Annotated in this window: 114 protein-coding genes and 2 pseudogenes (2 of these 116 running past the window's edge); 51 read left to right on the forward strand and 65 right to left on the reverse strand. The window is 62.6% G+C overall.

Annotated elements, in window-relative coordinates:
* The 21 genes and pseudogenes from trbK-alt to AC13QY_RS17425 all read right to left on the reverse strand — a co-directional run.
* Nucleotides 1–95, reverse strand: a pseudogene (gene trbK-alt, locus AC13QY_RS17325) (putative entry exclusion protein TrbK-alt) (its annotated part extends 181 nt beyond the left edge of the window); the annotation flags it as partial.
* Between the two features lie 10 nt (nt 96–105).
* Nucleotides 106–876: a P-type conjugative transfer protein TrbJ gene (trbJ, locus tag AC13QY_RS17330; protein ID WP_488493697.1), complete on the reverse strand. Its 771-nt coding sequence runs from the start codon at nt 874–876 to the stop codon at nt 106–108.
* Nucleotides 873–3,329, reverse strand: a complete 2,457-nt coding sequence (gene trbE, locus AC13QY_RS17335; RefSeq protein WP_488493698.1) for a conjugal transfer protein TrbE — start codon at nt 3,327–3,329, stop codon at nt 873–875. The genes trbJ and trbE overlap by 4 nt, the downstream gene beginning before the upstream one ends.
* A gap of 11 nt (nt 3,330–3,340) precedes the next feature.
* Entirely contained in the window at nt 3,341–3,622 is a 282-nt protein-coding gene (locus tag AC13QY_RS17340; protein ID WP_271199532.1) for a VirB3 family type IV secretion system protein, read from the reverse strand.
* Entirely contained in the window at nt 3,622–3,954 is a 333-nt protein-coding gene (locus AC13QY_RS17345) for a TrbC/VirB2 family type IV secretion system protein (protein ID WP_488493699.1), read from the reverse strand. Before AC13QY_RS17345 ends, AC13QY_RS17340 begins: the two co-directional genes overlap by 1 nt.
* Nucleotides 3,951–4,934: a P-type conjugative transfer ATPase TrbB gene (trbB, locus tag AC13QY_RS17350; protein ID WP_488493700.1), complete on the reverse strand. Its 984-nt coding sequence runs from the start codon at nt 4,932–4,934 to the stop codon at nt 3,951–3,953. Before trbB ends, AC13QY_RS17345 begins: the two co-directional genes overlap by 4 nt.
* Nucleotides 4,935–5,103: 169 nt before the next feature.
* Nucleotides 5,104–5,538 (reverse strand): CopG family transcriptional regulator, encoded by a 435-nt coding sequence (locus AC13QY_RS17355; RefSeq protein WP_488493701.1) that lies wholly within the window; start codon nt 5,536–5,538, stop codon nt 5,104–5,106.
* A 9-nt stretch (nt 5,539–5,547) separates the two neighbouring features.
* Nucleotides 5,548–7,533 carry a conjugal transfer protein TraG gene (locus tag AC13QY_RS17360; RefSeq protein WP_488493702.1) on the reverse strand — a complete coding sequence of 662 codons (1,986 nt, stop codon included), beginning with the start codon at nt 7,531–7,533 and terminating at the stop codon, nt 5,548–5,550.
* 25 nt (nt 7,534–7,558) lie between these two features.
* On the reverse strand, nt 7,559–9,298 hold the full coding sequence (locus AC13QY_RS17365) for a relaxase/mobilization nuclease domain-containing protein (RefSeq protein ID WP_488493703.1): 1,740 nt from the start codon (nt 9,296–9,298) through the stop codon (nt 7,559–7,561).
* A 244-nt stretch (nt 9,299–9,542) separates the two neighbouring features.
* Nucleotides 9,543–10,304, reverse strand: coding sequence for a lytic transglycosylase domain-containing protein (locus AC13QY_RS17370; protein WP_488493704.1), 762 nt, complete (start codon nt 10,302–10,304; stop codon nt 9,543–9,545).
* Nucleotides 10,305–10,307: 3 nt separating this feature from the next.
* Complete coding sequence (locus tag AC13QY_RS17375; RefSeq protein ID WP_488493705.1) at nt 10,308–10,655, reverse strand: DUF736 domain-containing protein; 348 nt, start codon at nt 10,653–10,655, stop codon at nt 10,308–10,310.
* A gap of 46 nt (nt 10,656–10,701) precedes the next feature.
* The gene (locus tag AC13QY_RS17380) at nt 10,702–11,247 is read right to left on the reverse strand and encodes a S26 family signal peptidase (protein ID WP_488493706.1); all 546 of its coding nucleotides are present in this window, start codon (nt 11,245–11,247) and stop codon (nt 10,702–10,704) included.
* Nucleotides 11,244–11,765 (reverse strand): DUF2840 domain-containing protein, encoded by a 522-nt coding sequence (locus tag AC13QY_RS17385; protein WP_488493707.1) that lies wholly within the window; start codon nt 11,763–11,765, stop codon nt 11,244–11,246. The genes AC13QY_RS17380 and AC13QY_RS17385 overlap by 4 nt, the downstream gene beginning before the upstream one ends.
* Nucleotides 11,762–12,016 carry a ribbon-helix-helix protein gene (locus AC13QY_RS17390; protein WP_488493708.1) on the reverse strand — a complete coding sequence of 85 codons (255 nt, stop codon included), beginning with the start codon at nt 12,014–12,016 and terminating at the stop codon, nt 11,762–11,764. The genes AC13QY_RS17385 and AC13QY_RS17390 overlap by 4 nt, the downstream gene beginning before the upstream one ends.
* Nucleotides 12,013–12,651 (reverse strand): ParA family partition ATPase, encoded by a 639-nt coding sequence (gene parA, locus AC13QY_RS17395; protein WP_037455276.1) that lies wholly within the window; start codon nt 12,649–12,651, stop codon nt 12,013–12,015. Before parA ends, AC13QY_RS17390 begins: the two co-directional genes overlap by 4 nt.
* Before the next feature lie 208 nt (nt 12,652–12,859).
* Nucleotides 12,860–13,747 carry a replication initiator protein A gene (locus AC13QY_RS17400; RefSeq protein WP_488493709.1) on the reverse strand — a complete coding sequence of 296 codons (888 nt, stop codon included), beginning with the start codon at nt 13,745–13,747 and terminating at the stop codon, nt 12,860–12,862.
* Between the two features lie 11 nt (nt 13,748–13,758).
* A complete protein-coding gene (locus tag AC13QY_RS17405) occupies nt 13,759–14,043 on the reverse strand; it encodes a helix-turn-helix transcriptional regulator (RefSeq protein WP_488493710.1) in 285 nt (94 codons plus the stop codon).
* 147 nt (nt 14,044–14,190) lie between these two features.
* Nucleotides 14,191–14,556 carry a DUF2285 domain-containing protein gene (locus tag AC13QY_RS17410; RefSeq protein WP_488493767.1) on the reverse strand — a complete coding sequence of 122 codons (366 nt, stop codon included), beginning with the start codon at nt 14,554–14,556 and terminating at the stop codon, nt 14,191–14,193.
* Between the two features lie 82 nt (nt 14,557–14,638).
* Nucleotides 14,639–15,067, reverse strand: a complete 429-nt coding sequence (locus AC13QY_RS17415) for a transcriptional regulator domain-containing protein (RefSeq protein ID WP_488493711.1) — start codon at nt 15,065–15,067, stop codon at nt 14,639–14,641.
* Nucleotides 15,068–15,071: 4 nt separating this feature from the next.
* Nucleotides 15,072–15,335: a DNA -binding domain-containing protein gene (locus AC13QY_RS17420; protein ID WP_488493712.1), complete on the reverse strand. Its 264-nt coding sequence runs from the start codon at nt 15,333–15,335 to the stop codon at nt 15,072–15,074.
* A gap of 116 nt (nt 15,336–15,451) precedes the next feature.
* A complete protein-coding gene (locus AC13QY_RS17425; protein ID WP_488493713.1) occupies nt 15,452–15,694 on the reverse strand; it encodes a helix-turn-helix domain-containing protein in 243 nt (80 codons plus the stop codon).
* Between the two features lie 338 nt (nt 15,695–16,032).
* Here AC13QY_RS17425 and AC13QY_RS17430 point away from each other — a divergent pair, with 338 nt between their 5' ends.
* The 4 genes from AC13QY_RS17430 (at nt 16,033) to AC13QY_RS17445 (ending at nt 19,275) form a co-directional block, all read left to right on the forward strand.
* Nucleotides 16,033–16,431, forward strand: a complete 399-nt coding sequence (locus tag AC13QY_RS17430; RefSeq protein WP_488493714.1) for a putative quinol monooxygenase — start codon at nt 16,033–16,035, stop codon at nt 16,429–16,431.
* 188 nt (nt 16,432–16,619) lie between these two features.
* On the forward strand, nt 16,620–18,056 hold the full coding sequence (locus AC13QY_RS17435; protein ID WP_488493715.1) for a carboxylesterase/lipase family protein: 1,437 nt from the start codon (nt 16,620–16,622) through the stop codon (nt 18,054–18,056).
* A gap of 71 nt (nt 18,057–18,127) precedes the next feature.
* On the forward strand, nt 18,128–18,850 hold the full coding sequence (locus tag AC13QY_RS17440) for a hypothetical protein (RefSeq protein ID WP_488493716.1): 723 nt from the start codon (nt 18,128–18,130) through the stop codon (nt 18,848–18,850).
* Between the two features lie 23 nt (nt 18,851–18,873).
* Nucleotides 18,874–19,275, forward strand: coding sequence for a nuclear transport factor 2 family protein (locus AC13QY_RS17445; protein WP_488493717.1), 402 nt, complete (start codon nt 18,874–18,876; stop codon nt 19,273–19,275).
* Between the two features lie 63 nt (nt 19,276–19,338).
* Here AC13QY_RS17445 and AC13QY_RS17450 read toward each other — a convergent pair whose 3' ends face one another.
* From AC13QY_RS17450 to AC13QY_RS17460, 3 genes are all read right to left on the reverse strand, one after another.
* Nucleotides 19,339–19,665, reverse strand: a complete 327-nt coding sequence (locus AC13QY_RS17450; protein WP_008125143.1) for a DUF736 domain-containing protein — start codon at nt 19,663–19,665, stop codon at nt 19,339–19,341.
* 569 nt (nt 19,666–20,234) lie between these two features.
* Nucleotides 20,235–20,678 (reverse strand): hypothetical protein, encoded by a 444-nt coding sequence (locus AC13QY_RS17455; RefSeq protein ID WP_488493718.1) that lies wholly within the window; start codon nt 20,676–20,678, stop codon nt 20,235–20,237.
* Nucleotides 20,679–20,818: 140 nt separating this feature from the next.
* Complete coding sequence (locus AC13QY_RS17460) at nt 20,819–20,986, reverse strand: hypothetical protein (protein WP_164714525.1); 168 nt, start codon at nt 20,984–20,986, stop codon at nt 20,819–20,821.
* Nucleotides 20,987–21,257: 271 nt separating this feature from the next.
* Here AC13QY_RS17460 and AC13QY_RS17465 point away from each other — a divergent pair, with 271 nt between their 5' ends.
* Nucleotides 21,258–21,713 carry a hypothetical protein gene (locus tag AC13QY_RS17465; protein ID WP_488493719.1) on the forward strand — a complete coding sequence of 152 codons (456 nt, stop codon included), beginning with the start codon at nt 21,258–21,260 and terminating at the stop codon, nt 21,711–21,713.
* A 15-nt stretch (nt 21,714–21,728) separates the two neighbouring features.
* Here AC13QY_RS17465 and AC13QY_RS17470 read toward each other — a convergent pair whose 3' ends face one another.
* From AC13QY_RS17470 to AC13QY_RS17480, 3 genes are all read right to left on the reverse strand, one after another.
* Entirely contained in the window at nt 21,729–22,652 is a 924-nt protein-coding gene (locus AC13QY_RS17470) for a DUF2493 domain-containing protein (protein WP_488493720.1), read from the reverse strand.
* Nucleotides 22,653–22,963: 311 nt separating this feature from the next.
* Nucleotides 22,964–23,998, reverse strand: a complete 1,035-nt coding sequence (locus tag AC13QY_RS17475; RefSeq protein WP_488493721.1) for a DUF7146 domain-containing protein — start codon at nt 23,996–23,998, stop codon at nt 22,964–22,966.
* Nucleotides 23,998–28,323 (reverse strand): strawberry notch-like NTP hydrolase domain-containing protein, encoded by a 4,326-nt coding sequence (locus AC13QY_RS17480; RefSeq protein WP_488493722.1) that lies wholly within the window; start codon nt 28,321–28,323, stop codon nt 23,998–24,000. Before AC13QY_RS17480 ends, AC13QY_RS17475 begins: the two co-directional genes overlap by 1 nt.
* Before the next feature lie 193 nt (nt 28,324–28,516).
* On the opposite strand from AC13QY_RS17480, the gene AC13QY_RS17485 reads away from it, so the two are divergent.
* Together AC13QY_RS17485 and AC13QY_RS17490 are read left to right on the forward strand one after the other, a co-directional pair.
* On the forward strand, nt 28,517–29,617 hold the full coding sequence (locus AC13QY_RS17485) for a PAS domain S-box protein (RefSeq protein WP_488493723.1): 1,101 nt from the start codon (nt 28,517–28,519) through the stop codon (nt 29,615–29,617).
* A gap of 189 nt (nt 29,618–29,806) precedes the next feature.
* Nucleotides 29,807–30,166 carry a hypothetical protein gene (locus tag AC13QY_RS17490; RefSeq protein ID WP_488493724.1) on the forward strand — a complete coding sequence of 120 codons (360 nt, stop codon included), beginning with the start codon at nt 29,807–29,809 and terminating at the stop codon, nt 30,164–30,166.
* Nucleotides 30,167–30,195: 29 nt separating this feature from the next.
* Here AC13QY_RS17490 and AC13QY_RS17495 read toward each other — a convergent pair whose 3' ends face one another.
* From AC13QY_RS17495 to AC13QY_RS17510, 4 genes are all read right to left on the reverse strand, one after another.
* On the reverse strand, nt 30,196–30,420 hold the full coding sequence (locus AC13QY_RS17495) for a DUF6117 family protein (protein WP_488493725.1): 225 nt from the start codon (nt 30,418–30,420) through the stop codon (nt 30,196–30,198).
* A complete protein-coding gene (locus AC13QY_RS17500) occupies nt 30,417–30,830 on the reverse strand; it encodes a hypothetical protein (RefSeq protein WP_488493726.1) in 414 nt (137 codons plus the stop codon). Before AC13QY_RS17500 ends, AC13QY_RS17495 begins: the two co-directional genes overlap by 4 nt.
* Nucleotides 30,831–30,899: 69 nt before the next feature.
* Nucleotides 30,900–31,118, reverse strand: a complete 219-nt coding sequence (locus AC13QY_RS17505) for a hypothetical protein (protein WP_488493727.1) — start codon at nt 31,116–31,118, stop codon at nt 30,900–30,902.
* Nucleotides 31,119–31,177: 59 nt separating this feature from the next.
* Nucleotides 31,178–33,316, reverse strand: a complete 2,139-nt coding sequence (locus AC13QY_RS17510; protein ID WP_488493728.1) for a ParB/RepB/Spo0J family partition protein — start codon at nt 33,314–33,316, stop codon at nt 31,178–31,180.
* Nucleotides 33,317–33,583: 267 nt separating this feature from the next.
* Between AC13QY_RS17510 and AC13QY_RS17515 the strand changes: the two genes are divergently transcribed.
* Nucleotides 33,584–33,877, forward strand: coding sequence for a hypothetical protein (locus AC13QY_RS17515; protein ID WP_488493729.1), 294 nt, complete (start codon nt 33,584–33,586; stop codon nt 33,875–33,877).
* A 40-nt stretch (nt 33,878–33,917) separates the two neighbouring features.
* On the opposite strand, the gene AC13QY_RS17520 is transcribed toward AC13QY_RS17515, so the two are convergent.
* The 3 genes from AC13QY_RS17520 to arsH all read right to left on the reverse strand — a co-directional run bounded on the left by AC13QY_RS17520 (nt 33,918) and on the right by arsH (nt 36,235).
* Nucleotides 33,918–34,292 carry a DUF2958 domain-containing protein gene (locus AC13QY_RS17520; RefSeq protein ID WP_488493730.1) on the reverse strand — a complete coding sequence of 125 codons (375 nt, stop codon included), beginning with the start codon at nt 34,290–34,292 and terminating at the stop codon, nt 33,918–33,920.
* Complete coding sequence (locus AC13QY_RS17525) at nt 34,289–35,248, reverse strand: ArdC family protein (RefSeq protein WP_488493731.1); 960 nt, start codon at nt 35,246–35,248, stop codon at nt 34,289–34,291. Before AC13QY_RS17525 ends, AC13QY_RS17520 begins: the two co-directional genes overlap by 4 nt.
* Before the next feature lie 258 nt (nt 35,249–35,506).
* Nucleotides 35,507–36,235 (reverse strand): arsenical resistance protein ArsH, encoded by a 729-nt coding sequence (gene arsH, locus AC13QY_RS17530; RefSeq protein WP_488493732.1) that lies wholly within the window; start codon nt 36,233–36,235, stop codon nt 35,507–35,509.
* 49 nt (nt 36,236–36,284) lie between these two features.
* On the opposite strand from arsH, the gene AC13QY_RS17535 reads away from it, so the two are divergent.
* The 11 genes from AC13QY_RS17535 to AC13QY_RS17585 all read left to right on the forward strand — a co-directional run bounded on the left by AC13QY_RS17535 (nt 36,285) and on the right by AC13QY_RS17585 (nt 50,025).
* On the forward strand, nt 36,285–36,650 hold the full coding sequence (locus AC13QY_RS17535; protein WP_488493733.1) for an ArsR/SmtB family transcription factor: 366 nt from the start codon (nt 36,285–36,287) through the stop codon (nt 36,648–36,650).
* Nucleotides 36,647–37,321 (forward strand): aquaporin, encoded by a 675-nt coding sequence (locus tag AC13QY_RS17540; RefSeq protein WP_488493734.1) that lies wholly within the window; start codon nt 36,647–36,649, stop codon nt 37,319–37,321. The genes AC13QY_RS17535 and AC13QY_RS17540 overlap by 4 nt, the downstream gene beginning before the upstream one ends.
* A complete protein-coding gene (gene arsC, locus AC13QY_RS17545) occupies nt 37,318–37,725 on the forward strand; it encodes an arsenate reductase (glutaredoxin) (protein ID WP_488493735.1) in 408 nt (135 codons plus the stop codon). The genes AC13QY_RS17540 and arsC overlap by 4 nt, the downstream gene beginning before the upstream one ends.
* A 283-nt stretch (nt 37,726–38,008) precedes the next feature.
* A complete protein-coding gene (locus AC13QY_RS17550) occupies nt 38,009–38,887 on the forward strand; it encodes an SDR family NAD(P)-dependent oxidoreductase (protein WP_488493736.1) in 879 nt (292 codons plus the stop codon).
* A 327-nt stretch (nt 38,888–39,214) separates the two neighbouring features.
* Nucleotides 39,215–39,514: an integrase core domain-containing protein gene (locus tag AC13QY_RS17555; RefSeq protein ID WP_488493737.1), complete on the forward strand. Its 300-nt coding sequence runs from the start codon at nt 39,215–39,217 to the stop codon at nt 39,512–39,514.
* Between the two features lie 221 nt (nt 39,515–39,735).
* Nucleotides 39,736–41,589: a putative bifunctional diguanylate cyclase/phosphodiesterase gene (locus AC13QY_RS17560; RefSeq protein ID WP_488493738.1), complete on the forward strand. Its 1,854-nt coding sequence runs from the start codon at nt 39,736–39,738 to the stop codon at nt 41,587–41,589.
* Between the two features lie 290 nt (nt 41,590–41,879).
* Nucleotides 41,880–42,890, forward strand: a complete 1,011-nt coding sequence (locus AC13QY_RS17565) for an AAA family ATPase (protein WP_488493739.1) — start codon at nt 41,880–41,882, stop codon at nt 42,888–42,890.
* 52 nt (nt 42,891–42,942) lie between these two features.
* Complete coding sequence (locus tag AC13QY_RS17570) at nt 42,943–45,495, forward strand: S8 family peptidase (RefSeq protein WP_488493740.1); 2,553 nt, start codon at nt 42,943–42,945, stop codon at nt 45,493–45,495.
* A 33-nt stretch (nt 45,496–45,528) separates the two neighbouring features.
* Nucleotides 45,529–47,313, forward strand: a complete 1,785-nt coding sequence (locus AC13QY_RS17575; RefSeq protein WP_488493741.1) for an ATP-dependent nuclease — start codon at nt 45,529–45,531, stop codon at nt 47,311–47,313.
* The gene (locus AC13QY_RS17580; protein ID WP_488493742.1) at nt 47,249–49,123 is read left to right on the forward strand and encodes an ATP-dependent helicase; all 1,875 of its coding nucleotides are present in this window, start codon (nt 47,249–47,251) and stop codon (nt 49,121–49,123) included. Before AC13QY_RS17575 ends, AC13QY_RS17580 begins: the two co-directional genes overlap by 65 nt.
* Nucleotides 49,120–50,025, forward strand: coding sequence for a restriction endonuclease (locus AC13QY_RS17585; RefSeq protein ID WP_488493743.1), 906 nt, complete (start codon nt 49,120–49,122; stop codon nt 50,023–50,025). Before AC13QY_RS17580 ends, AC13QY_RS17585 begins: the two co-directional genes overlap by 4 nt.
* A 521-nt stretch (nt 50,026–50,546) precedes the next feature.
* Here AC13QY_RS17585 and AC13QY_RS17590 read toward each other — a convergent pair.
* A complete protein-coding gene (locus AC13QY_RS17590; protein ID WP_113329906.1) occupies nt 50,547–51,110 on the reverse strand; it encodes a TetR/AcrR family transcriptional regulator in 564 nt (187 codons plus the stop codon).
* 81 nt (nt 51,111–51,191) lie between these two features.
* Here AC13QY_RS17590 and AC13QY_RS17595 point away from each other — a divergent pair, with 81 nt between their 5' ends.
* The gene (locus tag AC13QY_RS17595; protein WP_488493768.1) at nt 51,192–52,241 is read left to right on the forward strand and encodes an aldo/keto reductase; all 1,050 of its coding nucleotides are present in this window, start codon (nt 51,192–51,194) and stop codon (nt 52,239–52,241) included.
* A 200-nt stretch (nt 52,242–52,441) separates the two neighbouring features.
* Here the strand turns inward: AC13QY_RS17595 and AC13QY_RS17600 are convergent, their stop codons facing one another.
* Nucleotides 52,442–53,365, reverse strand: coding sequence for an AraC family transcriptional regulator (locus AC13QY_RS17600; RefSeq protein ID WP_488493744.1), 924 nt, complete (start codon nt 53,363–53,365; stop codon nt 52,442–52,444).
* Nucleotides 53,366–53,495: 130 nt separating this feature from the next.
* On the opposite strand from AC13QY_RS17600, the gene AC13QY_RS17605 reads away from it, so the two are divergent.
* The gene (locus tag AC13QY_RS17605; protein ID WP_488493745.1) at nt 53,496–54,218 is read left to right on the forward strand and encodes an SDR family oxidoreductase; all 723 of its coding nucleotides are present in this window, start codon (nt 53,496–53,498) and stop codon (nt 54,216–54,218) included.
* Nucleotides 54,219–54,505: 287 nt separating this feature from the next.
* Here the strand turns inward: AC13QY_RS17605 and AC13QY_RS17610 are convergent, their stop codons facing one another.
* Together AC13QY_RS17610 and AC13QY_RS17615 are read right to left on the reverse strand one after the other, a co-directional pair.
* The gene (locus tag AC13QY_RS17610) at nt 54,506–54,946 is read right to left on the reverse strand and encodes a lipid-binding SYLF domain-containing protein (protein WP_069611058.1); all 441 of its coding nucleotides are present in this window, start codon (nt 54,944–54,946) and stop codon (nt 54,506–54,508) included.
* A gap of 303 nt (nt 54,947–55,249) precedes the next feature.
* Nucleotides 55,250–56,221, reverse strand: coding sequence for a LysR substrate-binding domain-containing protein (locus AC13QY_RS17615; protein WP_488493746.1), 972 nt, complete (start codon nt 56,219–56,221; stop codon nt 55,250–55,252).
* Between the two features lie 153 nt (nt 56,222–56,374).
* Between AC13QY_RS17615 and AC13QY_RS17620 the strand changes: the two genes are divergently transcribed.
* The 4 genes from AC13QY_RS17620 (at nt 56,375) to AC13QY_RS17635 (ending at nt 58,419) form a co-directional block, all read left to right on the forward strand.
* A complete protein-coding gene (locus AC13QY_RS17620; protein ID WP_233788606.1) occupies nt 56,375–56,719 on the forward strand; it encodes a hypothetical protein in 345 nt (114 codons plus the stop codon).
* A 76-nt stretch (nt 56,720–56,795) separates the two neighbouring features.
* The gene (locus AC13QY_RS17625) at nt 56,796–57,299 is read left to right on the forward strand and encodes a hypothetical protein (RefSeq protein ID WP_488486786.1); all 504 of its coding nucleotides are present in this window, start codon (nt 56,796–56,798) and stop codon (nt 57,297–57,299) included.
* Between the two features lie 164 nt (nt 57,300–57,463).
* Entirely contained in the window at nt 57,464–57,838 is a 375-nt protein-coding gene (locus AC13QY_RS17630; protein ID WP_488486785.1) for a DUF4180 domain-containing protein, read from the forward strand.
* Between the two features lie 17 nt (nt 57,839–57,855).
* A complete protein-coding gene (locus AC13QY_RS17635) occupies nt 57,856–58,419 on the forward strand; it encodes a GNAT family N-acetyltransferase (RefSeq protein WP_488493747.1) in 564 nt (187 codons plus the stop codon).
* Nucleotides 58,420–58,441: 22 nt separating this feature from the next.
* Here the strand turns inward: AC13QY_RS17635 and AC13QY_RS17640 are convergent, their stop codons facing one another.
* The gene (locus AC13QY_RS17640; protein ID WP_113329898.1) at nt 58,442–59,005 is read right to left on the reverse strand and encodes a methylated-DNA--[protein]-cysteine S-methyltransferase; all 564 of its coding nucleotides are present in this window, start codon (nt 59,003–59,005) and stop codon (nt 58,442–58,444) included.
* A 138-nt stretch (nt 59,006–59,143) separates the two neighbouring features.
* On the reverse strand, nt 59,144–59,281 hold the full coding sequence (locus AC13QY_RS17645) for a hypothetical protein (RefSeq protein ID WP_173004586.1): 138 nt from the start codon (nt 59,279–59,281) through the stop codon (nt 59,144–59,146).
* A gap of 224 nt (nt 59,282–59,505) precedes the next feature.
* Between AC13QY_RS17645 and AC13QY_RS17650 the strand changes: the two genes are divergently transcribed.
* A complete protein-coding gene (locus AC13QY_RS17650; protein ID WP_488493748.1) occupies nt 59,506–60,123 on the forward strand; it encodes a 2'-5' RNA ligase family protein in 618 nt (205 codons plus the stop codon).
* Nucleotides 60,124–60,132: 9 nt separating this feature from the next.
* On the opposite strand, the gene AC13QY_RS17655 is transcribed toward AC13QY_RS17650, so the two are convergent.
* On the reverse strand, nt 60,133–61,773 hold the full coding sequence (locus AC13QY_RS17655) for a SulP family inorganic anion transporter (RefSeq protein WP_488493749.1): 1,641 nt from the start codon (nt 61,771–61,773) through the stop codon (nt 60,133–60,135).
* A gap of 90 nt (nt 61,774–61,863) precedes the next feature.
* Nucleotides 61,864–62,745, reverse strand: coding sequence for a LysR family transcriptional regulator (locus AC13QY_RS17660; RefSeq protein ID WP_488493750.1), 882 nt, complete (start codon nt 62,743–62,745; stop codon nt 61,864–61,866).
* 91 nt (nt 62,746–62,836) lie between these two features.
* Between AC13QY_RS17660 and AC13QY_RS17665 the strand changes: the two genes are divergently transcribed.
* The 3 genes from AC13QY_RS17665 to AC13QY_RS17675 all read left to right on the forward strand — a co-directional run bounded on the left by AC13QY_RS17665 (nt 62,837) and on the right by AC13QY_RS17675 (nt 66,451).
* Nucleotides 62,837–63,811 carry a quinone oxidoreductase family protein gene (locus AC13QY_RS17665; RefSeq protein ID WP_152093837.1) on the forward strand — a complete coding sequence of 325 codons (975 nt, stop codon included), beginning with the start codon at nt 62,837–62,839 and terminating at the stop codon, nt 63,809–63,811.
* 275 nt (nt 63,812–64,086) lie between these two features.
* Nucleotides 64,087–65,268 (forward strand): MFS transporter, encoded by a 1,182-nt coding sequence (locus tag AC13QY_RS17670; protein WP_152093838.1) that lies wholly within the window; start codon nt 64,087–64,089, stop codon nt 65,266–65,268.
* A 118-nt stretch (nt 65,269–65,386) separates the two neighbouring features.
* Entirely contained in the window at nt 65,387–66,451 is a 1,065-nt protein-coding gene (locus AC13QY_RS17675) for a M14 family zinc carboxypeptidase (RefSeq protein ID WP_113329893.1), read from the forward strand.
* A 6-nt stretch (nt 66,452–66,457) separates the two neighbouring features.
* Here AC13QY_RS17675 and AC13QY_RS17680 read toward each other — a convergent pair whose 3' ends face one another.
* Nucleotides 66,458–66,610 carry a hypothetical protein gene (locus AC13QY_RS17680; protein WP_162746315.1) on the reverse strand — a complete coding sequence of 51 codons (153 nt, stop codon included), beginning with the start codon at nt 66,608–66,610 and terminating at the stop codon, nt 66,458–66,460.
* 130 nt (nt 66,611–66,740) lie between these two features.
* Nucleotides 66,741–67,262, reverse strand: a complete 522-nt coding sequence (locus AC13QY_RS17685; RefSeq protein WP_113329891.1) for a MarR family winged helix-turn-helix transcriptional regulator — start codon at nt 67,260–67,262, stop codon at nt 66,741–66,743.
* Between the two features lie 155 nt (nt 67,263–67,417).
* On the opposite strand from AC13QY_RS17685, the gene AC13QY_RS17690 reads away from it, so the two are divergent.
* From AC13QY_RS17690 to AC13QY_RS17700, 3 genes are all read left to right on the forward strand, one after another.
* The gene (locus AC13QY_RS17690; RefSeq protein ID WP_113330039.1) at nt 67,418–67,774 is read left to right on the forward strand and encodes an ArsC family reductase; all 357 of its coding nucleotides are present in this window, start codon (nt 67,418–67,420) and stop codon (nt 67,772–67,774) included.
* 9 nt (nt 67,775–67,783) lie between these two features.
* Nucleotides 67,784–68,257 (forward strand): Cys-tRNA(Pro) deacylase, encoded by a 474-nt coding sequence (ybaK, locus tag AC13QY_RS17695; protein WP_113329890.1) that lies wholly within the window; start codon nt 67,784–67,786, stop codon nt 68,255–68,257.
* Between the two features lie 94 nt (nt 68,258–68,351).
* Nucleotides 68,352–69,605, forward strand: coding sequence for an aminopeptidase (locus AC13QY_RS17700; RefSeq protein ID WP_113329889.1), 1,254 nt, complete (start codon nt 68,352–68,354; stop codon nt 69,603–69,605).
* A gap of 73 nt (nt 69,606–69,678) precedes the next feature.
* Here the strand turns inward: AC13QY_RS17700 and AC13QY_RS17705 are convergent, their stop codons facing one another.
* The gene (locus AC13QY_RS17705; RefSeq protein ID WP_113329888.1) at nt 69,679–70,269 is read right to left on the reverse strand and encodes an NAD(P)H-dependent oxidoreductase; all 591 of its coding nucleotides are present in this window, start codon (nt 70,267–70,269) and stop codon (nt 69,679–69,681) included.
* On the reverse strand, nt 70,269–71,885 hold the full coding sequence (xseA, locus tag AC13QY_RS17710) for an exodeoxyribonuclease VII large subunit (protein ID WP_152093840.1): 1,617 nt from the start codon (nt 71,883–71,885) through the stop codon (nt 70,269–70,271). The genes AC13QY_RS17705 and xseA overlap by 1 nt, the downstream gene beginning before the upstream one ends.
* 237 nt (nt 71,886–72,122) lie before the next feature.
* Here xseA and AC13QY_RS17715 point away from each other — a divergent pair, with 237 nt between their 5' ends.
* On the forward strand, nt 72,123–72,350 hold the full coding sequence (locus AC13QY_RS17715; protein WP_069611044.1) for a homogentisate export protein: 228 nt from the start codon (nt 72,123–72,125) through the stop codon (nt 72,348–72,350).
* A gap of 89 nt (nt 72,351–72,439) precedes the next feature.
* Here AC13QY_RS17715 and AC13QY_RS17720 read toward each other — a convergent pair whose 3' ends face one another.
* Complete coding sequence (locus AC13QY_RS17720) at nt 72,440–74,278, reverse strand: hypothetical protein (RefSeq protein ID WP_113390844.1); 1,839 nt, start codon at nt 74,276–74,278, stop codon at nt 72,440–72,442.
* A gap of 239 nt (nt 74,279–74,517) precedes the next feature.
* Here AC13QY_RS17720 and AC13QY_RS17725 point away from each other — a divergent pair, with 239 nt between their 5' ends.
* Together AC13QY_RS17725 and AC13QY_RS17730 are read left to right on the forward strand one after the other, a co-directional pair.
* Nucleotides 74,518–75,531, forward strand: a complete 1,014-nt coding sequence (locus AC13QY_RS17725) for a glycosyltransferase (RefSeq protein WP_113390834.1) — start codon at nt 74,518–74,520, stop codon at nt 75,529–75,531.
* Nucleotides 75,528–75,914, forward strand: a complete 387-nt coding sequence (locus tag AC13QY_RS17730; RefSeq protein ID WP_113390833.1) for a GtrA family protein — start codon at nt 75,528–75,530, stop codon at nt 75,912–75,914. The genes AC13QY_RS17725 and AC13QY_RS17730 overlap by 4 nt, the downstream gene beginning before the upstream one ends.
* 63 nt (nt 75,915–75,977) lie before the next feature.
* Here the strand turns inward: AC13QY_RS17730 and AC13QY_RS17735 are convergent, their stop codons facing one another.
* On the reverse strand, nt 75,978–76,964 hold the full coding sequence (locus tag AC13QY_RS17735; RefSeq protein WP_488493751.1) for a Gfo/Idh/MocA family protein: 987 nt from the start codon (nt 76,962–76,964) through the stop codon (nt 75,978–75,980).
* A 317-nt stretch (nt 76,965–77,281) separates the two neighbouring features.
* Between AC13QY_RS17735 and AC13QY_RS17740 the strand changes: the two genes are divergently transcribed.
* The 4 genes from AC13QY_RS17740 (at nt 77,282) to AC13QY_RS17755 (ending at nt 80,358) form a co-directional block, all read left to right on the forward strand.
* On the forward strand, nt 77,282–77,851 hold the full coding sequence (locus AC13QY_RS17740) for an isochorismatase family protein (protein ID WP_113351404.1): 570 nt from the start codon (nt 77,282–77,284) through the stop codon (nt 77,849–77,851).
* The gene (locus AC13QY_RS17745) at nt 77,848–78,846 is read left to right on the forward strand and encodes a GlxA family transcriptional regulator (protein WP_113329881.1); all 999 of its coding nucleotides are present in this window, start codon (nt 77,848–77,850) and stop codon (nt 78,844–78,846) included. Before AC13QY_RS17740 ends, AC13QY_RS17745 begins: the two co-directional genes overlap by 4 nt.
* Before the next feature lie 104 nt (nt 78,847–78,950).
* Nucleotides 78,951–79,901: an aldo/keto reductase gene (locus tag AC13QY_RS17750; RefSeq protein WP_113329880.1), complete on the forward strand. Its 951-nt coding sequence runs from the start codon at nt 78,951–78,953 to the stop codon at nt 79,899–79,901.
* Nucleotides 79,902–79,914: 13 nt separating this feature from the next.
* Nucleotides 79,915–80,358, forward strand: coding sequence for a GNAT family N-acetyltransferase (locus AC13QY_RS17755; RefSeq protein WP_113351406.1), 444 nt, complete (start codon nt 79,915–79,917; stop codon nt 80,356–80,358).
* Here the strand turns inward: AC13QY_RS17755 and AC13QY_RS17760 are convergent.
* Complete coding sequence (locus AC13QY_RS17760; RefSeq protein ID WP_113390830.1) at nt 80,348–80,965, reverse strand: hypothetical protein; 618 nt, start codon at nt 80,963–80,965, stop codon at nt 80,348–80,350. The two genes, AC13QY_RS17755 and AC13QY_RS17760, sit on opposite strands and share 11 nt — an antisense overlap.
* 165 nt (nt 80,966–81,130) lie before the next feature.
* Between AC13QY_RS17760 and AC13QY_RS17765 the strand changes: the two genes are divergently transcribed.
* Nucleotides 81,131–81,625, forward strand: coding sequence for a YciE/YciF ferroxidase family protein (locus AC13QY_RS17765; protein WP_113329877.1), 495 nt, complete (start codon nt 81,131–81,133; stop codon nt 81,623–81,625).
* 75 nt (nt 81,626–81,700) lie between these two features.
* On the opposite strand, the gene AC13QY_RS17770 is transcribed toward AC13QY_RS17765, so the two are convergent.
* Entirely contained in the window at nt 81,701–82,594 is an 894-nt protein-coding gene (locus AC13QY_RS17770; protein WP_113351408.1) for a LysR family transcriptional regulator, read from the reverse strand.
* A 131-nt stretch (nt 82,595–82,725) separates the two neighbouring features.
* Here AC13QY_RS17770 and AC13QY_RS17775 point away from each other — a divergent pair, with 131 nt between their 5' ends.
* From AC13QY_RS17775 to AC13QY_RS17790, 4 genes are all read left to right on the forward strand, one after another.
* Nucleotides 82,726–83,721 (forward strand): aldo/keto reductase, encoded by a 996-nt coding sequence (locus AC13QY_RS17775; protein ID WP_113351409.1) that lies wholly within the window; start codon nt 82,726–82,728, stop codon nt 83,719–83,721.
* A 255-nt stretch (nt 83,722–83,976) separates the two neighbouring features.
* Nucleotides 83,977–89,499: an alpha-2-macroglobulin family protein gene (locus AC13QY_RS17780; protein WP_488493752.1), complete on the forward strand. Its 5,523-nt coding sequence runs from the start codon at nt 83,977–83,979 to the stop codon at nt 89,497–89,499.
* 9 nt (nt 89,500–89,508) lie between these two features.
* Nucleotides 89,509–91,596: a penicillin-binding protein 1C gene (gene pbpC / locus AC13QY_RS17785; protein WP_488493753.1), complete on the forward strand. Its 2,088-nt coding sequence runs from the start codon at nt 89,509–89,511 to the stop codon at nt 91,594–91,596.
* 93 nt (nt 91,597–91,689) lie between these two features.
* Nucleotides 91,690–92,049: a nuclear transport factor 2 family protein gene (locus AC13QY_RS17790; RefSeq protein ID WP_113329872.1), complete on the forward strand. Its 360-nt coding sequence runs from the start codon at nt 91,690–91,692 to the stop codon at nt 92,047–92,049.
* A gap of 279 nt (nt 92,050–92,328) precedes the next feature.
* Here the strand turns inward: AC13QY_RS17790 and pheT are convergent, their stop codons facing one another.
* The 6 genes from pheT to infC all read right to left on the reverse strand — a co-directional run bounded on the left by pheT (nt 92,329) and on the right by infC (nt 98,366).
* Nucleotides 92,329–94,752: a phenylalanine--tRNA ligase subunit beta gene (gene pheT / locus AC13QY_RS17795; protein ID WP_269245533.1), complete on the reverse strand. Its 2,424-nt coding sequence runs from the start codon at nt 94,750–94,752 to the stop codon at nt 92,329–92,331.
* A gap of 16 nt (nt 94,753–94,768) precedes the next feature.
* The gene (pheS, locus tag AC13QY_RS17800; protein WP_112722780.1) at nt 94,769–95,851 is read right to left on the reverse strand and encodes a phenylalanine--tRNA ligase subunit alpha; all 1,083 of its coding nucleotides are present in this window, start codon (nt 95,849–95,851) and stop codon (nt 94,769–94,771) included.
* A 36-nt stretch (nt 95,852–95,887) separates the two neighbouring features.
* Nucleotides 95,888–96,724, reverse strand: a complete 837-nt coding sequence (locus AC13QY_RS17805; protein ID WP_488493754.1) for a serine/threonine protein phosphatase — start codon at nt 96,722–96,724, stop codon at nt 95,888–95,890.
* Between the two features lie 138 nt (nt 96,725–96,862).
* Entirely contained in the window at nt 96,863–97,267 is a 405-nt protein-coding gene (rplT, locus tag AC13QY_RS17810) for a 50S ribosomal protein L20 (RefSeq protein WP_069611027.1), read from the reverse strand.
* A 37-nt stretch (nt 97,268–97,304) separates the two neighbouring features.
* Nucleotides 97,305–97,508, reverse strand: a complete 204-nt coding sequence (gene rpmI, locus AC13QY_RS17815) for a 50S ribosomal protein L35 (protein ID WP_069611026.1) — start codon at nt 97,506–97,508, stop codon at nt 97,305–97,307.
* A gap of 321 nt (nt 97,509–97,829) precedes the next feature.
* On the reverse strand, nt 97,830–98,366 hold the full coding sequence (gene infC, locus AC13QY_RS17820; protein ID WP_173002511.1) for a translation initiation factor IF-3: 537 nt from the start codon (nt 98,364–98,366) through the stop codon (nt 97,830–97,832).
* A gap of 278 nt (nt 98,367–98,644) precedes the next feature.
* Here infC and AC13QY_RS17825 point away from each other — a divergent pair, with 278 nt between their 5' ends.
* Entirely contained in the window at nt 98,645–99,457 is an 813-nt protein-coding gene (locus AC13QY_RS17825; RefSeq protein WP_113351414.1) for an alpha/beta hydrolase, read from the forward strand.
* A gap of 235 nt (nt 99,458–99,692) precedes the next feature.
* Nucleotides 99,693–100,292, forward strand: coding sequence for a transglutaminase-like cysteine peptidase (locus AC13QY_RS17830; RefSeq protein ID WP_113329868.1), 600 nt, complete (start codon nt 99,693–99,695; stop codon nt 100,290–100,292).
* 123 nt (nt 100,293–100,415) lie between these two features.
* On the opposite strand, the gene AC13QY_RS17835 is transcribed toward AC13QY_RS17830, so the two are convergent.
* Together AC13QY_RS17835 and mbfA are read right to left on the reverse strand one after the other, a co-directional pair.
* Nucleotides 100,416–100,604, reverse strand: a complete 189-nt coding sequence (locus AC13QY_RS17835; protein ID WP_069611022.1) for a hypothetical protein — start codon at nt 100,602–100,604, stop codon at nt 100,416–100,418.
* 231 nt (nt 100,605–100,835) lie between these two features.
* A complete protein-coding gene (gene mbfA / locus AC13QY_RS17840; RefSeq protein WP_113329866.1) occupies nt 100,836–101,819 on the reverse strand; it encodes an iron exporter MbfA in 984 nt (327 codons plus the stop codon).
* 263 nt (nt 101,820–102,082) lie between these two features.
* Between mbfA and AC13QY_RS17845 the strand changes: the two genes are divergently transcribed.
* The gene (locus AC13QY_RS17845) at nt 102,083–102,550 is read left to right on the forward strand and encodes a group III truncated hemoglobin (protein ID WP_269245532.1); all 468 of its coding nucleotides are present in this window, start codon (nt 102,083–102,085) and stop codon (nt 102,548–102,550) included.
* Nucleotides 102,551–102,615: 65 nt separating this feature from the next.
* Here AC13QY_RS17845 and AC13QY_RS17850 read toward each other — a convergent pair whose 3' ends face one another.
* The gene (locus AC13QY_RS17850; protein ID WP_113329864.1) at nt 102,616–103,173 is read right to left on the reverse strand and encodes a DUF308 domain-containing protein; all 558 of its coding nucleotides are present in this window, start codon (nt 103,171–103,173) and stop codon (nt 102,616–102,618) included.
* 139 nt (nt 103,174–103,312) lie between these two features.
* Here AC13QY_RS17850 and AC13QY_RS17855 point away from each other — a divergent pair, with 139 nt between their 5' ends.
* Nucleotides 103,313–103,897: a TetR/AcrR family transcriptional regulator gene (locus AC13QY_RS17855; RefSeq protein ID WP_113351416.1), complete on the forward strand. Its 585-nt coding sequence runs from the start codon at nt 103,313–103,315 to the stop codon at nt 103,895–103,897.
* Nucleotides 103,898–103,950: 53 nt separating this feature from the next.
* Here AC13QY_RS17855 and AC13QY_RS17860 read toward each other — a convergent pair whose 3' ends face one another.
* Entirely contained in the window at nt 103,951–104,865 is a 915-nt protein-coding gene (locus AC13QY_RS17860; RefSeq protein ID WP_173002502.1) for an EamA family transporter, read from the reverse strand.
* 96 nt (nt 104,866–104,961) lie between these two features.
* On the reverse strand, nt 104,962–105,987 hold the full coding sequence (locus tag AC13QY_RS17865) for a histone deacetylase family protein (protein ID WP_113351417.1): 1,026 nt from the start codon (nt 105,985–105,987) through the stop codon (nt 104,962–104,964).
* Between the two features lie 148 nt (nt 105,988–106,135).
* Here AC13QY_RS17865 and AC13QY_RS17870 point away from each other — a divergent pair, with 148 nt between their 5' ends.
* Nucleotides 106,136–106,741, forward strand: coding sequence for an HAD-IA family hydrolase (locus tag AC13QY_RS17870; protein ID WP_113351418.1), 606 nt, complete (start codon nt 106,136–106,138; stop codon nt 106,739–106,741).
* Between the two features lie 9 nt (nt 106,742–106,750).
* Here AC13QY_RS17870 and AC13QY_RS17875 read toward each other — a convergent pair whose 3' ends face one another.
* Together AC13QY_RS17875 and AC13QY_RS17880 are read right to left on the reverse strand one after the other, a co-directional pair.
* The gene (locus AC13QY_RS17875) at nt 106,751–107,272 is read right to left on the reverse strand and encodes a GNAT family N-acetyltransferase (protein ID WP_113351419.1); all 522 of its coding nucleotides are present in this window, start codon (nt 107,270–107,272) and stop codon (nt 106,751–106,753) included.
* Nucleotides 107,273–107,288: 16 nt separating this feature from the next.
* The gene (locus AC13QY_RS17880) at nt 107,289–107,861 is read right to left on the reverse strand and encodes a helix-turn-helix domain-containing protein (protein WP_113351420.1); all 573 of its coding nucleotides are present in this window, start codon (nt 107,859–107,861) and stop codon (nt 107,289–107,291) included.
* 171 nt (nt 107,862–108,032) lie between these two features.
* On the opposite strand from AC13QY_RS17880, the gene lepA reads away from it, so the two are divergent.
* Nucleotides 108,033–109,865, forward strand: a complete 1,833-nt coding sequence (lepA, locus tag AC13QY_RS17885; RefSeq protein WP_488493755.1) for a translation elongation factor 4 — start codon at nt 108,033–108,035, stop codon at nt 109,863–109,865.
* Between the two features lie 53 nt (nt 109,866–109,918).
* A pseudogene (locus AC13QY_RS17890) lies at nt 109,919–110,032 on the forward strand (type II toxin-antitoxin system CcdA family antitoxin); the annotation flags it as partial.
* A gap of 23 nt (nt 110,033–110,055) precedes the next feature.
* On the opposite strand, the gene AC13QY_RS17895 reads toward AC13QY_RS17890, so the two are convergent.
* Both AC13QY_RS17895 and AC13QY_RS17900 read right to left on the reverse strand, forming a co-directional pair.
* Nucleotides 110,056–110,511 (reverse strand): GFA family protein, encoded by a 456-nt coding sequence (locus tag AC13QY_RS17895; protein WP_488493756.1) that lies wholly within the window; start codon nt 110,509–110,511, stop codon nt 110,056–110,058.
* A 95-nt stretch (nt 110,512–110,606) separates the two neighbouring features.
* A protein-coding gene (locus AC13QY_RS17900; RefSeq protein ID WP_488493757.1) for a type 1 glutamine amidotransferase crosses the window boundary here: on the reverse strand, nt 110,607–110,923 show its final stretch. The gene runs 418 nt beyond the window's last position; 317 of the gene's 735 nt are visible here — the last part of the coding sequence; its start codon lies off the right edge, out of view; its stop codon occupies nt 110,607–110,609.

Raw genomic sequence — 110,923 nt, forward strand, 5'->3', positions numbered from 1 at the left:
GCTTCCTCTTTCCGGGTCATCTCGATCGCGGTCGCGGTGACCGCGACCGCGACGAACACGACAGCGCCGAGGCGCGCGAGCATCTTCCCGTCCATCGCCGTGCCCTCAGTTGCCGTTCGGGAACATGCGGGCGTTGCCGGGTTGGTAGCCGCTGCCCGGCGTCAGGAAGCGACGGCGCTGCTCGCGGCCTTGTTCGGCCGCTGCCGCCCGCTCGGCCTCGGACAAGCTCTGGGCGCGGCCATTGGCAGCGACGACGGCGGTGAGGTCGGCGAGCTGCTGCGCCTGAAGGGCTAGGAGTTGGTTGCCCGCCTGTGTCGCCTGCAGCGCGCCGGTCGCGCCCTGGCTCTGGCCGACCAGCGCCGACATCTCGCTGCGGTTGGTGTCGATGTTGCCGACGACGCCGGCCTGCACGCGCATCGCGTCCTGCAAGCCACCGACGGTGTTCTGCCAGCGCTCGCGCGCCTGCGTGACGAGCGCCTGATCGGAGGCGGACATCGAGGCATTGCCGTAGGTGGTCTGGAACGCGCGGTCGATCTGCTGGACGTTGAGCGCGATGCCCTGCGCCTGTTGCAGAAGCTGCTGCGTGCGCTGGACGGACTGCTGGAGCTGCTGGAGCGAGGAGTATGGCAGGCTCGCCAGGTTGCGGGCCTGATTGATCAGCATGGTCGCTTCATTCTGAAGCTGGGTGATCTGCTGATTGACCTGCTGGAGCGTGCGCGCCGCCGTCAACACGTTTTGCGCATAGTTGGTCGGGTCGTAGACGATCCACTGCGCCGCGGCCGGCGGCGTGAGGACAGGAGACAGAGCAAGAGGGGTCGCAAGAATTGCGGCCGTCATGCGCAGCGTGCGTGCGCGGCTTTGAAGGGAACGGGTCATGGGCGTACCTCCGGTTCGTTTTGGGGGATGACATTGGTGAGGCCGGCGATGAGGTCGGCAGCCCAGTCGAGCCGGTTCGCCGCGAGCCACTCGCGCAGGAACCCGTCCGTGCCGCTGCGGGCATGGACGTCGGCAATCATCGCGTGGTGCTGTTTCGACGAGGCCGCGCACAGCGCCAGGGCCACGTCCGACAGGCCCAGCTCGAACAGGCGATTGCCGCGCCGCGACTGGCAGTAGTAGTCGCGCTTGGGCATGGCCCGCGCGAGGATCTCGATCTGGCGGTCGTTGAGACCGAAGCGGCGGTAGATGGCGGTGATCTGCGGCTCGATCGCGCGCTCGTTGGGCAGAAGGATGCGCGTCTGGCAGCTCTCGATGATGGCCGGCGCGATCGCCGAGCCATCTATGTCCGATAGCGACTGAGTGGCGAAGATGACGCTGGCGTTCTTCTTGCGCAGTGTCTTCAGCCACTCGCGGAGCTGCCCGGCGAACCCTTCGTCGTCGAGGGCGAGCCAGCCCTCATCGACGATCAGGAGCGTCGGCCGGCCGTCGAGGCGGTCCTCTATGCGATGGAAGAGATAGGCGAGTACGGCGGCGGCTGCGCCCGTGCCGATAAGCCCCTCGGTCTCGAAGGCCTGGACGTTCGCCTCGCCGAGATGTTCGGCCTCGGCGTCGAGCAGCCGGCCATAGGGACCGCCGACGCAATAGGGTCGTAGCGCCTGCTTCAAGTCGTTGGACTGGAGCAGGACGGAGAGGCCCGTCAGCGTGCGTTCCGCGACGGGAGCGGACGCCAGCGAGGTCAGTGCCGACCAGAGATGCTCCTTCATCTCGGGGGTGACCGGTACGCTCTCGCGGGAGAGGATGGCGATCAGCCAGTCGGAGGCCCAGGCGCGCTCGGCGACGTCGTCGATGCGGGCCAGCGGCTGGAGCGACACGCTGTCGTCGTCGCCGTCGGTCAGCCCGCCGCCGAGATCATGCCAGTCGCCGCGCATGGCCAGCGCTGCCGCGCGGATCGATCCGCCGAAGTCGAAGGCGAAGACCTGGGATTGCGGATAGCGCCGGAACTGAAGCGCCATGAGTGCGAGCAGCACGGACTTGCCGGCGCCGGTCGGCCCGACGATCAGCGTATGGCCGACATCGCCGACGTGGATGGAAAGCCGGAACGGGGTCGAGCCCTCGGTTCTGCCGTAAAGCAGTGGGGGTGCATCGAAGTGCTCGTCCCGTTCCGGTCCCGCCCACACCGCTGACAGCGGGATCATGTGAGCGAGATTCAATGTGCTGATGGGCGGCTGGCGGACATTGGCGTAGACGTGGCCGGGCAGCGAACCGAGCCAGGCGTCCACGGCATTGATCGTCTCGGCCATCGCCGTGAAGTCCCGGCCCTGGATGACCTTCTCCACCAGCCGGAGCTTCTCGGCGGCGATGCGGGGGTCATCATCCCAGACCGTGATCGTCGCCGTCACATAGGCCTGGCCGGCATAGTCTGCGCCCAGCTCCTGCAGCGCCATGTCGGCGTCGGCCGCCTTGTTGGCCGCGTCGGTGTCAACGAGCGCCGAGGCCTCGTTGGTCATGATCTCCTTGAGGATGGCGGCGATCGACTTGCGCTTGGCGAACCACTGCCGCCGGATCTTGGTCAGCAGTTTGGTGGCGTCGGTCTTGTCGAGCATGATGGCCCGCGTCGACCAGCGATAGGGAAAGGCGAGCCGGTTCAGCTCGTCGAGAATGCCAGGCGTCGTCGCGGACGGGAAACCGACGATGGTGAGGATGCGCAGGTTCGTGTCGCCGAGACGCGGCTCGAGCCCGCCGATAAGCGGCTGATCGGCGAGCAGCGCGTCGAGATACATCGGCGTCTCGGGAACGCGGACGCGGTGCCGCTTCGTCGAGATGGTCGAATGCAGATAGGTCAGCGTCTCGGCGTCATCGAGCCACGCGCATTCTGGCATGAACGCGTCGATGAGATTGAGGATACGATCGGTGCGATCGACGAAGCCGCGCAGAATCTCATGCGCATCGACGCCAGCGTGGTCGCGACCCTCATAGAGCCAGGTCTCGGCACGCGCCGCGTCCTCGGCCGGCGGCAGGTACAGGAAGGTGAGGAAGTAGCTGGATTCGAAATGCGCGCCGGCTTCCTCGAAGTCGGCCTTGCGTTCGGCGTCCACCAGCGCGGAAGCGCTGTCGGCGAACGTGCTGGCCGGATAGGTCGCCGCGCCGTGGCGCTGCGCCTCGACGAAGATGGCCCAGCCGGAGCCGAGGCGACGGAAGGCATTGTTCAGCCGGCCGGCGACGGCGACCAGCTCGGCCGGCACGGCGCTGTCGAGATCTGGGCCGCGGAAGCGCGCGGTGCGCTGCAAGCTGCCATCCTTGTTGAGGACGACGCCTTCGCCGGCGAGCGCGGCCCAAGGCAGGAAATCGGCAAGCCGGGTGTTGCGGTTGCGGTACTCGGCAAGGTTCATCATCGCGCCGCTCCTCAGACCGACAGGTGACCGGGGATGCGCAGATGCTTGCGCACGACGTCGACGAACTGCGGATCGCGCTTGGCTGCCCAGACGGCGGCGAAGTGGCCGAGAGCCCAGAGGCCGAGACCGACCAGCCAGAGGCGAAGGCCGAGGCCGAGGGCTGCGGCCAGTGTCCCGTTGAGAATGGCGATCGAGCGCGGGGCGCCGCCGAGCAGGATGTGCTCGGTCAGCGCCCGGTGGACGGGCACGGAAAAGCCCGGAACCTCGCCGCCATGATCCGCGCCGTCGGCCATCAGACGAGCGCTCCGCCGCCGAACGAGAAGAACGACAGGAAGAAGCTGGACGCGGCGAAGGCGATCGACAGGCCGAACACGATCTGGATCAGCCGGCGTGCGCCGCCCGACGTATCGCCGAAGGCGAGCGTCAGGCCGGTGATGATGATGATCATCACGGCGATGATCTTGGCGACCGGCCCCTCGATCGATTCGAGGATCGACTGAAGCGGCGCTTCCCAGGGCATCGACGAACCGGACGCATGGGCGGCCGGCGCGAGGGCGAGCGTCAGGAAGGCGACGGACACCGCCGTGGCGATGTGGCGGCGAATGCGCAAAGCATGCTTGATCATGACGGGTCTCCTGTGAGGGGCTGGCTTGCTGGGGTGACGCGGTAGTCGCCGTCGGGGCCGAGGCCCTCGATGCGGGCGAGTTCGGCGAGGCGGCGTGAGGCGCCACGTCCGGAGAGCACTGCGACCAGATCGATCGTTTCGGCGATCAGCGCGCGAGGGACGGTCACCACAGCTTCCTGGATGAGCTGCTCCATGCGGCGCAGCGCTCCGATCGCGGTGCCGGCGTGAATGGTCCCCACGCCGCCGGGGTGGCCGGTGCCCCAGGCCTTCAGTAGGTCGAGCGCTTCAGAGCCGCGCACCTCGCCGATCGGAATGCGGTCGGGGCGCAGGCGCAGCGATGACCGGACAAGATCGGAGAGCGAGGCGACGCCGTCCTTAGTCCGCATGGCGACGAGATTGGGCGCCGCGCATTGCAGCTCGCGGGTGTCCTCGATCAGGACCACGCGATCCGAGGTCTTGGAGACTTCGGCCAGCAGCGCGTTGGTGAGGGTGGTCTTGCCGGTCGAGGTGCCGCCGGCGACGAGAATGTTGCGCCGATCCCCGACCGCCTGGCGCAGCGTCTCGGCCTGGCCCGCCGCCATGATGCCGGCGGCGACGTAATCGTCGAGCGTGAACACCGCCACGGCGGGCTTGCGGATCGCGAAGGCCGGCGCGGACACGACGGGGGGCAGCAGCCCCTCGAACCGCTCCCCCGTTTCGGGCAGTTCGGCCGAGACGCGTGGGGCGCCGGGATGGACCTCGGCGCCAACATGGTGCGCGACCAACCGGATGATGCGCTCGCCATCGGCTGGCGACAGCCGTTCACCGGTGTCGGAAAGACCCTCCGAGAGCTGGTCGACCCAGAGCCGCCCATCGGGGTTGAGCATCACCTCGACGATCGCGGGGTCTTCCAGAAACTGGGCGATGGCGGGGCCGAGCGCGGTGCGCAGCATGCGCGCGCCGCGAACGATCGCCTCGGATTTCTGGTGAGTTGATGCCACGTCGTCCCCGTTCTCTTGCGGGCCCGCGAAGTGCGGCCCTGGATCGGGGATGAGTAGAAGAGGCAGAATTTATGGTCTGACAACAACCATCATGTGGTCGTCGTACTGTGGCGTACAAAGACAGGGAAACGGCGAAACGCTGGAATACTTGCGCTTTGCGCCGCCGTGATTAATCCGCGTCGCGCGCGGGCGCGATGTCTTCTGAAATTTCCTGTCTGAGCTTCGGTCCCTGTGCGAGCCGTCGTCCGAGCGCGGTCACGAAGGCCTCATAGCGCTCCGCCGCCTTGGCGCGTGCCGCGACCTGCGCCGGTTCCGGGAGCGGTGGGTTGGAGGTCAGCCAGAAGCGTATGAACACGGCGAGCGTTTCAACGGAGATGCCAAGGTCGCGCTCCATGCGCGCCATTCGGCGGTCGAGCTGATCGAGCCGCTTTGTCGTCGCCGCTTCCTGCCGTTCCGCGGCGTCTGGCGAGAGGAAAGAGGCGATGCCGGCCTCGGCGACCAGCGAGAGGGAGAGATCGCGCCGCGCCGCATGGGCCGCCAGCGCCTTCATCACGTCCGGGTCGAGGTACACCGACAGCCTGTGCTTCTTTGGAGGTTTCGTCACCGGCGCCTCCTACAATTCGATGCCGTCGCCGGGATCGAGCGAGGCTTGGCGCGCGACCTGGCGCATCGTCTGCGTCACGCGGCTGAGGCGGGCGGCATCCTCGTCAGTGTCATCGCGCGGATCGATCTCGAACTCGTTTTCGATGACCGGCTTTCGCTCGACGGTCTGGGTGCGGCTCAGTTCGGGCTGATGCCGGCGCTCGGAATCCGTCGGATCGTCATCGACCGCATCATCCACGGCGATGGGCGCGTTCAGCACCGGCCGTTCAGGCAAAGCCAGCGTGCTCCAATCGTCTGCCTTTGCGCTTGCCGGTTTGGTCAGGCCGGGCGGCGTGAGGATGCGTTGCTGAAATCTCCGATCCTCATAGTAGCGGGCCTTCTTCGCGCGGATCGGCGGAATGCCGGCGACCATGACGATCTCGTCGGAGGGCGGGAGCTGCATGATCTCGCCGGGCGTCAGCAATTGCCGGGCGGTCTCCGAGCGCGACACCATCAAGTGGCCGAGCCAGGGCGAAAGTCGATGGCCGGCATAGTTCTTCATCGCTTTCATTTCCGTGGCGGTGCCGAGCGCGTCGGAGACGCGCTTGGCCGTGCGCTCGTCATTGGTCGCAAAGCTCACGCGGACATGACAGTTGTCGAGGATCGAGTTGTTGGGTCCGTAGGCCTTCTCGATCTGGTTCAGAGACTGAGCGATAAGGAACGCCTTCAGGCCGTAACCCGCCATGAACGCAAGGGCGCTCTCGAAGAAGTCGAGGCGGCCGAGCGCGGGAAACTCGTCGAGCATCAGCAGCAGCCGGTGTCGGTTGCCCTTCGCCTGCAGGTCCTCGGTCAACCGGCGCCCGACCTGATTGAGGATCAGGCGGATCAGCGGCTTGGTCCGGTTGATGTCGGACGGCGGGACCACGAGGTAGAGCGTGGTCGGATGCTTGCCACCGACCATGTCGGCGATGCGCCAGTCGCAACGGCGGGTTACTTCCGCGACAACGGGATCTCGGTAGAGCCCCAGGAATGACATCGCGGTCGACAGCACGCCGGACCGCTCGTTGTCGGATTTGTTGAGGAGCTCACGGGCCGCACTGGCGATGACGGGATGAGGTCCTGCCTCGCCGAGATGGGCGGTCTTCATCATCGCCGCCAAGGTCGACTCGATCGGCCGCTTCGGATCGGACAGGAAAGCGGCGACGCCGGCCAATGTCTTGTCTGCCTCGGCATAGAGGACGTGCAGGATCGCGCCGACCAGAAGCGCGTGCGATGTCTTCTCCCAGTGGTTCCGCTTTTCGAGCGAGCCTTCCGGGTCGACCAGGATATCGGCGATGTTCTGCACGTCACGGACTTCCCATTCGCCGCGGCGCACCTCGAGCAGCGGATTGTAGGCTGCCGACTTCGCGTTCGTGGGATCGAACAGCAGCACGCGGCCGTGCCGGGCGCGGTAGCCGGCGGTGAGCGCCCAATTCTCGCCCTTGATGTCGTGAACGATCGCCGAGCCCGGCCAGGTCAAGAGCGAGGGCACGACCAGCCCCACGCCCTTGCCGGAACGTGTCGGGGCGAAGCACAGGACGTGCTCGGGACCGTCATGGCGAAGATACTCACGCTCATGCTTGCCGAGCACGACGCCGTCCGGACCGAGGAGGCCGGCCGCCTTCACCTCTTCCGGCCGCGCCCAGCGGGCCGAGCCGTAGGTCTCCACGTTCTTCGCTTCGCGTGCCCGCCACACCGACATGCCGATCGCGACGGCGATGGAGATGAACCCGCCCGACGCCGCGATATAGGCGCCCTCGACGAAGATCGGCGGGGCATAGGCGTCGTAGAAATACCACCACCAGAAGAAAGCCGGCGGATAGTAGATCGGCCAGCCGGCAAGTTCGAACCAGGGCACCCCGAGCTGTGGCTGGAAGCCGAGCCGGTAGGCCGTCCATTGTGTCGCGCCCCAGGTCGTCATCAGCACGATCAGGGAGACGGTGAGGATCTGGCCCCAGAGGATCTTCGTCGCCGACATGGCGGGCACTCCTTTCTTGATTGGGCTACATGCCGAGGCCGCGATTGCGGCCGAAACTCCAGTCGACGCCGCCAGGGCCGCGCGAGACGCCCGAGACGTGCTGACCGAGCTGGCGTTCGAGGGAAGGAGACCAGGGCACGAGCTGGAAGCCGAGGCCGTCGTCGATCATGGCGAAGCGGCCCGAGGCGAGCGCGAAGCGCTGACGGTAGGTGCCCGCCACATATTCGCCCGTTCCGGCCTTGGTGAACTGACGCCCGGTTTCGGCGGCAAGCTTGGCGCCCAAAGCTTCCACCTCACGCTGGCGCAACTGGTCGATCAGCCCCGGCAAAAAGCTGACGCCGCGCGTCTGCCGCTCGGCGAGCCCCTGGGCGATGAGATGGTCGGCGCGCCGGTCCATCGCCTGACGCACCTCCGCGCCGAAGCCGCCGCCGCCGAGCGCTACCGGCTCGCGGGCGATGGCCTGCCGGTCGAGCCAGGTGGCGCCCGTCGCATGGACCTGTCGCTCGATATCGAGATCCGAGCGGACGGCGAGCGCGACGCGGCGCCGCCCCTGCGCGTCGTCGAACCTGCGCAGCTCGACGATCGAGCCTGGGGCGCTGTCGCCGGCGGCATCGAGGTCGGGCATTTTGATATGGTGGGTCCGCCCGTCCGTGCCGTCGACTACGGCATAGGCCGTACCCTTCAGCTCATCGTCGAGACCACGATCCACCAGCCGGCCAACAACGGGATCATCGAGGCTTTCGCCGGCGAGCACATAGCTCGCCGCGCCACGCTCGATGCCGCGTTCGGTCAGGCCGCGATGGATGCGCTTAATGATGTCGCCGCGCTCGCCGAGCGCGCGCAGCGTCGCCTCGGCATTCTCGGACACGACCCATTGGCCCGGCCCGACCTGATCGGCGAGGCCGAGCGTTTCCAGCTTGCGTAGCCGGCCGACCTTCATCGCGTGGAATTCGTCGGGCTGGCGGTCCGGGTGCGGCGCGAGATCGACGACGCCGGTGCGATAGCTGTCGCGGGCGAGCTGGCGATCGAGATTGGTCCAGCGCTCCGCCTCGATCTGTCGTTCGAGATTGCGGCGGATCTCGTGATCCGTGCGCGGTCCCAGCTCTTGGGTCACGAGGTCCTGCGCGCGGGCGCGCATGCCTTCCTTGATGTAGTCGCGGGAGATGACGAGGTCCTGGCCGTCCTCGGTGCGACCGCGCAGGATGATATGGACATGCGGGTTGTCGGTGTTCCAGTGATCGACGCCGACCCAGTCGAGCTTGGTGCCGAGGTCCTTCTCCATCTGTCCCATCAGGTCGCGGGCATAGGTCTTGAGATCGGACATCTCGGTCGCGTCCTCGGGCGACACGATGAAACGGAAGTGATGCCGGTCGTCCTGGGTGCGCTCGGCGAAGGCCTTGGGATCGGCGTCCTCGGTCTCCGGCCCGAAGAGCCTGGCCTTCTCGCCATCCCGGGTGACGCCCTCGCGGCGGAGATAGCTGAGGTGGGCGGAAAGCGGCGCGGCCCGCGCCGTATGGCGGACGACGCGCGTCTTGATGACCGTGTTGCGTGATCGGCTGGTCAGCAGCCGATTGGCCTGCACGGTCGCGCGCTGGCCGCGCCCGAACCGTGAGCGGTTGCCCGAGCCGATCTTGCCGGAGCGCGAGACGCTGCCGCCGGCGCGCTGGGCGGCCGCCAGCGCCTGCGCGATAAAGGGCCGCGCAGCTTGAGCCCGGGTCGAGCGGATGCGGCCAGGCCGAATGCGGAAATCGTCCTCTCCGCTCATGGCCGAGGCTCCGCACATCGCGCGAAGTCGAGGAAATGCCCCGATAAATCGCGAATGCGCAGGCTGCGCCGATCAGGCGCACCTCGCGCAAATGCGTCATAAGTCCCTGAAAAAACACGACCGCACCAAGCCGCACCTCGCGCGCTTTTATCTCGCCATCGTGCGGTTGTGCTGACTGCTCCTCCTCTCCGGACCGCCATTCGCCCGCCAGACCGCGCCACAGTGCGAACGGATGCGAACGCGGTCATCGCGGGCCACCGGGGACATTGCGTGCGACGAAAAGGCCATCGGTGCGCGAAGCCACCGGGCCTCGGTCGCGCGGTGGGGCGGCCGCCGTGACGTCACCGGGAGCGTCTTCGGACTGCACTGGCGCGGCAGGTCCGCTGCCGGTCGACTGCACGACGAAGAGCGGCGCCCGCGTCCAGGCGAGCGGATCGGCGGCCGCGACCACGACGGGGCCGGCGAGTTCACCGCCGCCGACAATGGGGGCGAGCGTCGCGACATAGGCACGCGTTTCGGCCGGCAATGGGCGGCCGGCGAGATACTCTTCGTAGCGGCCCGGGCCGGCGTTATAGGCCGCCAGGAAACCGGGCGATCCGTAGCGGTCGTGCATTTCTCGCAGATACGCGGCGCCTGCCAGAATGTTATCGCGCGGGTCGTAGGGATTTCCGCCGAGCCGATGGCGGATGCGCAGGTCGGCCCATGTGGCGGGCATGATCTGCATCAGGCCCATCGCGCCCGCCGACGAGATGGCGCGCACGTCGCCGGCGCTTTCGACCCGCATGACCGCGCGAATCCACGCTTCGGGTACGCCGAACCGCTGCGCCGCCTCGGCGATATAAGCGTCATAGGGATCGCTGCGTGACGGCCGCTCGACCGGCGTCTGCTGGGCGTAGGCACTGCTCGCGACCGGTGCGGCGAGGATCAGGCCGGAAAGGAGAAGGAGGGCAGCACGTCGGAGGGTGATCCTCCCTCCGACGGCGGGCTGATGGCGCGCGGCGGGCATGGTTCAGTCCCGCTCGCCGCGCTTCGGCGGGCGATTCCAGTGCAGGCCCCAGGCGGATTTGTCATCGGCCGACTGGAACAGGTTGGCGCGGATCGGATGGTCGAAGGTCGGATCGTCGAGCTGCAGCGAGACATATTCGCCGGCCTTCTCGCCGGTGCGCTTCCAGCCCGCGCCGATCTCCGCGCCGGTCTCGTTGCTCATGGTGTCGAGCACATGGACTCGGTAGTCGGGCGCGTTCTCGACATCGGACGGTTCGGCCGCGACGATGATGATGTCCTGATGCAAGGACAGCGTCGTCAAGTGGCCGATGAAGCCATCATTTTCGCGCATGAATTGACCGATCACGGGCATGAGTCGTCTCCTTCAGATTGCGGTGGACAGAGTCATGGACGGGCCGTCACCGCGTCGGCGCGCGCCAGACGAAGCGGCCATCGGCGTCCTCGTCGGTGTAGAGAGGGGTGGCCCGGCCGATCACGGCGGTGGCCGGAAGCGGGCCGAAATAGCGGCCGTCGAGGCTGTCGCGGACCTGCCAGTTCATCAGGAACAGCTCGCCGGCCGCGACCAATCGGCAGCCCTGCCAGATCGGGAGCGGACGGCCGCCGCGATCACGGTCGAGGGCGTCGCCCATCGGCAGGCCGTCGACGGTGATGGCGAGCCCGGTCCGGCAGACGCGCTGTCCTGGGAGCGCGGCGACGCGCTTCAGCAGCGGCACGCCGCGCGGCAGATAACCGCCATCGGACAGGAAGGTGGCGAGCGGTTCGGGGGCATCCACCGCGACCAGATCGGTCACGGCGACCGGGCCGGGTTCGTCGATCGTGTAAAGGCCGACCGGCGTGCTGGCGGACGCATTCCAGATCAGCTTCGGCGCGAACGATGCCACTGAGGCGATGCCGAGAAGGGACACGGCCGCTGTCGTGACGATGGCGTAGGAGAGCCGGGTCATGCGCCGATCTCCCGGCGCAGGAGAAAGGCGCGATGCTGGTGCGGACCATAAGCGCGCGGCGTTTCGCCGACGGTCACCCGGTTGTGGACGTGGCGCCAATGGTCGGGCGAAACCTCGATCGGGTCGATGCCGCGCGCCTCGATGGCATCGATGAGCTGGAGCACGCGCTCAACCTTCGGCCAGCCATCGACATGCAACAGAACCTCTGCGCCGGGCGTGACCGTCGGAACCGTCTGGCACGCTGCGTCGCGCTCAACCGTGCGCAGGATGTCGAGCCGCGAGAGAACGGTGCCATGCTCGTTCGCCGCCCAGCGCACGAGCGCGAAGACGCTGCCGGGAGGGAAGAAGAGGATGCGACGGCGGCGGTCGAGGATCTGCTCGCGCCGCTCGCGGCCGAAGCGGACCCAGTGCTCCGTCTGCTTCTCGATCCAGACGAGTTCGACCTGGGTGAACGCTTCGGGCGGCAGCTCGGCGGCAGCACGGCCGACGCATTCTGGCGCGGCGACAAGGCCGGTCATTGTGCTTCTCCTGACGGGGGCGGGAATTCGCGCTCGAACAGCGCGCGCAGCATGTCGGCGACGGTCTGGCCGCGCTGAAAGGCGGCGATCTTGATGCGGCCGCGCATGTCGGCGGTGACGTCGATCGTCAGCCGGGCCGAGAAGTCCTCGGCGGGCTGGTTGCGGGAGGCCCGGCGGTCGGGCGCCTTTATCCAGTCTTCGGGATCGGCGGGACGCGCCGCAAAGCTGCGTTTCGGGGACCGCTCGCTCATGCGCCGATCCTCGCGACTTCCGCCGCGAGCGCTGCGATCTCGCGCGCGCCGGGGCAATCCTCGTCCTGCTCGGCAGCGAGCCGGCCGGTCTGCACGACGTCGGCGAAGACGATGCGCTGGCCGATCGTGGTCGAGAGCAAGGGTGGGTCGTGATCCGCCAGCGTCTCGGCGGTCTCGCGCGCCAACACCGTGCGGGCTGCGCAGCGGTTCAGCACGAAGCGCGCGGCGAGCTGCGGGCGGTAGATGCGCGCCTCGCCGAGCAGCGCGAGCATCTCGGCCGACGCCCAGCCATCGAGTGGCGATGGCTGCACCGGGATCAGCACGAGGTCGGCCGCAAGCAGTGCCGAGCGCATCAGCCCGGCGACGCGCGGCGGGCCGTCGATGACGACATGGTCGGCGTCGCGAGCGAGCTCCGGCGCTTCACGGTGGAGCGTGTCGCGGGCGAGGCCCACGACGCCGAACAGCCGCTCCAGCCCCTCCCGGCTGCGTTGCTGCGACCAATCGAGCGCCGAGCCTTGCGGATCGGCGTCGATCAGCGTGACGCGCTGTCCACGGCGAGCCCATTCACCAGCGAGGTGCAGGGCGAGCGTCGTCTTGCCGACGCCGCCTTTCTGGTTGAGCAGCGCGACAATCATGACGGTCTCCCAGCGATCGGGGACTCGTCCACAGCGGCCGAAAAACGCGGTCGCGTTAGAAAGATTCCGTAGGAATCTAAGTTAGATAAGTTAGAGGGCGCGTAAGCTGCTGATTCAGCGCGAGGAATCGACGATTCCGGTCCCCGATAGCACGAGAGTCCGGTCCCCGATGGCACGATAGTGCCGGTCCCTGATAGCACGAGACGATTCACAGCTTATCCCCAGGGCGAGATTTGGTGCGGCGACGGCGGCGCGGGATGCCGAGGGCATCCGGATCGGTCGGCACGAAAGACAGGATTTCTGGTCCGCCGAGGCACTGCTCGATGGTCAGGCGGTAGCCGGGAAGCGGCTGGCGTTTGACAATGTCGCGCAGGTCGTAGGCGAAATGCTTGAGGGGCGAGAGGCTGCCGGACTTGGCGTGGAGGTGCGGGAAATCGAAGCTCCAGCCGAACTCCTGTTTGCCGCCGTGCTTCCGCACCAAGCGATAGAGCCAGCGTTCCAGCCCGCCGGTCAGACCAAAATAGTTGCGGTCGATGGTCAGCACGAGCGCGTCGTCGAGCACGGCGCCGTAGAACCAGTCGGGCACGATCAACTCGAGGCCGAGCGGCCGGCCGCGATGATCGGCGCGCTCCTTCCACTCGTTGATCCAGGAGAAGCGGTGCATCCGCCGCTCGGTCGGCTGGCGGATGGAGGTCGCCACCGTGGTCGATTGAAGCCGGTCGAGCGCCGCCTTCAGGCGGTCGTAATCGCGGAGCGACACGCCGCGGCCGATGAAGTTCAGGATTTCATAGGGGGTGGTCGCCATCAGCCGCGACGGTCGCAAGCCGACGTCACGCGCCTCGACGATCTGCGAGGCGGCCCAGATCAGGACATCCGCGTCCCAGATCGTGGCCATGCCGTGCTCGGGCACGGCCTCGACGCGGATCTTTACCGAGCCCGCCCTGAAATCGATCGGCGCCAGGCGCTTCGACTTGGCGAGTGAGAAGAAGGGATAGGCCATGAGGTCTTGCGCATCGCGAGGTGCAAGATCGCCGGGCAGCGCCCGGAACAGATCGAGCTGCGCACGCTCATCGCGATACTGGTGACGGAACGACATGGCGCGCCGTCTCAGCGGGCAAAGCGCCCGCCGGCAGTGGCGGAGGATTTAGCCTGAGGTTTGGCTGGCAGCACGGTGCCGGCCCGTGGGTCTGAGGTTGAGGTTACGAGGCCTCGATCAGCCCAGTGTTGAAGGTCTTCGACAGAATAGACGACGCGTCCGCCGAGCTTGCGGTAGGCTGGGCCGGTTCCGTAGGTCCGATGCTTTTCGAGAGTGCGCTCCGAAAGGCCGAGAAGGCGTGCTGCTTCTTGAGTCCTTAGAAATCGCGGGGGTAATGTGGGGGCTACATCGCGCATTATCGAACCTCCGTGGTGTCGTAGGTCGCCGCTTCGGATGAGTGGCGGCTCAGGAGCACGGTGGAGGGATGGCGATGGGCGCACGATGTCGAAGTTAGGAAACTAAAATCGACACGTTGGATGTAGCTGGCGTGCGACCGAGGGCCGCTACCGCGTTCGCCTCGGTCGACGTAGAAGGGAGAAATAGCCTCCGCGAACGAGCTTCATTCCGTCGCGTGCGAGGCGAATAGTAGTTTCGCGGACAGCACTGCCGGCCCACGAGGCGGCTTCGATCTCGTGCCGGGGAAACATCGCTTCGGCGACTGCTCGGTATGTGGCGCCAGTTGACCGACCGTCGACTACACGAAGCATCTGTCGGACGCGCAAGAGGCGCTGAGGTGTTAGCCGCGGATCCGCAGGGATGCGTTTTCCGGTGGCCATTGCCCAGAATCTGGCGAGGGCTGTTAGTCTGTCGTGGACCTTGTCATCCAGCAGGATGAGTGCCGCGGCGCTCGCCTGGCCAGTTTCCCGCATAACGACATCGAAGGAGGCACCGTGCGCTTCCAAGCGCACTAGGGCCGCTTCGTCATGCCATCGCGCACCGCGATGCGCACTTTCAAGATCGAGCGGGAACGTCTCCACGGATTCGGAGCCGGGATCGAGGAGGATCGTCGCGGGATCGCTCTCCGGTTTCCAGAATATCTCTTGGCTCGTGGCAGGGAATTTTGGATCGAGGGCGAAAGCGCAACCCCCAGTGCCGAGCAAACTGCTCAGCGGCGACAGTTGAAAGCTGATTGTCCTGAAGAAGGCCTTGGTATCCGTGTTGGTAATCGGCGTTCCTTCGCAGGAACTCCCAGGCCAGTCCGCTAGGGTTTAAGCTATCGACGTAATCGTAGGCGGACTCCATCCGCCAACTTTCGTCCTCTGACATCCTCCGGTTCCTCCGCGCATAACTACGCAACGCGAGTTGTATGTCGGACACGATTCCAAGTTGTTTCCGCATCGGGAAGAACGAAGGCTGATACACGCTATGCATGAATCGCATCACCTCAGCATGGCGGCCGTCTTACCAGGGAGGAGTATCCGTTCTCGGTCATCCATTTCGCGCGAGTGAGGTGTGCGGCGTAGACGTTCCAGGCACGATCAGGTTCGGCAGTCGCAGAGATGCCAAACAGGGTGTATACAACCTCGCTCCAGCTTGCGCCCTGAGCTTCAGCGTCCAGAAGGCGAAGGTACAATTTGGCATGCGCTTCGTCGTAGGCGGTAAGCGCCTGATCAGTCGGAGGCTGATCTAAGAATTCATCTTGTCGCACGGTGACCCCCGCCGAGAGATGTACCCGGTCTACAGCCGGTTGTTAACGATGATTTGATGGCGCGTGTTGCGCTCGCGACCTGCTCGGTCAAGGGCTCGTCGGTGAGACGCTGCCGATCAATGGTCGGCCTTATCGTGTACAAGCATCACTCCCACGCCTTGGGCGGAGTTCAGCAAGACGATGCCGTTTCGCTCAAAGGCGCGTCTCACTTCGTCGCGCGTGGTTTCGTAAACCTGGAGCCCGCTTTCGGATTCCAAGCGCTTCAGCGCGGTTAGTGAGACCCGGGCCTTGTCAGCGAGCGTCTCCTGTGTCCAGCCCAGCAACGCGCGTGCGGCCCGTGATTGTCGGGCGGTGATCATGCATGATCACCTCCCACTCGGACCCATACGCACGCCAGAACTACGACTATAATAGTCGCCCATGGCCACCTTGGCGAGGCCAAATGCTTCGTGCGGGGAGGTTTGTGGCAGGAGCTCCGACGAACTGATTCGGTCGTCTCGGGGTGCTGAAGACCACTGGGTTGATGCCGAGCTTCACCGTGCAACCCGACGCCATGCGTCTGGCCGATAGATGTTGATGCCTCATCGCAGCCAATTTCTTGGACGGTTGGTAATGAAATACGGACCAGTGATGATCGATTGTCGTGGCCCTTGAGTGATAGCTAGAGCGGCACAAGAACTTCAACGGAGGCAAAAGAATGAAGCGCCGCGAGGCATTACTTACATTTTGCGCTGCTGCCGCTGTCACGACTGTCGGCGCGATGCCGGCCGCTGCGCAAGCGCTAAGGACTTCCAATATCGGCTATGGCTTCCACGCCCGAGTGAAAGCCAAGCCCGGCATGGGCGACGCGCTGGTCGATCTCCTTTTCGAGGCTCCCGGGTTCTCCGTCGCTGAATGCCCTGTGTTTCTGATCGGTCGCTCAAAGAGCGACCCGGACTTGGTGTTCGTCACCGAAGGATGGACCAGCGAAGAGGCGCATAAGCGCTTCTCCGAAGCGCCGAATGCGAAAGCCTACACCGCAAGGTTTGCGCCGCTGGTGGATGACTGGTCGATGGTGGACGAGGTGCCACTGGGCGGGAAGGCCGTCCTAGGCTGAGCCGCCGAGAGACCAGGCGCCCGCGCCGCGCCCTGTCCGTAGGACCGATCAACGAACGCGCATGAGGAATTAGGATGTCAGTACGGCGAAGCAATTGGCTTCGGAGCTTGGCGGCGGGCTTGTTTGCAAGCACCTGCGCGTCTTCAGGAGTAGTGGCTCATGCGGAACCTCTCCCGCAATCGCCTGTCGTGGAAACCGTCTACGGCAAGGTCCAGGGCGTCGTTGAGGGGGGCGATCTGCTTGCCTTCAAGGGCATTCCCTATGCCGCAGATACCGGCGGCGCGAACAGGTTTCTTCCGGCCAAGGACCGCGAGCCTTGGTCGGGGGTCCGGGATGCGGGAGCCTACGGCGACTATTGTCCGCACGCCCAGATCATGCCTGGCTTCGAACGCCAGAGCGAGGACTGCCTTCTGGCGAACATCTGGACGCCCGCCGTCTCGGGCTCCCGACCGGTCATGGTCTGGTTTCACGGCGGTGCCTACAACGCGATATCGGAATTAGCCGAAGGTGCATCTCTCGCTCGCCGAGGCGATGTCGTCGTCGTCACGGTAAATCATCGCCTCGGCGCCCTGGGCTTTCTTCAACTCGGTCCTGAGTTCGGATCTGCGTATGCAAGCTCAGCCAACGTGGGAATGCTTGATCTCGCGAAGGCGTTACAGTGGATCAAGGCGAACATCGCTCGGTTTGGCGGCGATCCCAATAATGTAACCATCTTCGGTCGATCCGGCGGCGGTTCCAAGGTTGCGCATGCGTTCGCGATGCCAGCGTTCTCCGGGCTGTTCGATCGCGGTATCGTCATGGCCGGACATGATCTCTGGAAGGAAAACCGGCAAGAGGACAGTGCGGCGGCGTCGAGCCAAATCTTGGCTGACCTGAACGTTCAGCCGGGCGATCTGCAACGGCTTCAGTCTCTCAGCACATCGGAGGTGCTCGCGGCCTTCGGAAACGTCAAGGCCAATATGGCTCCGACTTCAGGCTCGGGGTATCGTCCGTGGATAAACTTCGACCTGCTTGCGCCCGTTGTCGATGGCGTGACGCTCACCGAGCCGCTGCGGGATACCCTTTCGCAAGGCCGCGGAGCGGACGTGCCGATGATGCTCGGCATCGCACGCTTCGAACATTGGTACCGCGTCGCAGCCGAAGCAAAGTTTGGGTGGATGACCGAGACCGATCTCGATGAGATGCTCGCTCCGCATCTAGGCCCTCGCAGCGCTGAGATCATCGGCAGATATAGACAAACAAGTCCGTGGGCGTCGCCCTCGACGCTGCTAGCGGAGATCGTCACAGACCGCGACTGGTGGATGCCGCATGTGCGGCTTGCAGAAGCCAGAGCGGCTGCTGGCGCCCCGGCGTATGTTTACTTTTTCAATGCGGGCAACGGCGCAAGCGTACCTTATGATCTCTTGATGGGTACTGCGACGGGTTCGAGCGAGTACGCGCAGGCGTTGGCAGGGCAGGTCACCGATGCGTTCGTCGCGTTTGCCCGCACCGGAAATCCGAACCACGCACGACTCCCCAACTGGGCTCCATACTCTGCCGACGCTCGGGAGGTGATGATCCTGGATTTCAACAGCGAATTGCGGCGCGACCCTTGGAAGGATCGGCGCCTCGTTTGGGAACCATGACGAAGCTGGTGGGCCACCGCAGGGGTCCGGAGCGTCGCCGGTGTGGCGGGCAGTGAGAGGGAAGGCAAACCATGAATAGCCTTTTGGCGGCTGCGATTGCAGCCCATGGCGGCTTGCAGCGGTGGAATGAAATCATGGCTGTAGTGGTCGATTTTCAAAGCAGGGGAAGGCTGCTCGAAATAAAAGGGGCCGACTCGACCGAGACCCGGCAGATGACCGTGCAAGCGCATACCCAGCGGGCGGCGATGTCTCCGCTGGGCGGAGAGACGGTTGCGGCATTCGAACCAGCGCGAGTTGAGATCGCGGCGTGGGGAGGCCGCGTCATTGCTGCCCGGGATGATCCTCGCCTTTCATTCTTCGGTCATGACTTGGCGACTCCCTGGGATCCGATCCAGCGCGCTTACTTCGGCAGTTACGCGATGTGGAGTTATCTGACGGTCCCGTTCTCCCTGACCATGGAAGGCGTTCAGATTTGGGATATCGACCCGATCGAGGATAGGGGGGAGGAGCTGCGGGGCATCCGCGCTGTGATGCCGGCGGGGATTGCGACGCATAGCCGGGCTCAAGAGTTCTACTTTGACGCTGACATGATGCTGCGAAGGCAGGACTACACGCTCGACATTGCCGGCGGGTTCAACGTTGCAAATTATGCGATCGACCCGATTGAGGTTGAGGGGCTCACGTTCATGTCGAAGCGTCGGGCATATACCGCTTCCAAGAAATACGACGTTATGCGCGATACCGTGATGGTGGCCTTGGACATGTCGAATTTCCGGATCCTCATTAATAATTAAGCGAACGTGTGGGTGAGGTGCGAATGAGCGAAGAAAATAAGAAGATTGTGGCTGAGTATTTCAGCGCGGTGTCAAACGGAGAGATCGAGAAGCTTAATGATCTTTTGAGCGATGATCTCGTTTGGCATCAGCCTGGTTCTAGTGATCTATCTGGGACGCATCGCGGAAGAGGCGCTGTCTTTGAGCTTATCGGTAAGTTCATGGAGCGAAGCGAAGGCACGTTCAAATTTGATCGTATAGGCCGCCTGCTCGCCAATGGCGACCTTATCGCGGTTACCCTCCAATTCTCGGCGAGTGCCGGGGCGCGCTCGATGTCAATGGAGGGGATCGATCTTCTTCGTGTCAGCAATGGCAGAATCGAAGAGGTCTGGCTTTTCTCAGATGATCAGTTGGCCGAAGACGCATTCTGGAAACTGGACCACTGACCCGCATCCCTTGGGTCGCACCAGGGAGGCCCCGGCCTTAAGGCCGGGGCCTTTTTTGTCGCCTCAGTCGCCGCGCCGCCCGTTGGGGCGGGACCAGATCAGCGAGAAGGTATCTTCGCCCTCGTCATCGAAGAGGTTAGCGTAGATCGGGGCGTTGAAGCTCGGATCGTCGAGCTTGAGGCCCAGATAGTCGCGGCCCTCGTTGGAGCGCTTGGACCAGGCGGCGCCGATCTCGGCGCGGCCGACCAGGACCCGGTGGCTGGGAGCGTTCTCGCCGGTGGCGCGCTGGTCGGGGACGATGCGCACGTTCTTGGCCTGGACGCTGAGGGTAACGATGTCGCCGGTGAACTCGTTCGAGCCGGTTTTCTTGAAGGTGCCGATGGTCGCCATTGTAAGTCTCCGTTTTCCGTTCCCGAGCCCGCACCATTGCGGCCTCGATGGCGATCGGTTGGACGGAGGCGATCGACGGCGCACCCCGAAGGGGCCTGACAGCTAAGGAGGGCTTTCTTGTCTCGCGAGGAATGACGGCGCAGCCGGCAGGGGAAGAAAGTTTGACGCGGCTGTTGCGTCATAGGCGATCGAGGCGAAGCCGGCCTTCGGCCAGATCAGGCCATTGGAGAGGCCGTTTGGAGCGGTCGCGTGACGGACTGAAAGGGAGAGATGGCGTCCCACCGCCGCCGCCAAGATGACATCGCCACGAACCTAACAGGCGAGCAATGTTTCTCTGGCCGGGCCGATCACGGCATCCTGACCCGGCCTGCCTCTGTGGGACGTTCCCGCATCAACCGGATCTCGGCACAAGCTCAGACGGCTAACGCTGCGCCTCCGCTCCCCATGGGTCGCTTTCAGGGCCTCAAACGCGACGATCCGCTTTCCAAGCCCCTCAACCGCCCACTCTTCTGACGGGGATCGCCGCTTCAATTGTCGCCTTGGTCTGCACCACGGCGACATGCGTGATGTCAGGCCCGCGCGAGGTCCCGGCCGGTGGGGCCGGTCGCCGTGGCCATTCCCGCGATCCGGACAAAGGCCGTGATGCCGACGGCGATGGCCCCGACGACAGAGAACGTGATTTGCCAAGCGTCCGAGGGCATCAGGTGCTTCACGATGCCATGGGTGGCGTGAAAGCCCGCCGCGGCGGCCGGCGCGACGAAGATGACGGCGACCGCGAGCTTCAGCCACATGGGTCGGACGAAGGCGATCAGCAGATGGCCGGCCGCCAGCGTGAGGGCGGCGGCGACCGCTCCGACGAGGATCGCGCCGGGAATCCCGGCGCCGGTGCCGTGCGCCCACGATCCGGCGGTCACGCCGACGAACGCCGGCAGCGCGAAGACGGCCAGCGTGAATAGCAGCCAGCAGAGCAGGCCGATGGCCGCGAGGGATGTGAGTATTGCGAGGATGATCATGGTGGTAGCCTCCGTGAGAAAAAGTCTGACGGTCGCGCCTCCACCACCACCACGGCGCACTCGAACTATAGCTAAAAATCGCCTGCGCCGGGAGCGGAAATCGCGTGCGACGTCCGCTCGGAGGCGCCGGTTCGCCCCGGTTATGGGGCGAAGGGATCAATCTCATGGACGATCGCGGCCATGTCGCCGTCATATTCGCTGGCGGGCGTGACCGACAGCGTGCCGTCGCCGGCCTGGAAGATGATAATGGCGGCCATCAGGGTGGTGGCGAGGCTGAAGGCGAAGGCGTGCGCGTCGTTCAGGGACATCGATCCGGCTCCTGTTTGAGCGGAGGACCATCCCCCGCTGACAGGCGCCCGAAGTGTCGAACTGAACGCTGCAATCACCGCGCAGGCGCAGCCGAAGCGGCGGCATGCTCGCATAGCCGACCCTTTACGGGTTGATGGCGTCAGGCGATCAGTCTGACCAAGGATCAGCGCAGATAAGCGGGGATGGTCTTCTGTCCCCAGGGCCGATGCGGCTGGGCACGATCGCTGGACTGCCGAGCAAGTCACGCGACTATGTTGGGAGATCATTGTTATGCTTACAGTCGTGAGACCTTTGGCCAATGCCCAAGAGTTGGCGAGCTGGGCTCGCTCCGCAGGCTTTGACGATATCGTCCCGTCCAACTGGCATGTGACCATCGCGAAAACTTATGAGACGGTCGATGTCAGCAACCTTAAACCGGACGCATCCTCCGTGATCGTCCCAGCGTCACTCCACCGGCTCGTTGCGCGCATGGGTGAATTCATCGCTCTTAGGTTCAGGTGCGCCACGATCGCCACTCGTCACCGCGACTTCCGGGCCGCGGGTGCTGGTTGGGAACATCGAGATTACCGGCCGCATGTGACCATCGCCATTAATGATCGGCGAGAACTCGACCGGGTGGTGCCGTTCGCTGGGGAACTCGTCTTTGGCGGTGAGATATGGTGCCCTCCAATGTACGCAACATTGTTCAGGCCGACGCCAGTCGGTCTTCCTTCGTCAGAAGATTAGAAAAATGGGCGGCGCTTACGCGCCGCCGAACTTCCAAACCGGGATGCCGAGCTTCTTGGCCTTGTCTGCGAGATTGTCGTGGATGCCGGTGCCCGGGAAGTGCATCAAGCCCTTGGGCACGATCTCCAGCATCTCATCATTGCGCTTGAAAGGTGCTGCCCGGCCGTGCTTCGTCCAGTCGGGTCCAAAACCAATCTGCGGAACCTTGCGGTTGTTGGCCCAGAGCGAGGCGATCTTCTCGGCGCCCTTCGGCGATTTGCCGTGGATCAGCACCATGTCGGGATGCTTTTCGTGGACCTGGTCGAGCTTGGCCCAGATCAGCCGGTGATCGTTGAAGTCGAGCCCGCCGGTGACGACGATCTTCGGGCCGGGAGGAAGGAGGACCTCCTGATCGGCGCGCTTTTTCGCCATCAGGAAATCGCGGCTGTCGATCATCGCCGAGGTGAGATTGCGATGGTTGACCTTCGATCCGCTGCGCGGGAGCCATGCCTTGCCGACGTGGCGTTCGTAGTGTTCGGCGGCCTGGTCGCGCATCAGCTCGAAGGCGGCCTGGCGTTCTATGAGCGTCTGGCCCTCGGCGATCTGGCGCTCCAGTTCGACCGACTTCACCTCGCTGCCGTCCTGCTCGCGCTGCGAGCGCTTCTGCGCCTGCTCGTTGTCGTCGAGCTCGCGCGCGATCCGTTCCGTAGCGCGGTGGAAGACGTTGACGGTCGACCAGAGGAGATCGTCGAGGTCGGGTTCGAGGCGCGTGTCCTCCAGGGTCGCGATCAGGGCGTCGAAGATGTCGGCGATGGCACCCGCGACGGCGTTGCCGTCCGGAAGGAGCCGCTGGTCGGGCTCGTCGGCAAAGGGTCGGTAGCCGTGGAGCTGCAACTCGTTGAGGACGTGGTCGGTGGGTGAGGATCCGTGGTGAGGTTCAAAGTCGTCATGCGCGTTCATGTGATGCTCCGTCGGTTGGACCGCGACCGTCGCGGCCTTCATGGCGACGAAGCCCACCGGCGAGACGGCCCTGCACCCGGAGCGCAGCGCAGGGCCGGAGCGTCAGCGGAGGATGGCGAAGGCCGGCTATTTTGCCTCGCGATGGAAAGGCAGGCTCTGCCTGCCGCCGGAAAATAGTCGGCCGCCGCCATTGCCGGGCCGGCCCGACTGTGGGCCGATCGCCCTCTCGAAGGCCGAGGCGCGGTCCTCTCAGACGGTATGGGGCATCCGGACGGACATGACGGCACCGCCGCCACCTTCCTTCCTGCCGGCTATGCCGCTACGCCCAAGAAGCGCGCCACGTCCTGCGGCCCGATCTGCATCCGGGTCTGGCTTCTGAGCGCGTCGATGCCGAGGGTGCGGAGATCCTCATTGAAGTCACCGAGCTGGGGAGAGATGACGATCGCCTCGATCCCGACCGCGTTCGCCCGTTCGACCAGGCTGTCGCGCGCCCCGTCACCGGCCGGATCGTTGTCGCGCAGGATGTAGAGCCGCCGCAGCGTGTCCGGGAACAGGATGGCGGCGAGATGTGCTGCCGAGAGCGCCGCCAGCATCGGCATGTCGGGCAAGACCTGCCTGACGGACAGGACGGTCTCGATGCCTTCGCCCGCCGCCATGACTTCACCGCCCGTGCCGAAGCGCACCGCGTTGCCGAGAAGATCGCCCATCGCCCGCCTTGGCGTGTCGAGCGGCGCCTTGTCGCGGCGTCGCGGGTCGAGCCAGGTCCGATGCGCCCCGGTGATCCGGTCGCGGAGGTCGGTGACGGCGGCGATCATGGCCGGCCAGGTTTCGGTCGGCGAATGCTCGTCGGGCCGATAATAGCAGCGCGGGTGGAAGCGCAGATTTCCGGTTCCGCGTAAATCCGTAATACCGCGTTCCCGTAGATACGACTGTACGAGCGTCCCGGTGATCGACTGCGACATGCCGATCAGACGGCGGGCCGCCTCTGGCGACCCGTGCGGTACGGGTGCCTGACGCGGGTTTGCCGGCACTGGTTCGGGCTGCGGCATGCTGAGGAAGGTCCGCGCCTCATCGGCGACGTCCTTGAAGTCGATCAGGCCGCAACTCTCGCGGATCACGTCGAGGAGATCGCCATGCTCGCCGGTCGCGGCATCGGTCCATTTGCCGGCCGGACCCTTGGGCGAGTCCTTGAGCCGCACATACATCGAGCGGCCGGGCGTGTTGCGCACGTCGCCAACCAGCCAGTAGCGGCCTTCGCGCCGCCCGCTGGATAGGTAGTGTCGGCACACCGCCTCGGCCTGCCGGCCGAGACGTTGCGCAAGATCGGAAGCATCGTGACGGGACATCACGCGGCCTCCCGTTCTGAGATGCGCGCCACCGGATAGGTGTCGAGCAGCTTGGTGAGGATGCCCGGTCCGGTGCCGTCGGCCGGCACGAAGAAGCGCAGCTTCCAGGAGATGATCTCGCTGAACAGGCCATAGGCCCGCAGTCGCTCGCGCATCGCCTCGGTGAAGCCGGTCAGCTCCAGGCGATAGGCGCTCATGACTCGGGCACGGCGAAGCTGGAGGCCCTCGGCCAAGTCGAGGATCGTGCGCCCCTCCATCAGCGCGGCGAAGGCGTGTTCGGGCGTCAACGTGGTCGCCCCCTGCGAGGCGGCGTTCGCAGCCCAGGCCGGCGAGACGCGGCGGCCGATGATGCGCTCACCCGCGTCGGTCTGGAGCCGGTAGACCCGCGTCGACTCGTCCGGCAAGCGCTTCCAGATCGGTAGCAGCAGGCCGGCAACGATATGGATCGTGCTGTCGGAGAAGTCCGGCACGTCGGCAAGCTCAGCCTCCCACGCGGCGGCGAAGCGGTCGCGGTCGGCTTCCTCCCAACGGCTCTCGTCCATCATGCGCAGGGGCGCGTAATGCTGTTCCATTGGCCGGATCAGGCAGACACGGCGTTCGATCTCGCCATCGTCGAGCATCATCGACGGGGCCGGAATCTGGACCGCGGCGCGGCCGGAGCGACCGTTGACCAGCAGCCGAGTGCGCGGATCGGCGAGATGACCGAGCGCATCGACCAGCGTGACCGGGCGATTGCGCTCCCGGCGGGTAATGGTCAGGAGCCGCGTCTCCGCGCCGGTGCCAAGATGGACATGGATCACCTGGCTGTCGGTGACCACGAAGCTCTCGGCCTGCAGCGTCTCCAGTCCGACGTCATAGTGACCGCTGCGGATCGCACCCTCGATCTTCGCCGTCAGGAGCTGCTCGAACGCAGTGAACAGGATGCCCTGCAGCTCGATGGTGAGCGCCAGCAGCCGGTTGAGGAAAGTGGTGATCGGCGGCAACTCGTCCTTGATGCCGTTGTCGTCCATTAGCTTGAGGCCGGTGGCGGCCTCAAAGCGATCGAGCGAGCAGCCCTCGACCTTGCCGCGCACGAGCAGCAGGTAGAGCTGGCGCAGCGCGTCGCGCGCATAGTGGGATTCGAGATTGTCTTCGGGCCGGAACAGGCCCTGGCCGCCGGTCTGGCGCTGGCCGCGCGTGATGGCGCCGAGCGTGTCGAGCCGGCGCGCGATGGTCGAGAGGAAGCGCTTCTCGGCCTTCACGTCGGTCGCGATGGGCCGGAAGAGCGGCGGCTGCGCCTGGTTGGTCCGGTTGGTCCGACCGAGCCCCTGGATCGCCGCGTCCGCCTTCCAGCCCGGTTCGAGCAGGTAATGGATGCGCAGGCGCTGGTTTCGGACAGCGAGGTCCGCGTGATAGCTGCGGCCGGTGCCACCGGCGTCGCTAAAGACGAGGACACGCTTGTCGTCGTCCATGAACGAGGCCGCCTCGGCGAGATTGGCGGAGGCCGCCCGGTTCTCCACGGCAAGCCGGTCGCCCTTGCGCACCACGCGGCGCGAGCGGCCGGTCACCTCGGCGACAACGTCCGTGCCGAAACGCTGGACGATCTGGTCGAGCGCGCCGGGGACCGGCGGCAGCGATGCCAGGCGTTCGATCAGCTCGTCGCGCCGGGCGACGGCCTCGCGGCTCTCGACGGGCTGGCCGTCGCGATAGACCGGCCGCGACGACAGATTGCCCTCGCTGTCGGAGAAAGGCTCGTAGAGCTGCACCGGGAAGGAATGGGCGAGATAGTCGAGGACATATTCGCGCGGCGTGATGTCGACGCGGACGTCGTTCCATTCCTCCGTCGGGATCTCGGCCAGGCGGCGCTCCATCAGGGCCTCGCCGGTCGAGACGATCTGGATGACGGCGGAATGGCCGGCGGCCAGGTCCTGCTCGATCGAGCGGACAAGCGTCGGTGTCTTCATGCTTGTGAGGAGATGACCGAAGAAGCGCTGCTTGGCGCTCTCGAAGGCCGAACGGGCGGCCGACTTCGCCTGCCGGTTCAGCGTGCCGCTGTCGCCGGTGATGTTGGCGGCCTGCATCGCCGCGTCGAGATGATTATGGATGATCGCAAAGGCGCCGGCATAGGCGTCGTAGATCCGCGTCTGTTCGGGCGTGAGCTGGTGTTCGACCAGCTCATATTCGACGCCGTCATAGGAGAGCGACCGGGCCGTGTAGAGGCCGAGCGCGCGCAGGTCGCGGGCGAGCACCTCCATCGCCGCGACGCCGCCATTGTCCACCGCCTCCACGAATTCGGCGCGGTTGGCGAAGGGGAAATCTTCGCCGCCCCAGAGGCCGAGACGCTGGGCATAGGCGAGATTGTGGACGGTCGTGGCGCCGGTCGCCGAGACATAGACGACGCGGGCGTTCGGCAGCGCGTGCTGGAGCCGAAGCCCCGCACGGCCCTGCTGCGAGGGGGAGACATCCCCCCGTTCTCCCTTGCCGCCGCCGGCGTTCTGCATCGCGTGAGACTCGTCGAAAATGATCACTCCGTCGAAATCGGAGCCTAACCATTCGACGATCTGCTTGACCCGCGAAAGCTTCTCCCCACGGTCGTCGGACCGTAGCGTGGCATAGGTGGTGAATAGGATGCCTTCGGGCAGCCGGATCGCCGTACCCTGGGGGAAGCGCGACAGCGGCGTGACGAGCAGCCGCTCCATGCCGAGCGCCGACCAATCGCGCTGGGCGTCTTCGAGCAGCTTGTCGGACTTGGAGATCCAGATGGCCTTGCGGCGGCCCTGGAGCCAGTTGTCGAGGATGATGCCGGCCGACTGGCGGCCCTTGCCGGCGCCAGTGCCGTCGCCGAGCATGAAGCCACGGCGGAAGCGCACCGCGTTCGGGGCATTGTCTGGCGCGGCGGTGACGAGATCGCCGGTTTCGTCGACCGTCCAGGCTCCGGCGAGATATTCGCCATGAGCCTCGCCGGCATAGATCACCGTCTCGAGCTGGGCATCGGACAGGATGCCGTCGCCGACGATTGGCGCAAGAAGCGTCGGCCGGTAGCTCGGCTTCGGCGGCGCGACCGAAGCCATGGCGGCGGACTGCACCAGCTTGGTCGGGTGCGGTTGTGCGCCCTCGATGCGGATCGACTGGAGCGCATAGGCCTCATAGATCGAGTCCGACAGGCGCCCGCTCTCCGGCGGCGTCCAATCGATGGTCTCATAGGCGAGCGGCACGCCATCGAGCTGGGCGATGCGGCGGGTGGGCTGGGCCGTCGCCGCGCGGGCGAGATAGCCGCGCACCGTGCGCGGCGTGGTGGCCGGCATCGCGGCGGGACGCTCGATCGAGACCGGCAGGCGTGCGGGAAGCCGCGCTTCGATCCAGCCGAGCAGCGTCGCGACATCGGGTGCGATGCCGGCGGAGTCCGGGAAATGCTCGGGGTCCTCGGCCGGTGCCTTGTCGATGACGGTCAGGCGGGTCTCGATGGTCGTGCCGTGCTTGGCATAGACCGAGCCGGTGATCGCGGCGGTGAACACGACGCGTCCGCGCGCCTGTAGCCGGACGAAGGCGTCCCGCCAGGCCGGAAGCTCGGGCGAGAAGCTCGCGCCGGTGATGGCGACCAGGCGTCCGCCATCGGCGAGACGGGCGAGCGCCGAGACGATATGCCGATAGGCGGCGTCGGCCACGCGTCCGGAGACGTTCGCCATCACCGAGAATGGCGGGTTCATGATGACCACGCTCGGCACGGCGGCGGGATCGAGATGGTCGTCGATCTGAGCGGCGTCGAAACGCGTGACGGGAACGGCCGGAAAGAGAGAGGCGAGAAGATCCGCGCGGGTCTCGGCCAGCTCGTTGAGGATGAGCGATGCGCCCGCGGTCTCGGCGAGGACGCCGAGCAGCCCGGTGCCGGCGGACGGCTCCAGCACACGATCGGCCGGGGTCAATGTCGCCGCCGTCAGCGCGGCAAGGCCGAGCGGGATCGGCGTCGAGAATTGCTGGAAGACCTGCGTCTCCTCGGATCGGCGGGTGTGGGTCGGCAGCAGTCCGACGATCTTGGTCAGTGCCGACAGCCGTGAAGCCGGCGATGCGGCTTTGCGGAAAAGCGGCTTTCCGTACTTGCGCAGGAACAGGACCGTCGCGGCCTCGCAGGCGTCATAGGCGGCTTTCCAGTCCCAGGCGCCCGTGGCGTCGGACGCGCCGAAAGCGTCCTCCATGGCGCTGCGCAGCATGGCGGCATCGACGGTGCGGCCCTGTTCGAGGTGGGAGAGGATGCGCTCGGCGGCGGCGATGATGGCGGCGGCCGGCGGTGTGTGCGGGACAAGCGGAAGCGAAGCCGCCTGAGCGGCTGGAAGCGGAGCATGAAACATGGAGGATGACCTCGGAGAGCGGGACAGGAACGAACCGGCCCGGCTCTCTCTCGACCGGACGGGCTCAAACCCGTCCCGGCCATCCTCTTCCTCTAAGATGTGGCCTTCGGGCCACATCTTTGCTACGATTGCAGCTCACGGACAAATCAAGGATAAGCTGCGCCTGAGGCGGCACACGAGGAGGCCGCTTCGTTTGAGTAGCATTGAGCAGAACCCGCTGCCCGTAGACGGGCTTGATAAGCCTGAGGCTGGCCTGTCCCAGCCGAGCGACACGCTCGGCATGTCGAACTCATCGACGCCTGTATCCATCGACGCGGAAGGAGAACCCGATCCACGCGATTGGCTAGCGGCGATCATCGCCGGTTCGAACGACGCTATCATCAGCAAGGATCTCTCTGGTCGCATCCAAAGCTGGAATCCCGGTGCGACCCGCTTGTTCGGCTATGCGGCCGATGAAGTGATCGGCCGCCCGATTACCATCCTGATACCGGCTGACAGGCTGGACGAGGAGCCCGCGATCCTGGCTCAGATTCGGCAGGGAAAGCGCGTCGAGCATTTCGAGACGCAGCGCCGGCGCAAGGACGGTTCGCTGGTCGATCTGTCACTGACGATCTCGCCAATCCGCAACGCCGCCGGGGTGATCGTAGGGGCGTCCAAGATCGCCCGCGACATTACCGAACGGCGGAGGGTCCAGGAGGCACAAAGTCTGCTGTTCGGTGAGATGCAACATCGCATCAAGAACCTGTTCGCCCTGACGGCGGGTATCGTGGCGCTGAGCGGCAAATCGGCATCAAGCAGCGACGATGTCGTCCAATCGATCCAGAACAGGCTGGCCGCGCTCTCGCGTGCCCATGAACTGACGATGTCCGACATCACCAGCGACGGGATCGCCGGTCAGGAAACCAGCCTGCCAGCATTGTTGAGCGCCATCCTCAAGCCCTTCGAGGGCAAGGACCGCATCAAGGTCGAAGGCGCCAGCCCGATGATCGGTGGGAAGGCGGTGACCAGTGTGGCGTTGCTGCTGCATGAGCTGGCGACGAATGCGGCAAAGTATGGCTGCTTTTCGGAACCGGAAGGCCGTCTCGATGTGACGGTTTCCGAGGAGGACGATGCGGTCCGTCTCGTCTGGATAGAGACGTGCGGCCCCGCGATCCGACGCCCCGATGCGCTTGGTTTTGGAAGTCGCCTCGAAGAGGGTCTGGCCCGCGCGCTCGGAGCGACCATCGAGCGCGACTGGCGGTCCGAGGGTCTCGCGGTGTTCATCAGTCTGTCGAAGCAAAATCTCGCTGGCTGATCCGGCGACGGCGCCGTTCGGCGGCGGCGAGGATGGCGGCCGCCATCCTCTCACTCTGGCGCGGGCGGAACCCGGCCTGCCGCACCGGCTTTCGACGTCGCGGATCGGGCGCTAAGCTCTCATAGGAAAAAGCGCTGCGCCTCGCACCCTTCGGGCGCGCAGCGCCCGATGAATGAGCAAGGAGGCGAGATGAAGGGTAGCGCGATTGGAATTCTCGGCGCGGCCTGTCTGGCGGTCGGCTTCGGCGCGGGCTTCGTGCTCCGGCCGGTGATCTCGCCGGTCACTGCATCTCCGGCCGTCGCCGCCGGCGTCGCCCAGCCAAGCGAGGGGGAAGCGACCGCGGCGGTGCGGCGCCACCGCCTGTTCACGGGTACGTCGCTGGCGAACGCGACGCTGAAGCTGGGCGATTGCTCGCCGGGCGGGGTCGGCCCGGGCGTGACTTGCATGACGCAGATCGTGCTCGATCCGACTAGGCCGAACGCGAGCCCGCAGAACCGGCCGATTGGCTTTGCCCGCGTCAACGGGCAGTGGGAAGTGGCGGTCTGGTAACGGCGCGCGAAGGCATTGAGCGCGCGCAGCTATGTCGACGCTTCCGGCGGGCTGTAGATCTGGAAGGGATTGCCATCGGCGAGATGGCCGAACGGCGTGAAGACGAAATCGCCGTCATCGCGGCCGACGGCGCAGATGACGTAGCGCGGCTCGCCCGTCGCTAAGTCGGTGCATTCCATCAGCGCCAGATCGCCGCTCGACGCGGCGCGCAGCAACGTCTGGAAATTGGCGCGGGCATGGTCGGGAATGCTCATCGCGTGCCTCCCTCGCCAAGCCGGTCGGCGAGCCAGCGGCCGGTGCTCCTCCATGCGATCGTCTCGCCCGTGGTGAGGTCGAGGACATGGGCGCCGCCCGAGAAGCCGTCGATCACGGGGTTGGAGGCGATGCCGGCCCACTGGAATCCCCAGCGGCCGGTCAGCCCGAAGGCCTCGGCGCACCGCGTCACGAAGGTGATGACGAGCTGCGGATCGGCGGTGCCGGGATCGCGCAGCCAAAGCCGCGACGCACCATGGTCGGGTGTCACCGACAGACGGAACGGATCGGCCGGCGGGTCCTCGCGGCCGTTCTCGGCCATCAGGGCGGCGTAGATGTCGAAGGCCCGGTCGACGTTGGCGGATGTGCCGACGTCGAGCAGGCAGGAATAGCGGGTGAAGAAATCGGTCATGGCGGGCTCCGGAAACGAAATGAGCCCGGCGCTCGGGCCGGGCTCGGAGTGGGTTCGGGGTGGCGGCGGCTAGTAGCCGAATTGCCAGGATGGCCAGGCTTGGCCGTCGTCGGCGGCGCGCACGGCGTCGGCGAGATAGGCGGTATCGCCTTCGACGACGACGGGATCGCGCACCGGGGTTTCGTCGATGATCGTCACGCAGCCGACGACGCCGTCCTCGACCTCGACATGCACGGGGACGAGGAACTGGAAGACGACGCGGCGTGGCGACGGGGTGGATCGCGACATGGCGATGCTCCTTCGGTCGGGGAAAGGGCTGGAGCGGCCGAAGCCGCTCCGGGGGCTCGTCATTCGGCCGCGACGAGATGCGCATCATCGTCGTTGGCTTCAGCCGTGACGTGCTCGTCATCACCGGCGAGGAACGCGGGCAGCGCCGCGTCGTCGTCCTCGCCGCCGGCCAGGACCTCCGCCGTGGATGCCTCGGCATCGTCGATTAGGCGCAGCGGCTCGGGCAGCCAGCCGGTGTCGGCCAGCAGTCGTTCGGCCTCCTTGGCCATGTCGCCCTTCTTCAGGTGGTCGATGAGTTGCGCGGCCTGTTCGCCGACGCCCTCGCGGACCGCCTGCAGGATGCGGGGCTTGGTGACGCGGTTGAGGTAGTTGCCGAAGGTCGGGCGCCAGCCGGCTTCCACCAGGTCGAGCCCGGTCGCCTTCGTCAGGCGGTCGGCCTGGGCGAGCCGCATGTCGAGCGTGTGCTGCGACACGCCACCGGCGCTGTGCGGGTTCGGCCGCTCATAGAGCGCGTTCACGCCATAGCTGACGCAATGCGCCAGCAGCGCCATCCGGCTGGTATCGTCCAGGCCCGCGAGCCAGTCCCACAGGGCGTTGTCGTCCTTCGGGATGTCGCCGGCCCAGGCGGCGTGACGGTCCTGCACCGCGCGTGCGGACGGGCTGTCCTTCAACCCATCATCCTGCGCCGGGAAGAAGATGTGCTTCACCCCGACCTCCATGGCGCCCGTGTACATGCGGGTCATGAAGGTGTCGGAGACCAGCTTGTGGAGGAGCGCGGTCATTGCGACGTGCGGGTTTTCCGCGACGGCGTTTCGCAGCGCGAGCGTGCGGTAGGCCGTCAGCTCGATGACTAGGCGTTCGGGCAACGGCTTGATCGCGTCGTCCTCGTCGTCCTCCGCCTCGACGGGCTGACCGCCGATCGTGATGACGGCGCGCTGCACGGCAGGCGCACCCGGTTCGCCCGGCTGACTTCCGGTCTCGTCCCCATCGGTCTCGGCGTTGGGTTCGGGAGCCTCGTCCTCGGCCCGGACGTAGCCGCGATCGATGGCGACGCTGCCGTCATGAGCGATGCTGATGAACACGCCGGCGCGGGCGATGTCCTCGGCCTCGAAGCGGACCGGACGGGTCTCGAAGGCGGACAGCGCCGTCTCGATCTCGCCGAGCCGCTGGTCGACCTCGTCGGGCAGTTCGTCCGCGTCCTCATACTCGGCCTCGAGCTTCTGGTACTCGGCGTTGAGCGCTTCGATCGTCGCCTGTTCCTCCGCCGTCAGGTCGAGCGGCTCGCCCTGCAGCTCGCGCAGGCCGCGCGTGGCGTCGTAGGGGAAGCTGACCGCGACCTCGATCCACTTCCAGCCCTCGGCCGCGATCGTCTCGGCTTCGGCCCTCAGCTTCTCGGCGACCAGCCGGTCGAGCAGCGCCGCATCCTGCAGCCAGCCGCCATCGTCGGACTGGAACAGGTCGCGCATGACGATGCCGCCCGCCAGCTCATAAGCGTCGACGCCGACGAACACGGCCCGCTTGTCCGAGGCGCGCACCGTCGTCTCGGTCAGCATGCGCCGGATCTGATACGGTTCCTTCGACCAGGCGTCCTTGATCGCCTCCCAGACCTGCTCCTGGCGGGCATGGTCGTCGGTGACGGTGAAGGCCATGAGCTGGTCGAGCGTCATGCCGTCTTCGGCATAGACGTCGAGCAAGGTGGGCGACGCGGCCGCGAGGCGCAGGCGCTGCTTGACCACCTGCACGGGCACGAAGAGCGCCGCGGCGATCTCCTCCTCGGTCTTGCCCTTCACCCGCATGTCCTGGAACGCACGGAACTGGTCCAGCGGATGGAGCGGCGCGCGGTCGATATTCTCGACCAGCGAGACCTCCTCGGAGAGGACCTCGTCGTCGCGCTTGCGCACGACGCAGGGCACGGGGGCGATCTTGGCGAGGCGCTTCTGCTTGACCAGCAGCTCCAGGGCGCGGAAGCGGCGGCCGCCGGCGGGCACTTCGAACATGCCGGTCTCCTGGCCTTCGGCATCGACCACGGGCACGACGCTGAGGCTCTGGATCAGGCCGCGACGCGCGATCGAGGCCGCCAGGTCGTCGATCGACACGCCGGCCTTCACGCGCCGGACATTGGACTGGCTGAGCACCAGCTTGTTGAAGGGGATGTCGCGCGAGGACGACAGGACGATCTTCTGAACTGCAGTAGCCATCGGGATTAACTCCGCGACGGGCGGTCGAAAGACTCTCTCTCAACCTCCAACCCGTCACGAAAATCCCGTCCTCCCTCTCACTCTCTTCTGGCCGCCGCCTCAACACGCGGCGACCGGACCGATCTAGATACATTCGCGCGCAAGCCTCTGGCCTCACCGAAAGACGACTATAATAGTCGCTTTGTCGGTGCGGTTGGAGACGAAGACGCGCCGCGGCAGCTGCGCGCGTGTCGGATCGCCCGGCGCTCGGGGCGATCGGAGGAAGCGATGGACACGGTGGTGAGGGGTGGCGCGCGGACGCCATGGCGCGACTGGCTGGCGGTGCTTGGCCGCCGGAGATCGCGGCCGCGATTGACCAAGGTCGAGCGCGCGCTGATCGGCGCCAACGGCAGGGCGCTGACGATGTTGGCGACCGCGCTGCAAGCGCGCGGTCATCTCGACGTTCGGGAATTTTCCGACCTGCTCGGCGTTTTCAGCGTCTTGGTCGGCGAGGATGATAACCTGGAGGGCATGATCCTCGCCGTCTGGGCGGGCCTGCTGAAGGACAGCGTCTCGTCGTAAACGAGAGAAGACGCAAAAGTGCAGACCCGCCTCCACGGATCTACGCTTCTACGGACGAGCCCGACGCCGCCCGGCGGACGGCGTGAAGCACGCGTTCGGCCTCGCGGATGCCGCCGGTCCGGCGCGCCACCTCGGCCCAGGCCGAGATCGGATAGAGGCACAGGATGTCGCGCTCGATGCCGAGGCCCAATGGCAGGCGCACGGCGGTCATCTCGGCCAGGCTGAAGGAGCCGAGTTCGGGTTCGCCCAGGTCGGCCAAGCCGAACAGCGTATCGCCGTCCTCGTCGACTTCGGTCGCGAGCCAGACGCCTTGGCCGAGGGGATTGAAGAATTTCACCACTGGAATGTGGTCTGCGTCGCGGTTACGGCCGTTGGCCAAGAGCTGCTCGCGCAGCTCGTCCGTTAGGAGGATCATGCGGCCCTCCTGTCGATCGCGGGTTCGGCCGACAGCGCGGCCCCGTCGGCCGGCACGAAGCCGAGCAGCCAGTCGGCAGCCTTGCTCGCTTGGCTGGCGGCGCGGACAATGGCGCGATTGTCCTCGCGCAACACCTCGAGCCAGGACCCGATATAATCCGCATGGCGCACGGTCGGCACGATGCCGAGCGAGGCGCAGCAGAAGGCGGCGTTCATCTCGGCGACCAGCTCCTCGAACGCGTATTGCTTGGTGCCAAAGCCGCCCGTCATGTCGCGGCCGAGGCGCGACGGATGGCCGGTGGCGTGACCCAGCTCGTGCAGCGCCGTCCGGTGCCAGTTGATCGGCTCGAAATAGGCCTGGGGCGGCGGGACCTGCACATAGTCGAGCGCCGGCACGTAGAAGGCGCGGTTGCCGCCGATGCGGAAGTCGATGCCGGTGGCGCGGATCAGCGCCTCGACCTGGGGCTCAATCAGGTTCGGCGCCGGCGGCGGCACGACGATCGCGACGTCCTCCGGCAGGCCCTCGCACTGCGCGGCGTTGAACACCGTGAAGCGCTTCAGGAACGGGATCGCCTGGGCCTCGTCGCCGGTTTCGCGGGCGCGCCGCTTCTCGTCGTCGGGCACGAAGCGGTCGGCATAGACGACAGTCGTGCCGCGCTCGCCTTTGCGGACATTGCCGCCGAGCGCCAGCGCCTGTCGAAAGGTGAGCCAACTCTGGCCGGGAAAGCCGTGCTCGATGACGGCGCCCCAGAGGATCAACACATTGATCCCGGAATAATGGCGGCCGGTGGCGGCGTTTCTCGGCATGGCGAGCGGCGCTTTCGCCGCCGCGGTCCCCCAAGGCTGGACCCAGGGCACGCGGCCGGCTTCCAGTTCGTCGATGATCTTGCCGGTGATTTCGTCGTAGAGGCTCGTCCGGTCTTGGCCGGCGCGAGCGGGTGCGGTCTTTCTGGACATCGCGGATCTCCGCGACGGGCGCCGGAAGACTCTCTCCCAGCTCTCAACCCGTCACGGCAAAGCCGGTCCGCACTCTCACTCTGAGGGGGCGTTGCGGGGTCTCCCCGTAGAAGGGGTCGGCCGAGACAAAGGCTCGGTCGCAGGGGAAGGCTTTCCCCCCCCCCGGCCTCCGGATGGTCGAGAGATTATGTCATTCGCCGTGAAGCAACAGCAAGCCCAGCAGCAAACAGGCTCAACCTTAGCAGCGATGAGTCAGGCTCATTCGGTCCCGCTCATCGCAGCGGCGATGTGTTGAGCGCCATGTGGAACGCGCCCCTCGGCCATCCGCTCGCTATAGCGATCGACAAGATAATCCACCCGATCGCGGGTCAGGAGCGTGAACTTGTAGAGTTCTTCCATCACGTCCACGAGCCGCTCGTAATAGGAAGACGGCTTCATGCGACCGGCCTCATCGAACTGCTCATAGGCTCTGGCGACCGATGACTGGTTGGGCACGGTAATCATCCGCATCCAGCGGCCGAGAACGCGAAGTTGGTTGACGGCGTTGAACGATTGAGAGCCGCCTGACACCTGGCAGACGGCAAGCGTGCGCCCCTGCGTCGGCCGCACGCCGCCACTCTCAAGCGGCAACCAGTCGATCTGGCTTTTGAAGATGCCGGTCATCGCGCCGTGGCGCTCGGGCGAACACCAGACATGACCCTCAGACCAGATCGAAAGCTCGCGCAGCTCAACCACCTTTGGATGATCCGCCGGGGCATCGTCCGGCTGCGGCAGCCCGCGCGGATCGAAGATGCGGGTTTCCGCGCCGAAGCTACGGAGGAGCCGGTCGGCCTCCTCGATCAGCAAGCGGCTGTAGCTGCGCTCGCGCAACGAGCCGTAGAGGAGGAGGAACCTTGGCGGGTGCGACGATGAGCGAGCGGGGGCGAGTTTATCGAGGGTCGGCGGATCAAGGAACGCAGGATCGAGCGCGGGAAAGCTGTCTGTCATCGGGATACTCTGGCTTGGCAAATCACGATACTTCTAATATCGTGGAAATATGGAAATCAAGCTCGCCGTCACCGCTTTATCCGCACTGGCCCATGAAGGCCGGCTCGCCGTCTTCCGTATGCTGGTGCAGGCAGGGGGTAAGGGCCTCCCGGCGGGCGAGATTGCCAAACGCCTTGGCGTGCCGCCAAACACGCTGTCCGCCAACCTCAATGTGCTGAGCCATGCCGAGCTGATCGGCTCCCGGCGTGAGGGCCGGTCGATCATCTATACAGCGTCGTACGATCGCATGGCCGGACTGCTCGGCTTCCTCATGGAAGATTGCTGCCAGGGCGCATCCGAAATCTGCGCCCCCTTGGCCGAGGTCGTGAACCGCGCAGCCTGTTGTGCCGCCGGGAACGAAGGCACGCAATCATGATCCCATTCGACTTGCCACGCCGGCTCGCCGCCGAGGCGCTCGGCACGGCACTTCTGCTCGCGATCGTCATTGGCTCGGGCATCATGGGGGAGCGGCTGTCCGGCGGGAACCTCGCCATCGCGCTTCTCGGCAACACGCTCGCAACCGGCGCGGGGCTGGTGGTGCTCATCACCATGTTCGGCCCGATCTCCGGCGCCCATTTCAACCCGGCCGTGACGCTGGTGTTCGCAGCGCGACGGGAGATCACGGCACCGGTCGCGCTCGCCTACATCGTGGTCCAGATAACCGCTGGGATCATGGGCGTGTGGGTCGCGCACCTCATGTTCAGCGAGACGGCGTTTCAAATCTCGACGAAGCTAAGGGATGGCTCTGCGCAGGTGTTTTCAGAAAGCGTCGCCACCTTCGGCCTGATCGCCGCCATACTCGGCTCGCTTCGATTTCGCCCGGACGCAACGCCGCTCATCGTCGGACTCTATATCACCGCAGCCTACTGGTTCACGGCCTCGACGTCGTTCGCCAACCCGGCCGTGACGGTCGCACGATCGCTGAGCAACAGCTTCGCCGGCATTGCGCCGTCGTCGGTTCCACCTTTCATCCTCGCCCAGCTCGCAGGCGCTGCAATCGCGGCGGCGTTCTGCGGTTGGCTGTTCAGACAGGAGCGTCCCGCATGAGCGATTTCCCGATCACCATCTACCACAACCCGGCCTGCGGCACCTCGCGCAACACGCTCGCCATGATCCGGGCCGCGGGCTACGAACCGACCGTCACCGAATATCTCCAGGCGGGGTGGACGCGACCGCAGCTTGAGGAATTGCTCACAGCAATGGGCGCGCGACCGCGCGACATCCTGCGCGAGAAGGGCACGCCGGCCGCCGAACTCGGCCTGCTCGATCCGAGCATGGCCGACGATCGGATTCTCGATGCGATGGTCCAGCATCCGATCCTGGTGAATCGGCCGATCGTCGTCACGCCCAAGGGCGTAAAACTCTCCCGGCCATCCGAAGCCGTGCTCGGCCTGCTCGATCGACAGCCGGAGAGCTTCACCAAGGAAGATGCCGAGGTCGTGAAGATCTAAGCCCGCCGCCTTACGGGGGCGAGCCGCGGGAGTTTCGCACAGCCTGGGGGTTTCCACCGCAGAAGGGGTCGGCCGAGACGACAGGATCGGGCGCGGGGGAACGCTTTCCCCAACATCGGTCGCCGCACGTCCAGCGCTCAGCCAACGCGCGCTCGGAATGTGACAGCGTCGGCAGATGAATATCTGGACTGTTGATAAGCAATAAGGGATCGTTAGTTATATAACGTATGTCGGAGGGAGCTTATCCTGCAGAGGTGAATGAACCTCAGACAGGAGCAAGCATATGGAACGTCGAAAGGTATTGCTGGGAATGGGGATGGGCGTCGCAGCGGCGACGCTGGCACAGACCGCACGGGCTCAGGAAGGCGCCGGATCGGGGGCGGCCACTCAGGGGAGAGGTGTCAACAAGATTGCTGTCATCAGTGGCGTCAGCTCCGGGATCGGATATGCGACCGCGCTGGCTTTGGCGGACCGCGGTGTCAGCACCATCGGCACGTATCGGAACAACGAAGCGGGCGCGCGTCGAATGGCCGAAGAGGCCGAACGGCGTGGCGCGAAATCGGTGCTGTTCCACATGGATCTGAACCATATGGACAGCATTTCGCAGTTCCAGGAGAGCGTTCGGGCAGCGCTGAGGCGAGAGTGGAACACTGACCGCTTCGACTATCTGGTGAATAACGCGGGCATGTCCATCATGGCCATGTTCCCGGAGACGACAGAGGCCGCGTTCGACGAAATGAATCGCGTCCTCTTCAAGGGCCACTTCTTCATGAGCCAGGGGCTACTCCCGTCGCTGAAAGACGGGGGTGCCATCGTCAATGTCACCAGTTCGGCCACGATGCCGACCAGCGTATCGCCGGGATTTTCTGCATATGCGGCGATGAAGGGCGGATTGACCACCCTGACGAGGTACATGGCGAAGGAACTTGCGCCGCGCGGCATCCGAGTGAATGGCGTCGCGCCAGGCCCCACCAGGACCAGACTCGGCAATGACGGATTTGCTCGTCATCCAGAAGTCATCCCTGCCATCGCAGCCGAGACTGCACTGAGACGACTGGGAGAGCCGGCAGACCTCGGACGCGCGATTGCAGCTCTACTGTCCGACGATCTCGCGTGGGTGACGGGGGAAAACATCGAAGTGTCGGGCGGGTTCGGAATGTAGCAGCCGAGTAGGCCGCGAAGCGAAACCTCATGCGAGATGGATGGACCGTAGCTAGGATATCCCAGCTACGGCCGGCCGGCGAAAACTGCGACAAGCAAGATACACGGCTAAACTCGGGCGTACCGCATGTGGTCAGAACCGACATCACGTGGCATAGAACGACCATAATAGTCGTCTTTGTGGTGCGTAACCCGTGATTGTTACGCATAGTCATTGGAAGACTGCCGGGGATCGATAGGACGCAGGTGTCCTGGCAGTGCTGAGACGCTTGGCGGCGTTCCAGTTCGCGCACTCGACGAACGATCCGAAGGAGGCGGGGGATTTGGCGTGACTACGACCACTGATAGATCAGCGCCAAAGCGCAATGGATTTGTTCGTCGTCTCTGGAGACTTATCCGAGACGAGCGTTTCGGCCACCCAAGGTTTTCCGGCGAAGAACGGGCGTTGATTGCGGCCCAGGGAAAGGCGCTGGCGATGCTTATTATAACCCTTCAGGCGCGTGGCGTCTTGGACGCCAAGGAGTTCGCGGGCACGCTCGCTGTATTCAGCGTTGTCGTTTCGGAGGATGATCAGCTTGAGGGGGAGATGCTGGCCGTGTGGGCGGCGATCGTGAAGGATAGTCTGTAGTCGGTCCACGAATTGCACCAAAATAAGGGCGGAAGCGCAAAATACGCCTAAATCTCAGCAGCCTGCATTTATGCGTCTTTGGAGGCGGGCAGGTTCGTTAATTAAAGATTTAGCAAGTCTAATCGCAGGTTGTTCATCGACAGCTATTATAGTCGGGCCGTGCATTCATATTGAGAGGTGGTCCGGGATCCGTGCTTCGACTGCAAAACAATATACTGAGAATGATCGCCGACTGCGAGCCGCTTGATAAAACTGCGGGCCAGATTTGTGCATGCCTCGAAGCCGCATTGCCGGGCGTCGCCTGTTCTATTCTCACTGTCGATCGCGCGGGCCTAATTCATCCATTGGCGGCCCCAGCGTTGCCGAGCTCCTACAGCGCATCTCTCGACGGCATTATGATCGGCCCGGACGTCGGCTCATGCGGAATGGCGGCTTATCTTCGCAAACCCGCTGTGGTCGAGGACATAACACACGACCCGCGGTTCGCTGGGTTCATCCATCTCCTTGAGGGCCTGGACCTCCAATCTTGCTGGTCGTTCCCGGTGATTGGCGCGCTGGGCGATGTGGTCGCGACGCTGGCGGTCTATTCAAGAGAGTCGCGGCCTCCAAGTGCGCAGGAGTGCGAGCTGATCGACGCCTGCGTTGAGCTTTGCGCAACGGCGCTGCGCCGCCACGAACGATCCGTTGATCGCGAGCGTCGAGCCAACATCGATGCGCTTACCGGGCTGCCAAATCGCTCGGCGTTCAATGCGGCGCTGTCGAACATACGATGCGACAATCCGGGGTCGTGGGGTTTGTTCGTTATAGACCTCGATAACCTGAAGATCGTCAACGACACGTTCGGCCATCTTGCAGGAGACGCGCTGATCCGTGTCGCTGCGGGCCGCATATCGCGCGTCATGCTGCCTGACGTGACTTTCAGGCTCGGCGGCGATGAGTTTGCGGTTATTGTGCAGGCGCCTGGCGCCCTAGCGGATCTCGATGCGGCGGCGGAGAGGATCTTTCGGGATCTTGAGGCTCCTGCCGTGTGCGAAGGTCATTCGGTCGTGCCTCGTGCGACCATCGGCGGAGCGGTGCTCGGCCAGACCGAGCTTACGGCGGTTGCAGTTAATGAGGCGGCCGACTTCGCGCTCTATCATGCCAAGGAGACCGGCCGCGGCGGATTCGTGCGTTACTGGCCTGGGATCGGAACGCGGATCACGCACCGGCGCGACGCCATTCGCGATGTCGCCGATGCGTTGGCAGATGGCCGGATTCACGCACATTACCAGCCGATTGTCAGTCTCGACACGGGCGAGATCGTGGGGCTTGAGGCGCTGTGCCGCCTAAGGACGCAGGATGATGAGCTTATCCCGGCCAGCGCCTTTCACGAGGCTACCGCAGACGCTCACGTAGCTGCCGGGCTGACACAGCGGATGGTGACGATCGTTGCCGATGATATAGTCCACTGGCGCGATCAGGGGCTCCCTATCGGTTACGTCGGGCTGAATGTTTCAACCGCGGATTTCTACAGTGGCAGCCTTGTCCGAAAGGTTTCGGACGCATTTGACCGAGCCGGCGTTCCGCTCGGCCAACTGCTGATCGAGGTGAGCGAAGACGTCTATATGGGGCGCCGCGACCGGGTCGTCGCGCGCGAGATTAAAGCGCTGCGAGCTGCCGGGGTGCGGGTGGCGCTCGATGACTTCGGCACTGGCTACGCCTCGTTGACGCATCTGCTGACCGTGCCGATCGACATCATCAAGATCGACCAGGCGTTTACGGCCCGGCTCTGGCCAGACGATCCCAGCATGATCATCGTTGAGGGATTGATCGAGATCGCGGACCGCCTGGGTATCAGCGTTGTTGCCGAAGGCATTGAGGCGGAGGTCCAAGCGAGCCAGCTCTGGTCGATGGGGTGCAAGCTCGGCCAAGGCTTCGCTTTCGCATATCCGGCCGACCGGGAGACTACCAGCGCGCTTCTCGGCCGACACGCGACAGGAGCCATGGGCGTTGTGCCACTTTACGCGAGTAGGCGCGACGTGACTCAAGGTCCTGTGAGCCTGGACCAAGGGTTGCCACGAGTCGCCTTTAGCTAAAGGGCATCGACGGTCGCCTCGCCCCATCCCGCGGGACGCCGAGCGCTCGCAAAAGTTCGGGTCTCGGTTGCGTGGCTAACTCAGCACGGAGGGCGGTAGGCGCATTCCCGACAACCGCCTCCACGTGTATGTCGACTAACCCGCGAAAAGAGTGTTTAGGAAGCTCTGCGGTAGAAGGAAACAGTGGCATTTTTAGACGGATTCCGCTAGCGTTGACGGAGCGAGCGAGAGCCGGAAGCATCTAGGCAAGCAACAGTATAGCGAGGCCGGACCAAAGAAAGGAGGCGAGCATGTCGACCAAACAGATTCTCGCGCTCCTGAATTCGCATATCGACGGTGATGAAGACCAGCTCCTGTCGATCGCCCTGCAGATCGCCGCTCAGGAAGCCCGTCAGGGTCGTTCAGACGATGCTGAGAAGCTGAAGCGGCTTGTTCAGAAGGCGCGTGATCAACGCCAGACCGGCAAGCCCGCCGGCGGCCAAACTCCGATTCCGCTCGCCCGACCGCGCGGCGAATTGCAGGGTCTCGTAGAGAGTGCCTATCCCAAAGTTGCGCTCTCGAGCATGGTCCTTTCCGATGAGATCGCCAAACGGCTCGGCCGCGTGGTGCGGCAGCAGCAGGAACGGGTGACCCTACGCGAACACGGTCAGATACCCGCCACACACATGCTCCTCGTCGGGCCGCCCGGAACGGGCAAGACGATGACAGCCTCGGCTTTGGCCGGCGAATTGCGGCTACCCCTGTTCACGGTTCGGCTTGAAGCGCTGTTCAGCCGATTCTTCGGCGAGACAGCGGGCAAGCTGCGCTTGCTCTTCGATCAGATCGCGCAGACGCGCGGCGTCTACCTCCTTGATGAGTTCGACGCGATCGGCGCGCGCCGTGGCGACCCGAACGATGTCGGCGAAATTCGTCGCGTTCTGAATTCGGTGCTGGCCTTCATGGAGGAGCCGAATTCCACTGATAGTCTCGTGCTGGCGGCGACCAATCATGTCGAGATTTTGGACGAAGCGTTGGCCCGCCGTTTCGACGAGGTGGTCGAATATACGCTGCCGGACGCGGCGTCTGCACGGGCCGTCCTCGAACGCCGTCTGGGCAAGTTCAAATTCGCTGCAAAGGCGTGGGCGGGGATTGAAGCCGCGCTCAATGGCCTCAGCCAGGGCGAACTGGTCCGCGCCGCCGATGCCGTCGTCAAAGACGCTATTCTGGAAGGCGCGTCGAAGGTGTCGCCCGACGCCTTGCGCGACGCACTCGAAAATCGACAGACGCTGAAGGGCAAATTCCGTCGCCAACCCAGCCGTTAGGCAGGCTCCGCCGAACGGATCGAATGGAACGCGAATGAAGAAGTAGGAGCCTATGGCGGAGCCCGATAATTTCGATGCGAGAGACCGACCGCATATCCCGATCGACGTCTTTCGTGAGACAGCAGCCTACACTTTCCCATCCCGCAATCAGGACCGCAAACCCCTTCGTGGAGACTATGCGGCGCATGCGAACCAGCTCCTCGATCAGCTCTCGGAAGCGCTAGGGGCCGTTCCGGTTGCAGCTTCGGATCCGCGGCTGTCAGTGCAGGGTCTGAAATCCGGTACAGTGGTGGAGGTCACGACGTTGCCGCCGGCGGAAGGCTCGCGGACCAAAGCCGTCAAGGTCCCGTCGGCCTTGGAGTTCCCCACACAGGACGTTGTGATCCTGCGATCGGAACGCAACGAAGACCGCACCGAAAGCGCGTTGCTGTTCGTGCCCGATGATGCGCGCGCCTTCCTGCGTAATCGCATCACCGACTACGGCCGCGATCCTGGCAATCAACGACGTCCCGATGTCGAGCGGTTTGAGGTGATCGAGGAAGTCAGGGCGGCGGAGGCCGGATCGCTGTTCACCGGCGAGGTGGACCTGACGGCGCCGGACGTCGTCTGGTGGGAGTTGTGGGTTCGCCAGCCGGTCGCGCTTGCGGATCGCCTCGTCGCTGCGGCTCGCAACGCAAACATCGATGTGCATGACGATCGCCTCATCTTCCCCGATACGACGGTTGTCTTCCTGCACGCGGCCGCTGCGGCAGTGGCGGCGTTCGCGGCGCGCGTGCCAGGTGCCATCACCGAGATCCGCCGCGCGATCGGGACGATTGAGCCCTTTCTGGATCGTGGCGAGACTGGCCTCGGACAGCATGATTGGGTGGACGAGCTGGCGCAGCGCGTCAGCGCGCCGTCTCCGGACGCACCCGTGGTCTGTGCGCTCGACACAGGTGTCATGGCGGCTCATCCCTTGATCGCGCCCGGCCTGCGCGGGGCTTGGGCTTACGATTCTGCCTGGGGCGCGGATGACCACGCACCGTTCGGTGGTCACGGCACACCGCTTGCGGGGCTCGTCCTTTACGGCGACCTCGAACCATTGATGAACGATGCGCGCCCTGTCGAACTGACCCATGGCGCAGAATCGATGAAGCTGCTGCCGCCTGGTGGGTTTCCTCCAACTAAGCCGCCCAGCTACGGGGTGGTGACCCAGGGCGCTGTCAGTTCTGTCGAGATCGAGCGCCCAGATGTGGTGCGGAGCTTTTGCATCGCCACATCCGCCACCGATTTCCCTCCGAGCCGGCCATCGACTTGGAGCGGTGCGATCGACCAGATCGCGGCGGGCGCAATGCCGGGCGAGGCTGATGACGCCGTTTCGGCGGCTCAGCGCCCCAAGAGGCTGATTGTCGTCGCCACCGGGAACGTCTCTGGTGGCATGGCGGTGGATGTCCTGCCATCGCAGCCTTTGGAGGATCCATCACAGAGCTGGAACGCCCTTACTATTGGCGGCTTCACGCGCAAGGAGCAGCCGCCGGCGCCGCCGCCGGTGTTGCAGGCCGCGGTCCCGGCCAATCATCGCAGCCCGTTTAGTCGTGGCTCGCAGTCGCTGCCGGACGACCTGACCCCGATAAAACCGGAAGTGTTGTTCGAGGCCGGAAACATGGTCTCCGACGCGACCGGATTCTGCGGGTGGGACCCGGCCGTCTCCCTCCTGTCGGCCGGCTCCGATGTCGCGGCTGAACCGCTGGTCCCGTTCTGGGCCACGAGCGCAGCCGCTGGCATGGCTGGAAACTTCATCGGCCGCCTGCAAGCCGCCAGGCCGGGCCTGTGGGCCGAGACGCATCGCGCGCTGACCGTTGATTCTGCCCGATGGCCCGAACCGATCCGGAATAGGTTCATCGGCACCGGAGCCCATTGGAAGACTGGGAAAGCGGCTACCAAGGGCAAGAAACAGGAGATGCTCCGGGAGTTTGGCTACGGCGTGCCGGACATTGAGCGAGCGATCCAGTCGGCGCGAAACGACGCCACGCTGGTCGCGCAGGCGGAGATTCAGCCCTTTGCGATCGGCGCCGATGGGCGGACCGGAGTCTTCAACGAGATGCACTTCTATGACCTGCCTTGGCCCAAAGCAGCGCTGGAGGCGCTCGAGAACGAGATCGTGACGATGAAGGTCACCTTGTCGTACTTCGTCGAGCCGAATTTGGCGGGCAAGGCGGCTACGCGGCCGGATACATACCGCTCCTTCGGGCTGCGATTTGACATGAAGAAGCGCACCGAGACTGCAGCCCGGTTTCGTAGCAGGATTTCGGCGAGCCAAGCGAAGGACGGCACCGAAGCCGATGGCGAGGCCAGTTGCTGGCTTCTTGGGCCAAAAGCTATTCAGGCGGGCTCGCTGCATTGCGACTTGTGGCGCGGCCGGGCGATCGAACTGGCGGGGCACGACGCGATCGCGGTCTACCCGGTGGGCGGATGGTGGAAGTCGCACGTTGGACAGAAGCGCGTGGCTGACAAAGCACGGTATGCTCTGGTCATTTCAATCTCTGCGCCCGGCCAGAATATCGATCTCTATAGCGAGATCAGCACGCTTGTTGAGAACAAGGAGATTGAGGTGCTACTCGGTTAGCGCGTCAAGTTGAATAGAAACGGGGGGGTGGCCGTGCGTATTTCGCGCGTAAAGATAAGAAACTTCGCGAATTTTTCGGACATCGACCTCGAAACAGGCGAGAGTATTGTCATTGTCGGCGAGAACAAGGTCGGCAAGAGCAACTTCATCCGCGCTTTGCAATTGATTCTCGATCCGGGGCTGTCGGAGCGCGACCGCCAACTCGGGCTGGAGCATTTCTGGGATGGCCTGGGCGAGGACAAGCTTGGCGAGACGATTGAAATCTCGGTCGAGTTGACCGATTTCACCGGGGATCCGCGCCTGATGGCGCATCTCAACGACTGCGTGGTGGACCCGGGCCCACCGATGGTCGCGCGCCTCACCTACCGCTTCCAACCGAAGGCAAATCTTGGCCGCGATCCTGAAAGCCTGGCCGACTACGAGTACGTCATTTTCGGTGGCGACGACCCAGATATGGCCATCGGATCGTCCCTGCGCCGGATGCTACCGCTCGACGTTCAAGTAGCGCTGCGCGATGCCGAGAAAGACCTGTCGAGCTGGCGAAACTCGCCGCTCAGGCCGTTGATTGAGCAGTTGACGACGTCGCTCGACCAAGACGCTCGCGATGAAATTCAGGAACAGGTAAACGAGGCGCAAGCCGAGCTTGCAGGCCATGGCGAGGTGGTTGCTACCGCGCAGCGGATCAGCGACCGCCTGATCGCCATTGCGGGTGAACAGCATGCCGTTCCGCTCACGCTCGGCTTAGCTCCGACGCGTGTCGATGCGTTGCTGCGCAGCCTGCGCCTGCTGATTGACAATGGGGCGCGCGGCATTAGCGACGCCAGCCTCGGCACCGCCAACCTGATCTTCCTGGCGTTGAAGAGCCTAGAACTCGATCGCTTGGTTTCCGACGGCGAGCGTGACCACACCTTCTTTGTGGTCGAAGAGCCTGAGGCACATCTTCATCCGCATGTGCAGCGTCTGGTCTATCGGTATTTCCTTGACAATGCTGCAGTTGACCAAGAGGACCTGCCGCCTCTCACGACCATCCTCACCACACACTCGCCGCATATTGCCAGCGTCACACCGATACGCTCGATCGTCCTGCTCCGTCACGACGCCGGTCAGGATGCCACGACCGCCGTTTCGACGGCGACGGCTCCGCTGACCGAACGTGATGAGGCTGACCTCCAGCGCTATATCGATGTCAGCCGCGGCGAGATCTTCTTTGCGCGCGGCGTCATCCTCGTCGAGGGTGACGCCGAGCGGTTTCTCATTCCCGCATTCGCTGAGGCGTTGGGTATTCCACTCGACATGCTTGGCATCACGGTGTGCTCTGTAAGCGGCACCAATTTCACGCCCTATGTGAAGTTGCTGGGTCCACAGAGCCTGAACATTCCCCACGTCATCCTGACCGATCGCGATCCCATCGGCGCGAACCCGCCGCTGGTGCGCCGCCGCCTCATCAACGTGCTGCGATTGGTCGAGAACGGCGTAAACTATACGCCGCTGGACGCCGATGCCGTGATCGCCCGTGCGGAACCGTTTGGGTATTTCGTAAACGGCAACACGCTTGAGCCGGAACTGTTCTGCGGTGGTCTCGCGGAAGCGATGCAGGAGGTCATCGAGGAGGAGTTGTCGATCAATCAGGCGACACGCGACGTAATTCAAGGATGGGTCGACGATACCGACACGCTCGATGAGGAGCGACTGATCAAGCTTATCGAACGGATCGGCAAGGGGCGCTTCGCGCAGGCGCTGGCGCCGCACGTCGATGAGGATACGTGCCCGGACTATATCCGGAAAGCGCTGGAGCACGTTCGCGATGCCGTTGCGTAGTGTCAGCGCCGCATATCTCGCGCAAGCGGCGGACTTGGCCAGTAACCCGGGCCAGCAAGCTGCCTATGACTCGACCGGCCATTGCGTCGTGCTCGCCGGCCCCGGCAGCGGCAAGACCAAGACGCTGGTGCTCAAGCTTGCCCGGATCATGGCTGAAGATGTCCGAGCGCCACGAGGCGCGGCATGTATCACTTACAGCCAGGAGTGCGCGCGAGAGCTGACGCGCCGGTTGGAACGGCTTGGCCTGCGAGAGGCGCCGAACCTGTTTATCGGCACGGTTCACGGCTTCTGCCTGCGACACCTCTTGATGCCCTATGGCCGGCTTGCCGACCTGCCGGTCCCGTTTCCGCTTGCGGTCGCCACGCAACGCCAGAGCGATCAGGCGATGAAGCGAGTCGGCGACAGGCTCTTTGGCGTGGGTCATCCGAACAAGCCGATGGACCTCGGCCGCCAACGAAGGTCTATCCTCGACCGAGCCTCGGAGGACTGGACCAGTGAGGAGGAGCTTGCGGCCTGGGCCGAGGCTTACGAAGCCGAGTTGCGGCGGACAGGCCTGGTCGATTTCGACGATCTCGTGATTTTCGGCCAGCGTCTGGTCTCAGAGCATGATTGGGTCCTCCCCTTGCTCCAGGCGAAATTCCCGGTGCTCGCGGTCGATGAATATCAGGATCTCGGGGTCGCGTTGCATCGCATTGTCAAGCGCATGGCCTTCGACGGCGGTGTCCGCCTCTTTGCGGTGGGCGACCCTGATCAGTCGATCTACGGTTTCACCGGCGCCGATGGAGCGCTCCTGCAGGAGCTTGCCGAGCGCGACGACGTTGAGCGAGTTCACCTTCAGCTCAACTATCGCTCCGCCTCGCGGATTGTTAGCGCCTCCGAGATGGCGCTCGGTGAGGCTCGCGGATACCTATCGAACGACCCGGATCGCCAAGCGGTGATCGCCTTCGTTGAGTGCGACGATGGCTTGGAAGGCCAAGCAGCACACGCGATCGCCGAGATCATCCCAGCGGCTCTTGCCGCCAAACCGGGACGTGCGCTGGGCGACATCGCAGTCCTCTACCGGGACTATCGTGCCGGCGACGTAGTGGCGGAAGCCGCTGCAGCCGCGGGCCTCGACTTTGTGAGGGTCGACACGGCCGCGCCATATCGCAAGGTCGCGCTGACGAGCTGGATTGAGGATTGCGCAGCCTGGTGCGCGGGAGGTTGGCGTGAAGCGCGGCCGCAGTTGCGTGGCTTGTTGGACCGGTGGATCGGCTTCCATCGCGCGCGAGTTTCAGATGTTGAGGCCAGCGCGGAGTTGCAGGGCCTTACTCAACTCCTCTGGTCGCTGCGGGTTGAGGAAGGACTTGCCCGAGACTTCGTGATGGCGCTGCGGGCAGGAATGCTTGACGCACTCATGGCTGCCGAACCGGGCTTGGCAGATCAGCGCGAGCAGGTTGACCGGATGTCAACGGCGCTTGCCGTGGGCGGGCCGCTCACGGATCTCGACGTCGCCAGTCTTGGCGGGCGAGATGGCTCGCCGCTCCACCTGAATTTGTTGACGCTGCACTCTGCCAAAGGCTGCGAGTACGACGTGGTGATTATGGTCGGTCTCGATCTCGGCAGTCTGCCATGGCGCAATGAATTGCCTGCGGCTAGCCGCGAAAGCCGCCGGCTATTCTATGTCGGCCTCACGCGCGCCCGGGACGAGATACACATGCTCTATTCCGGGTACGTCGATACAGCCCGCGGGAGGATGCATTGGGGGCGCTCTCCATTCCTCGACGAGCTCGAAGCTCGCATGGAGGAGGCGGAGGACGAGAACCTATGATGTCATTCAGTGAAGCTCAGACGATCGAAGACCTGGCGGACCTCCTGTACGATTTTCTTCCTGGGAGCGGGAATAACAGGACTGCATTTCCTCTTGCCGCCGCGCAGGCTGGCGTCGGCGACCTGTGGGTGCCGGGCAGCAAGCGACCTGCCATTGTTCAACTCCTGACCGCCACGCTGGAACAGCGCAGGTCGTGCTTTACGAAATTGATCGTAGCGGTCGTGCGCCAAGCGATGACCTACCGGCGGGGGAAAGGCAACCCGCTCAGTCGCGAAGAGATTGATCGGCTCAACAGCCTTCTTCCCGGCGTGCAATTCAAGATTCCTGACCTACTCGATCCAAGTTTCCTAAGCAGCTTCGGCGCGCCAAAGGCGGCAGAGCCGACGTCGCAGGCGTCATCGACGCTGGGTACGGCCAAAGCGCAGGAGCTTGCCGCGCTCCTCATCGAGATCACCAAGCTCGATCCCCAGACGCGTGGTCTGCGCTTCGAGGGGTTTCTCAACGAGTTGTTCGCTGGTTTCGGCCTAGCGCCGCGCGGATCTTTTCGGCTCGTCGGCGAGCAGATCGACGGTAGCTTCAAGCTCCACGGCCAAACCTACCTGGTTGAAGCAAAATGGCATGGGCCTCAGATCGGCTTTGCCGACCTTATGACATTTTCGGGTAAGGTCAGCGGGAAGGCATCCTGGTCGCGCGGCCTGTTCGTGAGCAATTCCGGCTTCACCGCCGAGGGGCTGGAAGCGTTCTCGCGTGGACGCCAGACCAACCTTATATGCGCTGACGGGCTCGACCTCTATGAAGTGCTCTCACGGAAGGTCTCACTCGTCACGGTTCTGGAAGGCAAGGAGCGCCGTGCCGCCGAGACAAACCGGGCGTTCGTCGCTGTGCGGGACTTGAATCTTTAGGGGGAGCGAGAGGCGATGACGGTATATCGATGACAGGCCGTCGCCCGCCCTTCGTGCTGTAGCGTACAGGCGGCGAGCCCAGTCTGACGGTAGTTCGGTGCCGCTCCTAAACCGTGTCTGGCAATAGATGGTGGAAGGTGCATGTCGCCACAACGACCGAAAAAGCTAAGGATTTCAACAGCACGGTTTTTTGACGGGCTGCCTGACGGTATAGCCACTTGCGAAAAATAATTTGACCTTTATTTTCAAAGCTTTATGATGATAGGAAATAATCGAGTGGGAGTGACGGGGGATACAGCCGGATAGTTTTGGCTATTGTAGCGTAAGTTGCTCCGTCGGTAGCACGGAATAGCAATTGAGCGACAGCCAGGCCCTTCGCTAACCTTTTGACGCAGGCGCGCACCGGCTGGATTTCTCTTCAACGTTACAATTGCGCCGGCTACGTTTGGGACCTTGGAGGTCAATCGGCTTCTGGCTGTGAGCGACGAGTAAGCTGCCAATCGTCCGAGTTACCGGCAGCCTCAGTGATCCTCACTTCGCTCCAGCCCGTGGAAGGCTAGCTTTAGCAGGCGCTCGCTGCGTGCTGTGCCTTCCGCTGTAGGCGGTAGTTGGGTGAGCAAGGCGAGCAACTGCAGAAAGTCCTCGGCATCGACCGGCTTCGAAACTTCGCCCGCATCGACGCAAGCGTCCATCAGAAGCCTGACGGCGTCGACCATGGGCCAATAGGTTTCCCGGAAGTCCTGGTCGGTCATAGCGGCCCGCAGCATATCCGCGACACCCTGCTTCTTGCGGCCGTAATCGACGAACCGCTCCGCCCATCTTCGGAAGGCTTCGAGTGGCTTGAACGCCTCGAGGAGCGACGGTGCGAAGCTCACCAGCTCGTCGATACTATCGCGATAGATGCCGAGGACGAGCGATTCCCGGGTCGGGAAGTGGCGGTACAGCGTGCCCTGCCCCACGCCCGCCGCCTTGGCGATGGAATGCAGCGAGGCCGCTGGATCGATTGCAAGGGCGTCTCGTGCGACAGCCAGGATGCGGTCGCGATTGGTGCGGGCGTCGGCGCGACGCTTATGGGTTTGGGTCATGAGCCTTGACTAAACGGACAATTGTCCATATCCATATCGAGAAATCGGACATATGTCCGTTTCTATACGGTGGAGGCGTTTATGCAATATGTAAAGCTCGGCAATTCGGGACTCGACGTGTCGCCCGTCTGCATCGGTTGCATGGGGTTCGGCGATCCGGCCAAGGGCCATCCGGCCTGGTCAGTGGAAGAAAGCTCGAGCCGGGAGTTGATCCATCACGCCCTCAGGACCGGGATCAACTTCTTCGACACAGCCAACATGTACTCCACCGGCACAAGCGAGGAATTCCTCGGGCGCGCGATCAAGGGTTTCGTGAACCGGGATGCCGTCGTCATCGCCACCAAGGTTGCGGGCGCGACACGCAACGGCCCCAATGCGATCGGGCTATCGCGCAAGGCCATCATGGCTGAACTTGATCACAGCCTGCGGCGGCTCGGCACAGACTATATCGATCTCTACCAGATACACCGCCGCGACCAGCTGACCCCGTGGGAGGAAACGCTCGAAGCGCTTCACGACGCCGTGAAAGCGGGCAAGGTACGCTATCTCGGCGCCTCGTCGATGAAGGCGTGGGAGTTTGCCAAAGCGTTGCACATCCAGCAGTCCAACGGCTGGATGCGCTTCATCTCTATGCAGCACAATTACAATCTGGTCGCGCGCGAAGAAGAACGCGAGATGATCCCGCTCTGTGCCGATGAGGGTGTGTCGACCCTGATCTACAGTCCGCTCGCGCGTGGGAAATTGGCCCGCCCATGGGGGATGACGACGACGCGAACGGAGACCGAACCGTCCGGTGCCCAGCAAAATCCGGATACGGCGGCCAGCGATCGGGCAATCGTCGAAGCGGTGAATGCCATCGCCGCGGAACGTAATGTCGGCGCCGCCGAGATTTCCCTGGCGTGGTTACGTCGAAATCGCGTGGTCGCTGCGCCGATCGTGGGCGCACTGAAGACCAAGCATATCGACGATGCCGTGGCTTCGCTGTCGGTCGTGTTGAGCGACGAGGAGGCGGAGCGACTCGAGAAGGCTTACACGCCCCGCCTGGATCAACAGGGAGTATCTATTCCGGCTTTGTTGCATCGCTCCATCGAAGCATCGACTGGCTTCAAAAGGGATGCTCCTCTCGTTTAGGTCTGTCCGCTTCCGGTCCCCTGCGTTAGAGCGTGATGCCTAAAAGTATGAGGGATTTCGAACGACATCACGCTCTACTTTTTTGGTTCGGGAACGGATTTCAGATTTTAGGTCGGCTCGACCTAAAATCATCCGGCTCCAGGCGCGCGTGCGCCTGGAACGGTGGCTGGATCGGGACAATTGCTATCGAGGGCACATGTTCACGACGGGGCTTGGCGCTCCCGCGCGGCGAACGTCTTGGGCGAGACGCCGACAAATCGGGTGAAGGCGGTGCTAAAGGCGCTTGGTGACAGGAAGCCTATGGCGAGCCCGATCTCGCCAATAGTTTTGTCACCGCGACGCAACGCATCCTTCGCAACGGACATGCGCCAGTGCTGAAGATAGCCGATCGGCGCCATGCCGACCACGCTGCGGAACCGGCTCGAAAGGCTGGATCGGGAAACACCGCAGAGCCGCGCCAAGTCTGCCAGCGTCCAGTCTTTCGCGGCGTCTTCGTGCAGTGCCGTCAGCGCCCGGGCTGTCACGGGATCATTCAATCCGGCGAGCAAGCCCCTGTGCTCCCGGGTTGCGTCAGGGACGGCGCCGCGAAGAATCTCGACAAATGTCAATTCCATCAAGCGCGTAATGACGAAGTCGCTACCGGCTCTCGGTTGCGATGACTCCGACAGGTTCAAACTCAGCAAACTGCGAACACGCCAAGAGGAGACGTCATCACGCATGACATGGACAAAGGATGGCATTAGCCAGGTGAGGAGGCCCTCGTTCGCGGTGTCGAAGACGAACCGCCCGCCACGTAATACCACAGGCGCTTCCGAGCCTGCACCCATCCTCAGAAGCGTTTTACCTGTGGTTGCGACCATCGCCTCGCTGTCCTGAGCGACAGCTTGCGCGTCCGAGGCAAGGACAAAGCTCTTGTCGGTTCTGATGAGGACGAAGTCGCCTTCCTGCAGCAGGAGCGGTTCCTTGTCGGCTCGGATCAGCTGGCAGGCGCCGCGCTCCAGCCAGCAGAACAGCAGGTCGTCCCGATTGCGGAACGACACGGCCCATCGGCCATAGCCCTCGATCCCGCCCCAGAGCGTGGCGCGCGGGCGAAGCAAATGGATGAGGTCGAGAAAAGGATCCAAATTTCGGCCGATTGATAAATTAATATGGCAGATACATTATCGATCGAATGATTAGATCGAAGTAGTCTTTCCTTCAAGAGGCGGGCCGCACTCAACGGATAACCCATCCGCATCTGCGAAAGGAAAAGTCATGTTGCATAACAAGCGGGTCGCGATCCTTGGCGGATCTCGTGGTATCGGCTTTGCGGTGGCTCAAGGAGCCGTCCATGAAGGGGCTCATGTTATCATCGCTTCCAGCCAACAAGAGAACGTCGCGGGCGCCATCACGCGTTTACCGGAAGGAACCGCCACAGGTGCGGTCGTCGATGTAAGGTCGATGGAGTCCCTCTCGGCATTCTTCACGACGCTCGGCGCGTTCGACCACCTGGTCTTCACTGCCGGCGAGCCTTTGCCGTTCGGCAAGCCCGTCGCCGAAATCGATCTGGCGGCTGCACGCAGCTTTTTTGAATTGCGCTATTGGGGTGCGGTCGCTGCCGTGAAGGCGGCACAGCCACACATGCGCGATGGCGGGTCCATCGTGTTGACGAGCGGAACCTCGGCCCGGCGGCCGCCGGCAGGTTTTGCCTTCGCGGCAAGCATTTGCGGCGCAATCGAATCCCTGACCCGCGCGCTTGCCCTCGATCTCGCGCCTCTGCGCGTCAATGTTGTGACGCCCGGAATGGTTGCCACCGATCTGTGGTCCGGTATCCCATCCGAGGCACGGGACCAGATCTTCCGCTCGGTGGGCGGGAAGTTGCCCGTGGGACGTGTCGGCGAGCCGTCGGATATCGCTGAAGCGTACCTGTCGTTCATGCGCAATGCCTATGTCACCGGCCAATCCGTAATCGTGGATGGCGGTGCCGTGCTCGTCTAGAGCCTTTTGTTTTTAGCAATACCGGGAGCAGCAATCGTTCTCCCCGTGCCAGCACGACAACGTCATCGAGGCCCTTTCCAATGACCAGCGCAATACTGGTGCCAGCGGGCTGGCTTGATACTTCGTCAAGGATGGCGGCTATACGACATCTCGCGCCGACGGAGAAGCTGTTCATCGCGCGCTTCAAGGGCATGGAAAGAAGGAGGAAACCATACCTTCTCCTCAAAAGCCCGAACGCTAATTCAGCCGTTCGGGCTCTTCTGCACCATAGGCTTGGACTGGTGACCTTACTTCACCGTGATGCTCAGGCCGCTGAGATCGGCGTTGACCTGCAGGCCGACCTGCCTGCCTGTCAGTTCGAGCTGGGCGCCCTTGTCATTGGTCATGACGATCATCTGAGCACCCTTGCCGATCGCGCCGCCGCCGCCGGCGGCACCGTAGACACCGCCTACATCGCGGGCGCGGCGAATATTGCGCACTGTGCCCTGGAAATAGGTCTTGGAAGCACCAAAGGCGAGGCCGCCCGAGATGCCGCCGATCGAGATGGGATATTTGCGGCCATGGAAGGTCAGTGTGCCCTCGCCTCCGGAGCCGCCGACGAAGAAAGCCGCCTTATAGACAGAAAAGCGGATTGTGCCGCTATCGGCATGCGCGACGCCGGCAAAGCCGATCCCCGCGGCAGCAATAGCGGCAACCGCGACCGAACGAAATCCAGATGAAATCCTCATATTAAGACACTCCTCAAAAGCGCCGCTTACCCAGCCGGCCGGGCACGACGTCAGCGCCGTGTCAAAGTCAGAGATAAACGGTCTCGCACGACCTTTAGTTCCAAAACACATTAAAACAAAGCGTTAGAATACATCCAGACAACCGAATGGAAATGAGGAGATGGTAGCGCTGAATGAAACAGATCAACGCGACGTATCAGATGCAATGGCGCCCTTGCAACCGCAGTCGAGACCTCACATCCTGGCCCGCAGCACCTGGTAACTTCAATTCAATCCGGTTCAAGCCGGTCAACGCCTCCGACATCAGCGCTTTTTCGCCTCGCGTGTTCGTTTGTCATCGATGCGTCTTTGTGTTTTGCTGATAGCGCCCGAATGGCTTTTTACGTGATCAATAAAAGCACGCAGCTTCGGCATCATTTGATGGCGGTTGGGATAGTATAGAAACACTCCCGGCGCCAACGGCGCGAATGACTCCAGAACCTGCACGAGCTTGCCTGCTTTCATCAGGCTCAGGGCAATCGGCTCAGGCACTTGTGCAAGTCCCATATCCTCCCCGGCCGCACCAAGAATGGTGGGAAAATCACGAGCAATCAGCGGGCCTGAGACGATTGCCTCGATCGGCCTGTTGCCATCGACAAAGGACCATGGTGCGATCGACGCGTCCGAGCGGCGCATGCGCAAACAGGCGTGCTGGCGCAGATCATCGATACGTTCGGGCCTTCCCCGCCGGCGAAGATACTCGGGGGTACCAACGACCACCAGCGGAAAGGGCGGGGTAAGCCGAACCGCAACCATGTCAGCGGCAATGAACTGCCCCAGCCGGATGCCGGCGTCAAATCCCTCGGCAGCGATATCGACCAGATCTGCGCTTGCGGCGATCTCCACCTCGACCTGAGGATAAGCTTGGCAGAAGGATGCGATCAGCGGCTCCAGCAGGATTGGCATCACTGCCCGCGGTACGGTGAGGCGCAGCAGTCCCGCAGGCCGCTGCCCAAGGTCACGCGCGACCTCGCTTGCCGCGACAAGCTCCTCGAAAGCAGGCTTTGCGCGCAAGTGAAATCGTTCGCCGGCTTCGCTCAGGCTGACACTGCGCGTCGTGCGAATAAAAAGTGCGGCGCCGACGCGCGCCTCAAGTGAGCGTACCGCCTGGCTGATTGCCGATGGCGTTACCCCCAGCTCGGCCGCTGCTTTGCGAAAACTACGATGCTGGGCGACGCTCAGAAAGGCTTCCACGCCATCGAGTGCACCCTGCCTGACTGTGAAGTTCTGCTTCATAACTCGTCGACATTATCGAGAATAGTCGCTCATGGAAAGTGGCCTTATACGTGAGTTGCAAATCGGGAGCATCGCAAACGCCAAGCCCGAACGTTTGTGACGTCCCGGCTCTGCAACCTCTTCCTGGTCTTTACTCTCACAGGAGCTACTTCCATGAACGATCACGCAACCCCTGCTCAAGCGCAAGCCGTCTCACCCGTAGTCACCGGAGTGATGGTCATCCTCACCGTGAAGGCGGGCGTCACACGCGAGCGGGTGATGGCTATCATGCCAGATGAAATCCGGCGGACCGCGCAGCTCTATCTCGATGGAAAAATACGCGAATGGTATTCGCGAGGCGATGGCCGGGGAGCCGTGTTCCTGCTGGATTCGAGAGATGTCGCCGACGCTCACGCAATCATGGAAGGCTTGCCGTTGGCCAAGCAAAATCTCATGGATCACGAATATATCGCGATCGGTCCGCTTTTGCCGCTCCGCCTGCTCTTGGCCAATGCCTAAACGCCCGAAGGCAGCGAAATACACTTATTGATTTCGATGCCGTCAGACCAGAAAGATAAACACGAAGGAAACCGAGATGCCACCGGAACTCAATCTCCCATTCGTTCTAAGTGTCGCCGGCGCCTTCCTGACAAGTTCGGTGATAGCCTATGTCTATGTCTGGCCAGCGCTTCGCACAATGCGGCGTTATGAGGCTCTAAGACTTCTTGCTGCTTTCCATGCGTTCCGGTTCTTGGGGATGAATTTTCTGGTATCCGGATTCGTATCTCCGCAGTTGAGCTCGGATTTTGCCAACAAGGTCGGATGGGGCGATCTCATCTCGGCTATACTCGCGCTCGCTTCCATGGCCGCCCTTTCCTGGCGGTCGCCGATCGCCATTCCGGTTGTCTGGATATTCAACATCTGGGGAACTCTGGATCTTCTGAATGCCTATTACATGGGCGTAACGAAAATCGGAAATCCCGGTCTCTTCGGCGCAGGCATTTATATACCGACGCTTTACGTGCCGCTGCTCCTTGTGAGTCACATTCTCGCCTTCATCGTCCTATTGCGGATGAGATCACCAGATCAAGTGATATGACGCAGCGGCGATAACGCGTTAGGCTAGGATTTGGCTCCGATCTCCGAAAAAGAATTGCGGATATCAATGAAGCATAAGGATGGTGACTGACGCCTTGAAACCACTATCAACTTAGAGCAACAACAAACAACCTTTCCCTCGATGGAATGCAAAGTCGAACCAGCATGTACACCGTCAAAGAATTCTCCGGCCGAAAAGTCGTTATCGGCGATGACGACGGTCCCCTCCTCGCCAGCGAAAGGGATGTGAATGACTGGGTCAGCGCTGCATGGGACGCTGAAGCACAGCTGGTGGTCGTTCCGACATCACGGCTGAGCCAGGAGTTTTTCCGGCTCTCAACCCGCATTGCCGGCGCAATCATCCAGAAATTCGTCAACTATCGTTCGCAGCTCATCATTCTCGGCGACGTCTCCGGATGGATCGCGGACAGTAATGCCCTGCGCGATTTCGTCTATGAATCCAATAGGGGTCGCGAGGTCTGGTTTCTGCCCGATCTGGATGCGCTTGCGGAGCGCCTGCAGCAGAATGCCCAAAGCTAAACCAGAGGTCTGCCTTCATGGAAGTAACGCTTTCTCCGCCGCGACTGGAAACCGAACGGCTTATCCTGACGGGACATACGGTCGATGACTTCGAGCCGCTTGCGGGCATGTGGAGCGATCCGCTGGTCGTGAGGCATATTTTCGGCAATGTGGTCTCCACTTCCAGGGAGTCGTGGATGCGGATGCTGTCCTATCATGGTCTGTGGCCGCTGCTCGGGCATGGCTATTGGGCAATCCGCGAAAAATCCTCCGGCCGCTATGTCGGCGATCTCGGCTTTGCCGACTTTCACAGGGTGATGGAACCGCCAATCAAGGGTATTCCAGAGGCCGGCTGGGCACTGGCCGCGTGGGCGCATGGCAAAGGCTTTGCGACGGAAGCCCTGGCAGCCGCCGTCGCCTGGCTCGACCAACAGCCGCGATTTGACCGCAGCGTCTGCCTGATCTCGCCCGACAATGCGGCCTCGATCCGCGTTGCCGAAAAAGCCGGCTATGGCGATCCGAAGCCAATGCGCCTCAATGACAAGCAGACACTGTTGTTCTCCCGCGCCCGTCAGCCGAAGGAAGGGGGCGGGCAGCTTTAGCCGCACACCCGGATCGACTGGCTCAAAACGCCAGCGACTGCTGCACCGGCTTCGGCGGCGCCAGCTGAACGCCTTCCAGCTCCAGCATGCGAGCCTTGGAGTTGGAGCCGCCCGGTGCGGAAAAGCCGCCGATCTTGCCGCCTGCGGCCAGAACGCGGTGGCAAGGAATGATCAGCGCCACCGGATTCTTCGCCATGGCCTGCCCGACATCGCGCGCGGCTTCCGGCCCTGCGCCAAGCTGCTTGGCCAATGTGCCGTAGGTCGTCGTATGCCCCCAAGCGACCTGTCGCGCGGCATCGTAGATCTGCCTGAAGAAGGCGTCCTGCTCGCCGAGATCGAGCGTGACGTCGGAAAAGTCGATTTCCTCACCGGCAAAATAGCGTTTCACCTTGGCGACCACTCCCGCAATCTCCGTGCTCGGCGCGCCGGGCTGCGCGTTCGGCAAACGCCGCAGAAGCAGGCGTTCGGTCGCGCCCGCATCCTTGGTCGGCAATTGAAAGCGCAGCACGCCGACCTCGTTCCAGGCGATGCCGCAGAAGCCGCCAGCGGTTTCGAAGATCAGATAATTTTGCCTTGTCTCGTTCATGACGAAAGCTCCCGTGTTTCCACTTGTCATGAAAATCGTCCTCGGGAGCCTCGAATTCAACCCGATTCTTGCGAGGAGCGAGAATTGCCACCGTTTTGACGGCCGCCGAACGGATTCAGGGCGATTGACAGAACGGGATCAATATCCGCCGCCAGTCGGAGGCGCGTTCAGCGTCATACCGCCGCCGGAATTGTGATCTCCCGACGTAGAGCAAGCCGAAATGCCGAGCCCGATGAGGACGAGAAATACGGCTGAAAAGATGGCCCTGGTAAACATGGACGGTCATTCCTTGTTGGAGAGAATGGAGAGCAAGCCCCGCTTGGAATGAACAGATCAGACAGGACTTTTATTCGATCGCATTTTTGAAACGAGGATTGTGGCCCTTGTAACCGTGATCTTTCTAAATGTTCTTGCTTTGTTCTTGATTGACTGTTCGCGATGCACTACGATGCCGCGGTCAAAAAAGAGGAGGCAAAGCAACACGGCTTTGATGCAAACCCATGAAGAACAATGGGCAGCTTTCGCTCTATCTCGCAGGCGGATCACACATGCGGGCACCAGCGCCCATCGATCAAGGGCCTGTCAACGAGTTCTATTTCGCAATTCTGCCCGATGCGGCAATTGCCGCACGCAGTCATGAGCTTGCAGGACATCTTCGCCGACAGCACCGCTTTTCCACGAAGCCGCGTCGGCCTGATCTCTTCCATGTGACGCTCTACCCGATCGGCTCGTTTCGCCGCTTGCCCGAGGAGGTGGCATTTGCGGCAATGGAAGCTGCCTCGAGGGTGAGGAAATCACACTTTCCCGTCGTCTTCGATCGAGCCGTCAGCTTCGGCAAGGGCGATAACCGCCCGCTTGTCCTATGGAACAAGGATGGCAATGCGGAACTGAAAGCGCTCCATCAGGAACTGGCCGATGCCATGCGGCTCACGGGCATTATGCCAACTAAGGAAAAGCCCGTGGAGCCGCATATGACGCTGCTCTATCAGGGCCATCTCGTTCCCGACATCATGCTTGCAGAACCCGTGAGTTGGACCGCCAGGGACTTCGTCCTTATCAACAGCCTGCAGGGAGAGGCCAAGCACGATCATCTCTGCTATTGGACTTTACATGATTGAGCGGCCTCTTTAAGCCGTTGGAGGCTTCTCTTCAGCCATCACAGCCGCAACGGCATCATCGACGCTGAAGCTGCAGCGCTTGTCGACGTCGACCATGCCGGCGACCGTCATGAGATCGCGAACGCGGTCATGTACGCGGGCGAACTGGACGCGGAGGCCGGCTCGCTGCATCGCGCTGTCGAATTCCATCAAGGCGTCCATCGCCGTACTGTCGATATCGGAGCTTTCTTCCAGGCTGAGAATAGCTGCCTGCAACCCGGCTTCGTTGCGACTGCCGGACAATATCTCGCCGAAGATCGTATCGGCATTGCCGAAAAACAGGGTTTCGCCGGGGCGCCAGATGGCAATGCCCGGTATCTCGGACGCATCGTCATGCCTGCTGACATCGACGAAGTCATGGCTGTTGTTGAGCCGTCCCAATCGGGCGATATACGGGGATGCCAGGCGATGCATCATGGCGGCAAGCGAGAGCGCGATCGCCAGCAGCATGCCATTGAGAACGCCGAAGGCGAGCACGCCGACAGCGGCACCCACTGCCACGTAGAAATCGCGATGCAGGCGGCGCAGGCGCAGAATGGGGCTGGGGTCAAGCGCATGCGTAAGGGCCGCGATCACGACGGCGGCGAGCACCGGTTCTGGCAGAAGCGCCACCAATGGTTCCGCACAGGCAATCAGGATCGCCAGGCCGATTGCAGCGAAAACGGTCGTCGCTCGCGTCTTCGCGCCAGCCGCCTCACTGGCGAAGCCTGCGGAAAAACCGGCGCCGACTGGCATGCCCTGAACGACGGCACTGGCGATATTGGCGGCGCCCAACGCTCCAAGCTCGCGATTGACCTCCAGCGTCTCGCCATAACGCAGGGCGAGTGCTCGCATGGTTCCCCAGGACTCAGCAAAGAGGATGAGGACCAGAGGCACGGTGAACTGTACCAGCCGCGAATAGGCGGTCCAGTTGGCGTCCGGCAGCGACGGCCATTGCGGCAGGATCTCGATGGGGCCGACCAGCTTGACGCCATGGCCTTCCAAGCCGAACAGATAGGAGGTGAAGATGCCGGCGACGAGCACGAGGAAAGCGCCGGGAATGCCCGGCAATCGCTTCAAGAGCAGCAATGCCGCCAACGCGACGATGCCGACTATGACGCTGATCGGATTCCACTGCAGAATAGCGCCGAAGAGTGCCGCCGCGTAGGTCAGAATATTCGAGCCCTGCACGGGCACGCCCACCAGAATCGGCAGCTGATGCAGGATGATGGTGATCGCCAGCCCGAGCGCGAAGCCCCGCAGGACCGGCCGCGAGATGAAACCGGTGATGCCGCCCAGGCGCAAGGCACCGGCGATGACGAAGAGAATGCCGGCGAGCGCGACGGCGACCGTGGCAAGCCCCGCCTTGATCGTGGCATCGCCCGGCACCACCGCCAAGGTGGCTGCGAGAATGGCTGCGGACGAGGATGTGGGAGAGACGATGGCAAAGCGGCTGCGGCCGAATATGGCATAGACGAGACATCCGGCGATGCCGGCGAGGATTGCACGATGCGGCGGCAGGCCGGCAATGCCTGCGTAAGCGACCGCTTCCGGCAGCATCAGTCCGGCAACCGATATGCCCGCGACCAGATCCGCCCTGTCCACCACGAACCAGCTGCTCAGCTTCGTCATCAATCACCGACCATAGGGATGGCGCATCCGTTTATGGATAGAGATTCGCGTCTGGTCTGCAACAGGAAAATGATAAGCAAAACCAGTGTGTCACGCTGCGGCGTCGCTGCCGTTACGCAACGGACAGCTTCGCCCGATGGTATCGGCGACGAAATCCATGACGGCGCGGATCGCCGGAGAGCGGCGCAGATCCGGATATGTCACGAGCCAGAGGTCGCGCGCAGGCGACGGCACCGCCACCGGCAGGCGTACCAATGCCGGCTCGCCATCGCCCAGAAAGGCGGGAAGCGCCACGACGCCGAGGCCGGTTCGGGCAGCCTCCAGCTGGCCGAAGACATCGGTGGCGCGGAACACGATCGGGCGGCCTTCCAATAGGCTGCGCAGCCAGGTCTGCTGCGTCAGATGCTCCATCGCCGCATCGTAACCGATGAACACCCAATCCTTCTCCGGCATCTGCGCCACGCTCGGTATGGCGTAGAGGCCGAAGCGCATGACGCCGATGCGGCGCACCAGCAAATCGCTTTCCTCCGGCCGCGTCATGCGCACGGCAATATCGGCTTCACCGTAATTCAGCGCGGCGCGACGGGTGACACCGGCAATGGTCAGCGTGATATCGGGGTGCTCTTCACGAAAAAGCGTCGCCTTCGGAGCGAGAAGGTGGGCAGCGATCGATGGCGGCGCACTGACCTTGACCGCGGCGGAAAGGCCGGCGACGGCGCTCTTCGAATAACGTCTGATGGCCTCGACATTTTCCTCCATCCCCGCCGCCAGTTCCGCGATGGCACGGCCGTCGGCGGTCAAGGGCGAGGTGCGCGGCCGACGGTCGATGAGGCGCAGATCGAGCGACCTTTCCAGGGCCGCAATGCGCCTTCCGACGGTTGCGTGATCGACGCCCAGCTCCCGCGCGGCAGCCGAAAGCGAGCCGGTTCTCGCCAGAGCGGCGAAGTGAAGAAGGTCCTGCCAATCAATCATCGGTGCATTATTGCACAGATATTGTGAGTTCATACCGAATTTATTCAGGTCGACGCTTATGGTCAAAGATCTCCCGAAAGGAGACTTGCCTATGCCCCTAGCGATTGCCATTACCGGTCCCGGCGGACCCGAAGCCATGAAAGCCGTCGATCTACCAGTCACTGAACCCGGCCCCGGCCAGGCGCGGATCCGCCAGAGCATTTCCGGCGTCAATTTCGTCGACATCTATGTCCGTTCCGGGCTTTATCCGCTCCCACCCGGCCAGAGCGTGCTCGGCTTCGAAGGCGCCGGCATCATCGAGGCGATCGGTCCGGAAGTCGAAGGGCTCAAGGTCGGCGACCGCGTCGCCTATATCGGCCATCCCCTCGGCAGCTATGCGGAGGTGCGCACTCTTTCCGCCGCTCGGCTGGTGAAATTGCCAGACGGCGTCAGCGAGCGGGCTGCCGGCAGCACGATGCTGCGCGGGCTGACGGCGCAAATGGTGCTGCAGAAGGTCTATCCCGTGAAAGCAGGCGAATGGGTGCTGGTGCATGCCGGCGCCGGCGGCCTCGGCCAACTCGTCATCCGCCTTGCCAAGCGGATCGGAGCAAACGTCATCGCCACGGTCGGTTCCGAAGCCAAGACCGGCTTTGCCCATGAGGCCGGAGCCGACGTGGTTCTCCTCCATACATCCGAGGATTGGGGGCAGGAAACACGTCGCATAGCCGATCGCCGCGGCGTACATCTTGCCGTCGACGGGATCGGCGGCACCATGCTCTCGCAAACGCTTGCGGTCGTCCGCCCCTTCGGCATGGTCGCAAGCCTCGGCCAGCCGGCCGGCCCCATTCCGCCGATCCAGATAGAGGAGCTGACCGCGCCTCGCGCCATCGGCCTGTCGCGCCCGAGCGTATTGACCTATGCCAGCGATCCGGATCTCTACCGCCAGGGCACAACGGCGCTGATGGCGGCGCTGCAGGACGGGCTCGTCAACCCGATCGGCGCCGAATACAAGCTGAAGGATGCCGCCCAAGCTCATGCCGACCTCGAAGCGGGCCGAACGACGGCCAGCGTCGTTCTGACGATGTGACGCCCGGTGAGCGGAGCCTCCTGGCAGGCTCCGCTCATTGCGATGAGGCGGCGGGGCGATGGGGTGTTTTAGCTTCGACGCACAATCCATTCATCCCGTCAATGGTTTTTGCTGCAAGGCAGCAATTCGTTGACCATGCCTGCTCCTGCCTGATACCGGTTGCATATGGCGACGCACGGCTCTCAGGCCACCGCCGTCATGGCTATCCGATACGAACCCGATCCTTCGTGGCAAACAGCATGGACACCGCTGCCGGTGCCCACAGGCGATATCCCGTGAACACTGCTTCCCAGACCATCCGGTCCACTTCGACCCTGTCCCTCATATCGATCGTCGCGCTGACATTCTTCGGCTACCTTGCCATCGGATTGCCGCTTGCAGTGTTGCCGACCTATGTCGACAGCAGCCTCGGCTTCGGCGTCGTCTGGGCCGGCATCGCCGTCAGCACGCAATATGTCGCAACCATCGTCAGCCGCGCCCATGTCGGGCGGCTCTGCGATCAATATGGACCCCGCCGCTCGGTCTTTCTGGGCTTCCTTGCCTACGGTCTGTCGGGTGCACTCACCATCGCTTCCACCTTTACGATCCAAGTCCCGGCAGCAAGCCTTGCCCTTCTGCTTGCGGGACGGCTGGCGCTCGGCATTGGCGAGAGCTGGGTGAGCACGGCGGCGATCACCTGGGCGATCGGCCTGATGGGATCGCGTGAAACCGTGCGCATCATCTCCTGGAACGGCATCGCCACTTACGGCGGCATTGCGCTCGCCGCCCCGATCGGCGCCTGGCTGCAAGGGCAATACGGCTTCTTCGCCATCGGCGTCGTCACCATCATCCTTGCGGTTGCCGGCTTTATGCTCGCGCAAACGCGGCCGCCGGTTCCGGGCGTAAAGGAAAAGGGCATCGGCACCGGCCAGGTGCTGAGCCGCGTTGCACCGTACGGCGTCGCGCTTGCGCTTGCCTCGAGCGGCTTCGGCGTCGTCATGGCCTTCGTCGCGCTGTTCTTCCATAGCCGCAGCTGGGACGGCGCCTCCTTTGCACTCAGCGCCTTTGGCCTTGCCTTCATGGGCGTGCGCCTGGGTCTTGCGCAAGCTGTCGCCCGCTTCGGCGGTCTGCCGCTGGTGCGCATCTCGCTTGTCATCGAGATCATCGGCCTGGCGGCGCTTGCCTTTGCGCCATCGCCGATAGTCGCCATCATCGGCGCGGCTCTCGCCGGCGCCGGCTTTGCGCCCGTCTTCCCCGCGCTCGGCAATGAGGCCATGGAACGTATCCCGCCGCAGAACCGTGGCGTCGCGCTCGGGCTCTATTCGATCTTCCTCGACGTGTCGCTTGGGAGCACCGGCCCGATCGCCGGCCTGTTCGCGGATCATCTCGGCTATGCTGCACCCTTCTCCTTCGGTGTCGGCGCGGTATTGCTCAGCCTGATCCTGAGCTTCTGCCTGCGCAGGAATGGCAGCCGCTGAAAGCTTTTTTGGCGCTGTTTGTCCCCGGTCCTGATTTCGGCATGTGGTGACAAACGGTTGCAGGCTGCCTTTAAGGCTTGATATGGGTCTCTGATCATCATCAGCAGGAGGCCCGCCCATGAACGTCACCGAAATCGTCATCGAAGGCGATACTCCGGGGATCGCCTGGCGGCTGCCGGTCCTGCATTTTGCCGGCAGCAAGGCAGACGCGCCGAAGATCTATATTCAGGCCGCATTGCATGCCGGCGAGCTGCCGGGCACGGCCTTGGTGCATTTCCTCTGCGAGCGGCTTCGGCAAGCGGAAGCCGAAGGCGCCATTCTAAGCGATATCATCGTGGTGCCGCATGCCAATCCGATCGGCGCGGCGCAATCGCATTTCGGCGAGATGCAAGGGCGCTTCGACCTGGGTTCGCGCACCAACTTCAACCGCGACTTTCCGCTGATCTCGCTGCGCGACCGCGATCTCCTGATCGAAAATCTGGAACGCTACCCGGCCGTCGATCGGCTGAAACGTCAGCTGATCCATATGGCGCTCGGTGCCGATCTGGTGATCGACCTGCATTGCGATGACGAATCCCTGCAATATGCCTATATCGACGAGGCATTCTGGCCTGAAGCCGCCGATCTTGCCGCGGCGCTCAAGATGGATGCGGTGCTGCTGTCGGATGGCGAAAGCTCGGCCTTCGAGGAGGCCGTCAGCTTCGCCTGGAAATACGAAGTGCCGGGGGAGAAGAAGGCAAGGCTGCCGGGCAAGCTTTCAGTTACGGTAGAATTGCGCGGCACCCGCGATGTCTATCCCGAAATGGCAAAGAACGATGCCGAAGGACTCTGGCGCTTCCTGGCCGCGCGCGGCGCGGTACAGGACGACGGCGTCGCGCCCGGCACCTCCTTTAGCGGACCGGCCGTGCCGCTCGACAATGTCGAGATGATCCGCGCACCACAGGCCGGCACGGTGCTTTTCCATCGCAATATCGGCGAGCGCGTTGAAGAAGGTGATCTGCTGGCGACGATCATCACCGCCCCGGGTATGCCGGCCGGCGCCATCGATATCCGCGCGCCGCAGGCAGGTCTGATCGTCACCCGTGTTTCGGACCGGCTGGTGCGCCGGCGCGGCGATCTGATGAAGATCGGTTCGGACAGACCAAGCTCCGTCGCCCGCAAACCGGGAACACTTGAGGATTGATTTCCTTTAGCGGCGATCGATCACCTTGCAGCGCATGATGAAAGCGATCGCCGCCGCCTCGCGGAGAAGCACACCGAAACGATTGACATGATGCTGCGTTCCGGCAAGCGCGGCACGCGCTTTACCCCTCAGCCGGGCAAGAATTGAACGATTTTCCATCGCGATCATGCCTCCGATCGAGTTGATGCAGGCAATGTTCAGGTCAGCGAAGGCGACAATCATCGCCCTTCGAAATATATGTATGCAGTGTGCATATATATAATGAAAATGTCAAGACGCTGTTCCGGGCCTACGTCATGAAGGCAATCGGGCAGCGATCCTGGTCGCAAACGCCTTGATCGCACACGCGACAGACCACATCCTGGTCATCGCCGAGATCGACCAAGGCGGGCAGCAGCTTTTCGACCAAGCGGCCGAACTCGGCCGTCTCCTCCGGGCTGAGAACGCCAAAAGCCCGATGGATGACGGCCCGGCGGGCGGAGAGACTTCTATCAAAGAGCAAGTGGCCTTTTTCTGTCAGCTGCAGCGCGCGGGCTCGCTTGTCTCCCTCGACGCCGCCGTCCCGCAGCACGAGGCCGGACGCCACCAGCTGATCGACCAGGCGCACAGTGGCGGAATGGGAGAGCGCGATCATCCGCCTCAGGGTCTCGATCGTCAGGCCCGGCTCGGTGCCGATTTGAACGAGTGCGGCAATGGCGCTCGGGCCAAGGCCGGTTTCATCGGCGAAAGCCTTCTCCATCTTGTCCACCAGAGCAAGGCTCATAGCGCCAAAGAGGTTTTCCAGCCGCAATATTTCCTTGTCCGTCGCCATGCTTCCAACCCGCACTATAAATATGCATGCTGCATATTTATGCGATTATCGCTGGCAACTGCAACGGATGAGAGAACCGCTTCCCCATCCGAGCGGCCTTCATCCGCCTTTATCCGCATGCTATGCGCTATCCGACAGCAAGAGACGGATTCGCCATGACGATCACCATTTACGGCATCAAGAACTGCGACACGATGAAGAAGGCCCGGACCTGGCTCGAGCGCCACGGCATTGCCTATGACTTCCACGACTACAAGGCCGTCGGCATTGATCGGAATCACCTGGAGCGCTGGACGAAGGAAGCGGGATGGGAAGTCGTGCTCAACCGGGCCGGCACCACCTTCAAGGCCTTGCCGGAAACGGACCGCACCGATCTTTCGAAGGACAAGGCCATTCAGCTGATGTTGGCACAGCCCTCGATGATCAAGCGTCCGGTGCTGGAAGCGGACGGCAAATTGCTCATCGGCTTCAAGCCGGATATTTATGCGGCTGCATTCGGCAAGGCGACCTAGAGGCGAGCAATGTCAAAAACCACCCGCGCCACGCAAGTGCTGACCCAGGCGAAAGTCGCCTTCACCGTGCATGCCTATGACTACGATCCGAATGCGGAGCGTGTCGGCCTGCAGGCGGCGGAGGCGCTGGGCGAAGAGCCGCATCGGGTATTGAAGACCTTGATGGCCGAAGTGGACGGGAAGCCGGTGTGCGTCGTCGTGCCCTCGGATCACGAAGTCAGCATGAAGAAGCTCGCCGCAGCCTTCGGCGGCAAATCGGCTGCCATGATGAAGCCCGCGGATGCCGAGCGTCTGACGGGCTATCATGTCGGCGGCATCAGCCCCTTCGGCCAGAAGAAGCTTGTGCCGACGGCCATAGAGGCGCAGGCTATGAGCGAGGCTTACGTCTATATCAACGGCGGCCAGCGCGGGCTTCAGGTGCGCCTCAGTCCGCAGGATGCCTTGAGCGCTCTTAAAGCCAAGGCTGCACCCCTGATTGCCTGACGATCTTCAAGATCGGACATAGCGCCTTCAATTTCGTCGCAAACCGGTCTAAGTCTTTGAACCATCTTTCGATAGCAAGCACGCAGGTTTTGCCATGACATCAGCCATTCCCAACCATCATCCCGTCGATCACGCCAAGCTGGAGAAGCTTGCGGAAGTAGCCGTAAGGGTCGGGTTGCAGCTGCAGGCAGGCCAGGATCTGCTGATAACGGCGCCAGTCGCGGCGATGCCGCTGGTTCGGCTGATCACGCGCGAAGCCTACAAGGCCGGCGCAGGCCTCGTCTCCACCTTCTATTCCGACGAAGAGACGACGCTCGCCCGCTACGAATACGGCCAGGATGCGAGCTTTGACCGCGCCGCCACATGGCTTTACGAAGGCATGGCCAAGGCCTTCTCCAACAACACAGCACGCCTCGCCATTGCCGGTGACAACCCGATGCTCCTGTCCAATCAGGACCCGAACAAGGTGGCGCGTGCCAACCGCGCCAATTCGGCCGCCTATAAGCCGGCGCTGGAAAAGATCTCGAATTTCGATACCAACTGGAACATCGTCTCCTACCCGAATCCCTCCTGGGCGAAGCTGGTCTTCCCGAATGATCCGGAGGCGATCGCGGTCGCAAAACTTGCCAAGGCGATCTTCTCTGCCTCGCGCGTCGATGTCGAAGATCCGATCGCGGCTTGGACGGAGCACAATGCCAATCTGCACAAGCGCTCGGCCTGGATGAACGGCCAGCGTTTTTCCGCCCTGCATTTCCAGGGACCCGGCACCGACCTGACCGTCGGTCTGGCGGATGGCCATGAATGGCATGGCGGCGCGTCTACCGCCAAGAACGGCATCACCTGCAATCCGAACATCCCGACCGAAGAGGTCTTCACCACGCCGCATGCGTTGCGTGTCGAAGGCCATGTCTCGTCGACGAAGCCGCTGTCGCATCAGGGCACGCTGATCGACAATATCCAGGTGCGTTTCGAGGGCGGCCGCATCATCGAGGCCAAGGCGACGCGTGGTGAGGAAGTGCTGAACAAGGTGCTCGACACCGACGAAGGCGCGCGCCGGCTCGGCGAAGTCGCGCTGGTGCCGCATTCCTCGCCGATTTCGGCGAGCGGCATCCTGTTCTACAACACGCTCTTCGACGAAAACGCCTCCTGCCACATCGCGCTCGGCCAGTGCTATTCCAAGTGCTTCATCGACGGCGCCAAGCTCAGCCAGGAACAGATCAAGGCTCAGGGCGGCAATTCCAGCCTGATCCACATCGACTGGATGATCGGTTCCGACAAGGTCGATATCGACGGCATCAATGCCGATGGCTCGCGCGTACCCATCATGCGCAAGGGCGAATGGGCATAACCAAAGCTCAGACGTTCGAATGCGATCATGCCGCGGTATCTCCATCGCGGCATATTTTTCGGAAATCGTGAGATCAGATCGTCGCCAGCGCTTTCCTGACGCGTTCGAGATGCGCCTTGCGCCCGGTTTCGGTCACGCGGTCCATGTCATGCAGCGCCAGCATGCGGAAATTGAGCCGCTTGGCACAGAAGGCGGCGATGCCGCGCTTTAGCAGGCGCCGCACCGGATTGCCCATGTAGAGATGCACGATCCACCACGGCGAGCCTGTCGTCGTCAGCGCCCAGAACAGGCGGATATTGGTCAGTTCAGGCACGATACGTCCGCCGGCGGGATCATGGGTGAAGGCAACGCCGGGCGCAAAGGCGCGATCGAAGAAACCCTTGAGGATCGCCGGGAAATTGAACCACCATTGCGGAAAGACGAGGATCAGTCCCTCCGCCGCTCGCAGTCGCGCGACGATATCGCTGACACCTGAGGCATCGTAAGGCTGGTCGAAATAGCCGCGCCGCTCGGCCTCTGAAAGACGTGGGTCGAAGCCTTCACGGTAAAGATCGAGCAGATCGACCTGATGGCCGCGAGCAACGAGCGTCTCTTGCGCAAGCTTTGCCACCGCGGCAGCAAAACTATCCTCCAGCGGATGGGCCAGCACCAGCAGGATGCGCATCAGAAGAGGCTTCCCTGCTTCGGTGGCGCGGCAGGCTCGGCCGGTTTGGTAGCGCGTTTCTTCGAAGGCGCAGTGCCTGATGGCGGCGTGGATGAAGACGGTGGGGGGACATCATCGCCGGTGACTGCCCCGATGCGGCCGTCCGCAAACTCGATCGAAATCGCGGCACCCGTCGAAAGGGCTGCCGCCAGCGAAACCGGGCGGTCGTCCTCATCGCGCACGACAGCGTATCCGCGCTTCAAGACATTCTTGTAGGAAAGCGACTGCAGAATACGCTCCTGCGCCGTGAGTTCGCTGCGCGCTCGGGTCAGCTGATGGCGGATAGCCGTATCGGCATGACGGACGAGATTGCCGAGGCGATCGCGAGCCCTCCCCGTCTGTGCCTCAAGGCGCGATGGCAACGTAGCGAAGACGGCATCGGCGCGTTCGATGCGAGCGCGGGACCGGTCGAGCATGCGCTCAATGGTCCGCTCCGCGCGGGTCATCCGTTCGCCCAATTGCTGGCGGCGCTCGGCGATCCGGTTCGACAGTATATCGGGTCGGAGGTGCGAGGCCGTGCGTTCGAAGGAACGGCGTTTGTTCAGCGTGTTCAGCTCCAATCCGCGGCCAAGGCCGGCGGCGGCCTCATCGAAGCGGCGGCGTGGCAAAGCCAGGATCTGGTCGAGCGAAGGCAAAGCGCGCAGCAGCGCGCGAACCGCCTGCCGCCGCTGGTCCATCTGCCTCGTCATTCCCCCCTGCAGCCGGGCAGCAAGGCTTGCAAGCTGCGCCTCAAGTTCCGCTTTGACCGGCACGGCCATTTCCGCCGCACCCGTGGGCGTCGGGGCGCGCACGTCGGCGGCGTAGTCGATCAAGGTCCAGTCTGTCTCGTGGCCGACGGCCGAGATCAGCGGGATATCGCTACCTGCGGCGGCACGAACGACCGCCTCATCGTTAAAACTCCAGAGATCTTCGAGGCTGCCGCCGCCGCGCGCGACAATCAGCACATCGGGGCGCGGGATGGGGCCACCGGGCGCAAATTCGTTGAAGCCGCGAATGGCGTTCGCCACCTCATCGCCAGAGCCATCTCCCTGTACCTTCACCGGCCAGACCAGTACATGTACGGGGAAGCGATCAGAGATGCGATGCAGGATATCGCGGATGACGGCGCCGGTCGGCGACGTAACCACGCCGATCACCTTGGGCATGAAAGGCAGCCGGCGCTTGCGCTCGGGATCGAACAGGCCTTCGGCAGCAAGCTTGCGCTTGCGTTCCTCCAAAAGCGCCATCAAGGCACCGGCGCCGGCGGGCTCCAAGGTTTCGATGACGATCTGATATTTCGACGATCCAGGGAAGGTCGTCACCTTGCCCGTTGCAATGACCTCCATTCCCTCTTCAGGGCGGAATTTCAGCTTGGAAAATGTGCCTTTCCAGATCACCGCATCGATACGCGCGCGATCATCCTTCAGCGAGAAGTAGGCATGGCCCGAGGAATGCGGCCCACGATAGCCGGAGATTTCCCCGCGCACACGCACCTGGTCGAACGCATTCTCGACCGTGCGTTTGATCGATCCGGATAGTTCCGAGACGGAGTATTCCGTCAGGTTCGAAGGCGAATCATTCTCAAAAAAGCTGCTCATGTCCCCCTTCTACCCGATGTCGCGGTAAATTCGGAGCCTGCTTCATACCGCTTAAGTCTGAATCGATCGAAAGACGGGATTGTGCGCATACTTGAGATGCTTCCGCCTCCTTGCATGTCTCACAAAGGGCGCGGAGCCTATTGCTTCATCAAGCGTTAACCCTGCTGACAAAGGCTTTCTTAGCCATCTGCGCGTAAACCTGTGCAAAATGATTCTTGGTAAAGAGGATATGGAGCGATGATATTCGCGACCGCCACGATCATCGGAATTGCCGCCGGCCTGCAGCGCTCGACGATCGGCGCGCTGCTCGGCGTGGCACTCGTGAGCATCGCTTTCATGGCCGCCGTCGCCACATCGATCGTTCCGCCGCCGCTGACGACGCTGTTCATCGCGCTCGGCGGCTACAATCTCGGCTTCATCGGTTACCTCGTCACCATCGACATGGTGGAGCATCGCCGCGCTTAAAAGCAACGTCAGGAAGTGTCTGGCGATTTCGCCAATTTAAGTGACGCGGAGTGATTCAAAGAATCCAGGAGGAGCTGAAACGCTCCAAATCAATCCTGCGGCTTGACGCGGAAGAACCGCACATCCGATTCCGCCGGCGCCGCAATCGGCTCCAGATAGACCGGGATATGCCCGGCAGTCAGCTGCGCATAAAGCCCCTTCGGCGCCCGCTCACTCACTAACTCCACCTGGGGATCCCCCTTACAGAAGGCGACAATCGTCACCTTTGCCTCATGCAGAAGCGCTTCCGCCCGTTGCGGCTCTGCAAGACCGATATGCAGCTCGGCCAGCATCCCGTCGGGATCGCGATGATAGGGACCGGAAAGGGTACGGTGCGGCGTGAAGCGCAGAAGCGGCGCTCCCATATTGGAGGCCGCTGCGACGACGCCCGGCTCGAGACCCGCAATCGGTGCCAGAGCCTGCCTGGAGGCACAATTGGCAGTCTCTTCCGCCTTGACCGGCGCTGCGACCATAAAACCATTGACGACCCCCTTGCTTGCAAGCGCGCCGCCCACGGCCCAAACGGCTGGGACAGAGGCCAATAGCGTCCCTGCATAGAGCAGGATCGAACGCAGATTTCTGGGATCGGCCATGTAGTCTTTTCGCAATTCGGCAATCAACAACGCCAATGGCGGAATGGCCAGGAGATTGGCAAATTCGGCTCCGCGCACCTGCACCAGCGTAATCACCCAATTGATCGCGATCAGTGCCATCAGCATTGCATGGAGGCTCGCGCGGTTGCCCCGCAGGATACGAAAGCCGCAGACGAGCATCGCCAGAAGACCCGTTGCGTAGAAAACGCCGAGCGTATCGGGCTGTTGGTGGGCTACGGAGATAATCGATTGCGCCTCGCTCACTCTGCTGAGCCAGAGATCCACCAGCATGGGATCCAGATCGGAAAGCGGATTGCGCAGGCATTGCGGCGCGAGGGCTACTGTCGTAGCCAACACGAATGCGCCGTTGGCCGCGAGAATTGCAATGCGCCAGGGGCGGGAGAGATGGCTGGCAAAAAGGGACGACAGGAGAAGCCCGACGCAGCCGGCGCTGGTAATGCCATAAAAGCCGAGCGAGAGATTGTCGCATGTGACCATCGAATAAAGGCGCGGTGGCACCAGCGAAAAGAAGGCGGCGCTGACGGCAACCGTCAACGTCAGCGCAAAAGCTTTTGCAGCGGGTGCGAATATCTCGCCTTTCCAAGCCCACAAACAGGCAACAGACATGCAGGCGATGGCGACAAAGGGCGTCGTCTCTGCGCCGATACCGAGCTGGGCGGCGAGGGCGATGGCAGCGATTGCAAAGTTGCGAGGCCTGTAACTTTCGTCGACCAGCATTGCGACAGTAAGCGCGACGAGGCCGAGCTGGACATTATCGTGATCGATGGAGCCCGGCACGAAGCGCGGCGAGAGCAGGACGAAGAGTGCCGTCAGGATCAGCGAGAAGTGCATGCCCTGCAGACCGGCGATGCGCCTGCCCGCAAGACCCATGAAGAACATCAGCGGCAGGACGAGCATCAGCGGCCAGACGGTCAGTGCCGCCGCCTCGGCGCTTTCTGGTGAAAGGAACATTCGGAAGAAGAGGATGAGGCTTGCAATCGGCAGATCGATGAAGCGCGACCAATGCATCAGCGTCCCGCCCGCAAGGCCGAGACGGTACTGCACCATGTCGAACCAGCCCTGGCCTGCGAGAAAATCGCGCACTTCGACAAGACGCATGGCGTCGTCATTATCCGGCCCGACATAGTCCGTGAGGTTGCGATGAATGATGAGCTGCGCGACGATGACAATGGCGGCATAGACGAGCGCAGCGAAAGCAGGATGAGACCAGCGCAGGGGTCCCTTCTTCTCTGCCGTTCCGGCTGCCTCGGGCGGCATTGCCAGCGTTTGCGCCATCTCGGTGAACCCCATGTTGAAAGGATAGTCGGGGCGATACGCTAACGGTTGCCGATCAAAAAAAAGTAAAGCTGCTGCCTTCAGCCGCTTTCATCACGAGAATGTTTTTCGCAACGCCGGTACCCCGCCTTTTTTATTTCGCAGCCATAGGGTCTTATTAACAGCCACCGGGATAAGCTCTCGTCCGGATCGTCAATCAGGCCTCGACTTGACTTCACACGCAGCAACCGGCCAAGACCATGTCGAATGAGAAGTTGAACATCGCTGTCCTCCTGCCCTGCTACAACGAAGCCGCAACGATCGGCGAGGTCGTGCGCGGCTTCCGCAAGGCACTGCCGCAGGCCGCGATCTATGTCTACGACAATAATTCGACTGACGGCACCGCGCTGCATGCCATGCTCGCCGGCGCAACCGTCGTGCGCGAGCGTCGGCAGGGCAAGGGACATGTGGTGCGCCGCATGTTCGCCGATATCGAAGCCGACATCTATCTGATGGCCGACGGCGACGGAACCTATGCGCCCGAGGACGGAGAAGAGCTGATCCGCACGCTGCTGACCGAGGGATCGGATATGGTCGTCGGTACGCGGCGCAACGTGCATAATGATGCAGGCAGGCAGGGACACGCCTTCGGCAACCGCATTTTCAACTGGCTCTATCGCACCATCTTCGGTGCCGATTTCACGGATATCTTTTCCGGCTACCGCGCCTTCTCGCGCCGCTTCGTCAAAAGTTTTCCGGCCGTTTCGGGCGGCTTTGAAATCGAGACCGAGATGTCGGTGCATGCCTCCAGGCTGAAGCTGCCTGTGAGCGAGCTGGAACTCGATTACGGACGGCGGCCGGAAGGTTCGCATTCGAAGCTTTCCACTTTCCGCGACGGTGGCAAGATCCTCTGGATGTTCGCGATGCTGATGAAGGAAACCCGGCCTTTTGCCTTCTTTGGCATCCTGAGCGCCATTGCCATGGAGCTCAGCATCGGCTTCTCCATCCCGGTCTTCATCGAGTATTTCGAAACCGGACAGGTATTGCGCATGCCGAGTTGGATGCTCTCCCTGGCACTGACAATGATCGCCTTCATGCTGTTTACGGCCGGTATCATCCTCGATTCCGTGGCACGCGCCCGCGCCGAACAGCTGCGCATCCACTATATGAGCCTGCCGAAACCGTCCTCGCGTGAAAGCGGCGATGACCGGACCGTTTACGTGGCACAGCTCGAAAAGCCGGCAAGCCGGAAGAAAAGGGCCAAGGCTGCATGAAGAAGCTCTTTCGCTTCCTGATCGCTGGCAGTGTCGGCTTCGTGGTCGATGCGGGCGTGCTGCATCTGTTGCTGTGGTTTACGCCTTTCGGACCCTTCGTCGGCCGCGCCATCTCGATCCCGAGTGCGCTGCTTGCCACCTGGGTGCTCAACCGCAACTTCACCTTCGGCCGGTCCGACCGCTCGCTTGCGGCGGAGGGCTTCCGCTACGGTTCGGTCGGGTTGACCTCGGCCCTGCTGAACTACGCCCTTTTCAGCTCGTTGCTGATGACCGAGCCGTCATTAAGACCGATCATTGCGCTGACGCTGGCATCAGCGGCGGCAACGGCGTTCAGCTTCTTCGGCTATTCACGCTTCGTCTTCCGCCACCGACAAAATTCCTGAAGCAATTCCCGGAAAAGTGCGCAGCGGTTTTCCGGGAATTGCTTCAGACAATAAGGAACGCCCTCAGACCGGCTCCCAGCCATCCTTCTCGCTGGCGCGGTAGATGGCGTCGATGACCTTCTGGTTGAGTTTCGAACTTTCCAGCGACACGACCTCTGCGCCTTGACCAAGCGCAGCAGAGGCGAAGGCCTCAGCCTCGCGCCTGTACTGGCGGCTGTCTGGGAAACGGAAAATCTGCGATTCCGAATGGCCGCGATTGGTTAGTTCCAGCTCTTCCGCGCCGTAACGGTCGGCATTGAAAGGCGACTTCACCTCGATGAAGCCTTCCGTGCCGTGGAAGACCATGACCTGACGGTTGGCCATCTGTGTCGAGATGTAGAAGGTGAGCTCGAAGTCGCCGAAGTCTGCCTTGACGCTGGAATAGATGTCGGTGCCGAATTCCGGATCGCGCTCGGTCACCGCCTGGATGCGCAGGGGTTCGCGGCCGGTGACGAAACGGGTGCTGATCGTCGGATAGACGCCGATATCGGGCAGGCCGCCGCCGCCGAGCGCCGGGATATTGCGCATGTTGCCGGCATCACGGTTGAAATAGGTGAAGGCGCCCTGGATATGACGCAGGCGGCCGATCGCGCCATCGGCAAGCAGCGAGCGAACCTTCCTCCAGACCGGCGCATAGGTGACCATATAGGCTTCCGTTACCAGCACCTTGTTGCGATCACGGGCGGCGATCAGGCTGTCGATCTCATCCGCCTTGAGCGCGATCGGCTTTTCGCACAGCACATGCTTGCCGGCATCGGCAGCCTTGATCGTCCATTCGACATGCTGCGATGTGGGCAAGGGAATATAGACGGCGTCGATCGTATCGGAGGCAAGCATCTCCTCATAGGAGCCGAAGGCATGCGGCACGGAGAAGCGGTCTGCCATCTGCCGGGCGCGACCGAGATCGCGGCTGGCAATTGCCGTCACAACGCAGTTTTCCGCATCCTGAATGGCGGGCACGACCAGATCGCGGCCGATTTTGGCCGTCGACAGAATTCCGAAGCGCAGCATGATCTCTCTCCTGAAGCATTGTCCCGAAGCAGACGGCCGCATGGCGATGATCGCAACACGGGCTTTCCGGCGGGATCCTTTGTGAACACGGTGGGGTAAAGCGAAACGGGGCATTCCGCTCTGAACGAAATCGACGCCAATCTTATTCGGCCCCTGCCGAAGGCGCAACGCCCGAGACGGCCCGCAGGCGCGAACCCGAGGACATAAGGACCATCTCACCATGTCCGTATTTGTCCCTTTTCTGTCTGCCAGATGGCTTTCGAAGCTTTCAAGCGACGCCTAATCTCGGCTATCCTTCAAGCACAGGAGATACGAAAATGTCCCATGCGGATACCGCACTGCTCGTCATCGATGTCCAGGAATCCTTTCGCCAGCGTCCCTACTGGAGAACGGACGACCTGCCGGTCTTTACCGACCGCCTGCAGGCGCTGATCAATGGCGCCAAGGCGAAAGGCATTCCCGTCGTCCAGATCTTCCATGTCGAGGACAGCGACGCGCATTTCAGCCTGAAGAGCGGCTATGTGCGCAAGCTCGATGAGATCTCGCTGGAGGCCGATGCCGTCTTCCACAAACGCCGCCACTCGGCACTCGTCGGCTCCGGTCTCGATGTCTGGCTGGTGGCAAACGGCATCCGCAAGGTGATCGTCTCGGGTATCCGCACCGAGCAATGCTGCGAGACGACGACCCGGCACGCCTCCGATCTCGGCTATGAGGTCGACTATGTCACCGAGGCGACGCTGACCTTCCCGATGACGCATGCCTCGGGCACGGTCTTCAGCGTCGACGATATCAAGAAGCGCAGCGAACTGGTGCTATCGGGCCGTTTCGCCCGTATCGCAACGGTCGAAGAGGCGCTCGCCGATGCAACGATCCTGAATGCCGCATGACCCAAAGCGACCAGCGCCTCCATCGGCGGATCATTCCTGTCTACGTGCTTCTGCCGCCCTATACGCTGCTGATGGACGTGGCCGGGCCGGTGGAGGTTTTGCGCCGCGCCAATATCGAACAGGACGACGTCCTGTTCGATTATCAGTTCATCGCTGCCCAGCCGTCACAGACGACTTCGGTCGGGCTGACGCTTGCCGATCTCAGGCCGTTGCCGGATCACATTCCTGATGGCGCCTATGTCATCCTGTCCGGCAGCGTCACGCCGCCCGACGATGCCGAGGATATAGAGCCGGAGCTAGCCACGCTCGCGGCGTGGCTGAAAAGCGCGATCCGTCCGGGCATTACCCTCGTCACCATCTGCTCCGGAGCCGTGCTCGCCGCCCGCGCCGGGCTGATGGACGGCTATGCCTGCACCACACATGCCGCCTGTCTCGACGAAGTCAGGGAATTCGCTCCGACGGCCAGGGTTCTCGACAACCGGCTCTACGTCGAAGACCGCGATCGCTATTCTAGCGCCGGCATCACCACAGGCACCGATCTGATGCTGCATCTCGCCTCCAAGCTGACTTCACCGATGACGGCTCTGACCATTGCCCGGCACATGGTCGTCTATATGCGCAGGACCGGCAGCGAGCCGCAGCTCTCGCCCTGGCTCAGCGGCCGTAATCACGTCCACCCCGCCATCCATCGCGTTCAGGATGCGATCATGGCCGATCCGGCCCACGGCTGGTCGCTTGCCGAGCTTGCGGGCATCGGCGCAATGAGCGCACGGCATATTTCGCGGCTGTTTCAGGAGCATGCCGGCCTGTCGGTGACGGCCTATGTCAATCTGATGCGCGTGACGCTGGCCCGCGACGTACTTGCCAATTCGCGGCTGGATATGGAGCGCGTGGCGGAAAAATCCGGCTTCGCCTCGCCGCGGCATATGCGGCGCGTCTGGTCGAAATACAACGCGCTGCCGCCCAGCCACTATCGGCGCTCGACGACGGAATAAAGAAATTGTGTGTGGTCTTCGCCGAGAAAGGCCGATAGCCTGCCTTGTCCCTTCCTCCGGCGTCCGCTCGCCGGTTTACCTTTCAAATGACCTGGAGAAATAGCATGGACACGCGCAAGCTTGGACGAACCGATCTGTTTGTCGCCCCCATCGTTTTCGGCGGCAACGTCTTTGGCTGGACGGCCGATGAGAAAACCTCCTACGCACTGCTCGATGCTTTCTTCGATGCCGGCTTCAACACGATCGACACGGCCGATGTCTATTCCCGCTGGGTCCCCGGCAACAAGGGCGGCGATTCCGAGGAGATCATCGGCAAGTGGCTGAAGCAGGGCCGCGTTTCGCGCGACAAGGCCATCATCATCACCAAGGTCGGATCGGAGATGGGGCCGGGCAAGAAAGGCCTCAAGGCCGGCTATATCATCGAGGCGGCCGAGGCTTCTCTGAAGCGGCTGCAGACCGATCACATCGACCTTTATCTCTCGCACTGGCCGGACCCCGAGACGCCGCATGAGGAATCGCTCGCCGCCTATGCCAAGCTGAAGGAACAGGGCAAGATCCGCCATGTCGGCTGCTCGAACCTCGATGCGACGCAGCTCCAGGCTTCGCTCGATGCTGCCGCAAAGGCCGGCTTGCCTCGCTACGACGTGCTGCAGCCGGAATATAACCTCTACGCCCGCGACAGCTTCGAAGGTCCGCTTGCGGATCTCTGCGTCAAGGAAGAGATCGGCGTCATCACCTATTTCAGCCTCGCGGCCGGCTTCCTGACCGGCAAGTACCGCACCAAGGCGGATACGGAGGGACGGGCACGCGAGAACCGGGTTGCCGCCTATTTCGACGACAAGGGCCTGCGCATCCTCGCAGCCCTCGACAAGGTTTCAGCCGAAACCGGCGCCAAGCCCGCCGAGATCGCGCTTGCCTGGCTCTTGCGCAAGCGCGGCGTCACCGCCCCGATCGCCAGCGCCACCAGCCTTGGCCAGCTCGACGCGCTCATCAATTCGGCAAAGCTTTCGCTTTCCGATGACGCCATGCGTCTGCTCGACGCAGCCGGCGAATAAGAAAGGCAGGCCTATGACGGTGACGATCCGCGACGCCAGACCCGAAGACGAAGCCCGTTGGCGCGCGCTTTGGGACGGCTATCTGGCCTTCTATGGCGTCACCGTCGCGCCTGATATCACCGATGCGACCTGGCGCAGGGTCTTCGATCCGGCGTCGGCGATCTTCATGCGCGTGGCCGAGGTCGATGGCGAAGTGAAGGGCTTTACCCTCAGTCTCACGCATGAGGGCACCTGGGTGCGCGCGCCCGACTGCTATCTGGAAGATCTTTTCGTCGACGAAAGCGCCAGAGGCCGCGGCGTCGGCCGGGCGCTGCTGGATGATCTCGTTGCGCTCTGCAAGACGAACGGCTGGGCACGTCTCTACTGGCATACGGAAGAGGGCAATGCGACCGCCCGCAAGCTCTACGACACCTATGTTGAGAGCGACGGGCATATTCGCTATCGCATCAGCTTCTAAGTCTGGGAAAGCCCTCGTAATGAGCGGAATGGTCGCCTTCCCAGTTGGCCATGCCCGGTTTGGTCAGCATGCCGCGTGGACTGACGAAGCTCTGAATGGCCCGCTTGGGCCGCTCGTGCCATTGGATGTTGAAGGCCCAAAGTTTCGGGAAGAAGCAGAGCGAGGCATAGGGCAGATGGTCGTGGATCCACCAGGCGAGCCTCTGCCAATCGCCCTCGTGACTATGGTGATCGATCAGCCAGGGCACGACGATGCAGACGGCCGCGCCCATGCAGCCATCGAGATCGCGCATATCCCAGATGTGGTGCGCGGCGGTATGGGGATTGGTCGAGCAGTTCAATCCATTCCTGTTACCGAAGGCATTGACCTCGGGTGAGCGATAGCCGGAACGGATATGTAGCCGGCCAAATGTCGCCTCCAGCGGTTCCAGCAATTCCTCGCAAAGCCGGCGTCCAGCCTCGATCGCCAGATCCGGGTCTTCGGGAATATTGGGAATACGATAGAAATCCGCGATTTCCGAATGCAGGAAATCGCGAAAGAAGAAGTTCTTCGAAAGCCTGACGCGGCCGAGATCCTCAAGCCCCTTCATCGATCCCGGTTTTCTCATAGTGCGCTTCCCTCCTCGATCGGCATGGCCAACTCAGACGATTTTCGCCCTGGCTACCACCCGAATCCGTCAGCAACGGGAACAATTCATCCTGCACCGGCTTCTGTAGGGGTCGCCAAAGGCGGCTATCGCTTAGATAGGCAATCCCGAAGATGGAGAGAAACAATGCCGAAGGACAAGACGCTGGAAGATCTTTTCTACGATACGCTGAAGGACATCTACTTTGCCGAACGGCAGATCGTCCGGGCGCTGCCCAAAATGGCGCGCGCCGCTCAATCGCCCGATCTCAAGGCCGGCTTCGAAAAGCACCTGCAGGAAACCGAGGGACATGTCGAACGCCTGCAACAGGTCTTCGAACTGATCGGCAAGCGCGCACAGGGCAAGACCTGCGAAGCCATTCAAGGAATCATCGCGGAAGGCGAGGAGATCATCGATGAATTCAAGGGAACACCGGCTCTCGATGCCGGGCTGATTTCCGCGGCGCAGGCCGTCGAACACTATGAGATCGCCCGTTACGGCACGCTGCGGACCTGGGCGAATACGCTCGGCCAGCAGCAGGTGGTCAAGCTGCTCGACCAGACGCTGCAGGAAGAGGGCAATGCCGATAAGACCCTCTCGAAGCTGGCGACGACCGCCGCCAACCAAAAAGCCGCGGCTTGACCGCCGATACCGGGCCAATCAGGGAAGAGCGGCGGGCCACGCTCGGCCGCCCTTCTCCATCCATCCCCGGTATGGCTATGGCCCGCTATATCTGAAGAAATCGATGAAAGCTCTGAGGGCCGGGCGCATCTGGCGGCGGCTCGGATAATAGATGCAGAAGCCCGGATAGGGCGGACACCAGTCCTCAAGCACGCGGATGAGCTTGCCCTCGGCCAATTCTTGCTGCACGCGAATGTCGAAAAGATAGGCGAGGCCGGCGCCATTGAGGGCGGCCAAAACGCCGAGCCGATCCTCGATCACGATCAGGGGGCCATCGACGGCAACGACCAGTTCGCGGCCGTCTTTCTCGAATTCCCAGCGATAGATCGAGCCATCGGTAAATCGCCGCTTGATGCAGCGGTGGTGGACGAGATCGCGTGGATGCAGCGGCTTCGGATGCTTCTCGAAATAGGCAGGCGACCCGGCGATGACCGTGCGTATGTCAGGCGAGACCTTCACCGCGATCATATCGCCTTCGATACTCTCCGCCAGCCGGATGCCGGCATCGTAGCCTTCCTTGACGATATTGCTGAAGCCATCCTCGTTGGCGATCTCGAGCGTGATATCGGGATAGGTGTTGAGGAAATCGCCAAGCCGAGGTGCCATCAGGAGGTCAGAGGCAAAACGCGGCGCGGTGATGCGCAACGTCCCCGCCGGGCGGCCTCGGGTCGCAAGCGCATCCTCCAGCGCGATATCGATTTCCTCCAGGGCCGGCCCCAGCCGTTGCAATAGCGCCTGCCCCTCCTCGGTCGGAAGCACGCTGCGTGTGGTGCGGGCAAGCAGCCGCACGCCGAGGCTTTCCTCAAGGCTGGAGACGGCGTGGCTGACCGCCGATGGCGCAATCGACAATTCCTTGCCGGCGGCACGGAAGCTGCGATGGGCGGCGACGGCGGCAAAAACCGCAAGCTGAGAGAGTTGTGTTCTGTTCATTGATCTAAATTATAGAACAACCTGTAAGAATTTGCATGGATTTTCATTCATTGTCCGGAACCCTAACTTGAACTCGTAGGCAGCGGACACGAGCCCCTGTCGCTCCCATACGTCTCAAGAAGGAATACATCATGAAAACCCGCAGGCTAGGTAAGGATCTCACCGTTTCCGCCGTTGGACTGGGCTGCATGGGCATGAGCTTTGCCTATGGCGCCACTGACGAGACCGAATCCGTCAAGACGCTCCATCGCGCCGTCGATCTCGGCGTCACCTTTTTCGACACCGCCGAGGTCTACGGCCCCTTCACCAATGAAGAGCTGCTCGGCCGCACGCTGAAGTCTGTGCGTGACCGCGTTGTCATCGCCACCAAATTCGGTTTCAAGCTCGATCTCACGAAAAGTGGCCCGGCGGCGATGATCGGCGTCGACAGCCGGCCCGAGCATGTCAAGGAAGTCGCCGAAGCTTCCCTTAAGCGACTTGGCACGGATGTCATCGACCTCTTCTACCAGCATCGCGTCGACCCGAACGTGCCGATCGAAGATACGGTCGGCGCCATGGCGGAGCTTGTGAAAGAGGGCAAGGTGCGCACACTCGGCCTATCCGAAGCCGGCTCTGCCACCATCCGCCGCGCCCATGCCGTACATCCGATCGCTGCAGTGCAGAGCGAATATTCGCTCTGGAGCCGCGATCCCGAGGAAGACGTGCTCGCCACCTGCCGCGAACTTGGCATCGGCTTCGTGCCCTACAGCCCGCTTGGCCGCGGCTTCCTGACCGGAGCGATCCACAAGACGGAGGATCTCGCCGACGACGATTTCCGCCGCTCGCTGCCACGCTTCCAGAGCGAGAATTTCGATGCCAACGCGGCCTTGGTGGCAAGGCTTCAAGCTCTTGCCGAAGAAAAGAATGTCACGGCGGCACAACTGGCGCTCGCATGGGTGCTGCATCAGGGCGACGACATCGTGCCGATCCCCGGCGCACGCAAACTGCACCATCTCGAGCAGAACGCCGCCGCTGCCGATATCGCGCTGTCGCCGCAGGAGTTGAAGGAACTTGGTGGCATCATCTCGCCCGAAACGGTCGCCGGCAAACGATACACCGATGCCTCCCTGGCGATGACGAATATATGACAAACGGGCTGCTCCTTCTGCCCACACAAAGACATCGGCCGCAAAGGTCGGTGTCTTTTTGGGACCGAAAAGAAAAGTGAAGCATCGCAGAGAAGATGGCCGAACATGCGAATCGCCTGAATTGCAGGCTTTTTCAAATTCCTAGATTGATCGTCATGGACGCGAAGCTCGTTCGAAAGCTCCACGCTCGGTTGACAAACGGGTGCGAAATTTGAAGATTGCCGCCATCAAAAACGGGCAGCGTGGGGAGGACTTATGTCTAGGCGCGCGTTTATCGGCTTCTCTGCTTTTCTTCTCGCCACTTTCGCATCTCTGACCCCTTCGGTCGCCGCTGACGTCAAGCGCCAGGTGGTCACCACGAAGGATGGCGACTACTTCGGCTTCGATCTGCGCACAGAGCAGAATGTGACGCTGGATCAGTGCTCCGCCTCCTGCATCGGCGACAAGTCCTGCAAGGCCTTCACCTACAATCCCAAGGTGAAGTGGTGCTTCATGAAGTCGGACTTCAATCAGCTCAACAGTTTCCCCGGCGCGATCGCCGGCAAGATCGTCGAGACGGCCGCCACCAGCGAGCCGGATATCGGCGCTGCCCCTGCCCTTTCCTTCCTTTCCGACAATTTCGTCCAGAGCGCGCGCGATGCAAAGAACACGCTGACGCTCGGCAACGAGCTGAAGGGCCAGGGCGTCGAAAGCCTGATCGCGCTCGGCCGCATCGAACTGACTTCGGGCAATGTCAACGATGCCCTAAACGCCTTCCAGGGCGCGCTTTCAATCAATCCCGACAATGGTGATCTGTGGATCGAGATGGCGCGCGCCGCCAATACGATCACGAACGACACGTCCGTCGCCACGCGGGCCGCCTATGCCGCGCTCAACGGCTACCAACTGACCCGCACGACGAGCAGCCGCGCCGATGCGCTGGCTGTGCTCGCCGAAGCGCTAAAGAACGCGCAGAACTATCGCCCCGCGCTCAGCGCCTACAAGGCAAGCCTCAATCTCGTCAGCTCCGCCGCCGTCCAGGCAGCCTATAACGATCTTCTGGCTCGCCAGGGCTTCCGCGTGACCGGCAATACGCTCGACAACGACAATGCCTCGCCCCGCGCCTGCGTGCAGTTCTCCGAAAAGCTGGTGAAGAGCGGCGTCGACTACACGCCCTTCGTCACCCTCAACGACGCCACGCCGAAGGGTGTCGACGCCAAGGACAATCAGATCTGCGTCGAAGGTCTGGAATTCGGCCAGCACTACCGCATTTCGCTGCGCGCCGGCCTGCCCTCCTCGGTGGATGAAAACCTCGCCTCGCAGGTCAATGTCGATATCTACGTCAAGGATCGCACGGCTTCGCTGCGCTTCACCGGCGACAATTTCGTCCTGCCTTCGACCGCGCGGCGCGGCATCCCGATCGTTTCGGTCAACGCCGCTACGGCCAATCTCAAGCTCTACCGCATCGGCGACCGCAATATCGCGCAGCTTCTGAACAACTCGCAGTTCCTGACGCAGGTGGACAGCTACAGCGCCCAGACCATACAGGACACCAATGGCGAACTGGTCTGGCAGGGCTCCATCGAGATCAAGCAGGAACTCAACAAGGAAGTCGCAACCAGCTTCCCTGTGGACGAGGCACTGCCGAAGCGCAAGCCCGGCGTCTATGTGCTGACGGCGGTTGCGCCCGAGAGCGGCGGTCATGAATGGGACCCGCAGGCGACGCAGTGGTTCGTCGTTTCCGACATCGGCGTCACCACCTATGCCGGCACCGACGGGCTCAACGTTTTCGCCCGCTCGCTCGGCAGCGCCAAGCCGCTGGCCGGCATCCAGCTGCAGCTGCTCGCCAAGAACAATGAAATCCTCGGCACGGCGAAGACCGACGACAACGGACGCGCCGTCTTCAGCGCCGGCCTGATGCGCGGTACTGCTGGCATGACGCCGGCCGTGATTACCGCCCAAAACGGCGATCAGGATTATGTCTTCCTCGACATGACGCGCGCCGGCTTCGATCTTTCCGATCGCGGCGTCGCCGGTCGAACCGCGCCTGGTGCGATCGACCTTTTGACCTGGACGGAACGCGGCATCTACCGTGCCGGCGAGACGGTGCATGCCTCCGCCCTTGCCCGCGACGTCAGCTCGACGGCGGTCGAAAACCTGCCGCTCACCTTCGTCTTCCTCCGCCCGGATGGCGTCGAGGATCGCCGCATCGTCACCGATGGCGGCAAGCTGGGCGGCTATAATGTCGATCTTCCGCTGCAGCAGACCTCGATGCGCGGCACCTGGACGATGAATATCTATACCGACCCGAAGGGTTCCTCTATCGGCTCACAGACCTTCCTCGTCGACGATTTCGTGCCGGATCGCATCGAATTCGACATGAAGAGCGACGCCAAGGAGATCGAAGTCGGCCAGCCGACGCCCGTCAATGTCGATGGCCGCTATCTCTATGGCGCACCGGCCGCCGGCCTCAATCTGGAAGGCGAAGTGACGCTGAAGCCGACGCGCCAGAGCGACGCCTACAAAGGCTATCAGTTCGGCCTCGCCGACGAAGGTGCCGGCAAGGCAAACGCCAACAATGACGACGAAGACAGCGGCAGCGGCGACAGCAAGGCCGAGAGCACGCAGGTTCCCCTTGAAGACCTGCAGGCGTTGGATGAAAACGGCAAGACCACCTTCAACGTCACGATCAACGATACGCCTTCGACCACGCAGCTCCTGAACGCCAATATTACGGTGCGCATGCAGGAAGCCGGCGGCCGCGCCGTCGAGCGTTCGCTGACGCTGCCCGTCAAGGCGGACGGTCCGCGCATCGGCATCAAGCCGGAATTCGACGGCGATCTCGGGGAAAACTCCGTCGGCAACTTCCATGTCATCGTTGTCGACGCCAATGGCCAGAAACAGGCCATGCAGGGCCTGACCTGGAAGCTGCTCAGCGTCGAGCGCAATTATCAATGGTACCGCGACGGCAGCAGCTGGAAGTTCGAGCCGATCATGTCCACCAAGCAGGTGGCAGTCGGCACGGTCAATGCTACGACGGACGGCGCGGCCATTTCCATGCCCGTTACCTGGGGCCGCTACCGGCTCGAAGTCTCCACCGCCGACGCGAACGGCCCGGAATCGAGCGTGGAATTCAATGCCGGCTGGTATGTGGCCTCCACCTCGACGGAAACGCCTGACGCGCTTGAGATCGCGCTCGACAAGGAAAGCTACCATGTCGGCGATACGGCGAAGCTGAAGGTCACGTCGCGCTATGCCGGTCAGCTGATGGTGACGGCCGGTTCGGAAACGCTGATCTCGGTCACCAATGCCGATATCGGCGCCAAGGGCGGCGAAGTGGATGTTCCGGTGACGGCGGACTGGGGTGCCGGCACCTATCTGACGGCTACGTTGTTCCGTCCCGGCGATGCCCAGGAGAGCCGCATGCCGATGCGCGCCATCGGCATCAAATGGGCTCCCGTCGACCCCGGCGAGCGCAAGCTGCAGATCAAGATCGACGCGCCGCAGAAGACACTTCCGCGTCAGCCGCTTAATATCGGCCTGCAGGTATCAGGCGCAGGCGCCAATGAGGACGCCTATGTCACGATCGCCGCCGTCGATGTCGGCATCCTCAATCTCACGCGTTATCAGCCGCCGGCACCGGATGACTGGTATTACGGCCAGCGTCAGCTCGGGCTCGAAATCCGCGACATCTACGGTCGCCTCATCGATGGCTCGCTCGGCGCCACCGGCAAGCTACGCACCGGCGGCGACGGCGGACAGGCGGCTTTACAAGCAAGCCCGCCGAAGGAAAAGCTGATCGCGTTCTTCTCCGGTCCCATCAAGCTTGATGCGAATGGGAAGGCCAATGTCAGCTTCGACATTCCGCAGTTCAACGGAACGGCGCGGCTGATGGCGGTTGCCTGGTCGAAGGCCGGCGTCGGTCACGCGACGCAGGACGTCATCATCCGCGATCCTGTCGTCGTCACCGCCAGCCTGCCGAAGTTCCTGGCGCCCGGAGACAAGGCCAACCTGCGTCTCGACGTCGCCAACACCGATTCGCCGGCCGGCGAATACACGCTCGCGGTAACAGGCAATAGCGCCGTGACGGTGGATGCAAACGCTACCCAACAGAAGATCAACCTCGAAACCGGCGGCAAATACGCCATTACGCTGCCACTCACCGGCGGACAGCCGGGCGACGGCACGGTTTCGATCAAGCTGTCGAATGCTTCGGGCATGTCGCTCGATCAATCGGTCGATATCCCGGTTCGTCCGTCGCAGCTGCCGGTCACCGAACGGCGCGCCATCGCGCTTGCCCCCGGCAAGAGCCTGACCGTCAATGCCGACCTTCTCGCCGACAGCGTGCTGCCCGGCGCCTCTGTCAGCGTGAATGTCAGCCGCTCCAGCGCCTTCGACGTGCCGGCGCTGTTGATGAGCCTCAGCCGCTATCCCTATGGCTGCGCGGAACAGACGGCGAGCAGCGCCATGCCGTTGCTCTACTTCAGCGACATGGCCATCAAGAATGGCCTTGCCGATGACGCCGAGATCCAGAAGCGCGTGCAGGATTCGATCTATCGCGAACTGTCCTACCAGTCTTCGACCGGCAGCTTCGGGCTCTGGGGACCGGGCTCGGGCGATCTCTGGCTTGATGCCTACGTCATGGACTTCCTGACCCGCGCCCGCGAGCAGAAGTACAACGTGCCGGACCAGGCGATGGTGCAGGGCCTCGAAAACCTCCAGAATGCGTTGAGCGCCAACACCAACGTCAAGGACAACGGAAACGAAATCGCCTATGCGCTCTATGTGCTCGCGCGCAACAAGAAGGCCTCGATCAGCGATCTGCGTTACTATGCGGACACGATGCTGAACGACTTCCCGACGCCGCTCTCCAAGGCGCATCTGGCTGCGGCTCTCGCGCTCTATGGGGATGCTCAGCGCTCTCGCAACATCTTCGTGGACTCGCTGCAGATGTCGCAGAAGGCGGCAGTCACAAAGGTCAGCTTCGTCCGCTCGGATTACGGCTCGTCGCTGCGCGACGGTGCGGCCGTGCTGGCGTTGGCTGCCGAAAGCCGCCCGGTGCCGCCGATCATTCCGGAACTCGCCAGCGTCGTCGCCAAGGATTGGCAGAGCCGGAAATATACCAGCACCCAGGAACAGACCTGGATGCTGCTCGCCGCCCGCGCCCTGCAGAACGGCGATGACGGCCTGACACTCGACGTCAACGGCGCCGCCCATAGCGGCACCTACATGGCACAGATGTCGGGCGATGCTCTGATGGGCCATCCGCTGACCGTGACCAACACGACGCGCCAGCCGCTGTCGGCTGCCGTAACCACGGTCGCGGCTCCGGTCGCGCAGCTGCCGGCCGGCGGCAACGGCTTCAAGATCGAGCGCAAGTACTATACGCTCGACGGCGAAGAGGCGAATGTCAGCCAGGCACAGCAGAACGAACGCTATGTCGTCGTATTGCACGTGACCGAGGACAATGACTGGCCAAAGCGCATCCTCGTGACCGATCTCCTGCCGGCAGGCTTCGAGATCGATAATCCGAGCATCGTTAACAGCGCCCAGTTGTCGAACTTCGACTGGCTTAGCGAAGTTCAGCCGGCCCATGTCGAATTCCGCAACGACCGCTTTGTCGCCGCCTTCGACCAGGGTTCGGGCGCGGACCGTGACATGACCTTCGCCTATGTCGTGCGCGCCGTAACCCCGGGCGTCTACGATCATCCGGCCGCAAGCGTCGAGGACATGTATCGTCCGCAGTTTTCGGCCCGCACGGCGATGGGCCGCATGGAGGTGCTGGGCGCCCAGCAATAAGAAGCAGACATGAAGGCGCGTTGGAAGATTGCGATCGGCTTTGGAGCCACTGCCGCAACAGTGGTGGCTCTGGTCTTTGGTCTGAGAGCCGCGGACGGAGCCTATCCGCCGCCGCTGGACAATGCCCGCGTGGTCTCGGCCGAGGTGCTCGACGCCAATGGCGATCTCCTGCGCGCCTTTGCCACGCCCGAGGGGCGCTGGCGGCTGAAGACCGGCGTTACCGATGTCGATCCGCAATTTCTGCGCATGCTGGTCGCCTATGAGGACCGGCGTTTCTACGACCACCATGGCGTCGACCCGATGGCGATCGGCCGCGCCTTCCTGCAGCTCGTCACGCATGGCCGCATCGTTTCGGGTGGATCGACGCTTTCGATGCAGGTGGCGCGCCTGATCGAACCGCGCAGCGAACGCTCGATGACGGCGAAGCTTCTGCAGATCGTTCGCGCCATCCAGATCGAGCGCCGGCTGACCAAAGAGCAGATCCTCGACCTCTATCTGACGCATGCGCCCTATGGCGGCAATCTCGAGGGGGTTCGGGCAGCGAGCCTTGCCTATTTCGGCAAGGAGCCGCGACACCTGACGGTCGCACAGGCAGGCTTGCTTGTGGCGCTGCCGCAACTGCCGGAAAAGCGCCGGCCGGACCGCAATCTCGCGGCAGCCCAAGCTGCCCGCCATCGCGTGCTCGAGCGCGCGGCGGTGGCAGCTGTCATCGGCGAAGGCGAAGCGGAGCGCGCTTCGCTTTCACCCATTCCGGCTCAGCGCCGGCAGCTGCCGGCCTATGCCGCGCATGTCGCCGAATTGGCGCTTCGCAAGCAGCCCGGCATTATCAAGCACAAGACGACGCTGCGGCGCGACGTGCAGCAGGGCCTCGAAGCCGTTGCGGATGCGGCGGCAAAGCGGCTCGGGCCGAAGGTGTCGGTCGCGATGATCATGGCCGATGCCAAGACCGGCGAGATCATCGGCGAGGTCGGCTCGGCCAATTATTTCGATTCCTCGCGCGCCGGCTGGGTCGATATGACCCGCGTCCTGCGCTCGCCCGGCTCTACCCTGAAACCTTTCATCTATGGCCTTGCCTTCGAGCAGGGTTATGTGGCGCAGGAAACGATCATCGAGGATCGCCCCGCCGATTTTTACGGCTATCGTCCCCGCAATTTCGACATGAGCTATCAGGGGGACGTCAGCGTGCGCCAGGCGCTGCAGCTGTCGCTCAATGTGCCGGCCGTGCGGCTGCTCGATGCCGTAGGTCCCACGCGGCTGCTGGTGCGCTTTCGCCGCGCCGAGGTGAAGCCGAAGCTGCCACCGAACGAAGCGCCCGGGCTTGCCATCGGCCTTGGCGGCGTCGGTGTGACACTGAAGGACCTCGTGCAGCTCTATGCCGGGCTTGCCAATCGCGGCAAGGCGATGCGGATCGGCGACGGCGTTCAGGACGAGCCGGGACCGATCGAGGGTGAGCCGCTGATGGAGCCGATCGCGGTCTGGAACATCACCGATATTCTCTCCGACATCATCGCGCCGCGCGGCAGCAAGCAGCTCGGCATCGCCTACAAGACCGGCACCAGCTACGGCAACCGCGATGCCTGGTCGATCGGCTATGACGGCGCGCATGTACTCGGCGTCTGGGTCGGCCGTCCGGACAATGGCGCCGTGCCGGGGCTGGCGGGCTATGTTTCCGCCGCTCCCATCCTGTTCGAAGCCTTTGCCAAATCCGGCGTTGCCATAACCCTCTTCCCTGCCGCTCCCATGGGCGCCGTGCGCATCGCGCCGACCGAACTGCCGATCAGTCAGCGGCGCTTTTCCGTGACTGCCGCCGGGCTGCTGGCGGCCTCCAGCCGCGAACCCGCCCCACAGATCGTCTATCCGCCGGAAGGCGCGCGCGTCGATCTCGGCGCCAGCAGCGGCAACGACCAGATCATGCCGCTGGCGCTGAAGCTGCAGGGTGGCAGGGCGCCGTTCCGCTGGCTCGCCAACGGCAAGCCGCTACCCGACATGTCGCGCCGCCGCACCAACCAATGGACGCCCGATGGCGCCGGCTATTCGACGCTGACGGTCATCGATGCGGCAGGGCGCGCAGCAAGCGTGCGGGTTTTTGTCGAATAATATAAGTCAAATCATTGCGCTCACGACCTCGCATTTTTGTCAGCTGCCGGCGTCTATGATATCTTAGGCATAACTCAAACGAGGAATGACGAGATGTCGGAAGAGCAGGCAATCCGTGCGGTCGTTCATCTCTATGTCGATGGCATGGCATTCGCGAATGAGCCGGCACTGCGCAAGGCCTTCCATCCGCGAGCAGCGATCATCGGCAATTACCAGGGCGCGGTGGAATGGATGACGCGGGATGAATTTATCGCGGCGATCGTCGAGGAAGGCAGCGCGCCGCCCGGCACCATACCGCTGATGGAGATCGAGTTGATCGACATCGAAGGCGATGCGGCAACCGTCAAGGTCGTCGACGAATTCGCCGGGATGCGGTTTTCGGACTATCTGTCATTGGTGAAGATCGATGGGCGGTGGAGTGTGGTGAACAAGGTTTATCATCTGCATCGGTAGATGATGCGGCCCGAGGCACGCCTTTTATGCCGAGCGTCTGATACCCCCCTCTGTCGCTGTCGCGACATCTCTCCCACAAGGGGGGAGATTGTTGGGAGTATGCCTCTCTTTATCCGTAAAACAATAAGCTGCAGTTTCTACGGACTCGATATTTCCTTGAGGGACTCGAGCGCCACGAGTTACCAATCTCCCCCCTTGTGGGGGAGATGTCCCGACAGGGACAGAGGGGGGTGTTGCACTATCAGCAAACGCAAGAGCTACTGATAGTGATAAGCCGCTCTACCCTCTCAGCACCCCACCCGTCGACTTCGTGACGTTTGCCACGATCTTCTGGGTCAGCGCCTCGAAATCCTCATCGGTCAGCGTACGCTCTGCCGGCTGGATCTGCACCTCGATGGCGATGGACTTCTTGCCCTCGCCAAGCGATGCGCCCTCGAAAATGTCAAAGACGTTTACACCGGTGACCAGTTTGCGGTCGGCGCCGGCCGCAGCGCGGATGATCGCGCCGGCTTCCACCGACTTGTCGACCACGAAGGCGAAGTCACGCTTGACGGCCTGGAAGGGGGAAAGCTCCAGCGCCGGCTTCGTGCGGGTCGCCTTCTTCTTTGGTTCGGGCATGGCATCGATATAGACTTCGAAGCCGGCGAGAGCACCCGACACGTCGAGCGCTTCCAGCGTCTTCGGATGGAATTCGCCGAAATAGCCGAGCACGACCTTCGGCCCCATCTTGATGGTGCCGGAGCGGCCGGGGTGATACCAGGCCGGCCCGCCCTGCTCGATCTGGATATTGCCCATCGGCAGGCCGCAGGCCTCGATGACGGCCAAAGCGTCGGCCTTGGCGTCGAAGACATCGACCGGCTTGCCGCCGCCCTTGGTGGCGTTCGACCACATACGGCCGGCGCCGACAAGCGTTGCCGTGCCGCGGCGGATGCCGCCGGCAACACGACGCTGGCCCTCGGGCCTATCGTTCTCATAGGTGCCAGAGACTTCGAAGATCGCGACGTCGCCATAGCCTTTGTCGGCATTGCGCTGCGCGGCCGAAAGCAAACCCGGTAGCAGCGAGGGACGCATGTCGGACATATCAGCGGCGATCGGGTTCGCAAGCTTCAGCGCGTTGGAGCCGCCGCCGAAGAGCTTGGCCTGATCTTCCGAGATGAAAGACCAGGTGACCGCTTCCAGCATGCCGCGCGCAGCGAGCGCCCGCTTGGCGGTGCGCGTGCGGATCTGCAGCGTCGTCAGGATCTTGCCGTTCACGGCGGTGTGGCTCGCCAACGGCTGCGGCTTGATATTGTCGACGCCATGGATGCGCATGATCTCTTCGACGAGGTCAGCCTTACCATCGACATCCGGACGCCAGGAGGGAACGGCGACCGAGATGCGCTCGCCGGAACCGGAGACCGAGAAGCCGAGCTTGGTCAGGATGGACTTGCTCTCATCGGCCGAGACTTCGAGGCCGGTCAGGCGCTTGACTTCCGACAGCGGGAAATCGACGACCTTTGCCTCATAGCCCTTGTAACCCTCGACGCGGGCCTTGGCGGCCGTGCCACCACAGCAGGCAAGCACCAGTTCCGTCGTGCGCTCAAGGCCGGGCACCATATATTCCGGATCGACACCGCGCTCGAAACGATAGCGCGCATCGGTGATGATGCCGAGGCTGCGGCCGCTCTTGGCGATGTTCATCGGGTCCCAGAGCGCCGATTCGATCAGCACGTCCGTGGTGTTCTCGTCACAGCCGGAATGCTCGCCGCCCATGATGCCGCCGATCGATTCGACGCCGTTGTCATCGGCGATGACGACGTTACTGGGGTTGAGCTTGTATTCGCGCTCATCGAGCGCCAGCACGGTTTCGCCGTCCCTGGCGCGGCGCACGACCAGATTGCCCTTGACCTTGGCGGCGTCGAAGACATGCATCGGCCGGCCCTGATCGAAGGTCATGTAGTTGGTGATATCGACCAGCGCGCTGATCGGACGGAGACCGATGGCGAGCAGGCGCTGCTGCATCCACTTCGGGCTCGGACCGTTCTTGACGCCGCGCACGAGGCGCAGCGAAAAGCCGGGGCACAGGCGCGCATCATCCAGCTCGATCTTCAGCTCGGTCGGCGTTTCGCCCTGGACAGGAAAGGTTGGCGTGAGGCGAGGCTTCAGGGTGCCAAGGCCGGAGGCGGCAAGATCGCGGGCGATGCCATAGACACCGGTACAATCCGGACGGTTCGGCGTCAGGTTGATCTCGATGACCGGATCGTCAAGACCGGCATAGGCGGCAAAGCTCGTGCCAACAGGCGCATCTTCCGGAAGGTCGATAATGCCGTCATGGCTGTCCGAAATTTCCAGCTCCTTTTCCGAGCACATCATGCCGCGGCTTTCGACACCGCGGATGTTGCCAATGGCGAGCGTCACATCGATACCAGGAACATAGGTGCCGGGGGCAGCGAAGGCACCGACGAGGCCGGCGCGCGCATTCGGTGCGCCGCAGACGACCTGAACGGGCGCACCGCTGCCGGTATCGACCATCAGCACCTTCAGGCGATCGGCCTGGGGATGCTTTTCTGCCGAGAGAACCTTGGCGATGACGAAGGGCTTGAACGCCGCCTTGTCGTCGACCTCTTCCACTTCCAGCCCGATCATCGTCAGGCGGGCGCAGATCTCGTCGAGCGTGGCGTCGGTTTCCAGATGCTCTTTCAGCCAGGAGAGTGTGAATTTCATGTGCTTTATCCCTTCCTTACGCGCTCAGGCCGCCGAACAGCGTCGGCATGTCGAGCGGGCGGAAGCCATAGTGGTTCATCCAGCGGACATCGGCGTTGAAGAAGTCGCGCAGGTCGGGCATGCCGTATTTCAGCATGGCAATACGATCGAGGCCCATGCCCCAGGCAAAGCCCTGATATTCGTCCGGATCGAGACCGCCATAGCGCAGTACGTTCGGATGCACCATGCCGCAGCCGAGGATTTCCATCCAATCGGTGCCTTCGCCGAACTTGACGATCGGGCCGGAGCGGTCGCACTGGATATCCACTTCGAAGGACGGCTCCGTGAAGGGGAAGAAGGACGGGCGGAAGCGCATCGTCACATTGTCGACCTCGAAGAAGGTCTTGCAGAACTCTTCGAGCACCCAGCGGATGTTGGCGACGTTCGCCGTCTTGTCGATGACGAGGCCTTCGACCTGATGGAACATCGGTGAATGCGTGGCGTCCGAATCCTGGCGGTAGGTTTTTCCCGGGATGATGATGCGGATTGGCGGCTTCTGCGCTTCCATGGTGCGCACCTGCACCGGCGAGGTGTGCGTGCGCAGCACCTTGCGCTCACCCTTTTCATCCGGCTGGAAGAAGAAGGTGTCGTGCATTTCGCGGGCCGGATGTCCTTCCGGGAAGTTCAGCGCCGTGAAGTTATAATAATCGGTCTCGACATCGGGACCTTCGGCGATCGAGAAGCCCATGTCGCCGAAGATGGCGGTGATTTCGTCGACGATCTGGCTGATCGGGTGAATGCGGCCGCGTTCGGCCGGCGAGGAGCGAACCGGCAGGCTGACATCGACGGTCTCCGCCTTCAGCTTCGCCTCGATCGCCGCATCGCGCAACTCGCCCTTGCGGGCGTTAATGGCATCGGTGACGGAATTCTTGAGAGCATTGATGGCCGCGCCGCGTGTCTGCCGTTCTTCCGGCGACATCGAGCCCAGCGTCTTCAGCAGTTCAGAAACCGAGCCCTTCTTGCCGAGCGCAGCAACCCTGACCGCCTCGATCGCCTGCTCGTCGTTCGCCGCGGCCACCTCGGCCATGAGTTGGGTTTCAAGTGTTACGAGTTCCGTCATCTGGTCCTGCCTTGCGGACCAGGGGCCATCGGGCTCTCAGTCCACGGAATAAGTGGTGAACGCATGCATCAGAAAGCTTGTCGCAACGATGAAGCGCTGGAGATCACTACCCATGTGCACGCGGCCAATCAACCGGGCAAAGAACAAAAAACCGCCTAGAAAGCGAATCATGCGCTGAAGCTCGGCGCGCGCAGCCGCTGGTGCCTGCTCCGACCAGGCTTCATAGGCTCTGTTCTGCGTCGCAAGCCCGAGGCGAGCGCCGGTTGCGATCTGCAGGAAGAGCAGCCAAATATCACGGGCCTGCGCCACTGCAAGCGACATGACTGTCTGCGGGTCCTCCTCGAAATCCATGAAGCCAAGCCGATCGCCGGCGAAGAACATGTCGCGCGGATAGGGCCTGCCATGACAAAGCCCCTTGGCATGCAGCCGGCCGAGCTCGGCAGCGCAAGCGACCATGAGTTCATCGTGAGCAGCGGGATCGCTCTCCTTCAGCTGCGCAAGGCGGCGCTGAACCGTGATCCCGGCGTCCGCAAGAACAAGCGCGCCATTCGAAGCGTAGAGAACCTCCGGAACGGCTACACCCCGCTGCCTGAACAAGCCGATGCGCTGCATTTCCCGCTCGGCCATCTGCCGCGCAGACAGATAGGCGCAGGGGCGCAGGAAGGCGAGCGGGACAATGCGTGAAAAGACCCTCTGCAGATGACGCCAGGTAGAGGGTTTCTTCGTGCCGTATCGCTTGATCCAGACCTGACAGGCAGAAAGGGCAACTCGCTCGACACGGCTGGAACCGTTCACCAGCACCGTCAGCAAGGCCTCTATGTCCTTACCGTTCAGATTGGGTATGAAGTTCAGTTCCGCAGTCTTGCCATTCAACAATTTCACCCATTCCCGATACCGGGAATCCTCAAGGTGACTATCGCAAATTGATTGTATTGCAAAAAATACAAAACCCGCGCTAGTTACACAAGCGCGGGTTTCATAAATATGACAAAAACTGTCTAGTAGACGCTCTTAGCCAACGGCGGCTTCGAACTCGTTCTTCGTGCCAGCGTCCTTGAGGTACTCAAGTGCCTTCTTGGAGGCAGCGACGAGGGCGCCGAAAGCTTCCGGCTCATGGATTGCCATGTCGGAGAGAACCTTGCGGTCGACTTCGATGCCAGCCTTGTTCAGACCGTCGATAAAGCGGCCGTAGGTCAGGCCGAATTCGCGGACGGCAGCGTTGATGCGCTGGATCCAGAGGGCGCGGAAGTTGCGCTTGTTGACCTTGCGGTCGCGGTAAGCGTACTGCTTGGAACGGTCGACGGCGGCCTTGGCGGTACGGATGGTGTTCTTGCGGCGGCCGTAGAAGCCCTTGGCTGCCTTCAGAACCTTCTTGTGCTTGGCGTGGGCGGTAACGCCTCTTTTTACGCGTGCCATTTCATGATCTCCTTAGTCTATAGCGTTACGAATAGTCTTAGAGACCGTTCGGCAAGTAGTTCTTGACAACCTTACGGCCATCCGGTTCTGCGAGAACCATGGTGCCGCGGGCATCGCGAATGAACTTGTTGCTACGCTTGATCATGCCGTGGCGCTTGCCAGCAGCGGCTGCCTTGACCTTGCCGGATGCGGTGATCTTGAACCGCTTCTTGGCAGAGGACTTCGTCTTCATCTTGGGCATTTTGCTACTCCTTCGATGCTTCCTGGCGCGCTTTGCTTAAAGCCCTTCCCACAGATCCGGACTGGCCGGGCTGCAACAAGGTGCCGGAGCGTTTGTTGTTGAACGGCGGATACGGTGACGAACCGCTCCACCAGCATTCTGAACTGCCACGGCATGCCCTGCCGGTCAGTTCGGACGCGCGCTTATAACCGCACTTGCCCCGAAGTGCAACGGTGCGAATGCGGGAATCTTTGCAGATCGATGACAGGCATCGACCCCTGCCGCAGAAAAGGAAAAAGCCGTCCAAGGGACGGCTCCGGCCTCTCTACTCCGACTTGCGCCTCACTTCGGCGCAAGCACCATCATCATCTGGCGGCCTTCGAGCTTGGGCTCGGCCTCTACCTTGGCAATCTCGATCGTATCTTCCTTGACCTGCTGAAGCAGCTTCATGCCAAGTTCCTGATGGGCCATTTCGCGGCCGCGGAACTTCAAGGTCACCTTCACCTTGTCGCCTTCTTCAAAGAAACGACCGATCGCCTTCATCTTCACCTCATAGTCATGGGTGTCGATGTTGGGACGCATCTTAATTTCTTTGACTTCGACGATCTTCTGCTTCTTGCGCGCCTCGGCGGCCTTCTTCTGGTTGGCGTATTTCAGCTTGCCCAGATCGAGGATCTTGCACACAGGCGGTTCAGCATTGGGGGAAATCTCTACCAGATCGAGACCGGCCTCCTCTGCCATTCTCAATGCCTGGTCGGTCGGGACGATGCCCATATTCTGGCCGTCAGCCGTAATGAGCTGAACTTTGGGAATGCGAATTTCCCTGTTGGAACGCGGCCCGTCCTTTACGGGCGCGTCGGCTTTAAAAGGTCTGCGAATGGTCGTATTCTCCACGAATTGTTTCGGATAGCTGCAGCCTCTCGCTCCCCGTCGGCGCAACTGACGGAAATGTCGTAAAAGCTGTGTTGAAGTCAATAGCATGACAGCAGGAAAAAAGCACCTCCCGCGTGTCAATGGAGTGTCCTGGAAGCGCGAGATGCGCGAAGGACACAGTATCCTTCTCCCTTTATATAGAAACTACAGCGAAAAGATCGAGGATTTTTCAGGTCACGCGGACGCGAATCTGTTCTATAGGGCAGAAAATCCGGGAGTTTTCCATGTCCGAGACCGCCACATCCATCCAACAGACCTTCCTTCCCGTTGGCACGGGCGAGAGCGAGCGCCAGATCGCCATCATCGAGCGCACCGCCGGCAAGGGTGCCAGGAATGTCAGCTTCGTCTGGTTGTCCGGCTATCGATCCGACATGAGCGGCACCAAGGCCGTGGAGCTGGATGCGCTGGCGGAGCGGCTTGGTGTCGGCTGTATTCGCTTCGACTATTCCGGCCACGGGCAGTCCGGCGGCAAGTTCACCAACGGCACGATTTCGCGCTGGCTGGAAGAGGCACTTGCCGTCATCGATCATACCAAACCGAAGAAGATCATTCTCGTCGGCTCGTCGATGGGCGGCTGGATCGCGCTCAGGGTCATCCAGGAACTGCGCAAACGCAAAAAGACAGCCGCCATCGCCGGCCTCGTGCTTATCGCGCCTGCTCCCGATTTCACCATCGATCTCATCGAGCCGAACCTTTCCGATGTCGAGCGGCGCTCGCTGGCGGAACGCGGCTATTTCGAGGAGCCTTCGGAATACAGCCCCGAGCCGAACATCTTCACGCGCGCCCTCATCGAGGACGGCCGCGCCAATCGCGTGCTGACCGGCATCATCGAGACTCGCTGCCCGGTACATATATTGCAGGGTATGCAGGATGCAGACGTGCCTTTCTCGCATTCGTTAAAGCTGGTCGAGCATCTGCCGGCGGACGATGTCGTGTTAACGCTTGTGCGCGACGGCGATCATCGCCTGTCGCGGCCGCAGGACATCGAGCGCATGCTCGCTGTGGCCGAGACGTTGGCGCTACATAAAGCGCCATAAAAACAAATAGATATCTGCAAAATTCTCAGCGCGCTGGCCCCTTTTCCGGCGGCCTCGGGGGCGCGCTTGCGTAATCGCAGGCAGCAGGAAATTATGGCAACTATCTCCTTGATTGTGCCGAAATTAACCATAGGAGCCGGTTCCGGTGTTAACACTTAAGTAACGATTGACTTCGCGCACCCCCCTACATTAACAATTTGTTAACAAATGCAGGGACGATACAAGGATAGTGGGCGTGCGTATTAAGGGCTTGTTGATTGCCTTCGCTGCTATAGTTGCGATGTCGTCGGCGGCGATGCCGGCACCTCAGCAGGGTGTTTCGATGACCGTCGGCAACGTGACCTCCCAGCCGATCGGACACTACGACTTCTGTCAGAGACATACCGACGAATGCGGTCCGACCCGTAATGTCGGTCCCGTCGACATGAACGCGGCCGCCTGGGCTCTTGTCAACCAGATCAACCTGCGCGTCAACAAGACGATCCGCCCGGCGACCGACATGGAAGTCTACGGCCAGGAGGAATATTGGGAATATCCGAAGACCGCTGGCGACTGCGAGGATTTTGCCCTGCTGAAGCGCAAGCTCCTCATCCAGAGCGGCATTTCCGCCTCCAACCTGTTGATGACGGTCGTTCGCAAGCCTGATGGCGAAGGACATGCGGTGCTGACGCTGCGCACCAAGCAGGGCGATTTTATCCTCGACAACCTTGAGGACGAGATCAAGGTCTGGACCAAAACTCCCTATTCCTATCTGAAGCGTCAGGCGAGCTTCAATGCCGGCCGCTGGGTCACCATCGAGAACGGCAACGACGTCCTGGTTGGCGCCGTCAAGTAAGCGCGAGCTAATTTCTCGTTACACAAGAAGGCCGGCCCATCGGACCGGCCTTTCGCTTTTTCGTCTTGTAATAAGACCCGTCCTCACTCCTGTGTGCGGACGAATTTGCTACCAGCACGAGCGTCAAGAGTTCTTATGGCTCTGCTGGCCGGCCTTGACGTGCTGCTCGTGGGTGCCGCCGCGTGAGCTGGCAGAGTGCTGCTCACGGGAGCCGGTGGACGAAGCATTCCTGGTGTTGTCATTGTCCATGCGCTTGTGGCTTTGCTGGCCAGCCTTCACATGCTGCTCGTGGGTTCCACCTTGGTTTGCCATTGGATCATCTCCTTTGGTTTGCAGACGAGGCCAAGAGCGGCCTCGTGTTGCTAACCGGTGGCGGCGGAAGGCGTTCCGAAGTTTAACATTTCGTGATCTCGGAGTGTCTTTGCCCTTCCGGATGCGACAAAACATTGCCCATCCCTCACCGCCGGCCTTTCGTTTGGGCTCGGGGCGTTCGGCGCTCGAAACGATTCACCGGATCGTTTCGTCGGCTATGCCGAACGCGTCTCACCCATTTCCGATCAGAATGCCGGCACCCAGCACCAGCGAGCCGCCGAGGACGACCTGGAAGGCAGCCCGCAGGAACGGCGTCTCCATATATTTGTTCTGGATGAAGGCGATGGCCCAAAGCTCGAAGAAGACGACGATTGCGGCCGTAATCGTCGCGGTCCAGAAATGCGGGATAAGGTAGGGCAGCGCATGGCCAAGGCCGCCGAGCGCGGTCATGATGCCGCAGGCAAGGCCGCGCTTGATCGGCGAACCGCGACCGGAGATCTTGCCGTCGTCATGGGCTGCCTCGGTGAAACCCATGGAGATACCGGCGCCGACCGAAGCCGAAAGGCCGACGAGAAAGGTCTGCCAGGTCTGCTGCGTGGCGAAGGCGGCGGCAAAGATCGGCGCGAGCGTGGAGACAGAGCCATCCATCAGCCCGGCGAGACCCGGCTGCACATAGGTCAGCACGAACTGGCGGCGCGCCTGTGCATCTTCCTCGTGCTTGACCTCTTCCGGCGTATGCTTCTCGCCAAGCAGGCGGGCAACATCTTCATGACCCTGCTCGGCAAGTGCGAGATCGCCGAGAAGCTGGCGCGTCGAGGCATCGGATACCTGCTTGGCTGCTTCGACATAGAAATTATAGGCCTGCTGCTCCATCGCCTCGGCCTCGTCGCGCATGGCATCGAGGGAGAGGTTCTTGCGCAGCCAATCGGGTTTGCGCTCGTAAAAGCCGCGCACATGCTCGCGCCTGATCAGCGGGATACGCTCGCCGAAGCGGCGGCGGTGCATGTCGATCAATGTCTTGCGATGCGTATCCTCGACCTCGGCCATGTCCTCGAAAACCTTGGCGGACTCGGGATAATGCGGGCGGAGCGTATCGGCATAGGCGAGATAAATGCGTGAATCGTCTTCCTCTGCCGCAATGGCAATCGCCAGAATCTCCTGTTCGGAAAGAGAGGTGAAGGGACGTTTCGACGGGCGGAATAAGCCTAGCAGCATCGGGGCAACCTCATAACTTTAGAATTATTCTAATTCTAAAGTCGGCAATTGCGCTGGTCAAGCACGGAGACGTCATTGCGGAGGGAAAATCGTGCCGGAAAATTTGTGGCCCGCCGAACGGGGCCGCGGAAAATAGTAACGCGACTTTGACAGATTGCCGCAACATCTCCATGACGTCTTGGTCGCGCTGAGAAATTGCATACATAGGGACCTGAAAGACGTCGGAGCAGCGGTTCTCCACGCGCCGGCACTCGGAGAATATTATGGAAAACGAGATACAGGCTAGCGCCGCCCATCTGGCCGGCATCCGCGAAAGGGCCGAGGCGGAGATGGCGCGGATGGGCATCGATCCCGCCTTCATCGACAGGCTGGTCGACACGTTCTATGGGCGCGTTCAGGCGCATCCCCGGCTCGGACCGGTCTTCGACGGGCGCCTTGCCGGGCGCTGGCCCGACCACATGGAAAAGATGAAGCGCTTCTGGTCCTCCGTTGCCTTCAAGAACGGCGCCTATGGCGGCAAACCGGTCCAGGCGCATCTCGGCGTCGAGGGCATGGCCGCCGACCTCTTTCCAGAATGGCTGGCGCTTTTCTCCGAAACCCTTGCCGATATCGCGCCTTCCAAAGAGGCAAGAGACTGGTTCATGGCGACGGCCGAGCGCATCGCCAAGAGCCTGACGCTCTCACTCTTCTATAATCCAGCGCTGGACGATCCCGCGAGAACGACGGCTTAAGGCAGGCCGCGCGAAAATACGGCGGCAAGTCACTTCAAACTCGCCGCCACAAGATCACGCAGCGCCTATGCATGTGCTTTGCGATAGGCCGTGACCGCAAGCCAGATTGCGGAAAGCAGGAAATAGAAGGCTCCGAACGCCGCGTAGGGGACGATATCCAGAATGGTCGGCTCGACCGTGCCGAGGGATCGGCTGAGCATGAAACCGCCAGCAAGCGCCGACTGCGCGCCGCTCAGGATCATTACCCATTGAGCGCCGTAGATACGCCAGCGCCTCACGCCGGTGTAGAGTTGCAGCAAGCCCGAGAGGATCGCCCAAGCCCCAAACACGGCCAGGACGGCATAGGTGCTATTGTAGGCGGCCACGACAACGGCGAGCGCCGTGACGATGCTGACGACAACATTCAACGCCTGGGACGGATTGACCTTCAGGCCGCCGTTAACCCGGGCGTCGACCAGATTGGCGAGGGCATCCCAGACAGGATAGATCACCAGCAGAAACGCGGCGGATGGCGGTTTTGCGCTGAGGAAGATCGCGGCTGCAATCCAGACGATCGAGAACAGGGCACGTGTAAAATAGTAGGATTGCAGCCAGTTGGGCTGCGATGAAATGCGACTTTGCATCGGGAGGCTCCTTGTATTTACCTACCTACTAGTAGGAAGATACACTCAGTAAGTCAACACAGGCTCGAACACCGTTTCGTGAGAGCCAGAAGTGGTGCGGCAATCTTGACAACCAGCCTACCAAAAGGTAGGCAGCGATATGAAATCAATAACTTCCACTTCAGAAAAAATTCTCGACATCGCACAGGCTCTTATCGTGGCCGGAGGCTACAACGGCTTCAGCTATGCCGACATCTCCGCTGCGATCGGCATCCGGAAGGCAAGCATCCACCATCACTTTCCGACAAAGGCCGAACTAGTTTCGGTGCTGGTGGGCCGTTACAGGCAGCAGACGGAAGCGGGTCTGAAGTCTTTGCGCGAAAGCATCTCGAGCCCCGCTGAACAGCTGCAGGCCTATGTGAGCTACTGGCACTCATGCATTCGGGACGCCTCCCTGCCCTTCTGCGTCTGTGCGATGCTTGCCAGCGAGATGCAGATGCTGCCGGAAGAGGTCGCATCCCAGGTGCGAGGCCATTTTCATAGCCTCGCCGTATGGCTTACGTCGGTGCTGCAGGCGGGAAGCGAGAATGGCCTCTTCCGGCTGAACAAACGGCCCGAGGAAGAGGCGCAAATCCTGATGGCCTCGGTTCATGGAGCAATGCTCTCGGCGAGAGCTTTCGGCGATCCAGAACTGTTCATCGCAATCGTTGCACCCCAGATCGCCAGGCTTCAAGCCGCGGATTGACGGAGAGTTGCCGGGCCAAACTCAAAGCAACGACGGCTTACCCCCCGCCAGTCTTAGCCTTTCGCAGCGAAGATCGTCGCCCCGATACTGGCTGCAACAACAAGCGCGGTGCCGAACATCTGAGACGGCGTCATCGGCTGCGACAGGATGACGAAGCCGGCAAAGGCGCCGATGGCAGGCTCGAGGCTCATGAGGATGCCGAAGGACGAGGTGGGCATGCGCCGCAGCGCCACCATTTCCAGCACATAGGGCATCAGCGGAACGAGCAGCGCAAGCCCGGCTATTTCGAGCAGGCCGAAGGCCGTCAGATGCGGGACAGCCGAGGCAAAGCCGAAGGGGGTGGAAACGACCGCTGCAACCAGCAGCGACATGGAAAGCCCCTCGAGGCCCTGAAAGGCATTGCCGACCTTCTTCGTCAAAAGAATGTAGCAGGCCCAGCCCGCGCCTGCGCCGATGGCAAAGAGAATGCCGGGGAGATTGCCGACCCATTCTTCGCCATCATAGGCCAGGAGCAGAACGCCGATTGCCGCAAGGATTGGCCAGAGAAGTTGGCGGCTGAGTCCGAAGCCGAGGGTCGCAACCAGCAGCGGCCCGAGAAATTCGATGGCGACGGCAAGCCCTAGGGGAATGCGCGCGATTGCCGAAAAGAAAGAAGTCGTCATCAGCGCCGAGACTGTGCCGAGCGCCAGCACGCCGAGCCATTGCGAGCGGCTGTAGCTCGTGATCTTCGGGCGAACGATGATCGCCAACGCGATGGAGGCGAAGACGAGCCGCAGCCACGTTGCGCCCGCCGGCCCATAGGCGTTGATGATCGGAGCCGACAGGGCCGAGCCGAACTGGATTGACGACATCGACATCACGCACATCAGCACGCCGGCAGCAATGCCGCCGGTCGATGGCGCGACATCCGGATGCGGCATCAGCCCCGCGCCGCCATCCGATCCACTGTCGACAAGCTTCTGTTCCATAAACACCCCCAACTAGGCGGCGTTTTAGAGGCGTGGCCATGCAGTGGCAAATTCAAACTTTTCATCCTGCGATCAGGCACTTTGATGCAAGACGCCTCAGGCTTCGAGACCCTTCAGCACATTGGCGACGTTCAGCCCGATCTCGGGCACGCCATAGCCACCCTCCATGCAGACGAGGACGGGCAGGCCTGCGGCAGCAACCCGCTCGCCCATGCGGATGAAGTCCTGCGATGTCAGCCTGAAGAAGGAGATCGGATCGCGCTCGAACGTATCGACACCGAGTGAAAGCACGATCGCCTCCGCACCGAAGGCCTTGATGCGGGCAAGCGCATCGTCGAGCGCCGCCGACCAGACCTCCCAAAGCGTGCCGCGCGGCATGGGGTAATTGCGGTTGGCGCCCAAGCCCTCACCCTCGCCTTCCTCATCAGCATGGCCAAGGAAATAGGGAAAGGCGTGGATGGGATCACCATGCAAGGACGCTGTGAAAACATCGCCGCGTCGGTAGAAAAGGTCCTGCGTGCCGTTGCCGTGATGGAAATCGACATCGAGCACCGCCACCTTGGCCGCGCCGTGATCACGCAGCCGCTGCGCCGCGACGCCGGCATTGTTGATGAAGCAATAACCGCCGAAGAGATCGATGCCGGCATGATGGCCGGGCGGCCGGCAAAGTGCGAAGACGAAGCGGTTGCCGGCGTTGAGCCAGTCGGCGCCTGTCAGAGCGCAGCGCATGGAAGCGAGCGCCGCCTCATAGGACCCTTTCGTGATCGAGGTATCGGCCGCGTTGGCATAATGGCCGATCATGCCGACGATATTGTCAGGCACGCGCTGGCTGGTGCGCCTGACGGGAAAGGAATTGGCGATCGCCTCACCCGTATAGCCGGCGGCGACCCAGCGCTCCCAGACCGCGCCGAGAAAATCGAGATAGGCCGGATCATGCACCTTTCGCGCCGTTTCCAGCCCGTGGGCATGAGGTGCAACCACATCGGCAAAGCCGGCTTCCTTCACGGCGGCAAGGATCCATTCGGCGCGGAAGGGCGCCTCGAAGGGTGTGACGAGCTGGCCATCATGCAGCTCGGTCTTCGCGTCTCTGAGCTTGTGATCCTCCGAATAGATGACCCGCATGTTCGCCTCCCCATCGCCCACTTAGTTCTGCTGATGACACGAAGGCTTACATGCATCGCGTCCGAGAAAAAAGGGTGACATGCAATCTTGAATGCTGCTGCAAACAACTGCACCTTCCGCCTGCGTTTGAGGAATTGGAGGCGGCCGCATGAAACTCCTGATGGTCGATGTCGACGGCGTGTTGGTGCACGGCCGGCCAAGTGACGGATTGCCGCTGTTCACCTATCTGGAGCGCGATCTGGGCTTGCGGCTGGATGTGCTTCAACAGGCATTCTTCAAAACCTGCTGGGTCGATATCGTCACCGGCCGCGATGCGCTGGAGCCGAAGCTTGCAGAAGTTCTCGGCAAAATCGCTCCTCATCTCAGTGCCCGAACGCTGATCGACTACTGGTTCGAGAATGACTCCCGCCTGGACCACGACCTGCTCGACGATCTCGCCGCCCTGCGGGCCGGGGGAACGAGGATGTTCCTTGCGACCAATCAGGAGCATATGCGCGCCGCCTATCTGATGGGCGAACTCGGGCTCTCCTCCCGCTTCGACGGCATCTTCTATTCTGCCGCCCTCGGCTATCAGAAGCCAGCAGCCGAATTCTTCCGGCTGGCAACCGAACGTGTCGGGATATCCGCAAGCGAGATCGGCTTCATTGATGATGTGGAGGCCAATATCGAGGCCGCGCGGCACTTCGGCTGGAAGGCGATGCAATGGACAGCGGGATCGACATTGCAAGACGCCATTGCCGCCTTCTCAGCCTGAATAGCCTTCTCAGGCTGCAATGCGCTTATAGAAAATGGTCGTGTCGCAAAGGCCGCCCTCCGGCCACATCGCATAATCCGGCACGACGCCGACGCGCTGCCAGCCGAGGCGCGGATAGATCGCCTCGGCATCGCTGCCGGTTGCCGTATCGAGCACAAGCAGGGTCTTGCCGATACGGGCTGCCTCGCGCTCAGCGGCCTCCATCAAGAGGCGGGCAAGGCCCTTACCCCGCGCGGATCGGTGCACCAGCAACTTCTTGAGATCGCCGCGATGGGGCTGGTTCGGCATCTGGGCTGCGCCCACCTGCACCGTGCCTACGACCCTGCCCTCGATCACGGCGACAAAAAGCAATGTCCCGCCGCTTTCGACGCTGTCTGCGACGCTCTGCCAATAAGGCAATGCGTCGGCAGGCATATAAGGCTGCATGAAGCCGACGGAAGCGCCGCCATTGACGCAATCGGCAAGCACATCGCAGAGATCCCGCAGGACAGTGCGAGCCTCAACGGCGGAGAGAAGACGAATATCGGGCATGAGAAGGTCCTTGGGTTTATGAACGGCCGCGATCGAGGATGACGCTGTAGCGCGCCGGCACCTCGCCGGGATTGTGGAAGGCGTGGCCATCTCCGACGCCCATGAAGAGGCAATCGCCAGGCATGAGGCGGTGCACGATGTCGCGGTGCGTCACCTCCATTTCGCCCTCGAACAGCCAGACATGCTGGGTCATGCCGGCACTTGCCGAATTCGGCGGGAAGATGACGCGCGCGCCGGCGGGGAAGATGACTTCGACGACATCGACATTCGAGTCGGTTCCCGGCGGCGAGACGGCGCGTCTGACATAGCCGGTTCCCGGGTCGCGCCAGATCGCCTGCTGATCGCGGCGGGCAAGCGGCGACACCTCCTTGTCCTCCTCGGCAAAAAAGGCCGAAAGCGAAAGTCCAAGCGCTGCGCAGAGCCGCGACAATAGCGAGGCCGTCGGGCTCGCCTCCGCCCGCTCGATGCGCGAGATCATGGCACGGCTGACGGCCGAGGCATTGGCAAGCTCATCCAGCGTCAGGCCGCGGGCGATGCGCAGCTCCTTGATGCGCGCACCGATCGCCAGTTCCAGATCATCATCCGCCATGACTCATGTCTCACGCTTCGTGATTCTACTATATGAGAAATACATGATCTCATGATGGAATCAAGAGCATTGTGACACTCGGCAGCTGCGAGCCAGAAAAGGCTAACATAACGTGAAGATACCAGCCAAAGCCCCGCTTTTCCGCTTTGCGGCGCGGGGCGGCGCTGCTATATGGCGCGCATGAGCACCAATTCCACCACTCCGCTTTCGCATATCCGCAACTTCTCGATCGTGGCCCATATCGACCACGGCAAATCGACGTTGGCCGACCGCCTGATCCAGACAACGGGCGGCCTTGCCGAGCGCGAGATGTCGGAGCAGGTGCTTGATAATATGGAGATCGAGCGCGAGCGCGGTATCACCATCAAGGCCCAGACCGTGCGCCTGCACTACAAGGCTCAGAACGGCGAGACCTATATCCTCAACCTGATCGACACGCCCGGACACGTCGACTTCGCCTATGAAGTCTCGCGCTCGCTATCGGCCTGCGAGGGCTCGCTGCTTGTCGTCGACGCCTCTCAGGGTGTTGAAGCGCAGACGCTTGCCAACGTCTATCAGGCGATCGACAACAATCACGAGCTTGTCACCGTCCTCAACAAGATCGACCTGCCGGCAGCCGAACCCGACCGCATCAAGGAACAGATTGAGGAAGTGATCGGCATCGACGCCTCGGATGCCGTGCTGATTTCGGCCAAGACCGGCCTCGGCATTCCCGACGTTCTCGAAGCCATCGTGCACAAGCTGCCGGCGCCGAAAAGCGCGGGCGGCGAGAAGGCGCCGCTGAAGGCGCTGCTGGTCGACAGCTGGTACGACACCTATCTCGGCGTCATGGTTCTCGTGCGCATCATCGACGGCACGCTGACCAAGGGCCAGACCATCCGCATGATGGGCACGGACGCGAAGTACCAGATCGAGCGTGTCGGTGTTCTCACGCCGAAGATGGTCGCCGTTGACAGCCTAGGCCCCGGCGAGATCGGCTTCATCACCGCTTCGATCAAGGAAGTGGCCGACACCCGCGTCGGCGATACCATCACCGAGGACAAGCGTCCGACTGCCGAGGCTCTTCCGGGCTTCAAGCCAGCGCAGCCTGTCGTGTTCTGTGGCCTCTTCCCTGTCGATGCCGCCGATTTCGAGGATCTGCGTTCCGCCATGGGCAAGCTGCGCCTCAACGACGCCAGCTTCTCCTTCGAAATGGAATCGTCTGCCGCTCTCGGCTTCGGCTTCCGCTGCGGCTTCCTCGGCCTCTTGCATCTGGAAATCATCCAGGAGCGCCTGGAGCGCGAATTCAATCTCGACCTGATCGCGACGGCCCCTTCGGTCGTCTATCAACTCACCATGACCGACGGCACCGAGATCGAGCTGCACAATCCGGCCGACATGCCCGACGTCGTCAAGATTGCCGAATTCCGCGAGCCGTGGATCAAGGCGACGATCCTGACGCCGGACGATTATCTCGGCTCGATCCTGAAGCTTTGCCAGGACCGCCGCGGCATCCAGACCGAGCTGACCTATGTCGGCAACCGCGCCATGATCACCTACGATCTGCCGCTCAACGAAGTCGTCTTCGACTTCTACGACCGCCTGAAGTCGATTTCCAAGGGCTATGCCTCCTTCGACTACAGCCTGACCGACTATCGCGAGAGCGATCTGGTCAAGATGTCGATCCTCGTCAATGCCGAGCCGGTGGATGCGCTCTCCATGCTCGTGCACCGCTCCGCCGCCGAGAAGCGCGGCCGCGTCATGTGCGAGAAGCTGAAGGACCTGATCCCGCAGCATATGTTCCAGATCCCGATCCAGGCCGCCATCGGCGGGCGCATCATCGCTCGCGAGACGGTGAAGGCGCTGCGCAAGGACGTGACCGCCAAGTGCTACGGCGGCGACGCCACCCGCAAGCGCAAGCTGCTCGACAAGCAGAAGGAAGGCAAGAAGCGCATGCGGCAGTTCGGCAAGGTCGAAATCCCGCAGGAAGCGTTTATTGCCGCTCTGAAGATGGGGGATGAGTGAGCGACTCGAAGAGCGGTACCTCACCTCCCATTGAAGATAAGGCCGCTCGCGTCAGCAAGATTGAGCGCGAGCGTCTCTGGTTGATCGAAAATGCCGAGGCGATTGCAAAGGCAAATGCCTATGTCGAAAGACATGGTTTGCCTTTTGCACGATACCGTCAGTTCTGACAGCGGGCTTCACCACGTCAGCCTTACCCCTGCCCCATATACTCCTTCGTCAGCCCTTCATACTCCTCCATCGCCGGGAGCGCGGCAAAGCTGTGCTTGGCCGGCGTCGTCACCCATGGTAGCTTTTCGCTCGTCCAGGTCTCCATGAAGGGCGTGAACCAGGTGGCGTCGTCGAGCATGGTGGCGCGGACATTGACGAACCAGTCGACGCCTTCGAGCTTCGTAAATAGCCAGCTCATGCAATGCGGGCAGAAATAGTGATGGATGACATCGCCGTGCAAGCCGCCGATGACAGGCTCGCCTTGCGTCACCTCGAAGCCTTGCGAGGGGATGGCGGCGCTCAGCGAATAGGGACCGCCGGTCATGCGCTGGCAACCCGTGCAGTGGCAGGCCATGGTGAGCATCGGCTTGGCGCTGATCTTCAGCCGCACCTGCCCGCAACGGCAACCGCCCTCGTTCGGTAATTCCAGCGTGCTCATGATGTCATTTCCTCCCATGTCATGAATTATCGACGCGCGGCACATCGCTGTCGGATTCGACTGTCGCGCGATTAACTAGAGATTCTTTACGATCCTCAAGCCTCTGCGACCTGGGGAAGTTTCGCCTCAGCGCCAATCGTCCGCACCCAGGCCCTTGCGATGGCAAGGCCGGCCGTTTCGGCTGCCGCCGCATGCTTGGCGACAAGTTCCGGATAGCGATCGAGCCAGCCCGGCTCCTTACGCTCGATGGTGTCCCTGAATTCGCCGCGCCAGCGCTCGACCACGGCAGCATTGGCCTCGAAGTGGAATTGCGTGCCATAGGTGGCACGGCCGATGCGGAAGGCCTGGTTCGGCGTGACGCCATTGGCGGCAAGGCGCGTGGCTCCATCAGGCAAGGTAAAGGTGTCGCCAT

It is taken from the genome of Martinezella sp. CNPSo 3795 (genome assembly GCF_057784475.1).

Coding starts and splice junctions, on each gene's coding strand:
- trbE (WP_488493698.1), bottom strand. CDS start 3,329: ATGATGAACCTTGCCGAGTACCGCAACCGCAACACCCGGCTTGCCGAT.
- AC13QY_RS17440 (WP_488493716.1), top strand. CDS start 18,128: ATGAATAGCCTTTTGGCGGCTGCGATTGCAGCCCATGGCGGCTTGCAG.
- AC13QY_RS17725 (WP_113390834.1), top strand. CDS start 74,518: ATGTCGAATGAGAAGTTGAACATCGCTGTCCTCCTGCCCTGCTACAAC.
- AC13QY_RS17650 (WP_488493748.1), top strand. CDS start 59,506: ATGAAGAACAATGGGCAGCTTTCGCTCTATCTCGCAGGCGGATCACAC.
- AC13QY_RS17660 (WP_488493750.1), bottom strand. CDS start 62,745: ATGATTGATTGGCAGGACCTTCTTCACTTCGCCGCTCTGGCGAGAACC.
- AC13QY_RS17365 (WP_488493703.1), bottom strand. CDS start 9,298: ATGAGCGGAGAGGACGATTTCCGCATTCGGCCTGGCCGCATCCGCTCG.
- AC13QY_RS17835 (WP_069611022.1), bottom strand. CDS start 100,604: ATGGCAAACCAAGGTGGAACCCACGAGCAGCATGTGAAGGCTGGCCAG.
- AC13QY_RS17495 (WP_488493725.1), bottom strand. CDS start 30,420: ATGAGCATTCCCGACCATGCCCGCGCCAATTTCCAGACGTTGCTGCGC.
- AC13QY_RS17605 (WP_488493745.1), top strand. CDS start 53,496: ATGTTGCATAACAAGCGGGTCGCGATCCTTGGCGGATCTCGTGGTATC.
- AC13QY_RS17620 (WP_233788606.1), top strand. CDS start 56,375: ATGAACGATCACGCAACCCCTGCTCAAGCGCAAGCCGTCTCACCCGTA.
- AC13QY_RS17375 (WP_488493705.1), bottom strand. CDS start 10,655: ATGCCCGTGATCGGTCAATTCATGCGCGAAAATGATGGCTTCATCGGC.
- AC13QY_RS17675 (WP_113329893.1), top strand. CDS start 65,387: ATGAACGTCACCGAAATCGTCATCGAAGGCGATACTCCGGGGATCGCC.
- trbJ (WP_488493697.1), bottom strand. CDS start 876: ATGACCCGTTCCCTTCAAAGCCGCGCACGCACGCTGCGCATGACGGCC.
- AC13QY_RS17770 (WP_113351408.1), bottom strand. CDS start 82,594: ATGAACAGAACACAACTCTCTCAGCTTGCGGTTTTTGCCGCCGTCGCC.
- AC13QY_RS17405 (WP_488493710.1), bottom strand. CDS start 14,043: ATGCGCGATGTAGCCCCCACATTACCCCCGCGATTTCTAAGGACTCAA.
- xseA (WP_152093840.1), bottom strand. CDS start 71,885: ATGAGCAGCTTTTTTGAGAATGATTCGCCTTCGAACCTGACGGAATAC.
- AC13QY_RS17480 (WP_488493722.1), bottom strand. CDS start 28,323: ATGTTTCATGCTCCGCTTCCAGCCGCTCAGGCGGCTTCGCTTCCGCTT.
- AC13QY_RS17690 (WP_113330039.1), top strand. CDS start 67,418: ATGACGATCACCATTTACGGCATCAAGAACTGCGACACGATGAAGAAG.
- AC13QY_RS17595 (WP_488493768.1), top strand. CDS start 51,192: ATGCAATATGTAAAGCTCGGCAATTCGGGACTCGACGTGTCGCCCGTC.
- AC13QY_RS17400 (WP_488493709.1), bottom strand. CDS start 13,747: ATGTCGTTCCGTCACCAGTATCGCGATGAGCGTGCGCAGCTCGATCTG.
- AC13QY_RS17550 (WP_488493736.1), top strand. CDS start 38,009: ATGGAACGTCGAAAGGTATTGCTGGGAATGGGGATGGGCGTCGCAGCG.
- AC13QY_RS17490 (WP_488493724.1), top strand. CDS start 29,807: ATGAAGGGTAGCGCGATTGGAATTCTCGGCGCGGCCTGTCTGGCGGTC.
- AC13QY_RS17465 (WP_488493719.1), top strand. CDS start 21,258: ATGCTTACAGTCGTGAGACCTTTGGCCAATGCCCAAGAGTTGGCGAGC.
- AC13QY_RS17760 (WP_113390830.1), bottom strand. CDS start 80,965: ATGAGAAAACCGGGATCGATGAAGGGGCTTGAGGATCTCGGCCGCGTC.
- AC13QY_RS17570 (WP_488493740.1), top strand. CDS start 42,943: ATGGCGGAGCCCGATAATTTCGATGCGAGAGACCGACCGCATATCCCG.
- AC13QY_RS17625 (WP_488486786.1), top strand. CDS start 56,796: ATGCCACCGGAACTCAATCTCCCATTCGTTCTAAGTGTCGCCGGCGCC.
- AC13QY_RS17500 (WP_488493726.1), bottom strand. CDS start 30,830: ATGACCGATTTCTTCACCCGCTATTCCTGCCTGCTCGACGTCGGCACA.
- AC13QY_RS17540 (WP_488493734.1), top strand. CDS start 36,647: ATGATCCCATTCGACTTGCCACGCCGGCTCGCCGCCGAGGCGCTCGGC.
- AC13QY_RS17655 (WP_488493749.1), bottom strand. CDS start 61,773: ATGACGAAGCTGAGCAGCTGGTTCGTGGTGGACAGGGCGGATCTGGTC.
- AC13QY_RS17875 (WP_113351419.1), bottom strand. CDS start 107,272: ATGCCCGATATTCGTCTTCTCTCCGCCGTTGAGGCTCGCACTGTCCTG.
- AC13QY_RS17475 (WP_488493721.1), bottom strand. CDS start 23,998: ATGTCCCGTCACGATGCTTCCGATCTTGCGCAACGTCTCGGCCGGCAG.
- AC13QY_RS17340 (WP_271199532.1), bottom strand. CDS start 3,622: ATGGCCGACGGCGCGGATCATGGCGGCGAGGTTCCGGGCTTTTCCGTG.
- AC13QY_RS17525 (WP_488493731.1), bottom strand. CDS start 35,248: ATGTCCAGAAAGACCGCACCCGCTCGCGCCGGCCAAGACCGGACGAGC.
- AC13QY_RS17705 (WP_113329888.1), bottom strand. CDS start 70,269: ATGCGCATCCTGCTGGTGCTGGCCCATCCGCTGGAGGATAGTTTTGCT.
- AC13QY_RS17360 (WP_488493702.1), bottom strand. CDS start 7,533: ATGTCGGCGACGAAGATCCTCTGGGGCCAGATCCTCACCGTCTCCCTG.
- pheT (WP_269245533.1), bottom strand. CDS start 94,752: ATGAAATTCACACTCTCCTGGCTGAAAGAGCATCTGGAAACCGACGCC.
- AC13QY_RS17430 (WP_488493714.1), top strand. CDS start 16,033: ATGAAGCGCCGCGAGGCATTACTTACATTTTGCGCTGCTGCCGCTGTC.
- AC13QY_RS17610 (WP_069611058.1), bottom strand. CDS start 54,946: ATGAGGATTTCATCTGGATTTCGTTCGGTCGCGGTTGCCGCTATTGCT.
- AC13QY_RS17745 (WP_113329881.1), top strand. CDS start 77,848: ATGACCCAAAGCGACCAGCGCCTCCATCGGCGGATCATTCCTGTCTAC.
- AC13QY_RS17740 (WP_113351404.1), top strand. CDS start 77,282: ATGTCCCATGCGGATACCGCACTGCTCGTCATCGATGTCCAGGAATCC.
- rpmI (WP_069611026.1), bottom strand. CDS start 97,508: ATGCCCAAGATGAAGACGAAGTCCTCTGCCAAGAAGCGGTTCAAGATC.
- AC13QY_RS17715 (WP_069611044.1), top strand. CDS start 72,123: ATGATATTCGCGACCGCCACGATCATCGGAATTGCCGCCGGCCTGCAG.
- AC13QY_RS17640 (WP_113329898.1), bottom strand. CDS start 59,005: ATGAACGAGACAAGGCAAAATTATCTGATCTTCGAAACCGCTGGCGGC.
- AC13QY_RS17775 (WP_113351409.1), top strand. CDS start 82,726: ATGAAAACCCGCAGGCTAGGTAAGGATCTCACCGTTTCCGCCGTTGGA.
- AC13QY_RS17635 (WP_488493747.1), top strand. CDS start 57,856: ATGGAAGTAACGCTTTCTCCGCCGCGACTGGAAACCGAACGGCTTATC.
- AC13QY_RS17615 (WP_488493746.1), bottom strand. CDS start 56,221: ATGAAGCAGAACTTCACAGTCAGGCAGGGTGCACTCGATGGCGTGGAA.
- AC13QY_RS17410 (WP_488493767.1), bottom strand. CDS start 14,556: ATGCGGGAAACTGGCCAGGCGAGCGCCGCGGCACTCATCCTGCTGGAT.
- AC13QY_RS17865 (WP_113351417.1), bottom strand. CDS start 105,987: ATGCGGGTCATCTATTCGGAGGATCACAAGCTCAGAGACGCGAAGACC.
- AC13QY_RS17750 (WP_113329880.1), top strand. CDS start 78,951: ATGGACACGCGCAAGCTTGGACGAACCGATCTGTTTGTCGCCCCCATC.
- ybaK (WP_113329890.1), top strand. CDS start 67,784: ATGTCAAAAACCACCCGCGCCACGCAAGTGCTGACCCAGGCGAAAGTC.
- AC13QY_RS17460 (WP_164714525.1), bottom strand. CDS start 20,986: ATGTCCCTGAACGACGCGCACGCCTTCGCCTTCAGCCTCGCCACCACC.
- pheS (WP_112722780.1), bottom strand. CDS start 95,851: ATGACGGAACTCGTAACACTTGAAACCCAACTCATGGCCGAGGTGGCC.
- AC13QY_RS17585 (WP_488493743.1), top strand. CDS start 49,120: ATGATGTCATTCAGTGAAGCTCAGACGATCGAAGACCTGGCGGACCTC.
- lepA (WP_488493755.1), top strand. CDS start 108,033: ATGGCGCGCATGAGCACCAATTCCACCACTCCGCTTTCGCATATCCGC.
- AC13QY_RS17880 (WP_113351420.1), bottom strand. CDS start 107,861: ATGGCGGATGATGATCTGGAACTGGCGATCGGTGCGCGCATCAAGGAG.
- parA (WP_037455276.1), bottom strand. CDS start 12,651: ATGATTGTCGCGCTGCTCAACCAGAAAGGCGGCGTCGGCAAGACGACG.
- AC13QY_RS17755 (WP_113351406.1), top strand. CDS start 79,915: ATGACGGTGACGATCCGCGACGCCAGACCCGAAGACGAAGCCCGTTGG.
- AC13QY_RS17385 (WP_488493707.1), bottom strand. CDS start 11,765: ATGACCGGCCTTGTCGCCGCGCCAGAATGCGTCGGCCGTGCTGCCGCC.
- AC13QY_RS17565 (WP_488493739.1), top strand. CDS start 41,880: ATGTCGACCAAACAGATTCTCGCGCTCCTGAATTCGCATATCGACGGT.
- AC13QY_RS17765 (WP_113329877.1), top strand. CDS start 81,131: ATGCCGAAGGACAAGACGCTGGAAGATCTTTTCTACGATACGCTGAAG.
- AC13QY_RS17645 (WP_173004586.1), bottom strand. CDS start 59,281: ATGTTTACCAGGGCCATCTTTTCAGCCGTATTTCTCGTCCTCATCGGG.
- AC13QY_RS17870 (WP_113351418.1), top strand. CDS start 106,136: ATGAAACTCCTGATGGTCGATGTCGACGGCGTGTTGGTGCACGGCCGG.
- arsH (WP_488493732.1), bottom strand. CDS start 36,235: ATGACAGACAGCTTTCCCGCGCTCGATCCTGCGTTCCTTGATCCGCCG.
- AC13QY_RS17415 (WP_488493711.1), bottom strand. CDS start 15,067: ATGCGATTCATGCATAGCGTGTATCAGCCTTCGTTCTTCCCGATGCGG.
- AC13QY_RS17850 (WP_113329864.1), bottom strand. CDS start 103,173: ATGCAAAGTCGCATTTCATCGCAGCCCAACTGGCTGCAATCCTACTAT.
- AC13QY_RS17790 (WP_113329872.1), top strand. CDS start 91,690: ATGTCGGAAGAGCAGGCAATCCGTGCGGTCGTTCATCTCTATGTCGAT.
- AC13QY_RS17665 (WP_152093837.1), top strand. CDS start 62,837: ATGCCCCTAGCGATTGCCATTACCGGTCCCGGCGGACCCGAAGCCATG.
- AC13QY_RS17730 (WP_113390833.1), top strand. CDS start 75,528: ATGAAGAAGCTCTTTCGCTTCCTGATCGCTGGCAGTGTCGGCTTCGTG.
- AC13QY_RS17700 (WP_113329889.1), top strand. CDS start 68,352: ATGACATCAGCCATTCCCAACCATCATCCCGTCGATCACGCCAAGCTG.
- AC13QY_RS17845 (WP_269245532.1), top strand. CDS start 102,083: ATGGAAAACGAGATACAGGCTAGCGCCGCCCATCTGGCCGGCATCCGC.
- AC13QY_RS17590 (WP_113329906.1), bottom strand. CDS start 51,110: ATGACCCAAACCCATAAGCGTCGCGCCGACGCCCGCACCAATCGCGAC.
- AC13QY_RS17390 (WP_488493708.1), bottom strand. CDS start 12,016: ATGAGCGAGCGGTCCCCGAAACGCAGCTTTGCGGCGCGTCCCGCCGAT.
- AC13QY_RS17445 (WP_488493717.1), top strand. CDS start 18,874: ATGAGCGAAGAAAATAAGAAGATTGTGGCTGAGTATTTCAGCGCGGTG.
- AC13QY_RS17860 (WP_173002502.1), bottom strand. CDS start 104,865: ATGGAACAGAAGCTTGTCGACAGTGGATCGGATGGCGGCGCGGGGCTG.
- AC13QY_RS17455 (WP_488493718.1), bottom strand. CDS start 20,678: ATGATCATCCTCGCAATACTCACATCCCTCGCGGCCATCGGCCTGCTC.
- AC13QY_RS17450 (WP_008125143.1), bottom strand. CDS start 19,665: ATGGCGACCATCGGCACCTTCAAGAAAACCGGCTCGAACGAGTTCACC.
- AC13QY_RS17560 (WP_488493738.1), top strand. CDS start 39,736: ATGATCGCCGACTGCGAGCCGCTTGATAAAACTGCGGGCCAGATTTGT.
- AC13QY_RS17535 (WP_488493733.1), top strand. CDS start 36,285: ATGGAAATCAAGCTCGCCGTCACCGCTTTATCCGCACTGGCCCATGAA.
- AC13QY_RS17630 (WP_488486785.1), top strand. CDS start 57,464: ATGTACACCGTCAAAGAATTCTCCGGCCGAAAAGTCGTTATCGGCGAT.
- AC13QY_RS17510 (WP_488493728.1), bottom strand. CDS start 33,316: ATGGCTACTGCAGTTCAGAAGATCGTCCTGTCGTCCTCGCGCGACATC.
- AC13QY_RS17855 (WP_113351416.1), top strand. CDS start 103,313: ATGAAATCAATAACTTCCACTTCAGAAAAAATTCTCGACATCGCACAG.
- AC13QY_RS17680 (WP_162746315.1), bottom strand. CDS start 66,610: ATGGAAAATCGTTCAATTCTTGCCCGGCTGAGGGGTAAAGCGCGTGCC.
- AC13QY_RS17370 (WP_488493704.1), bottom strand. CDS start 10,304: ATGCCCGCCGCGCGCCATCAGCCCGCCGTCGGAGGGAGGATCACCCTC.
- AC13QY_RS17895 (WP_488493756.1), bottom strand. CDS start 110,511: ATGAGCACGCTGGAATTACCGAACGAGGGCGGTTGCCGTTGCGGGCAG.
- mbfA (WP_113329866.1), bottom strand. CDS start 101,819: ATGCTGCTAGGCTTATTCCGCCCGTCGAAACGTCCCTTCACCTCTCTT.
- AC13QY_RS17685 (WP_113329891.1), bottom strand. CDS start 67,262: ATGGCGACGGACAAGGAAATATTGCGGCTGGAAAACCTCTTTGGCGCT.
- AC13QY_RS17425 (WP_488493713.1), bottom strand. CDS start 15,694: ATGATCACCGCCCGACAATCACGGGCCGCACGCGCGTTGCTGGGCTGG.
- AC13QY_RS17380 (WP_488493706.1), bottom strand. CDS start 11,247: ATGACCCGGCTCTCCTACGCCATCGTCACGACAGCGGCCGTGTCCCTT.
- AC13QY_RS17470 (WP_488493720.1), bottom strand. CDS start 22,652: ATGAACGCGCATGACGACTTTGAACCTCACCACGGATCCTCACCCACC.
- AC13QY_RS17505 (WP_488493727.1), bottom strand. CDS start 31,118: ATGTCGCGATCCACCCCGTCGCCACGCCGCGTCGTCTTCCAGTTCCTC.
- AC13QY_RS17515 (WP_488493729.1), top strand. CDS start 33,584: ATGGACACGGTGGTGAGGGGTGGCGCGCGGACGCCATGGCGCGACTGG.
- rplT (WP_069611027.1), bottom strand. CDS start 97,267: ATGGCACGCGTAAAAAGAGGCGTTACCGCCCACGCCAAGCACAAGAAG.
- AC13QY_RS17825 (WP_113351414.1), top strand. CDS start 98,645: ATGTCCGAGACCGCCACATCCATCCAACAGACCTTCCTTCCCGTTGGC.
- pbpC (WP_488493753.1), top strand. CDS start 89,509: ATGAAGGCGCGTTGGAAGATTGCGATCGGCTTTGGAGCCACTGCCGCA.
- arsC (WP_488493735.1), top strand. CDS start 37,318: ATGAGCGATTTCCCGATCACCATCTACCACAACCCGGCCTGCGGCACC.
- AC13QY_RS17720 (WP_113390844.1), bottom strand. CDS start 74,278: ATGGCGCAAACGCTGGCAATGCCGCCCGAGGCAGCCGGAACGGCAGAG.
- AC13QY_RS17345 (WP_488493699.1), bottom strand. CDS start 3,954: ATGATCAAGCATGCTTTGCGCATTCGCCGCCACATCGCCACGGCGGTG.
- AC13QY_RS17780 (WP_488493752.1), top strand. CDS start 83,977: ATGTCTAGGCGCGCGTTTATCGGCTTCTCTGCTTTTCTTCTCGCCACT.
- AC13QY_RS17735 (WP_488493751.1), bottom strand. CDS start 76,964: ATGCTGCGCTTCGGAATTCTGTCGACGGCCAAAATCGGCCGCGATCTG.
- AC13QY_RS17580 (WP_488493742.1), top strand. CDS start 47,249: ATGAGGATACGTGCCCGGACTATATCCGGAAAGCGCTGGAGCACGTTC.
- AC13QY_RS17520 (WP_488493730.1), bottom strand. CDS start 34,292: ATGATCCTCCTAACGGACGAGCTGCGCGAGCAGCTCTTGGCCAACGGC.